Here is a 115343-nt window from a genome sequence, read left to right as displayed (position 1 = left end):
GTAAGAACGCCATTTGATGGTAAGATAGAAAGGCAAGACAGAGTATACATATTTGAAGCAGGCAAACGAAAAGGAGAATCATATGAGTATTTTGTTTTTGTTTTGGGCCTTTTTGGGTCAAGCTATATTAGGGATCATTGTTACAGGATTGAACAAATTAGGATTAGCAGCGATCTGGTTAGATTATGTGCCGACTGTAATTGTAAGCGTTCTGTATTTTGTAGGATTTATGAAATTGGAAAAAGTAAATCCGCAATTTGCTAAAGGTAAACCGGCAGCTATCGGAGCGGCTGTACTTGCGATTATTCAAATCTTTTTACCAGGTCAAGCCAATGTATTACCTTTGCCTTGGTGGTTGACAATTGTATCGCTATTAGTGATTATTGCAGATTTGTTTATCATCTATACCGTATGTAAAGGTATAGGAGAGATAGCAGAAGCACAGAACTTGCCAGATTTCAAAAAAATATCTTATCAACGTTGGATTATTTATGTATGCAATCAGATTTTGGCGTTAGCAGTGTTAGCAATCAGTGCGTTTGTATCGTCTACAAGTGAAGGCAGCTTGGTCATGTTAGCAGGATTATTAGGAGTGATATACGTTGTTTTTGGTTTACTTGTGTATATCTTAATGGCTACGTTTATCTGGAAAGCTCACAAACTATTAGATATCAAATAGGAGGAATTGTTGATGACGAACGTATTGGTATTAGGAGGCACACGCTTTTTCGGCAAAAACCTAGTGGAACTTTTACTGAAAGAACAGATTGAAGTTACGTTGCTGACTCGTGGTCAGACAGAAGATGAATTTGGAGATCAGGTCAAACGATTAGTTGTAGATCGTGAAGATGCTGTCGCTTTGGAAAAAGCCATAGGAAATCAGCAGTATGATGTTGTGTACGATAATATTTGTTTTACACCACAGCAGGCGCGTGAAGCGGTAGCTATTTTCAAACATAAAGCAAAGCGTTATATTTTGACGTCTAGCTTGTCTGTTTATGATTTTGGCAAAGGCGTATTGCATGAACAGGATGTAGATACACATCACTATACAATCGATAAAGATCCAGAAGCGAAGCTTAGTTATGGAGAAGGCAAGCGTCAAGCAGAAGCTGTTTTTTTTCAACAAGCTGATTTTCCAGTAGCAGCGGTACGATTTCCTATTGTGTTAGGCCCTAATGATTATACAAAACGGCTACATTTCCATATCGAACGTGTGTTAAGTGGCAAAGTGATAGGCATTTCCAATATTGAAGCACAGATGAACTTTATTCATGAGCAAGAAGCGGCTGAATTTTTATTCTGGTTAGGGATTTCTTCTGATCTAACAGGCCCTGTTAATGCACGTTCTGATGGAGAAGTGAGCTTGCGTGAATTAATCCAGTGGATAGAGCAAGGTACAGGTCAACAAGCTATTATACAAAGCGAGACAGATGAAGATGCACAATCTCCTTTTGGAGTGCCAGATTCATGGATTATGGATACATCCAAAGCGAAGCAAGCTGGATTTACCTTTTATGTATTGTCGGAGTGGATGCCTGAGCTGATCAAGCATATTACTTTAGCAACGAAACAACAGAATCTATAAAGTAAGTAGCGAAAGAATGGAGTATAGCGATGGTAAATGATATTTTTATAGGTGATATTCCTTTAATGGATGGAGTCATACAGCAAGTAATTCTTTTACCCGAGCAGGTTAAAGTATACTTTCAGACAGAACAAGGAATCTCTATCGTATTTTCATTGGAACAAGTGGTGGCTGTGTGGGATCGCCGCTCCGCCGGACAAGAAATAGGCGGTATGCGGACGGTTCCCTGGTCACGTACAGAAGCACCTATACGGGATTATCTGTTAGCTCAAGTAGAGCAAGGGGAAGTAAGCGAAGAATGGCTAAGTAGTCTATCGATGTACTCATTTATAAGTAGCTTGGGTGAACATTCTATTCTAGATATTGTAGCTAGTGAAATACGTACTCAGCGCTAATTAGATCAATGTTTATAAGAAAGATTCATACGCCGATAAGCAGCAATCAGAAAAGGTAAACCAAGTGCACATGTCAAAGCAAGCGGTACAAATATGTGCATACTATGCTGTGCGCCTTTAACATCCAGTAGAAAACCTCCAAGTATCGGGGCGCACACATTACCTAAATTGTTAAATCCAATCGTTCCAAAATAAGTTCCTTTCCATTCAGGCTTCGCTATCCGATCAATTAGCATATCCATCATCGTAAATAACAAAACTTCACCGATTGTAAAAATAACAGTAATGATCATAAATGCTAGACCTGTACTGGCAAGCCCATATAATAGTAAGCTTGTAGCTACAAAAATATTGCCAATAATCAATGACACTACAGGAGCAAAACGTGAAGCCCATTTGACCAGCGGATATTGTACTACCAGAACTGTAATTGCATTCAGTGTTAACATGTACGCAAACCATGTCGCTCCATTGTGTAGATCAGGAACTAACGCTAAATATTGCGGTAACGTTGAATTAAGATGACCGTAACCTAGTACACAGAATGTCGTTCCAATCAATATGTATAAAAAAATTCGATCTTGAGAAATAACCCGTAACGCTTTTTTTAAAGTAATCCGTTGTTCTGTAGTAGAATTTGATTCAATATGTATAGGATGTTTGCCAAATTGAAACATAAGTACGACCGTATATAGTACATAGATACATCCAGCCATTATAAAAGCACTGCTTGATCCATTGGTGCTAAACCACAATCCTAATAAAGGGCCAAAAACAACACCGACATTAATAGCGGTATAACGCATATTAAAAATCAATAATTTTTGCTCTTGAGGGGTGACTTCAGATAATAATGCTCGCGAAGTCGGTTCAAATAAAGAGCGGCATAGTCCATTTAATGTGTTGACTATAAAAAACATCCAGATTTGATTAGAAGCTGCAAACGCAAAAAATACAATACTCCAACCAGCTATTGATAAAATCATTACTTTTTTGCGACCAATACGGTCTGAAATATACCCTCCGTAAAAGCTAGCAAATACGCCTACTAATGAACTAACAGCTACAGTAATTCCTGTCTGCGTAGGTGAAGCTCCTAAAGATTGAGTAAGATAAATAGATAAAAAAGGAATACTCATTGAAGTTGCCATTCGTCCAAACAATGTGCCTACAATGATCGTCCATGCCAGAGGATGGATACCACGTAATTGCAAAAAAGATGTTTTCATATCTTATATCACTCCTTTACTGTACATCGTGTACTCCAAATCATACAAAAAATTATTTTCTCACCGTTACAAAAAGCTGTCAAGATCATTTACTATTTGTACTTATCATATAGGATAGATTGTCATATAATGGATAGAATCAATAAAGGAGGTAATAAGATGTCTGAACAAGTAGCAAAGTTTTACCAATCATATAATGAAGATTCACGATTTGAGCGCCCATCTCGTGCTGTCGAGTATATGACAACTATACATATGATAGATACATGGTTATCCCAGTTACCTCCAGTATCTTCAATTTTAGATAGTGGAGCAGGAAGCGGGGCATACGCTATTCATTATGCCAAGCAAGGGCATTCAGTTAAAGCGATAGATATTACTCCTAAGCATATTGAACAGATTCAAGCCAAATCACTACAACTACATCTGAACGATTCGTTACAAGCTGAAATTGGAAATGCTACTACATTGTCTGGAATCGCTAATGAATCATTTGATATGGTAATTTGCCTGGGACCTTATTATCATCTTACTTCTGCTGCTGATCGGGCATCTTGTCTTGCGGAAAGTATGCGTGTCTTGCGTCCAGGTGGAATACTGATTGTCGCGTATATCAATAAATATTCGATCGTTCCTATGTTAGCTGTCAAAGAACAAAGTTATTTACGTTCCTCTGTAGTGGAAAAAGTATTGCAAGAAGGTGTATTTTACGATGGAGCAGAAGATAGCTTTTGGACAGACTTGTATGTAACATCACCTGAACAAATAGAACAAGATGTATTAGCGGCTAATGCTCAAATTGTGGATCATGCGGGTGCAGATGGAATCACACATACGATAGATGGTTCGATAGACCATCTTGAAGAGAACATGTACCAGATATGGTTAGATTATCATCTTCAAACTTGTCGAGAACGGAGCATACTCGGTCTGAGTACACATGGAATTATCGTCGGACGCAAATCAGAATAGCATTATGTATGAATTTAAAAATCAAATAATCGATCTAAAAAGCTAGCTATCTTAAATGATACTAGTTTTTTTTATATACCAATAATGATATATAAATGTAGTGTGCATGTTTGCTTATCTATATACGAGGGTAAAGAATACGAGAAGCAATTGTAACAATAGTAATATACTAACTAATTGTTACGATTTCACTTTTATAATTTAATTAGAAATATGTAGTAAAGAAAATCAATTTTCTTATGAGATGAATAGAATAATAAATACAACAAAAAGTGTATGTTTATGGTTTAACAATCTTATATAACACACATCAAGGAGGATACAACAATGACATTAGTACAATCGAAATACGCACATTGGAATAAACAATTTATCGCTGGAGAATGGGTAGAAGGTTCTTCTGACAAAATGATGCAAAATAAAAATCCATATACAGGTGAAACATTAGTAGAGTGGCGTTCATCTGATGAGAACGACTTGGATAAATCGTACAAAACTGCACAAACAGAAGGTAAAAAGTGGTCTAAAATGCCACTGGCTGCTCGTGCCAAAGTGATGCGCGAAGCAATGGTACAAATGAATGAACGTAAAGAAGAAATTGTAGATTTACTGATTGCTGAATCAGGTAGTACTCATGTCAAAGCAGAACGTGAATGGATGACAACAGTACGTATTTTGGAAGAATCTTCTTCGTTCCCTTACCGTATGAAAGGTGAACTGATCGGTTCTGATATTCCTGGAAAAGAAAATCGTGTTGTTCGTGAAGCCAAAGGCGTAATTGGTGTAATAGGGCCGTGGAATTTTCCATTACATTTATGTATGCGTTCTGTAGCACCTGCATTAGCTGTAGGTAACGGTGTTGTGATCAAACCGGCTTCAGATACACCGATTACAGCAGGATTACTAATTGCTGATATTTTTGAAAAAGCAGGATTGCCTAAAGGAGTACTTAGTGTCGTAAGTGGTAGTGGTAGCGAAATCGGAGATGCTTTTGTGAAGCATCCAATTCCTAAATTGATTTCTTTTACAGGTTCTACTGAAGTAGGACGCGGCATAGGTAAATTAGCAGGCGAACATTTAAAAGATGTAGCTTTAGAACTTGGTGGAGATAATGCGATGATCGTGTTAGATGATGCTGATATCGATAAAGCTGTAGAAGCGGCAGTCTACGGGAAGTTTTTCCATCAAGGACAAATCTGTATGGCACTAAACCGCATCGTTATTGATCATTCTATCTATGATACGTTTGTAGAGAAATTTACGAATACTGTAAAAGGTCTCAAATTCGGTGATCCTGCTGATGCCAAAACATTAGTCGGCCCATTGATTCATGAAAAAGAAGTAGATCGTTTACTTGAAGTGATAGAAAATGCGCAAAAAGAAGGCGCTAAACTGCTATACGGTGGTAAAAGTAAAGGTAGTGTGCTTGAACCAACTGTACTGAGTGAAGTATCTCCAGAAAATTCAGCAGCACAACATGAATTATTTGGGCCGGTAGCCTTGTTAATTCGTGCGAAAGACGAAGCAGATGCGATTCGCATTGTGAATAGTAGTGAATATGGATTAAGTGGTTCTGTATTTACATCCAATCTAGAACGTGGCTATCGTGTTGCTCAAGAAGTAGAAAGTGGTATGATCCATGTAAACGATCAACCTGTCAACGATGAAGCACATGTGATGTTCGGTGGCGAAAAATCTTCAGGTCTAGGACGCTTTGGCGGAGAATGGGCGATTGAGAAATTTACGCGTACACGTTGGATTAGTATTCAACATCAGTACCGCGAATTTCCTAATATTTAATACAAAGTGATATATAGAAGATAGTTCTGTAAGATAAAATTAAAAAAAACTTATACTATTAGCAAAACTGCTTTGCGATTCTTAAAGAATCGTAAAGCAGTTTTTTCACTTATGATATGACAAAGAATAGATATATTTCGTTTAAAAAAATGATAAACGTAGTTTGAAAAATATAAAATGCGGTTATTAATTCTTACCGGAAGATTTACCATAATCTTATTATAGCCTCTGTAATTGGTAACGATGCTTCTGGCGAATTGAGAAGGAGTTGAGCAGGCATGTCAATAGATCGTTTTATACTCCGTAAATTAAATCGTGAAGCCGATGAGCATACTCGTACCAATTTATTACGCTTATTTGTTATTCGTATTCGGAGTGCAGAAAAGCAAGAAGCAGGCAGAAAAAAACAGTATATCAGCTAATATGACTGTATATGATGTATAGTGCTAATCTTTGATTGTAAAGAGAACGTTTATCTTCAGTAGATAATCATTGAGATTTGATGATGTATATAGTATAAGATGATATTACACAAAAAAACATCCGTTCTCCTCAAGGGAGGCGGATGTTTTTTATCGTTATCATGGTTGTTTATTTAGCAGTTTGAGCATACTCGGCTTCTAAAACCATTGCTTCTGGTTCTACCCATGATTGAGACCAATCCTGAATACCGCGTATAACAGATTCTAATGCCAATCCTTTTTGAGTTAATTCATATTCAATCCGTACTGGCGTCTCAGGGTATACATGGCGAACAACCATTCCTTCATGCTCTAGATCCTTCAGGCGTTCAGACAAAAGACGACCGCTTACCGGGAGTGACGATTGAATAGAGCAAAAGCGTTGAGGACCACCCATCAGTTGATAAATAATTAAGCCATTCCAACGTTTACTTAAAATCTGCATCCCCTTTTCGAATCGAGGACAAAGCATTGATGTATCCATCTATATCACCTCTTTTAATAAACCTATTATATCACATAATATACATTTGATACAGACTATCACTTCAGTAATTTAATAACTTTAAAGATATTTCTTTTTAAATTACACTAGATTACTTAAAGTTAATTGGGGAACAATTTATTATTAGACATTTTTGTTGAAAACTATAGAATTGTATACAAAAAATCGATAACATCTACAGAACATGATCTGTTCATAAATATTATCGATTCTAAGATAGACAAGTACGTCATTTATGTAAGTAGAAAAGATTCAGACAGAAAGGGCCATACGGAGTCGTTCCGTTGTTAGGCCCATCGTAATGTCTATAGGATGTAGAAAAAGCACTTTCATTTTAGTATAACGATAAAGCTAAAGTATCACTTTCACGATAAGTATGCAAAATCGCTTCAGAACCTACAACCTCAATACTAATCACAGTATCTAGACATGTTTTGATCATTTTTTTACCATTTACAATTTTGTGTTCAATCGTTCTGCGTAATAGTCTTAACAGCTTGGACATTGGTTGTGTATTCTCGGCGTTAAAGTAAACCGGAACCATCTTGTTCTCTAAAAGAATTGTCGTTTTCACTATTAATCACCTCGTTTATTGTTATAAGTAATTTGAATTCAAAAGTTGTTTGTGTTAGCCTTTCGACTAACTTGACTTTATTGTAATCACCTTTCCTTAAAGAAAACTTAAAATTACATGATTTTCACCTAAAACCTGAACATTAATTTAGTAAGGAGACACATAATGTTCATGAAGGTACAACAAAAGCTACATAGTATATTTCTTATAATAATCATATATGGGTAAAAATGGAATATTTTTGCGAAACAATTGACAAAATTAAGCCTATAGTGCTACATTTGAATAGGTACTAAGAACCTTTATTGTATAATTTTCATACATCCTTGCCCTTTATATAGTTATAAAAGCTCACATGTCAGTATTGAAGGGAGAAGATAGACCCACATGTTAACTTTGAACTCTTCCAAAGAACCTATGATAACGTTGACAGACAAAGAACTGTTCTTTTTAGGCAGTGTCCTTGGATTTGATCAGATTATGGGAATGGATAATCCGTTACAAGATAGTACAGTCGAAGAACTGGCTGATATATGGAAGCAAGCAAGTACATCTCTTGTACAAAAAGGATGTCTAATCATAGATAGTAATGATGAAATATCACTTCATCCACCAGATGCTTATTTGCAAGGGAAATTTGTAGGTAATTACAAGCGCGGATGCTGTATCCGCTACTTTTATGCTACAGATACGACGAATAAAGTGCGTGAAGGAAACAGCTACTTTACTCATGAGACAGTAGTCGATATCAAGCAAGCTTCAACGTTACCGGGAAGTTATACATTAACAGAACTCGGAAGTCTGAATAAAGCTTGTACGTTATTGTTACGACGAATGAAGTTAAGTAATAATGCTATCGGAGAAATGCCTGCTTTAACTTTTTCCAAACAGTGGTTTGATCAGTATTTCCATCATAAAGAACCGATTCATTTAGAAAAAATTACGACGGAATTGACTCAAATGACAGGGGATTCAGAAGGCTCACGTATTTTTGCGAAAGTCTTGCATAATTGCAGTTTGCGTGCTGAAATTCAGTTTTCTCAATGGGAAGAAGACAATTGGCAACGTCAAGGAGCTGTGTTATTAGCAGATCACAATACCAATTGGATCGTTCGCATGAGCAATCAAGATTATGAAGATTGGGTTATTGCTGTTCCTGTGGACAAAAAGCAATTGCGACGCATGTTACTTGATTGGGTACAACAACCTGATCCTTCTTAAAAATAAAAATCGACAATATAAAACCGAACAGAACGATGCTGTTCGGTTTTATATTGTCGATTTTGGTAAATAAATAAAAAAAGGTGATTCCATTGCTGTCTATATTGGGTAAATTGTTGAAGCACGAGGTTAGAATACGCGTGTATACATAATTATTCAAAAGGGGTGGGGTAAATGATGGAATCTACAATCAATATACATCGCTTTGCAGGAAAAACAGCGTTGGTTACCGGAGCAGGTTCTGGCATTGGTAAAGCGACTGCTCTTAAATTCGTAGCTGAAGGAGCGAATGTGATCTTATGTGATCTATCGCTTGAACGTATACGTGAAACAGAAGCAGAAGCAAATGCGATTCGTCCTGATGCAGCATTGGCTTTTGAGATGGATATTGCAAATGAAGAACAAGTAAAACACGCTATTCAGACAGGAGCAGAGCATTTCAGTGGTCTTGATATCGTGTTCGCTAATGCAGGTATTAATGGAGTGCTAGCTCCGATCGACCAGATTGGATTTGAAGATTGGCAGCGTACGATCAATACCAATTTAGGTGGTACGTTCTTAACGATCAAGTATGCGCTTCCTTTTTTGAAAGATCATAATGGTGGAAGTATTGTAATTACCAGTTCTATTAATGGTAACACGACATTTGCAAGCTTTGGGATGTCAGCCTATAGCACTTCCAAAGCAGGTCAAGTTGCTTTTGCTAAAATGGCAGCTCTTGAACTGGCTCAATTCAAAGTACGTGTGAATGTAATATGTCCAGGGGCAATTTCTACAAATATCGACCAAAGTACAGAACTAAATGATTTGGTACGAAATATAGCTATTCCTATCGAATTCCCGAATGGTCGCCAACCGTTAGCTGGGCAATCTGGTTCAGCAGACAATGTAGCAGATCTAGTTACATTCTTATCTTCTCCAGAAGCGGCTCATATTACTGGAGCACAGATTACGATTGATGGAGCAGAATCGCTATTGTGTTAATAAATAGATAACTATTTCAAGATCACCAGATGATATTATAAATAATAAAGAAGCTCTGTTAAAGGAGCTTCTTTTGTTATATTATGATGTCATTCTAGAAATCGCTATAATATAAATCGATAGACATAATGAAATCATATGATATGTGCAGAAATTACTAATGATGTATCAAAAGATAATCATAAAGAGGTGACTATATCCAATGTTATCTTGGTTAGCAGAACAGAAGATTAATGAAGCGATACAGCAAGGAGAATTCGATGATCTGGCAGGTAAAGGAGAGCCGTTAGAATTGGAAGATTTATCTCATGTGCCTGAAGAATTAAGAGCAGCTTACAAAGTGATGAAAAATGCAGGTATTATTCCAGAAGAATTACGATTGCGACAAGAGATGTTGACGTTAACTGATCTGATTGCAGCTTGTGAACATGCGGGTGAACGACAAGCGCTACATCGTAAGTTAGATGAGAAAACATTACGATTACAATTGATTACCAGCCAGCGAGGACTGCAAGACAATGCCTCTTATCAACGATATGAAAGTCAAATTCGTAAGCGATTAACTTAATACAGCCTTTTGAATATAATGAATATAAAATGCAACGATCAACAATAGTTCTGTCGTCTTGATACTAGATCTGATGGGAATAAATATCTGATTAGATAGAAGAAGTGCAGTATTTGGATAGTAACACTTATATGGATCAAAGTAGAAAAATAGTGCTTATTATAGTGCACTTATAGAAAGGAATAATGTTTTGACTGAATTATTACATTTACCTGTAGATGCGTTGATTCCTGACTTGAAATTCTACTTAGAACAACAAGGAGTAGCAGTGTTAACAGCGGAACCAGGAGCAGGGAAAACAACACGTATTCCAATCGCTTTACTTCAGGAACCCTGGCTAAAAGGAAAGCGAATTATAATGTTAGAACCCCGGCGGGTAGCAGCGATTTCGGCGGCACGTTTTATGGCGTCGGCTTTAGGAGAGCAAGTAGGTGAAACGGTAGGCTATCGCGTTGCACTGGATAGCAAAGTAAGCCAAAATACAGTCATCGAAGTGGTTACCGAAGGTATTTTGACAGCGATGTTACAGCACGATCCTTCATTAGAACAGATTGGTTTGATTATTTTCGATGAATTTCATGAACGGAATCTGCACGCTGATCTAGGGCTTGCTCTAACGATAGAGAGCAGGTCTATTTTGCGTGAAGATTTAAGAGTATTAGTAATGTCGGCTACCATGAATCCTAAGCCTGTAGCACATTTGTTGGGCGATGCTCCTATATTATCGAGTGCAGGCCGAACATATCCTGTGCATACGTATTATGTGCAGGGTGAATCGATTTTTAATATGTATCAACGTCCTTATTCAGATTGGGCGAAAAAAGTAGCGATTACTATTCAAAAAGCATTACAAGAGCATGAAGGCGATATATTAGTCTTTTTGCCAGGTATACGCGAGATTCGATCTGTACAGCGAGAATGTAGATCATATATTGACTCGATCTACAACCATATCGAATTGATGATTCTGCATGGTGGTATGAGTGCATCAGAGCAAGATCAAGTTATTGTCTCTTCCGCAAAAAAGATACGCAAAATAGTGTTAGCTACTTCGTTGGCTGAATCGAGTATTACAATAACAGGTATTCGTATTGTTATTGATAGTGGTCTGACACGTACTCCTGTCTTTTCAGCTCGTACAGGGATGCAACATCTAGCTACAGAACGTGTATCGCAAGATAGTGCAGATCAGCGTAGAGGTAGAGCAGGACGAACACAAGCGGGTATATGTTATCGTATGTGGAGTGAAGAAGAACAATCTTATTTAGCTACTACCCGTTCACCAGAGATTGTCCAAAGTGATCTGACATCGCTGGCTTTGCATATTGCTGTATGGGGAACGAATATGAACGAATTAAGCTGGTTGGATCAGCCGCCACAAGCTGCTCATGACCAAGCTTGTCAATTGCTTATTCAGTTGGAAGCATTAGATGAACAGAAATGTATAACAGCACATGGACGTGAATTGTCCAAGCTACGTGTGCATCCTCGTCTCGCTCATATGATTGTTCAAGCTATTCCTTTAGGCATCGTTCAACAAGCTTGCGATCTTGCAGCATTGTTACAGGAGCGTGATCTTTTGTCTTTTCATGAAGCAGGTGCAGATTTGGAACATCGTGTACAGGCTCTTCATGGTCATTCTTCTTATAAAGTAGATCATACAGCTAGTAAACGTATCAAAGAATGGAGTCAACGTTTTGAACAACAAGCGCGTCTGATAAAAGGATATCATGATCATCGTTCAACTGAGTATGATCTTTCCTCATCTTATACAGGGGTGTTGTTATCGTTAGCTTATCCTGATCGTATCGCTAAAAATCGTGGTAATGGTACATTTCTAATGCGTATGGGACGTGGTGCTTCATTTGCATCGTCTTCACATCGTTCGGACTATCTAACAAAAGCTTCTTATATTGTAGCCGCACAATTAGATGATGCAGGAGCAGATAGTCTGATTCGACTTGCAGCCGAAGTTAGTGAATCACAGCTTCGTCGGTTACATGCACATCATATTCAATCGATACATCAAGTAGATTATGATGAAGAACGTGAATCGGTATCTGCTCGAATCGATACTTATCTAGGAGCAATTTTATTACAATCAGTACCTGATCCTAAGCCTTCCGTAGAACAGATTCAATTAGCGATAGTGAAGGCGATTCAGCGCAAAGGTCTGGATAGCTTGAACTGGACCAAAACTGCAATACAATGGAGAGAGCGGATATCTTTTATGCACCAGCTTGATCCTGACTATCCTGCAATGGATGATAGCACTTTATTAGCAGAAATGGATGAATGGTTATTACCTTATATAGAAGGAATCCGTCGTTTTCATGAATTAAAAAAGCTGAATACAGTAGAATTATTGCTTCATCGCTTATCCTGGGAACAACGACAAGCAATAGATACAGCAGCGCCTACACATATCGAAGTTCCCAGTGGATCACGTATTCCTATTGACTATACTGATCCAAAGCGTCCATTTATCGCTGTTAGATTACAGGAGTTATTTGGATGTGTCACTACACCTATGTTAGGTCATCATATTCCATTAACAATATATTTATTATCACCGGCAGGACGACCGGTACAAGTTACCAATGATTTGGTTAGCTTTTGGCAAGATGCTTATTTCGATATAAAAAAAGACTTAAAAGGTAGATATCCCAAGCATTATTGGCCAGATGATCCGTTAACAGCGGAACCTACACATCGTGCAAAACCTCGTAAATTATAAATGCTAAGTGTCTAACTACAAAAAAAGAGATTTGTCAATACATTTTTTTGCGATTCCGATTGAAGATATCTAAGCGCGGGTAATAACTTCACAAGCAACCTTATAATAGCAGGTTAAAGAAGGTTATACTCGGGAGGTAATTACACATGGATAAGAAAATCGTAGGTGTATTTAATACAGAACAAGAAGCTTCAAATTCTATTGAACAATTAAAAAGTCAGGGCTTTTCTACAGATGAAATCTCTGTGATTACTAAAGATCGTGAAGAGTTACGCAATATTACAGAAGAAACAGATACCAAAGCACCTGAAGGTGTAGCCACTGGTGCAACAACAGGTGGAGTGCTTGGAGGAACAGCAGGATTGTTAGCAGGTCTTGGAGCATTGGCAATTCCTGGTATTGGGCCGATTCTAGCGGCAGGACCTATCGCAGCAACAATTACAGGCGCTGCTGTTGGAGCAGGAGCAGGCGGGCTAGTAGGCGGTTTGATCGGTATGGGTATTCCTGAAGATGAAGCTAGTGAATACGAAGGTTATGTGAATAACGGCAAAATTCTTGTGTTAGTCGAAGATGATGATCGTTATGATAATGTATACGGTGTATTCCGCAATAACCGTACATTGAATGAAACACGTTACCGCACACAAGCAGATACTCAAGATACATTGAATCAATCAACAACAAAACAAGATCAACCTGTAGGACGTACAGAGGAAGATCCAAATGCGTCTAAAGTGCATAAAGAAATAGATAAAGACAGTCTTAACGATGATAGTCAAGGATCAGATAACAAATTGACTTCTTATTCTAATGGCGGTTACGGCGTATAATTGATAAAAACCTATCGAAATAGATTGATATTATAAAGCTTATCTTTGGTCAGCATATTGGCCAGAGATAAGCTTTTCGTCATTATTCTACTTCATTCGCTAATGAATTTCCCAAAAAAATGTGCATTAGGTTATAAATGCCCTGTTAGATTATCGTTAGAAGCGTTATACTGACATTGAAAGGGTATGTATTATGTTCCCTTTACTATACGAATGAGGAGGTTATAATCATGGACGTACAGGATAAACTGACTCAGCCTACATCTGGTTCTGCAAAGGACAAAAAGAGAAATCGTCGTAAATGGATCAACAAATTACGCAACGAACTTCGTCTTCCAGGTGCACCGTCACCATCACCCAAAAATGAATCACAGCGTATGCCAACACCAACAATGTCTAATACAGCAAGCTGGGGTTGTGGATCACGTCTGACTTCATAAGACTAACTTATGAAAAAGTATTGAATATTCCTTCAGGAGTACATTATGACAAAAAAACCTAGATTAAGAGAAATCGAGATTCTGCGTGGTATGGCTTTTGCCGCTGTCGTGCTTCAGCATTCGATTGCTCATTTTTCGGTAGTCCCAGAATTGAAAATGGAGGATGGGGCTCGGCTTACTCTTTTGCTATTAGCGGCCAAATTTGCAGTACCGGCCTTTATTTTCATCACAGGGCTGGTGCTTTTTTATAACTATGAAGGCAAAATCAATTATGTCTCGTTTGTTCGTAAACGGTTTAAAGATATTATTGTGCCTTATCTGTTATGGTCGGTTATCTATTCGTTTATGGTAGGTATTTATAATCATCCGTTATGGGAATCGATAACTACTATGATTCGGTTCTGGCTTACAGGCAAATCAAGTTATCATTTATGGTATATAGTGATGATTATTCCGATGTATTTGTTGTTTCCGCCTTTGCGTATAGCAGTTAGAAAAATAGTAACCTGGGTCAATGGCCAACGAAAACGTGCATGGTTATTGATGATTGGATTAATTGCTGGATATGAGCTTATTTTATTCGCAAGACCTTTGATTACGGATACAGCAACATCGTTACATATTCCGGTAATCAGTGCGTATTTTACAACGTATGCTGATCGGAATGTGATCTATTATTTATTTTATTTTCTATTAGGTGCCTTGGCTGGATTACATATAAATGTGTTCCTGGATATTCTAAAACGGGTTAAATTTCCTGTGATAGTAATATGCGGGTTGTTTGCGGTGTACTATACAGGGCTCGTTTTAGGGCATTTTCCTCCAGAAGCTCCATTCGGTAGACGTTTTATAGCATTAACCTTATTGCAACCGGCTATGGGATTATTTTTGATTGCTTTTCTAGCGTTGATCTATATGGTAGCTTTGAGTATTCAGTCTACAGGTGGTACGGTTCATCGACAACTATGGATCACATTGAGTCGGTACTCATACGGTGGTTATTTAGCACATGCATTGATGTTAAGGGTAAGTTATATAATTGAAGAATCATTATTAGCAGGAATGAATATAACTATTAGAATGTTATTAGTATGGATCTTTACACTCGTATTATCGGTACTGGTAACATACGTGATCTCGTATATTCCTTATGGGCACTGGTTAACAGGCATGTCTTTACGTAAAAAGCGTGAAGTCAAAACATCATAAAATAAGCAGACATCTGACAACAATCGATGTCTGCTTTTTTGGTATAACATAATATATGTGAATAGCCAAAAGTGCAAGCAATTCAAGGTCTCACAGCGCCAAAGTTGAAACAGAGTGATAATGAAGTTTATAGTATAGTTACGGAATGAATATTCATTCCGCATTAGAAGCAGTAAAATGAAACAGCTATTTTTATAACAATAGGATGTAAAAAGATGATGGAGAAAGCCAACGATAGAAGGGAGTGAATAAGATGGAAGCGATGTTGAGCAAACAAGAATTGATCTTATCCGCTGCTCTTCAATTATTTGCTGATCGTGGATTTGATGGCACAACAGTACCTGTTATTGCTGAAGCCGCCAATGTAGGAGCAGGAACGATTTATCGTTATTTTGAAAATAAAGAAGCGCTGGTAAATGTTTTATTCCAGCAGGGAACAGCAGCACTGACAGAAGCAACAATTGGACAGTTATATCAAGATGGTGAAGATATTCGAACACAGTTCAGACGCTTATTTTATGGCATGGTGCATTTTGCCAAACAGGATATTAACAGTCTGCATTTTATTGTGACTCATGCGCAAGGATGGTATTTGACGTCAGATAATAAGCAATCCTTTGAACAATTACAACAGGGTTTGTTTGCTTTTTGCGATTATGGTATTGAACAAAAGAAGATTCGTGCCTTGCCATCGCCTGTGTTAATAGCGATTGTATTCGGTGCTTTTAAAGAATTGTATAATGCGGTACGTCTTGGCGGCGTGGTCTTATCCGCAGAATTAATAGAGCAAGTGGAGGAATGTTGCTGGAACGCGATAGAGCAGAAAAAATAAGGAGGAATCATAATGACCACCTATACCGATATTCCACAACCGAAAAAAGTAGGCTTACTCGGTAATTTACCCCTGATCGATGCAGAGGCACCGTTACAATCGGTGATCAAATTATCTTATGAATACGGACCGATTTTTCGCATGGAAATGCCAGGCAGAGAACATATTTATCTCTCCGGTCATAAATTAGTACAGGAAGCGTGTGACGAATCTCGATTTGATAAAAATGTATGGGCACCTCTTCAAAATGTTCGTCCATTTACAGGAGATGGATTATTTACAAGTTGGACACACGAACCAAATTGGAAAAAAGCCCATCACATTTTACTGCCAAGCTTTAGTCAGCGAGCCATGCAAGGGTATCAGAATATGATGGTGGATATTGCGACTCAATTGGTTCAGAAATGGGCACGATTGAATCCAGATGAAAGTGTCAATGTGCCTGAAGATATGACACGTCTGACGCTAGATACGATAGGGCTGTGTGGGTTCAATTATCGGTTTAATAGTTTTTATCGTGATCAACCTCATCCATTTATTATCAGTATGACACGCGCGCTAGATGAAGCGATGAGTCAATTGCAACGGTTAGATATTCAAGATAAATTGATGGTTACGAAAAAGCGCCAGTACAAGCATGATATTGAGCATATGTTTTCTACAGTAGACAAAATTATTGCAGAACGCCGCGAAGGATTAACCGAAGGCAAAGACGATCTATTATCTCATATGCTTAACGGCAAAGACCCGGAGACTGGCGAGACATTAGACGATGAAAATATCCGCTATCAGATGATTACATTTCTAATCGCTGGTCATGAGACAACCAGTGGATTATTATCTTTTGCTATTTATTATTTGCTCAAAAATAAAGATAAATTACAAAAAGCCTATGAAGAAGTAGACCGAGTACTGGTAGATCCATTGCCATCTTACAAACAAGTCAGACAGTTGAATTATGTGCGGATGATTTTGAATGAAGCTTTGCGTCTATGGCCAACTGCGCCTGCTTTTTCATTATATGCCAAAGAAGATACTGTTTTAGATGGACAATATCATTTGAATAAAGGCGATGCTGTCAGTGTATTGATTCCCAAATTACATCGGGATACTGAAGCATGGGGCGATGATGTTGAAGAATTCCGCCCTGAGCGATTTGAAGATGATAGCAAAGTTCCTCATCACGCGTATAAACCATTTGGAAATGGACAACGTGCTTGTATCGGTCAGCAATTTGCTTTGCATGAAGCAACGCTGGTTCTTGGTATGGTACTCAAACATTTTGATATGATCGATCATACTGATTATCAGCTCAAAATCAAAGAATCCCTTACTCTTAAACCGGACAATTTTACGATGAAAGTAAAAGTACGTAAAAGTCCGGCTGCTGTTGCTGTGATGCAAGAAAACAATCAAGAACAAGAAAAATCTCAAAAAATCGAAGCAGATCCTAAGTTAGCAGGTCACAATACACCGCTGTTAGTCTTATATGGTTCTAATCTAGGTACTGCTGAAGGCATAGCGCGTGAATTAGCAGAAACCGGTCATTATCTAGGCTTCCGTAGTGAAGTGGCTACACTGGATAGTTACGCAGCCAAACTTCCAACTGAAGGTGCTGTGCTGGTAGTATCTGCTTCTTACAATGGTAATCCGCCGGATAATGCGAAGTATTTTGTAGATTGGTTGCAGAGTGCAGAATCAGGCGATCTACAAGGTGTGAAATATGCTGTATTTGGCTGTGGAGATCATAACTGGGCAAGTACGTATCAGAAAATTCCGCAGTTGATCGATCAGCGATTGGCTGAATTAGGAGCAGCGCGTATCTATCAAGCAGGTGAAGGCGACGCAAGTGATGATTTTGAAAAGCAATTAGATGATTGGAAAGAAATGTTATGGCCTCAATTGATGGGTGCTTTTGACCTCAATTATAGTGGAGGTGAAAAGAAAGAGCATAGCAATTTATCGGTTAGCTTTGTAAGTGGGATGGTAGGTACTCCTCTTGCAGAGACATATGATGCTTTTCATGCGGAAATTCTAGAAAATCGCGAATTACAGTATCATGATAGTGGTCGCAGTACACGTCATATCGAAGTGTCTTTGCCTGCTGAAGCCTCATATCGTGAAGGGGATCATCTAGGCATATTACCGCAAAATCCAGCCAGTCTGATCAAACGAGTAACCGAGCGTTTTCATTTGAAAACATCCGATCATTTATTGCTAAAAGGCAGTGGACGCAGTGCGGCTCATTTACCGTTAGAACGTCCTGTAAGCTTACCGGATTTGCTAGGACATAGCGTAGAATTGCAAGATACAGCAACGCGTGCACAGATCCGCGAAGTAGCGGCATATACTGTATGTCCACCACATCGCAAAGAATTAGAAGCTTTATTAGATGAAGAAAAGTACAAAACAGAAGTGCTTGCGAAACGAATTACGATGTTAGATTTGATCGAAAAATATGAAGCATGTGAAATTCCATTTGACCGTTTCCTGGAATTATTGCCACCGCTCAAACCGCGTTACTATTCGATCTCTAGTTCACCGAAAGCTTATCCTGATCGAATCAGTATTACAGTTAGTGTTGTGCGTGGAGCAGCACGTAGTGGTAAGGGTGAATATCGCGGTATTGCTTCTAATTATCTTGCCGAGCAAGCGATCGGATCATCGATTGTAATGTTTATTCGTAGACCACAATCAGGATTCCAATTACCAGACGATCCAGCTACTCCTATTATTATGGTAGGACCTGGAACAGGTATCGCTCCTTTCCGTGGCTTTTTGCAAGCGAGAGAAGTGTTACAACAAGAAGGTAATACTTTGGGTCAAGCTCATTTATACTTTGGTTGCCGTCATCCAGAACATGACTTTTTGTATCGAGAAGAGTTAGAAAAATATGCAAGTGAAGGTCTAGTTACATTGCATACTGCATTTTCTCGTGAAAAAGAAGAAGTCAAAGTATATGTTCAACATCAAATGAAACAAGATGCTCATCTATTGATCGAATTGATAGATCAAGGTGCTCATTTCTATATCTGCGGCGATGGAACCAAAATGGCTCCTGATGTAGAACAAACACTGCGGGAAGCTTATCAAGAAGTACATGAAGTGAACGAAGAACAATCAGTACAATGGCTAGATGACTTACTAAGCAAAGGTCAATATGCCAAAGATGTATGGACAGGAATCTAAAAAAGAATGTTATAATACTTTTTTCTTACACCTTCAATATTCAGTTCAGCCGGTTTTTATAAAGGTTGGATTGAATAATTGGAGGTATTTTTTTTAGGTGGAGTAGTAAATAACGATATGTAGCAATCAAAAATGTACGTTTTACAAGAAGATTTATTTATAAGAATGATTCTATCAAATGATGATTATTTAATCATATGTAAAATACATAATAGGCAATAAAAAATATCTATCTACATCTATAGAAAAATAGATAACCATTTTATAAATAAAATAACAAATAAGCAGAACAACAATACAAGCTCAAAAGAACAAACGCGAATAAAAAACAGACTAGAATAAATGCAAAAAAGAATAAAGAATCAAAATGCAAATCATCACTCAATAACTATTTTTATAATTATTTCAATATATGAAAAATTCATAATAGAAAAATAAACTACCGCGTATCAACAGCGATATCTCAATCCTCAAAAGCGTGATACATGTCAAACTTCAAATATATGATGATGTATTTCTTCTATAATTGTTCTTATTTATTTGCTTCACTTATGTCATTACAGACTGCTTAACTTTTCAAACCAGTGAAAATTTCATATAATAGAACATGGACAGATGTTCTGATGGGTTAACCCTTTGGATAACGGGTCACATACCAGTATGCAGAAGGGGGAAGAGGAAATGGCATTTATGATTGCACAACGAGCCTTTATCAAATTATATCTAATTTCTATGGTTGAAGAACATCATGGGTATGGATATGAGATGCTAGAAGAGATGAAAGCACGATTTGAGTCGTTTGGTTATTCTCCTCCACAGAGCGAAATTTATCGGGCTTTGCACGAATTGGTGCATGATGGTGTGCTTTACCGAACCAAGCAATTAAAAGGGAACGATCCTAAAGTTGATTTTCAAGAGATTGTGATCTATCACTTTACCGATGATGGACATGAGAAAGCGAATCTCTACAAAAAACAAGTTAAAGTGGATCTGGATCGCTGTATTGGCATGCTCACCAAAGCCGCCACAGACAATTATAAATAAAGTCCTAACAGGATTGATCTGCAAGAAACGAAGCAACCTCCTTGCCGGAAAGTTAAAATCATTTAATTTAAAACGAAGGGAAGGAATACAATCATGACTGAACGTAAATTAAAGTGGGGCATTATGAGCACCGCCGGGATTGCTGTAAGCGCCGTCATCCCTTCTATTCATGAGTCACTACGCAATGAGACACTGGCCATCGCCAGCCGTTCGTTAGAACTGGCACAAGTGGTTGCAGAACAATGTAATATTCCAAGAGCTTATGGTAGTTATGAAGAGTTACTAGCAGATCCTGATATTGATGCTGTCTATATTCCGTTGCCGAACCATTTGCACAAAGAATGGACGATCAAGTCTGCGGAAGCAGGCAAGCATGTATTATGTGAAAAACCTGCGGCACTTGATGCACAGGAAGCGGCTGAAATGGTAGATGTCTGTCGCAAGTCAGGCGTACTGTTTGCAGAAGGATTTATGTATCGTTATCATCCTAAGCATGCTCGTGTTCGAGATATTATTGAATCCGGCGAAATAGGAACAATTCGTTCGATGCATGGGCGATTTACATCCAACAATGCTGAAGATATTGATAATGTCCGATATCGTCGTGAAATGGGTGGAGGTTCATTATACGATCTGGGTGTCTATCCAGTATCTGCTGCACGTATGTACTTTGGGTCAGAACCTGTTGCAGTGACGGTTCAAGGATTCTTTTCAGCCAAACATGATCATGTAGATATGATGGCATCCGGTCTGATTGAATTTCCAGGATCAGCAGCGTTAACATTTGAATGTGGAATGTGGGCGTATCCTAGCTGTGCTCTGGAAATTGTAGGTACCAAAGGACGTATCAAATTACCGTATGCTTTTGGACGCAATGATAGCGAAGGCGAGCCTCAAGTGATGATTTATACAGATGAAGGAAAGCGCGAAGAAAATGTACAGGTAGCGAATCATTTCGCTCTTCAAGTCGATGCATTTGCAGCGGCTGTTATCGATGGAACACCACTACCTTATAGCCCGGAAGATGCTATTCGCAATACAAAAGTTATTGCGGCATGTCTAGAATCCGCAAAACGCGGAGAAAAAATCCGTTTAGTCTAGCGTTTGGAATTATAAACGCGACATCTCTTAGTGAAATCAAAAGTGATTTTTGCGAAGCAAAATATCTTACATCTAGCGTTTGGAATTATAAACGCGACATCTCTTATGAAATCAAAAAGTGATTTTTGCGAAGCAAAATATCTTACAATGTATTCTATCCTACTATTCGAAAAGGGGAATTTGTTCATGTCTAATCTTACCAGCGCTTCTGAACAATCGTATCAAGGAGAACCTGCTATTGTATTGACATACGCGAAGCAAGAAGCAATTGTATTGCCAGCGATAGGAGCCAATTTAATTGCTTATCGTGATCATGAAAAAGGATACCGCTTTTTGCGTGAACCGAAAGAAAACGAGATGGATGCTTTTCGCGCTAATCCAGGTGTAAATGGGATTCCTGTGTTATTCCCACCGAATCGTTATGAAGATGGAACATTTACATGGAATGGCAAAACGTATACCTTCCCGATCAATGAAGTAGAAACGCATAATCATTTACATGGATTTTTGCATACGATTCCCTGGAATGTGGATGTATATGAAGCAAATGAACAATCAAGCTCTGTTTTGCTTAGTGTAAGTGTAGATGAGCACCATGACGTATATAAATACTTTCCACACCAATTTACAGTGAAATTGAAATACACATTGTCGGTTGATGGATTGTTGCAACAAATACAAATTCGCAATGATGGCGCAGAAGATATGCCAGTGATGCTTGCTTTCCATACAGCGCTCAATGCTCCTTTTGCTACAGATAGTACATCAGAAGATATGTCATTTAAAGCGACCATTGGTAAGCGTTATCAGATGACAGAGCGTATGTTGCCAACCGGAGAATTTCAGCCATTGTCTGCATGGGAAAAACAGTTCCAAACAGATGGAGCGAATCCTTCAGGCGAAGAAGCAGACAATCATTATACGGCTGTACCACAGCGTGGACGTAATTTTACCGAAATTACAGATACACGTCTGGGTGTAACATTAGTCTATGATGTAGGAACAGCATATAAGCACTGGATGATCTGGAACAATATTGCGTGTGGTGAATTTATCTGCCCTGAACCACAGACCAATCTAGTCAATGCACCGAATGTGGATTTACCGGACGATGAAAAAGGATTGTTCCGTCTGGAGCAAGGTGAAATCTGGGAAGAAAGTTCTCGTTTGTATACGATTCAGAAATAAAGAAATACCTCTAAAACGCTATCTTTTATAAGATAGCGTTTTTTTGCTGTAGATACGAATTTACATACAGTTGATATTTCGAGGGTTTAGAATTCACATATGATCGGTATAGTGAATATGGTTGTTGGTACATATATTTCTAAATCACAAAAAAAGGGGATTTACAAACAAATGAAACAAACGATGAAAAAAATGATTACGATTGCGGCGATCGCTGGAATCACATGGACAGGTGGAGTATCGCAGACTGCACTTGCTCAAGACGATGGCATGACTGCATTAAATCAACCAGCCAAAGTAAAAAATGTTATTTTTTTAATTGGTGATGGTATGGGGCCTTCTTATATGACAGCGTACCGTTATTTTAAAGATAACCCTGCAACAAAAACAGTCGAGAAAACAGCTTTTGATGCTTATCTTGTTGGTGCACAGACTACATACCCTGAAGATGATGCAGAAAATATTACAGATTCAGCTTCGGCTGCAACAGCAATGTCAGGTGGAGTCAAAACATATAATGCTGCGATTGCAGTAGATAACGACAAATCAAATGTCAAAACAGTGTTGGAACAAGCTAAAGAGAACGGTAAGTCTACCGGGCTTGTAGCAACTTCGGAGATCACGCATGCGACTCCAGCGGCTTTTGGTGCTCATGATCCGAGTCGTAAAAATATGGCTGGAATTGCTGATGATTATTTTGATGAAATGATCAATGGTAAACATAAAGTTGATGTGTTGCTTGGTGGAGGAAAAGATTATTTTGTACGTAAAGATCGCAATCTAACAGAAGAATTTAAAAAAGCAGGTTATTCTTATGTAACAGATCGCAATGGATTGCTAAATAATAAAAGTAATCAATTGCTAGGTTTGTTCGCACCGGGTGGACTAGACAAAGCTATCGACCGCACCAATAAAACACCTTCCTTAGAAGAAATGACCAATGCAGCGATTAAGCGTCTGGATCAAAATGATCAAGGATTCTTCTTAATGGTAGAAGGTAGTCAGATCGACTGGGCAGGTCACGATAATGATGTAGTCGGTGCAATGAGCGAAATGGGCGATTTCGAAAAAGCGTATCAAGCCGCTATCGATTTTGCCAAAAAAGATGGTGAAACATTAGTAGTAGCAACAGCAGACCATTCTACAGGCGGAATGACATTAGGTGCTGGTGGCGAATATAATTTCAAAGTGGAATCGTTAAAAGCAGCTAAACGTACACCTGACTTTATGGCAAATGAAATCGCTAAAGGCGCTAATGTAAAAAGCACACTAAGAAAATATATCTCTATCCCGTTAACAGCAACAGAGATTCAATCCGTACAAAAAGCAGCAGTGAAAAAAGATGTAACTACTATTGATAATGCGATCGAGAAGATTTTTGATACTCGTTCCTTTACAGGGTGGACAACAGGCGGTCATACAGGTGAAGATGTTCCTGTATATGCTTTTGGCCCACAAAAAGAAAGATTTGCTGGCTTAATTGATAATACCGATAATGCTAAAATCATCTTTTCGCTATTAAAACAATAATGATTATAGATTAGCCAATAAATAAACAAGCTCTATTCCTACCTGATGCCAAGATGCATTTGTTAAAGGTAGCGATAGAGCTTGTTTTTTTGTTTTTCATATAGAAGATATTTGCGCATATTACCGATATAAATCAAGCAAAAGAAACGAAAAAATCTAAATCGTAATTATTTTGTTTAAATAGGTTGACAAGAGGAATAGCATAGGAGTAAAGTTATTCAGGTGGTATTCGTAAAAATTACGATAAGAACGGAAACAATGAAAGGAGCGCTATATCTTGTTATTAGCTTCGATGCAAGACGTTATCTTTGGATATGATCGTGAGCCGGTAGTTAATCGATTATCGATGGAAATATATAGTAATGAATTTTTGGCTTTAAGTGGTCCGAATGGCGCTGCCAAAACAACTTCACTTAAATTGTTGTTAGGCATATTAAAACCGTGGAGTGGACAAGTACAAATTAAACGAAATGAAAAAGGATCAAAACCTGTGATCGGTTATGTACCTCAACAGGTTTCCTCATTTAATAGTGGGTTTCCGAGTACAGTCTATGAATTGGTTCGTTCCGGTTGTCATATGAATCTTGGATTGTTTCGAAGATTCGGTGCTCAGCAAGCTCAATTGGTTCAATCTTCGCTAGAAGCGGTAGGCATGTGGGAACTTCGTGATCGTAAAATAGGAGAACTATCTGGCGGACAGAAGCAACGTGTCTGTATTGCTCGTGCACTTGCTCAAGAACCCGATGTTTTGATTCTGGATGAACCGACAACAGGGATGGATTTAGAAAGCCGTAAAGGATTTTATGAATTGATGCGTCACCATGTGCAAAAGCATGGACGTACTGTTGTGATGGTAACACATGGACTGGAAGAAGCAGAGCCGTATTTAGATCGTATTATTCGTTTGGAGAGAGAGGAGGGTGGAGGATGGGCATGTTTGACTACGAGTTCATGCAGCGCGCGTTTTGGGCCGGAGGAATGATTGCTGTTATCGCTCCACTGCTCGGTGTTTACCTTGTTTTGCGCAGACAGGTATTAATGGCTGATACGCTTTCTCATGTATCTTTAGCAGGAGTAGCGATAGGTGCAGTACTTGGTTTCAACCCATCGATCGGTGGATTTATTATCGCTTTATTAGGCTCGTTAGTTATCGAGCGATTAAGACGTAATTTTCGCGGCTATGGAGAAGTGTCTGTCGCTGTGATTATGACAGGTGGTCTGGCACTTGCACTGGTCTTAATGAGTATGAGTTCATCTTTAACCCGTAGCTTTAGCTCGTATCTATTTGGTTCGATTGTAGCGGTCAGTACCACGCAATTATGGATTATAGGAACTGTTTTTGCACTTGTTATTATCTACTGGGTCAGTATGAGACGTCCATTATACAATCTGACATTTGATGAAGAAACCGCGCAGATCGGTGGTACTCATGTACGCTGGTTATCGCAGACATTCGCTGTATTAACAGGAATGACAGTAGCAGCGGCAATGCCGATTGTAGGCGTATTGTTGGTATCTGCTTTGATGGCTTTACCGGCGGCGTTGGCACTTCGATTTGCAAAAGGCTTTACGTCTGCACTTATTATTGCGGTAGCTATTGGTCTAATCGGCATGTTCGGAGGATTAACGACTTCATATTATGTGAATACACCTCCAGGTGCTACAGTAGCGCTATTACTGCTGACTTTCTTATTAGTAGGTATGGGGATTCAACGTATCTATTATCGCTTAAATCGTAACAACAATGATGGATATGCACCTGATATCGATAGCCGCCGATTCTGGCAACGGCAAAGTCGAAGCGCACAAAACAGCAAAGTAAAAACACAAGTATTGAACAAACGATAAATGCTATCAACATAGATTATTCATATAAACATAAAGAGAAACCAAGAGAGGTGAGTGATTACACATGAATATGAAAAAGAAGAGTTGGATCAAACTACCTTTAATCGCTTTGTTAAGTATGAGTACGTTGCTTGCGGCTTGTGGCAATAATTCAGATTCAGCCTCATCAACAACTACAGGTACAAGCGGTTCTACAGCAAGTGGAGAAAAGTTGCATATCGTAACTAGCTTTTATCCGATGCAAGAATTTACATCCAAAGTTGCAGGTGATCTAGCTGATGTACAGGTATTAGTTCCTGCGGGTACAGAACCGCATGATTGGGAGCCTACTGCTCAAGATATCGCTAAAATGACCGACGCTGATATGCTCGTGTATAACGGTGGCGGAGTAGAATCATGGATCGATCAAGTGAAAGATACCTTAGGAGATAGTGGGCCCAAATTAGTCGATGCAAGTAACGGGATTCAACTTATGGCAAGTACAGAAGAAGAGCATGAAGGCGAAGAAGCAGGTCATGAAGAAGAACATGCTACCGAAGAAGGTCATGATCATGGAGAGTTCGATCCGCATGTCTGGTTGTCTCCTATCCAAGCACAGACAGAAGTGCGTAATATCGAAACAGCTTTGACGGCACTTGATCCGAATCATGCAGCCGATTTTAAAAAGAATGCAGACGCTTATATTGCAGAACTTCAAAAGTTAGATGCTGAATACAAAGCAAGTCTGTCTAATGTAAAACGCAAAGACTTTATTACTCAGCATGCTGCTTTTGCTTATCTAGCTCATGATTATGGTCTGACTCAAGTACCAATTGCAGGTCTATCCCCTGAACAAGAACCATCCGCAGAAGCAATGGCAAAAATCGTAGATTTTGCAAAACAAAACAATGTCAAAACGATTTTCTTTGAAACACTGGTTTCTTCTAATGTAGCCAAAACGATTGCCGATGAAGTTGGCGCCAAAACGGCTGTGCTAAATCCATTAGAAGGCTTAACAAGTGCAGAAACGTCTGCTGGCGAAAATTATATTTCAGTAATGCGTACCAACCTGGCAGCACTTGAAAAAGCATTAAATGAATAATGATATATGGCTAATTGAATAATAATCGTTTTAATTATAAAGACAGTTTCTATAGATGATATAGAGACTGTCTTTTTTTGTTGCATATAGAGATGTGTAACAGGGTATAAGAAATATAGATAATAAGATAAAGAAAATTTTATGACCAATTTTACATATTTTATTGCGTACAAAGATTGACTTCAATCGTAACGGGGTATAAAATAGTAAGTATAAGAACTACAGAGTTTCGTGAGTACTAGAAAGTTTTTGAAAGTTTCAATAGAGAGAAAATGTGTGAAAGTATAGTGCAGAAGAGGTTATGAATTATGGTAGAAGAACGTAAACGTTCGATTCTTATAGCAGGAGGTCAGTTGTTTGCTGAAAAAGGTTATTTTTCAACAACTGTGCAGGATATTGCAGAACAATGTAATATGTCCAAAGCTTCGATCTATAAGTTATTTGAATCGAAAGAAGACATTTTGTTGCAGATCGTGAAGCAGATGCATGAAGAGATTTTATTAGCTGCAAATCGATTACATTTTGAAGATCATGTATCACCCAAAGAACAATTTACCCAGAAGTTAGTCGTACAATTTCAGGAATTTGTATTGAAGCATGAGTTTTTCTTGGTGTTGAATCAGACTATGCCACTAGAATTAAGCACACAAATTCGCACAGCGATGTTGCAGTTCAAGCGCACCATGTTGAACTGGCAAAAAGAAGCGATTCTACAGGCTTTTGGCAGTAAAGTAGAGCCGATTGTGTGGGACTTATCCTTGTGTATGCAAGGAATTGTAAAAGAGTTTATGTTTTTATTACGTTGGAACAATAACACCATATTTGAGTTGTCTGCTTTATCTGAATTTGTTGTTGAAAGTTTGGAAGCAATGATCCAAAAACATATGCATAGTGTGCCTTTAGTTACCGAGCAAATGGCGCAACAATTCGATTTGTCTGTTCCTGACGTTAGACAGAAGTATTTTGGCGAAAGTGAATGGCGTAAAGCGATACGAGAACTGAATCTATCGATTCATCAGCGTTCTCCTGAACCTCTTCGTCCAGATCTGATCGCCGCAACCGAAAGATTAAACACAGAACGCAAAAAGGTAATACCACAAACATTTATGATGGAAGCATTAATCGCATATTTACAGAAGAGAGAAGAGCTTCAGCAGGAAGTCGCTCAACTACAACATGTATATCGTGCAACTTGGGAGGAAAAGAAATATGGAGAACATCTCAACACAGAATAAGCCTAAATTAAATATTACGCTTATTGTAGCTATTATGCTGGCAGGTGCTTTTGTAGCTATACTGAATCAGACGCTACTTGTCACTGCATTACCACATATTATGGCTGATCTAAATATTGATGCAACAGCAGCCCAATGGTTAACAACGATTTTTATGCTAGTCAACGGAATTATGATTCCTGTGACAGCCTACTTAATAGATAAATTTTCTACACGGGCGCTATTTATTACGTCTGTTGGTTTATTTGCATTAGGAACATTAATTGCCGCGATTTCACCTAACTTTGGAACATTGTTAGTAGGTCGTGTTGTACAGGCAGCAGGAGCAGGTATTATTATGCCGCTGATGCAAACTGTATTTTTAGTTATTTTTCCAAAAGAAAAACGTGGAGCAGCAATGGGTATGATCGGTCTGGTTATTTCATTCGCACCAGCGATTGGACCTACATTGTCCGGTTGGATCGTAGATTCTTACTCATGGCGTACACTGTTCTACATTATTTTACCTATCGCAGTAATCGATCTTGTGATTGCGGTATTCGCTCTTAAAAATGTAAGTGAACTTCGTAATCCGAAATTGGATATGACTTCAGTAACCTTGTCTACATTAGGGTTTGGTGGTCTATTGTATGGTTTCAGTAGTGCCTCTAAAGGCTGGAGCGATCCAACTGTTATTATTAGTATTTTAATAGGTGCAATCAGTTTGTATCTATTTGTGACTCGTCAATTCAAGTTAAAAGAACCATTGTTAGAATTCCGCGTATTTAAAGATCGCGTGTTTACAGTTTCGATGATTATTACAGTGATTGTATTTACAGCTATGATCGGTGCATCAACATTAATGCCTTTATATATTCAAAATGCGCGTCATATGTCAGCTTTGCATTCAGGGTTGATTGTTTTACCGGGTGCCATTTTGATGGGGATTATGTCGCCGATCACAGGACGTATTTTTGATAAATATGGTGCTAAAGTAATCAGTACGATCGGTCTAGTGTTGATGGCAGGCGGAACGATTCCATTTGCTTTCTTAACATCTACAACGTCGATTACGTATATTACGATTATGTTTACAATACGGATGTTCGGGATGTCGATGGTATTGATGCCTGTTACCACCGCAGGTCTGAACCAATTACCTACGCATCTGTTGTCGCACGCATCAGCAATGAATAATACATTACGTCAAGTTGGTGGCTCGATCGGAACAGCAGTATTGATTACAATCTTGACGAATGCGAGTGCTTCATCGACTTTATTAGGCAATACCACTGAGAATGCTCTAATTCATGGTACAAATATGGCATTTTTAGTCGCTTCTGGCTTATCAGTGTTAGCATTAATTTTAATTTTCTTCTTAAAAGAACCACCACATAAAAATACAGCTACTCAAGAAGAAAAAGCCTCATCTTCTCCAGTGAGCAACAAACGCAAAACAGTTTCTCAATCATAAAACATTTTGAAATTCTTATACAAATACTTATTGCTCAGTTGTAGCAATAGGTATTTTAATATACTTAATTATTTTTAGTATATTACTTGCATAAAATTGAATTGGTTACTATAATATATATAGTCACATTAAATAATATGAACGATAAAGAGAATAGGAGAGATAACTTTTGAATACAAAATACAAATCTTTATTTGAACCTTTCCAACTGAATGACGGTATCGAATTAAAAAATCGTATTGTCCTTGCTCCTATGACACATTTTTCTTCTAATACAGATGCTACTGTATCTGATGCAGAGCTTGAATATTATGCACGCCGTACAGCAGGTGTAGGTCTAGCTGTAACAGCGGTTGCTTATGTTACTAAAGGCGGTATCGGTTTCCAAAATCAATTTGGTGCTACAGGCGCTGAATTTACAGAAGGTCTACGCAAACTAGCAACAACGTTGAAATCTAACGGTGCCAAAGCTGTTTTGCAAATTTTCCATGCAGGTCGCCTAAGTCCTCCTGAATTAGTTAATGGTGATGTAGCTGCTCCAAGTGCTATTGCAACAGATCGCACGAATGATGGTAGCGAAGCTCCAGCTCCTCGTGAATTGACAGCACAAGAAATCGACGATATTATTGTTGATTTTGGTAAAGCGACAGCAAATGCAATCGAAGCTGGATTCGATGGCGTAGAGATTCATGGTGCTAACGGATACTTGGTTCAACAATTCTTCTCCCCTCATGCTAACCGTCGTGAAGACAAATGGGGTGGAAGCTTAGAAAAACGTCTAACTTTCCCATTAGCTGTTGTAGACGAAGTACAACGTGCAGTAAAAGAACATGCTAAAGGGCCTTTTATTGTAGGATACCGTTTCTCTCCAGAAGAACCAGAAACACCTGGTATCACAATGGCGGATACATTGACATTGATCGATGCATTAGCTGAGAAAAACTTGAGCTACTTGCATGTATCTCTCATGGAATATGCTTCTACTCCACGTCGTGGTGTAGATGACAAACGCTCCCGTCTTGAAATTATTCAAGAACGTGTAGGCGCTAAAGTTCCAGTAATCGGTGTAGGTGCTGTCAATACTCCTGACGATGCAGTAAATGTATTGAATACAGGTGTACCATTAGTAGCACTAGGTCGCGAATTGATCGTAGATCCAGACTGGGTAGAAAAAGTAGAATCTGGTCGTGAATCCGAAATCGATTATTCATTGACTAAACATGATCAAGATCGTCTGGTGGTTCCAGATCCGTTGTGGAACTCTATCATGACAATGACAGGCTGGTTCCCGGTGAAAGATGCAGAAGAATCTAGCACATTAACGAAATAAGCATTCAATATACAGACTGTTCTTTTTCTGCTACGGTAGAAGAAGAGCAGTCTTTTTTATCATTGGAAAATGAAATGTATTATTGATAGATAAGTGTCATTGAGTTAGATAGAAGTAGTATAGAACAGTAAAGAAAGAAGGAAGATAGTAATGATCTATGATTATCATGTCCATACCAATCATTCATTTGATTCACATGCGGTAATGGATGAAGTATGTGCAGAAGCGGTAGAGCGTGGACTACAAGAGATTTGTTTTACCGAACACTATGCAGTTAATCCTGTATTGCCTACGTATGGTCATCTGGACTTTAGTCAGTATTTTGCAGAGATCGAAAAGTGTAAGCAACAATATGAAGGAAAGTTAATTATCAAAGCAGGAATTGAGTTGTGTGAACCTCATTATATGCAGGCGCAATACCAACAGGCATTAGCGGATCAACCACTCGATTTTATTCTCGGATCTGTACATAATATGAACGAACGCAAGTTAAGACTTTTTCTTGCTCAAGAAGGTATCGATCATTATGAATTGTATTTTAGAGAAGTCTTACAGATGGTACAGCATGCAGACATAGATATAATTGCACATCTAGATTTGTTAAAAAGATACGCAGTAGGTAATATCGGAAATTATAAGTTAAGCGATTATCAAGAAGTGATCGAACAAATCTTACAGACCGCAATCACACGCAATATCGGTATCGAAATTAATACATCCGGCTGGCGTGGTGGAGTAGGAGAACCTTTTCCTTCCAAAGAAGTATTGCAGTTATATCGTCAACTGGGTGGAGAATTGCTAACGATCGGTTCTGATTCACATTTTGTAGAACATACAGGAGCAGAGATAATAGATGCTCTACAATTGGCAAAAGATTGTGGATTCAAGGCTATCTATACTTATAACCAAAGACAACCTCAAGCTGTTGCACTGGATGAATATTATTTTAATAAAAAATAGATGCAAAAGCAACAGGTGGATAAAATCATCCTAGCAGGTGTCTATCAAGCAATTCACTGATAAACCAATACATGTCAGTAGATATATAAAATAAGAAAAAAGTTCAAGATAGAAAAAAAGCTCAAGATAGAGCTTAACTTTTTCTCTATCTTGAGCTTATACGTATTCTCTGTAATCCATCTAATTTCTAGATATAGTCAAATGAATGATCAAGTACGCAATTTGTTGTCAGATATAATGTTAATTGCTATACGTATTGCCTTGCTCATCGACATAGACAGATTTTACTAGTGTACGACGGTAAGGATAACCTGCTTCTGTATAGCCATCAATATCAGTTGTCACTACATAAATAGACGGTGTATTCGTAACCGGTGTAGGTACCGATTCTGAAGTAGCCATAGACCGATTGCTACGCTCTGTAGGAGGAGCAAGCTTGCTACCGTCTGGATGGTAATAATTCACTGTATAGTTCAGGTGGGTGCGTTGTTGATCCAGACCTTCTGTATTCACATTCATACGTAGTTGATTATTAGAAAGGTTTGTTTTCAATTCTGCTTGTTCTGCTCCCGGTGTATAGACAGCCGTCATAAGATAAGCACCTTTACTAGCACTGGTGGCTTGTACTTTCCATTGCCCTGCTTCCGGTTGTGGTAAAGTTACCAATTGGTGATAAGCACCGTGAAAAAATTCATCGTCTGGAGTAGATTGTAATTTGATTTTTTGCACTTTACCACTTGGAGAGGTTAGTTCCAAATGTGCTAATGGCTGATCGCTGATCCAATCAAGCGAGATTTGATTAACATTATTTTCAACTGTTAATGTTTCATTCGCTGTCCCTGAATGTTGTCCTCCGCGAATATAATATTGTCCATGACCATCTTCTGAAGTGGCGCTGTTAGAAGGAGCTGAAGGGGAAGATTGGGAAATGTAGTTAACAGGAGCAGGTTCAGATGCAGATGTGTCCTGTATAGCTGATTCTGTAGTATACGTATCTTTGGTTACCGAAGAAGATGCTTTTAGACTTGCAACAGCAGCCGGTACAGTACCCAGATAAGATTTAAATAGATCAAAAGTAAAAGAGCCTGTACGAACGGTCTTATGATTCCATGCACCAGACTGAATCAATGTAGCACCTGGTAACAGAGCGCTCTCTGTAGTGACAACACCATCATTACTACCGAACAATGCTAAATATGACCCGCCAAATGTATAAGAAGCTTTACCAGAGCCAGACCATTTGTTACCGCTCATCGTGTAAAAAGGAACTTTGTTGATATCAGGGTCTTTTGCCATTTCAGAGCGGAAATAATCCATATACGATGTCTGAAGTGAGCTAGTACCCGGACTTTGCGAGCCTACAAGATCGGCTAACCATCCTGCCCAACTGCTATAAGCCAGATCAGCTAATTGTGAGCCATGATGAGGTGTACTAAGAGTAATAACGCGAGAAACATAAGGGTAAGCATTATAACGCACCAATGCAGATTGAGTATCAACTCCACCTTTACTATGAGCAACGATCACTATTTTTTTGCCAAAATATTTGCTGATCTCTTGAATTTTGGCGGCAAGCAATTCTCCATCTTTCCACATATCTTCCGGTGTGCCTGTAATATCATACATATTGATAAACGCAGTCTCATATCCATTTTTGTATGCGTACTCATACATATCATTATCTTCGTACCAGACATTCGCTTTACTGGTCAAACCATGTACAAATAAAATAGCAGGCTTGGTCGGAGAAACATTGGCAGGAGTCTGTCCTGTTGCCCATGCACCCGGAGAAGGTGCTACCACAGGATTGATAGGAGCCATCCATGCTTGTTGTGGCAAAGCCGTTAATCCAAGAATCATTGTAAAAGATACCCCTAAAAGCGTACGCTTAATGTTCATTATATTCCTCCTGTAATGTGGTGTGGATAAATAGTGTTATCCTCAGGAAGATTTTAATTTTGAAATATTAGCATTGATACTTATTTATGTATAAAATAGTTTTACAAATCTCTCTTATTTATTGGAAAATTAATACATAATTGATCATCAGATCATATAGATATGCTTACTATCACTAAAAATTTAAAATTTTTAATAATGAAATGAAAAGATGAGAGGTATATTTTTAGAAATCTGGTTATAATAGAATTCGTGAACATTCCAAATTTACTTGGGACGATAGCAAAGAGGTCATCTGTTGTGAGCGATCTGTACGAGAACAGTCTCACAAGAAGCAGAACGGTTGCTATAGATATTCACATTGTTCATTTTAGATGAGCAGATATTAAGTTTGGCAAAGTATGTAACAAAAAGTACAAGCGCAGAGAAAGAAGGGGCAAAGTGCATGAATAAGTTAGAAATGTTGCAAAATCCGAAGCAACGCAAGTTGCTGGTCAGTGCTGGATTTAGCTGGATGTTTGATGCGATGGAAGTGGGTATGATTTCATTTATCGCAGCAGCACTGGCAAAAGATTGGAATCTAGCACCGCAACAAATCGGGTATTTAACCAGTATTAACTCGGTCGGTATGGCTGTAGGTGCCGCAACAGCAGGATATCTGGCAGATCGTTATGGACGTAAATCGATTTTGCTATGGACATTACTTATTTTCTCTATCGCTAGTGGATTGTCTGCTCTAGCTACAGGATTTGGAATCTTGCTAGTGTTGCGGTTTATCGCAGGTTTTGGTCTGGGTGGAGAACTTCCAGTTGCTTCTACACTGGTGTCTGAATCAGTATCAGTGCAAGATCGCGGACGTGCAGTGGTATTATTAGAAAGCTTCTGGGCGCTCGGGTGGATTATTTCAGCAGTTGTTGCTTACTTTGTGATTGCACAATATGGATGGCAATGGGGCTTTATTATAGGAGCTGTGCCTGCACTATATGCATTATATTTGCGCCGGGCGATCGAAGATTCGCCGAAGTTTGTGAAAAATGGAGCAGGCAGACGTGCTTCTTTTGTAAAAGGGTTAGCTGATATTTGGAGTAGTGAACATCGCCGTACAACGATTATGGCGTGGATACTATGGTTTACAGTTGTTTTTTCTTATTATGGTATGTTTTTATGGTTACCGTCAGTGATGGGTTTGAAAGGTTTTACTTTGATCAAAAGTTTTGAATATGTGTTGATTATGACGTTGGCACAGTTGCCAGGTTATTTTACAGCGGCTTATTTTATTGAAAAATTCGGACGTAAATTTGTATTGATTGTTTACTTGATTCTGACTGCTGTAAGTGCGATCTGGTTCGGATTCGCGACAACAACCGCTTCGCTTTTGATGGCTGGTATTTGTTTATCCTTCTTTAACCTCGGTGCATGGGGCGGATTATATGCGTATACGCCTGAATTGTATCCGACTAAAGTACGCTCAACCGGCGTAGGAATGGCTGCTGCATTTGGACGTGTAGGTGGAGTCATCGCTCCATTTCTAGTCGGAATGTTAGTCGGTAAAGGGGTAGCGATTAGTACAATCTTTACGATCTTCTTTGTTACGATTCTAATCGGTGTAGCTGCGGTTGCTTTTCTAGGGAAAGAAACCAAAGGATTAGAATTAGATTAACCTTTTGGAGGAAAGCCAATGAAATATTCGTTTATGACTGATATTGAAGTTTTGCTTGCTTATGAAGGTATTCGTTCCACCAAATCTAGGTACTGCCGTCTGATTGATATGAAAAAGTGGGATGAATTAGGCAGTGTATTTGCTCCTGACGCGGTAGCTGATTTCAGTACAGAAGGCAATCCGATTCCTTTATTAGAAGGTCGGGATACGATTGTAAAAGTGTTTAAAGACCTTGTGCATCCTGCGGAAACGGTACATCAGGTACATAGTGCCGAAATTGAACTCATTTCTGCTACCGAAGCAAAAGTCATTTCGCCGATGGAGGATTATGTGACTTTTCCTGAAGGAAGCGAACATATTTCTTTTCATGGATATGGTTATTATTACGAAACATTTGTAGCGATTGAGGGTCAATGGTACATCCAACATACAAGGTTGGAACGGTTAAAATTTGATGTGATCTAGTGTGGCAAGAACAAGTGTTACAGTCATCATATTGTTGTTATAGTTGTGAAAATAAAAAGCTTCTATAAGCTGGAACGATAGAGGCTTTTTATTTTGCAGTTTTTATGAAGTGAGTTGTTAATCTGGTGGGAATAGTCTGTCTATGTATATCAATTATTGTTAATGTGTACGATAGATAAGATATAGCTGTTTGTATGATATAAAATGTATTAAGTATAACATTGACTTAATCATCGTCATGAAAAAGTTCAGCCAGGATTCGTTTGGGATTTTCCAGAAATCGTCTGGTGATCTGGTAATGGTCGGTATCTTGGTAGTCTATCGGTTGTAACTGATCTTGATCAAAGCTAATAATCTCAGCATCAGGGTAGCCGAGTAGGATCGGGGAATGGGTAGCAATAATAAACTGCGAACGTGGTGAAAGGTCTTTGATAATCCTCATTAAAGAGAGCTGTCTAGCAGGAGATAGAGCGGCTTCTGGCTCATCTAGCAGATAGATAGATTGTCCTCGCGCAGAAGCAAACTTTTGTGTGAATAAGGTTAAAAATGATTCTCCATGAGAACGGTGATGAAGAGATTTGCCACTGTAATTGCTATATTCAGTTGAACGTATTTTTTCCGTTTCATCAATATGAGTAGCAAAGTTATAAAAAGATTCGGCTCTCAGAAAAAAGCCATTTGTTAATTTGGGAAGCCATGATAAACGTAAATAGTTGCCTAAAGCAGATTCAGATTGATCCAATTTATAACTATTTTGCCGCGAACCACCTGCGGTATGAAATCCACATTGATAAGCAATTCCTTCCAAAAGTGTAGATTTACCCGATCCATTTTCACCTACAAAAAATGTAACTGGATATTCCAGATCAAGCTGATCCATATGCTGAATGAAAGGAAGCGAAAAGGGATAGCTATTGAAATCTTCGATTTTTTCTTTCAATAACGTAATTTTTTTCAGAGACATTATCCACTACTCCTTTTTGTGAAATTTATCTGTATGGTACATATCGAATCGTTGAAATAAACAAAAGTGCAGTAACCCATGAGCACAACGAAGTCGTCATTGAGTACTGCACTTCTAAAACGTATAAAAGCTATTCGGAAACAAAAAGTAGCTATCTCATAATAGTAATCTTTATAAAAAATCAGCTAAAATCTGATCTTGATCTAGCGGTGTAATCATCTTGGCATGTGGTAATAGCGAAATAGGATCTATCGAACGCATCAACGACTCCTGATCGAGCTGAGCTGTAACAATTAGATCTGCTTCTTCTATATCTGTAGTCAGCGTTCCATGAGCTTCAGCATGAAGATGGAACAATTGATACAGATTTGGTCGGATCAATTCAGTCATTGCTCGTCCGACCAGTGCAGAACTGAAGCGGTTCGTTTCTATATTATTGATATCATCAGGATATTGTTCCAAAGCGATATCTGACCATAACACTTCGCGTTGCACTATATCAACAATAACTGGAATACAGATGCGAGAATTGGCTGCAATATCTATTCGATTTTGCACTGTTGAAGCTTCAAAGATTTCACCGGATTGCGGAACCTGACGCATCATCCAACCTGCATAACATTCAGGTAAGTCTTTGAATACTTGGGATGTAAAAGCGTTCACAGACATTTGAATATAGCGAACTCCTGATGCTTGTACAGAAGGAAGATGCAAGTCGATATACTCTGCCGCACCTTCAGGAGCCGTAACTATATCTCCACTATGAGCAGCTAAAAATTGATCAGAACGCAGATTGAAATACGAAATTTGCTCTATTCGTTGCCATTGATCATTATACAAAATAGCAGATAGATCAATATCTACACGATCGGTAGGTACACCGTTTACTAATCCTTCTTTCCACCATACAAAAAAGCGCAATGTATCACCAGCATCTAAAGGTATCCATGAGCCGCGCGTTAATGTACGTAATGATTTGCTAGCCGAGCGTATACCTAAAGGGACAACATGTTTTTCTAACTGAGGATCAATATAGATTTTTCCGAGATCCGGTTGTTCAGCGAATCTAGCGATCAATGCTTGCTCTGTGACTGTAATCATCGAAGAAGTTACCTGTTGAGGCAGAGGAGCAAGAGGCTGATTCAGAACAAATAAGTTAGCTGTATTGCCTTTTGGGAAAAATTGTCGTCTAGGTGACAAAGAAGAACGTTTTTCAAAATGAGCTAGAACACTTAGCAAAATAGGAGTAGATACTTCTTTAGCTATAGACGCATAGCGATCTAATAAAGCATCTATATTCACGCCACTACGAATCATTCGATCCAGACGACGTACAAATTCACCGGGACGTTTGCTCAGTGTATCCAATATTTGTTCATCAGCAAAAGATTCAAAAGCTTGTTCAACTTGAGCATAGAACGTTTTGGGACGCTCTCCATTGCGCAAACGATCAAAATTCATCGCTGTGTGTGGAAACCGCTGACGATATTCGCCGGGATGTAGCCTTTCACCTAACCGAATCCATCTACCTTCATAACGGAACATATCTTCCAGTGGGTTACTGATCTTTTCCAATAAAGCTAGTATTAATTTCCGCTGAGAACGAGAAAACGAAATAAATATAGTATTGGTTGCAAGACTTACATCCCCATTAGACAACGCTGTCGCTATACGCAAAATATCTGTAGCCGTCTGCACATGAGTATATAACCAGTCAGTATCTATTTTTTTGGCAGAAATTAATGCCGCGATAAATACAGCCGCATTCTCTTTGTTAGGAATTACTTCAGGTGTATGTTGTTGCCACTGGGGTTGATGATTCGCAAACCATACTAAATGTTCACGACTTGCTAAAGGAAGAGCAGCGGCAGCAAGAAGCAACTTCTCACATATTTGTGTAAATTCATCTTCTGTTCCAAGACGAATCACACGTAAAGATACTTGATCCAGTAGCATAATTTTTGGTTGTTGGTCGTCTGTTGTACTATCATTCTCAGGCAACATACCTGTCCAATAATGAATAAGAGCATTCATATACAACTGAGCATCTGACATTTGCATCACTTGATCAGGGAAGCGAGGGTACATCATCTGATAGTTTCGATCAAAACCTGTTATTTCGCAGAGTTCTTTCACCAGCTTTTTATACCAGCGAATAAAAGTGTCTAATGACCATGTATGTAGAATATCTAATACTTCCGGTGAGAATGTAAATCCGATCGGTTCTAAGTTTTTTAACGCTGTAGCTAATACTGTAGAAGATAGTGGGGTTTCTTGTTGCTGAGTATGTATAATTACTTTTAGTTCACGCTGTAAATAAATAGAGAATTGATCCATAGATCATGCTCACTCCTTCAACGCTTGGTACGATAAGCGCTACCTTTTCTTATTTAAAATCATATTGCAAAGTAACTGCTTTTAATTGAACACATAAAAAAATCAGGAAACAGGTGTCCCTAATAAAACATCCATTTGCGAAGGTAGAAGGAAGGGGCACCATAGCCTGATTGTTTCTATTATAAGGAAGTACAAAATGAAAAGCAAACATAGCAACTTCATCATATCTTCATTCACATTTCAGACATAAATTTAAAAATAGTACACTATTTGTACAAAAAATGTTTTATAATGTGCTCAGGCAGGTAAAAAAAGGTAATACTTTGTATTCTCTTTATCAATAGTTGTTGCATCATGGACATTCTGTTGAAAGAGATGAGAGTAGAAGCAGTTATACAATTTGCACCTGTGTATTATTGTTCATTTGGAATACAGCAAGTTCATACTTTCTTGAAAGGCGGACTATCCATGGCAGACGATAATCAGAAGCACCCGCAAGCAAGTGAACACGAAGAAGAATTGACGTTAACGAATCGTCAGGGACATCCGGTCACTGACAATCAGAATGTAAGAACAGTAGGTAATAGAGGCCCGATTACGCTAGAAAACTACAACTTTTTAGAAAAAATCTCTCACTTTGATCGGGAGCGTATTCCAGAGCGTGTCGTGCATGCTCGTGGTGCTGGAGCACACGGTGTGTTTGAAGCCTATGGAACCGCTGGCGATGAGCCTATTTCCAAGTATACGCGTGCTAAGCTTTTTCAAGAAAAAGGAAAGCAAACGCCTGTTTTCGTACGTTTTTCTACAGTAGTCCATGGTAATCATTCACCGGAAACTTTACGTGATCCGCGTGGATTTGCGACTAAATTCTATACCGAAGATGGAAACTGGGATTTGGTCGGTAACAACTTAAAAATATTTTTTATTCGCGATCCTTTGAAATTCCCTGATATGGTTCATGCCTTTAAGCCTGATCCGATTACTAATGTGCAAGATATGGAACGCTTTTTCGATTTTCTGGCAAATAGTCCAGAGTCTACACATATGGCAACCTTCCTTTTTTCACCGTGGGGGATTCCTGCCAACTACCGGCAAATGCAAGGTTCCGGTGTGAATACGTATAAATGGGTAAACAAAGACGGAGAAGCCGTGTTAATTAAGTATCACTGGGAACCGTTGGAGCAAGGTATTCAGAATTTGAAGCAAGAACAAGCGAATCAAGTACAAGGATTAGACTTTAATCATGCGACAGTCGATCTGTATGATGCGATAGATCGTGGCGAATATCCAGAGTGGGAATTATGTGTACAGATTATGAGTGATGATTATCATCCTGAATTGGATTTTGATCCACTTGATCCGACTAAATTATGGCCGGAAGATCAGTTCCCATTTCTTCCAGTAGGTAAAATGACGCTTAACCGTAATCCGGTGGACTACTTTACAGAAGTAGAACAAGTGGCTTTCGGTACAGGTGTACTGGTCGATGGATTGGACTTCTCAGATGATAAATTGTTGCAAGGTCGTACATTCTCTTATTCGGATACTCAGCGTCATCGGGTAGGAGCGAACTATCAACAATTGCCAATTAATGCACCGAAGTCTAATGTAGCAACCAACCAATCGGGTGGACAAATGCGTTATGCACCGGATGCGGCACCGAAGCAGAATCCTCATGTGAATTATGAGCCTTCTTCTCTAGGTGGTCTGAAAGAAGCTCCCAAAGCAGGCGCTGACCATGAACCTCATTATTATGATGTGAATCTAATGCGTCAGAAGCTAGATCGTCCTAACGATTTTGCTCAAGCTGGTCAGACGTATCGTGACTTTGAAGATTGGGAACGCGATGAACTGGTAGCGAATATTGCGAGTAATCTGTTTGAATGTTCTGATGTAATTAGTGAGAAGTTTATCGCTAATCTACAACAAGCAGATACCGAATATGCACAACGTGTTACAGACGAATTAGCCAAACTCAAAGCTGATCCTTCTAAAAAACCAAGACATCGTGCTCATAAGTCAGCTCCGCAAGAATAAGGTATAACCCCAAACCTTAAGTATAGAAATTATACTTAAGGTTTTTTTATTGTTGTATAGCAACGATTATTGTTCATAAATAAACCAGAAAAGGTAGAATCATGTGATACAGCATTTTTAGATTATCGTTTGATTATGAACGGAATATGTTTAAATAGAAGTAAGTGTTATATAGGTGGCGAGCTAACAATTTACTATATATGAATCTATTACAGCAAAGGCGGAGAATAACATGAAAATTATTATCACACGTGAAGAAGCAGTACATAAAGGAATCTGGGAAAAAGTAATGCAGATGTTTGGTGTGGATCAAGATGATGATACGTATGCGAATGAACAGTTTATTTTGACCGAAGAACAAGCAAAAGAGTTACAATTGATCTAATATTAGATTGTATTATGTATCGTGAATAAATATCTATCTCAGATCGAAGGAATAAAACAATCATTTTGATATACCGATTCGATATGCAGATCACTCTTTTACCAAGAGTGGTCTTTTTTATTGGATAATATCTCTGTATCTTTATATTTCCAAAAAAGGATACAAAAGGTATTATAAAGCCGTAACTAAGATATTTAAAAACTAATCTATTACCAATCTATTTTAGTCATTTATGTAAGCGTTATCTTTTTAGGGAATTTATTTTAGACTAAGGAGTGTTTTGATGAAAACATGGACAGTGCTAGGAACAACAGCAATTGTTACTGCTTTATCATTATCTATGGTAGCAACTACTTCTGCGGATACGAAACATATTTCTTCTACACCTGCTAATCCTCTCACATCATCGAGTACAACAGAATTGGCTTCAGCTACAGCGGCTATACCGTCAGGCGCAATAGTGGTCGATCAGAAAGGCTCGGGTCAATACAAAACGGTACAAGCAGCGATCGATTCGATTCCAGCTAACAATAATCAACAGAAAATAATTTATATCAAAAATGGAACATATACTGAAAAATTAACGATCATTCAGCCACATGTGACATTACAAGGCGAAAGTGCTACAGGCACTATTCTTAGCTACAATGCCACAAATGCGAGTAGTGGAAGTACAACCAATAGCGCAAGTACGACTGTCAAAGGCGACTACTTTCAAGCCAAAACCATTACTTTCCGCAACAATGCAGGGGTTAATGCAGGGCAAGCGGTCGCTTTTTATAATAATGCAGATAAAGCGATCTATACCGATGTACGTTTTCTAGGGTATCAAGATACTCTTTATACACCGGGTACAGGCAGACAGTATTTTAAAAATTGCTATATTGAAGGAACAGTTGATTTTATTTTTGGATCAGCAACGGCGGTATTTGATCAATGCCAGATTCATAGTCTAGGTACAGGTTATATAACAGCCGCTTCCACAGGAGCAGATACGAAATATGGTTATGTATTTTTAAATAGTCGTCTGACCAGTAGTGGCACAGCGAATCAATCGGTATATCTGGGCAGACCGTGGCGACCTTATTCCGCAGTGACATATATCAATACAGATATGGGAGCCCATATTCAACCTACAGGCTGGGATAACTGGCGTGATCCGGCGAATGAAGCGACCGCTCGTTATTATGAATATGCAAGTAAAGGTGCAGGAGCAAATAACAATGCACGCGTGAAATGGGCAAAATTTTTGACAAATGATCAAGCGAAAGCGATCACGATTCAAAGTGTACTTGCTGGAAATGATCAGTGGAATCCTACCCAAATTAATTAATTGATCATTTTGATTTCATTATTGATATGTCTATATATATGTATGATCATCGAAAAGCAGGTCTACCTTTTGTTACTGGCAAAAGCAGTAGATGTGCTTTTTTGATCTGTTACTAAAACGTCATATAAAATACAGTTGATGGATAGCTCTGTTTGGGTAAAAAAAGTATATAATACCGTAGTTAGTCGTTATTACAACATCTACCTATTAATATTGGCTTAACAGCAGTAACAGGATATTACAATAAATAGGAGTGATAGAATAGAATATTATCGTCAAGAAGAGGATCTTGTTCTACAAGATGTCGATAGTTCTACACAAGGATTGTCTGATCAAGAAGCACCAACAAGTAACTTCAACTTAAAAAGTAGAGATTCTACTTTAAAAATAAATCGTATTTGAAGTAGAATGTTCTATCAACATGGTATAGTAAAGATATTAATATAAAATCCATTTTTGAGATAATAAGTATTAATATAAAAGGCGCACCATAAGTATTGGAGGTGAGCACTATTTATGTTAAAAGGTAGAAACATAACAGGTATCATCGTATCCATTACGTATTGTTTGGTTTTGTACGAAATTTTACTTCGAGCACCAAAAGGTGAATCTCCCAATCATCCATTGTGGCACTACATGATGATTCCGATTGGTGCTATTGTTATCTGTTTTATTTTTGATCATATTATCAAGTTTGATTTCTTTAAAAATGCAAAAGATTCTAATGAAAAATAATAGTGTATATTTAGTGATCAGCAAGCAAAGTATCATTTATTTGGTATAGACTAGACTATAAATAGCTATTCAATAGAAAAAAAGCCTGTCATCAAAGCAGATAAATGCTTGATCACAGGCTGTATGTTGTAATAGTAGAGTGAACCTATATTTATTAATGATAGTGCATACAATAAAAATAGGATTTGCTCTACAATATTGGTATTAGATTAAAAAGAGTACTGACAAAGATTACTCTTTCTCAGTTTTATCGTCATCTCCGGCTGCTTTTGGAGAAGGTTTAGCTGTCCATTCATCGGCTTGCGGTTCGATATTGGAGCCATCCTCTTTTCTCTTTTTCTCCATCAGTGTATCTTCTGAATGAGTTTCGGGTTGTTTGTTTTCTTCTGTCATGGTTAACTCCTCCTCGAAATAAAATCTGTATAGTGTTCCTTGTTATATATACCCGTTCTCGCTTCTGACAAACATTGTTTTGGATTTCATTGTGATCGACTATTGATTCTGCCATAATAAAATCAGGTAAAAGATTGATATTCTTATTTATGAAAGCGTTATATTTCTAAGGAGGAGATCAGATGAAAGATATACATATTGGTATGATTGGGTATAAATTTATGGGGAAAGCGCATAGTAATGCTTATCGCAGTCTACCGATGTTTTTTCCAAAAGCAACCAAACCTAACATGTCTGTAATCTGTGGTCGTGATTCCAAGCAAGTTGAGCAAGCAGCAGAGCAACTTGGTTGGAACGAGTACGTAACAGACTGGCAAGATGTAATCGCTCGTCCTGAGATTGATCTGATTGATATTAACGCACCTAGTAATATGCATAAAGAAATTGCGTTAGCAGCCGTACAAGCGGGTAAACATATCTTTTGTGAGAAACCGTTAGCACTGTCTCTTGCCGATTCACGCGAAATGTTAGTAGCGGCAAAGCAAGCTGGTATTGTGCATATGATCGGGTTTAATTATCGCTTTTCACCTGCGGTACGCTTAGCAAAAAAATTAATAGATAGTGGACGATTGGGTAAGATTCGTCATTTTCGTGCCTGGTTCTTGCAAGACTGGTTGCTTGATCCCAATTTCCCTTTAGTCTGGCGTCTGCAAAAAGAAATTGCGGGCTCTGGATCGCATGGTGATCTGGGCGCTCATTTAATAGACCTTGCTCATTATTTGGTAGGAGATATGCAAGAAGTTATCGGTATGAGTGAGACTTTTATTAAGCAACGTCCGTTAGCCACCGAAATGACAGGCTTGAGTGCAAAAGGAAATCAAGATGGCCCGCAAGGTGATGTGACTGTGGATGATGCTACATTATTTATGAGTCGATTTGTAAATGGAGCTTTGGGAAGTTTTGAAGCGACTCGTTTTGCAGCAGGGCATCGTTCAACCAATTCTTTTGAGATCAATGGAAGTCTGGGAAGTGTCAAATTTGATTTTGAACGGATGAATGAATTAGAAGTCTATTTCACATCAGATGAAGCAGATACACAGGGATTCCGCCGGGTATTAGCCACTGATGATGTACATGATTATATGGATGCGTGGTGGCCACCCGGACATACGATCGGATTTGAACATACATTTATTCATGAAATGTTAGAAATGATGAATGCTATTACAGAACAACGACAAGCTTCACCGAATTTTGAAGATGGGGTGAAATGTCAGGCAGTACTTGAAGCTGTTGAGCGTTCGATTGAAGAACGTCGCTGGATTCATATCGCCGAAATGTAAAGCAAAATCAATACAGTAAGAAAAAGATAGTGAGATAAAGGAGGGACATTCGATGACTACACACTGGGATGAATCACAAGTGCCAGATATGCAAGGCAAAACGATCGTCATAACAGGCGCAAATAGCGGGATAGGTTATGAAGCGGCTACAATACTGGCTGGTCGAGGCGCAGAGATTGTGATGGCGGTACGTAATTATGAGAAAGGGCAAAAAGCAATTCAATCGATTCAGAATGTTCATCCGAACGCCAAATTACAATTAATGCGTCTGGATCTGAGTGAGTTAGCGAGTATTCGTCATTTTGCAGAAGAGTTCAGACAACAACATCATCACTTATCAATTTTGATTAATAATGCAGGTGTAATGATGCCTCCATATAGTCGAACACAGGATGGATTTGAATTGCAATTTGGTAGCAATCATTTAGGGCATTTTGCTTTGACAGGCTTATTATTACCTCATTTGTTAGCTACGCCACATGCTCGTATTGTGACGTTAAGTAGTATAGCGGCATATGCAGGGAAGATTGATTTTGATAATTTAGATGGCAGCCAGGGTTATCGTTCTTTTAAATTTTACAGTCAAAGTAAGCTTGCCAATATGTTATTTGCTCGTGAATTACAGTTACGTCTAGCACAACATCAAGCAGATACAATTAGTGTAGCTTGCCATCCGGGATTTACACATACCAATTTGGCTTCACGCGGTTCAGGCAAGCCGGTGAGCGGTATATTTGGATTGTTATCTCGTTCATTCGGACAACCTGCGTTGATGGGTGCTTTGCCTACATTGTATGCGGCGACATCTCCAGCGATTCATGGAGGAGAGTATGTAGGCCCGGATGGTAAAGGTGGACGTAAAGGATACCCCAAATTAGACGATCATATTGATAAGTTATATCAAGCAGATGTTTCACAGCGATTATGGGCATTATCTGAATCGTTAACAGGGGTTCAGTATGAATGGAAGCAACCTGAATTGGCAACACTGTCTTAATTTTGGCACGATCCATTAGAATACTAAGGAGTGTTAAAGATGAGAAAAGCATTAATCGTATGGGGTGGATGGGATGGGCATGAGCCGGAACAAGTCTCCCGAATATTTGCAGATGTGCTACAGGAAGCTTCATTTGAAGTAGAGCTTGCTAATGATCTAGAAGCATTTAGAGATGCAGACAAATTACTGGGACTTGATCTGATTGTACCGGTATGGACAATGGATGATATTGAACAAGAATTGGTCGATCATGTCTCTGCTGCTGTACAACAAGGTACAGGTCTTGCTGGATGTCATGGAGGAATGTGTGATGCTTTTCGCAAAAATGTCGATTGGCAGTTCATGACAGGTGGTCAATGGGTTGCTCATCCGGGCAATGATGGGGTAGAGTATACCGTTAATCTGAAGCAAAGTTCCAGTCCACTTGTAGAAGGAATCGCAGATTTTCAAGTGAAATCGGAGCAATATTACCTGCATATCGATCCCGCAGTAGAAGTGTTAGCCACGACTACATTTCCGATTGTAGATGGGCCACATCGCCTTAATGGTCAAGTGCAGATGCCTGTTGTATGGACAAAACGGTGGGGTGTAGGTAGAGTGTATTACAATTCGCTTGGTCACCATGCAGATATCGTAGAGATGCCGCCTGTCAAAGAAATGATGCGTCGTGGATTATTATGGGCAGCAGATGGCAAAACAAAAGCAAATGCAGATAACAATGCTACAGGTCAACTGTATTCAGGTATGGCAGATAGTCAGTAAATGTTATTATGTTGCTAACATATTATTAATTTCTAAAAACAAACTTCCAAAATGCATATGATTATAGTAAGCCATTGTAGAAGATACGCTATCAGGATATCGCTCTGTTTATTTAAAGAGCAATACACTGAAGCAGATACAGTGGCTTTTTTATGCAAATTAGTCATAGAGCAATATTTGTTAACCTGTATTATTTTTCTGTATAATTTTGAGTAAGCGTTAACAATATTGAAATTTAATCCGTTTATTTTTGTTTTATAACTTTTCAAATATATTCAAAAATGATATACTCCTATCAAAGCAAAACAAACATATTCAAATCACTATCCAAACTTATAATTAAATGGAGGAATATCATGATACCGAATCAGTGGAATACAGGGCAGGTTGCAGACATACAAGAAGGTGTAGATCAACTGGTGTATCGCTCTAATCTGATTGGCTCAGATCGTCGTGTATGTAACTGGGGTGGTGGCAATACATCCAGCAAAGAAATCACAACTGACTTTCGAGGTCGTGAGATTGAAGTGATGTATGTGAAAGGTAGCGGTTCTGATCTAGCCTCGATGGAAGCGAAGCATTTTACTGGATTACGACTTGATGATATTCGCCCATTGTTTGAAAAAGAAGAAATGCCTGATGATGAAATGGTGGCTTATCTTGCTAATTGTATGATAGATGCCAAAGCTCCTCGTCCATCGATTGAGACATTACTACATGCCTTTTTACCGTTTAAGCATGTAGATCATACGCATCCTGATTCAATTATTAGTCTTTGTTGTGCAGACAATGGTCAAGAAATCGCTAAAGATATTTTTGGAGATACTTTTGTGTGGGTTCCTTATATTCGTCCAGGATTCACATTGTCTAAAATGATCGCTCAAGGTGTACTGGATCATCCAAATGCTGAACTGGTGTTGATGGAGAAGCATGGTCTGGTCACATGGGGAGCAACACAGGAAGAATGCTATGCCAAAACGATTGAAATGATCAACAAAGCAGCCATCTATATCGAGCAAAAAGCATCAGAGCAACCTCTATTTGGAGGCGAAAAAGTACAGTCGCTTGAAAGCAAAAAACGTCGTGAAATGGTGGCTCACCTTATGCCAGCCGTACGCGGAGCAGTCAGCGATAGTAAACGCATGATTTTGACGTTTGATGATGCTGACGATGTACTTTCTTTTGTAAACGCCAACAATTCTCACGCATTATCTCAAGTAGGAGCGGCTTGTCCCGATCATCTTGTACATACCAAAATGACACCACTATTTATCGATTGGATACCAAGCGCTGAGGACAGTGAAGGACTCAAGCAAGCTGTGATTCAAGGGATTGACGATTACAAAAAGCAATATCAAGCCTATTTCAACCAGAATGCTCACGAAGGCGATGTGATGTTTGAAGCCGCACCGCGTGTCATCTTGATTCCGGGAATAGGTATGATTAATACCGGCAAAAGTCATGCCATGTCTCTGGTAAGTGGAGCGCTATATCATCGTGCGATTGCAGTGATGCGTGGAGCAACTTCACTTGGACAATTTGTGTCCCTGAGTGCATCAGAATCATACAATGTAGAGTACTGGCCTTTGGAATTATACAAACTGTCGCTTGCTCCTGCGGAAACCGAATTTTCACGTCAGATTGCTTTGATTACAGGTGGAGCAGGTGGAATTGGAAGTGAAACGGCTCGTCGCCTTGTAAGCGAAGGCGCACATGTTGTATTAGCAGACTTGAACTTGGAAGGCGCGCAAAAAGTAGCCGATGAAATCAATCAACAGTATGGAGCTCATCGCGCTTTGGCAGTACAAATGGACGTAACCAGTGAAGAGCAAGTAGCTCAAGCATATGCAGAGACAGCGATTCATTACGGTGGAATCGATATTATTGTCAATAATGCAGGGCTTGCTACTTCTAGTAAATTTGAAGATACAACGCTCAAAGAATGGAATCTGAATATGAATGTATTAGGCACAGGCTATTTCTTAGTCGCCCGCGAAGCATTCAAAATTATGAAAGAACAAGCACTAGGCGGTAGTATGGTATTTATCGGTTCCAAAAATTCAATCTATGCCGGCAAAAGTGTAACTGCTTATAGCTCTGCCAAAGCACTAGAAGCCCATCTTGCCCGTTGTATCGCAGCAGAAGGCGGAGAACATGGTATTCGTGTCAATACGATATTACCAGATGCGATTTTGCAAGGATCAGCGATTTGGAATTCCAACTGGCGCAATGAACGTGCTGCTGCATACGGTATCGAACCCGATCAATTAGAAGAACATTACCGCCAACGTACTACATTGCTCGTCAATATTTATCCAAAAGATATTGCGGAAGGCATCGCTTTCTTCGCTTCATCCAAAGCCGAAAAAACAACCGGCTGTATGCTAACTATAGACGGAGGAGTGCCTGCCGCATTCACTCGATAATCTTTGGTAGAAAGAAATAAAAGATACTAAAAAAGCAATACAAATTACATGACAAATCAGAACTATCAATAAACTCATTTCTATTATCCAACAATAGGTATAATATGGAAATTACGAATTATCTATCACAACAATTTTTTACTCACACTTATTATCATCATTGCATTCCGATCATAATGATTAAAAAATCGCCAAAACAAAATCAAAAAAATAAAAACATAAAAATAATCATTCCAATGATCAAATGAACATTCTATGCCAACAAAGTACTCGAAGTACTCTAAATGATCTCCCAATAAAGTAACATTAGCTACCTGAAAACCTAACCTTTAAAATCTTTACTTCATAGGTATCTCACTTCTCGGAGCGGCCCCCCACCATAGATACCTATTCCATAAAATTGCCAAAGGAGCCTATAAAATGAAAGCATACGCCTTATTTGAAGAACAGCAACAGTCCCGCGGAATTGACCTAAACACTGTTCGTTCAAGATTGAAAGCGCTACAAATCGAAACCCCTTCATGGGGATATGGAGATTCAGGAACTCGTTTCAAAGTATTTCAAAAAGTCGGTGTGCCTCGTACTCCGTTTGAAAAATTAGAAGATGCGGCTCAAGTGCACAAAGTAACAGGTGCTTGCCAATCGGTCGCTATTCATATTCCATGGGATAAAGTAGATGATTACAGCCAGTTGCGAAGTCATGCAGAAAATCTAGGGCTTACGATCGGCGCGATCAACCCTAACCTTTTCCAAGACGAAGATTATATGTTGGGGAGTGTAACGCATGCAGATGTGGCTATTCGTAACAAAGCGATTGCTCATCTCAAAGAGTGTGTAGATATCGCCAAAGAAACTAAATCTACAGATTTCAGTCTCTGGTTCGCAGATGGAACCAACTATCCCGGACAGGGTAGTATTCGTCAGCGTAAACACTGGATGCTTGAAGGATTACAAGAAATGTACAAAATCCTTGATCCTAATATGCGAATGTTGATCGAATACAAATGTTTTGAACCGGCTTTTTACCATACGGATATAGCCGATTGGGGCATGGCGTACAATTTATCGCTCAAATTAGGAGAACAAGCACAGGTATTGGTTGATACCGGTCATCATTTGCCCGGAGCCAATGTCGAACATATTGTATCGTATCTGATAGACGAAGGTCGCTTGGGAGGATTCCATTTTAATAGTTATAAATATGCAGACGATGATCTGGTTGTCGGTACTATGAATCCATATGAGCTGTTTTTGATCTTTTATCAGATTTTGGACGCGCTGGACAGTCAGGAACAGAAATTGGTCGATACGGTTAACAACATGCTCTATATGATCGACCAATCTCATAATATTGAATCCAAAATTCCTGCGATGATTCGCTCGGTGATGAATGTGCAGACGCAATACGCCAAAGCATTACTAATTGATCATCAAGAAGTTGCTGAAGCTCAGCGTAAAGGCGATGTACTTGGAGCAGAGGATGCGGTACGTAAAGCATTTGAATTTGATGTCACGCCATTGCTACATTCGATTCGGGAGGAGATCGGTGTTCCTGTTGATCCGATGAAAGCATATCTAAATGATCAATATGGTCAATCGATTCTAGCGAGAGGCAAAGGTGGTGCAAGCTGGTGAGTATTCTTGCTTATGATCTAGGAGCAGGCAGTGGACGAGCGATTATAGGTAGACTGACCGATAACCGGATCGTGACCCAAGAGATTCATCGTTTTGCTAATGAACCGGTCAAAATAGGGGATCGTCTACACTGGGATATTTTGCGTCTATATCATGAAATTCAGCAAGGACTAATCATTGCCAAGCAAGAGCATATGTTGCCTGAGAGTATCGGGATCGATTCATGGGCTGTTGATTATGGATTGATTGGGCGACATGGCGAACTGTTAGGCAATCCATATCATTATCGGGATTGGCATACGCATGGAGTGATGGAGAAAGTACAGGAGCATTTATCTCCAAGTGCTATTTTCCAAACAACAGGGATTCAATTTCTTCCCTTTAATACTATTTATCAATTAGCATCATTGCGTCAGAGTGATTCGCCTTTATTAAGTGAAGCCGAGCGCTTTTTGATGATTCCTGATTTATTGCGTTATTTTTTAACTGGCGAAATGATCAACGAATTTACAAATGCGACCACAACCCAACTTTTTAACGCCAAGCAGGGGGATTGGGATCGCAAATTGTTGTCCAGTATTGGTATTCCGGCTTCATGGTTCAGCACACCTGTTCAACCAGGAGCAGCGGCAGGGCGTGTGCGATCTTCTTTAATGGTTGATCTGGGCATCTCATCGATACCTGTGACGGCTGTAGCAGAACATGATACTGCTTCTGCTGTGGTCGCTGTCCCTGCTGTATCCAAGCATTTTGCTTATTTAAGCTGTGGTACATGGTCATTGATGGGTACCGAAGTGAATGAACCGGTTATTACAGAACAAGCGATGCAATGGAATTTTACGAATGAAGGCGGAGCTTACGGTACGTATCGTCTTCTCAAAAATATTATGGGGTTATGGATTTTCCAAGAAGTGAAGCGTGAAGCCGAGCGAGAAGGACATCATTATTCATTTGAACAATGGATTGATGATGCACAGCAAGCTCCAGCGTTTGCATCTCTTATCGATCCCGATGATGTATTGTTTCTTCATGCAGGCGATATGCGTTCGCGGATTCGTCAGTATTGTCGCCAGACTGGTCAGCAACCACCTGATACGTATGGAGCTATTACCCGTTGTATTTTTGAAAGTCTAGCTTTGAAATATCGCTATGTGCTGGAACTTACCGAACAATTATCAGGCAACACGTTTGAAGGATTGCATATGGTAGGTGGCGGTATCCAAAATAAACTGTTATGCCAGTGGTCATCGAATGCCATCGGTCGTCCGGTATGGGCAGGGCCTGCTGAAGGAAGCGCAATTGGCAATTTAGCGGTACAATGGATAGCACAGGGGACATTCAAAGACATGCAGGAAGCAAGAACAGTAATCCGTAATTCTTTTCCTATCGACATCTATGAACCGGAGCAGGTACAGGCCTGGGAAGAAGCGTACGGGCAATTTCTGCGATTGATTACAGTGTCTACCCAATAACGATACGGAGTGTGGCTGATATGTTGGTGGCAGAACGATACGATATGATTGTAAGACTGGTCAATGAAAAAGGAAGTATGCGCGTAACCGAACTCAGTGAGCAGTGTGAGGTGACTGAAGAAACGATTCGTCGTGATCTGGATCGTCTGGAACGTCAAGGATTACTACGTCGCTCTCATGGTGGCGCAGTCAGTGTTAAAGATGAACAACCGGAGACGCCTTTTTCAGAGCGTGAGATTACGTATGCAGAAGAGAAACGGCGTATTGCGCAAGAAGCGATTAAGCTGATTCAGCCGCAAGATCGAATTATACTGGATGCCAGTACAACCGCATGGTATATGGCGGAAAGTCTACCTGATATTCCACTCACCGTACTGACCAATTCCATTCGTGTGGCGACTCAACTTAGCAATAAAGAAAAGATTGATGTGATCTCAACAGGTGGTCTGTTGTTATCACGTTCATTATCTTTTGTCGGGCCGTTAGCTGAGCGTTCACTAGATACGTACTATGTAGATAAAGTATTTCTGTCGTGCAAAGGAATTCATGCTGAACGTGGGATTAGCGAGTCTAATGAAATGCAAGGACGAGTCAAGCAGAAAATGGTCGGTATGGCGGATAAAGTGATCTTGCTCGCGGATGCAAGTAAGTTCGGTGTACAAGCATTTACTCATGTGATGGATCTTAGTGAAGTACACGAATTGATCACAGATCGTCGACTATCTCCAGCGGTCGTCGACCAATTTAAAGAACAATCGATCAATGTTACGGTGGTTTGAGGAAGCTGATAGTAGACAAACAGACCTAACCTGTAATGAGGCAGTAGAGATGTATTACGCTCTCATAAGATAACGTTATGGATATCGAAATATAGCATTGATGTGAACCAAAACATGCATAAAAACAGGATACAAGTATGGGTAGCACTAGCGCATAGATATGTAAATAACAGATGGCAGTCGTAGAGGATATGGCTGTCATCTTATTTTATAGAGGAAAGTGGTGTGCAGATTGAAAGTATCATTATTTATTACTTGTCTGAGTGATGCGATCTATCCCAAAGTCGGTGAAGCGATGGTACGTCTATTAGCTGCACATGGTATACAGCTTGATTTTCCTTCCGTGCAGACTTGTTGTGGTCAGCCTTCTTACAATAGTGGGTACTGGGATGAGACAAGAACAGCAGCGCGCACGATTTTGAAAGCGTTTGAATCTAGTGACTTTGTCGTATCTCCATCCGGTTCTTGTACGTATATGATCCATCATTATCCTGAATTATTCAAAGACGAGCCAGAATATCTGGCATTAGCTCATGAGCTAGAAAGCAAAACATATGAATTTACTCAATTTCTAGTCAAAGTATTAGGGATTACCGATATAGGAGCAGCATTTCCTCACAAAGTCACATATCATCCGTCCTGTCATGGTAGCCGGCTACTTGGTATCAAAGACGAACCGATTGCACTGTTAGATCAGGTACAAGGATTAGAGTTAGTACCGTTACCTTTTGCAGAAGATTGCTGTGGGTTTGGAGGTACATTTGCTGTGAAGATGGCAGATATCTCGGGTGCAATGGTTACCGAAAAAGTCGATCATATCAAAGAAACAGAAGCTGAAGTATTGGTCGGTCTCGATATGGCATGTCTGATGAATATAGCGGGTAATCTTAGACATCGTGGTGAACATGTACGAGTGATGCACCTCGCAGAACTTCTATATGAAGGAGTGAATATACGATGAATCCAGCATCTTCTACACGTGGCACAGTGAAAGAACGGGCAGATATCGCTCTAAATGATGATTTTCTGCGCAATGCAGTTCGTTTTACAACCGATCGTCTACGTAGTGGCAAAAAAGTAGCATCTACCGAACATGGGAATTGGGAAGAATGGCGTGAACGTGGTCGGCAGATTCGCTTGCATACGATTGCTCATCTCGATTATTATCTAAATCTGTTTGTTGAAAATGCTCGTAGCAATGGAGTCCATGTCCATTTTGCAGATAATGCAGTCGAAGCGACAGACATTGTCATGACCATTGCAAAGCATAAAGAAGCGCAGTCTGTGATCAAATCCAAATCGATGGTTTCGGAAGAAGTGCATATTAACCGCGCACTCGAATTATCCGGGATCGAAGCGATTGAAAGTGATCTAGGCGAGTACATTATCCAATTAGCAGGTGAAGGCCCTTCTCATATTGTAATTCCCGCTATTCACAAAAATCGTTATCAGATTGCAGAATTATTATCTGAAGATGCTGGAGAAACGTTAGAACCGGATACTACGATTCTAGCAGGTTATGTACGGCGCAAATTACGGCAAAAATTTTTAGAAGCTGATATCGGAATGACCGGATGTAACTTTGCGATTGCAGAGACCGGTTCAATGGTGTTGTTTGAAAATGAAGGCAATGCTCGGATGGTGACGACGGTTCCTAAGACGCAAATTACATTGATGGGAATGGAGCGGATTGTCCCTTCATGGGCGGATCTTGAAGTGATGGCTACACTTCTTCCTCGTTCGGCTACAGGACAACGTTTAACAATGTATATGTCTGGTATTAATGGACCCAAGCGGACAGCAGATGCGGATGGCCCGGAAGAAATGCATATTATTATTGTAGACAATGGTCGCTCTCAGCAACTAGGTGATCCAGAATTTCAAGAATTGCTGAATTGTATCCGTTGTGGTGCTTGTCTGAATGTGTGTCCGGTCTATCGTCAGATCGGTGGTCATTCTTACGGAGGAACCTATAGCGGGCCGATAGGCGCAGTCTTAACGCCTGCGCTTAACAAAAATGTTGCCGAGTGGGATGATATTGCCAGTGCATCTAGTCTATGTGGAGCTTGTTATGAAGCTTGTCCGGTCAAAATTCCACTTCATGATATGCTAGTCTCGTTACGACGACGCAAAGTGGAACGTGGTCATGGCGACAAGCTTGAAGCGCTAGGTATGAAAGGATTTGCAACACTTATGGCAAATTCTAAGCGATTCGCACTTGCTATGAGACTTGGTAAAATTGCCCAAAAACCGTTAGTGCATAACAAAGGCATTACACTCAAATTAGGCCCTTTAAAAGGATGGAATACGTACAGAGTAGCACCAACATTAGCAGATCATTCTTTCCGCGATCAATGGAAAGAACTGTCTGCTGAGACTACTGCTCAACCGACAGCGATAGACCCTGCTGTTCAGAAGCGGATGGAACAGGTACTTGTAGATCGGCAAAATGGCAAGCATACAAGCCGAACAGGAGGAGTATCACATGAATAATAAAGATACATCTCATACTCAGTCTTTTTCTGCCAAGCCACCCGCAGTACCGAATCCTGAAAGTTCTCATCTTACGCCAGATCATGAACCAGCACCTTCATCACAAGCAGACTGGCTTTATGAATTACAGCAAAAGTCCAAAGCCCAACAGCAGACGTCTATGAATCATATTGCAGATCGTCTACAGCGTCCACGTATGCAAAAAGCACCTCAACATCCTTTTCGTGGCGCACCGGATACCTGGCACGATTTCAATTGGGATGAAGCTGAAAAAATCGAAAAATTCACCAAGCATTTTACTGAAGTAGGTGGCAATGTACTACGGATGCAGACGTTAGAAGAAGCAGGCGCTTTCATTGCAGATCAAAGCCGTTTGCTCAAAGCACGTTATATTGTTCGCCAGCAATTACCGCTAACAGAAGCATTAACACTGGAACAACGATTACCGGATGTACAGATATCAGCGTGGAATAGCAATACAGAAGAAGCCTGGAAAGCAAGAGCCGCCGAAGCCGATATGGGGATCGTCGTAGCAGACGGAGCCGCCGCTTATACAGGTACAGTTATGGTTACATCTTCTGAATTACAAGGTAGATCAGTAAGTCTATTACCCACTGTATGTATAATCTTACTTCCAATCAAGCATCTGCATACACGCTTAGGCGAATTACTACTACCCTGGGATACGAAGGGTAGAGAGAATCTACCCGCCGGTATCCATTTTATTTCAGGGCCTAGCCGTTCTTCGGATATTGAAAATGAATTAACGATCGGTGTACATGGGCCGGGTATTGTGTATACATTGCTGATTGATTCTATCGATTAGTCAACAGTTAATGAATATAGTTCTATACAAAAAGTACTGACTATAGCATTTGTAGTCAGTACTTTTTTATGTGGCAAAAGAAAACTGATAAACTTTCATCCGTCATAAATAGATCAATTTGGCTCCAAAATAAACGCATATTAAATGATAAAAGATAAGTATTTGGCGATATCATTTCATCTTAAAATAGCTTATTTTCAAATGGTTTTACCCAAGATAAGCTATCGTTTGTGTAAAAATGGGTATATGAATAGAAGTCCTATTTTTATAAATAGATGGAGGGGTATAACCATGAAAATGTCAGGAAATACGATACTTATTACAGGCGGAGCTTCAGGAATTGGCTTGGCTTTTGCAAAACGATTTATGGCACTCGGTAATACTGTTATTATCTGCGGTAGACGCCAAGAATGGTTGGAAGATGTACAAAAACAATATCCAGCATTACATACGATCGTCACCGATATTGCTGAAGAAGCTCATCGTGTTGGCTTAGCAGATCGTGTATTAACCGAGTTCCCGAAAGTAAATATGATTATGAATAATGCAGGTATACAGCGTAATTTCTCGATGCAAGATACGCAAATTAGTTGGTCGGCTCATCGTCAAGAGCTAGCAATCAATCTGGATGCGCCGATCCATTTGACGACGTTATTTTTACCTCATCTTCGTCAACAAAGTCATGCGGCTATTATCAATGTTACTTCAGGGCTTTCGTTCTCGCCCAAAGCATCTGCACCGATCTACTGCGCTACCAAAGCAGGATTACATTCGTTTACTTTATCATTGCGTCAACAATTATTAGGTTCACCGATCGATGTGGTTGAGATTATACCACCAGGGGTAAATACCGATCTCGGTGGTGTAGGCTTACATGATTGGGGTGTGCCTGTAGACGAATTTGCAGATAGTATTATGCAACGAATGGAAGCAGGTGAAGTAGAAGTGGGCTATGGTAGTTCTGAGAAATCTCGTCTGGCTTCACGAGCAGAATTAGATGAAATATTTCAAAATATGAATAACCAAAAAACATCTCCACAGATATTATAATCAACACTCTGATTTCTACTGCATACCCAACACGATTTATAAATAAATGAAGCAAAAATAATCACTGCTATCCGGTTCATCACAGGTCAAAACAAGGACTTGTGGTTAGCCGGATTTTTTAGTGTTAACCACCAGAATAATAAAGCGATCACACTGACTCCACCACCAAGATAACATACACCGCTCCAACCCCCATAACTATACATTATCGTTGAAGCCATCGAACCAATAGCACTACCGATAGAATAAAAAATCATATAACTGGCGGTTAAGCGACCACGTGCTTCAGGCAAAATAGTGAATAGCATACTTTGATTGGTCACATGAACAGCTTGTACTGCTAGATCCAATAATATAATCCCTAAGATTAACCAATATAAGGAGTATCCTATCCAAGACAAAGGTATCCATGATAACAGTAACAATACAAGCGCTATGCCTGTTGTCCATTGTGCTTTTCCTTGATCTGCTAATTTACCTGCTCGAACTGCTCCAAGTGTACCAGCAATACCTGCTAATCCAAATGCACCAATCGCTGTATGTGTAAGTGAAAATGGAGGGTCACGTAAAGGCAATACGATCGCAGTCCATAATATACTAAATGCGATAAAGATTAACATCGCTAAGACGCCACGTATTTGTAACAGGCGTTGTTGCTTATACAATTTCAGCATAGAAAAAAGTAATTGTGTATAAGATAACGAAGATTTCACTTGAGAGTCAATCGGCAATATTTTGAACAAGATCATAGTCATACCGCTCATAAGAAAAGCAGACACCAGATAGACAGACCTCCAACCTGCTAGATCAGTCAACCATCCTGCAAGGGAACGCGCAAATAAAATGCCAATCACAATCCCGCTGGTAACAATACCTACAATCTGTCCACGCTCTATAGGTTTAGCAAGAGAAGAAGCATAAGCAACCAGTGTCTGAGTGACTACAGCCAACCCTCCAACAATAGCTAATCCTCCGAACAAGATGTATACCGTTGGAGACAATCCTACAATCACAAGTGCAATCACCGACAATGCCATTTGCCCGATAATTAACGATCTTCGTGGTATCAGATCACCCAGAGGAACAAGCAAAAACAATCCTAGTGCATAACAAATTTGAGTTACAGTGATCACGATCCCAATCATTGAATGAGTAATACCAAATGTTAGAGCTAACGAGTCTAACAGTGGTTGCGCATAATAAATATTAGCGACAGCCAATCCACAAGACACTGCAAATAAAAAAGCGATAGAACGAGAAAATGGGCTATGTATACTTTGTTGCTTCATAGATAGATCATCCTTTATTCTGTATTTATTATACCGATTGGTACAAAATGATTCGCAAGCAATATAACCTTTCTGCAAATGGATTGTCAATAGAAATAAATTCACTTTGACAATAGAAAAGATCATCTATAAAATAATAATATACTGAATGGTACAAAAAGAAGGGATGGTTGGTGATGGTGCGCAAGCGTGAATTTAATGAAGAACAAGCTTTGGATGCGGCTATGCAATTATTTTGGGCAAATGGATTTGAAGCGACCTCTTTGACTGATTTGACGACAGAAATGGGAATACAGCGTCCTAGTCTGTATGCTGCTTTCGGTGATAAACGAGAGCTGTTTGAAGCTTCTTTGCGCAAATACAATCAATGGCATGCAGGATCGGTTCGTCAGCAATTGCAAAGTGATGTATCGGTACAAAAGGCATTTCGTGCTTTTTTTGAACAGATCGCTGAGGACGGGTATCGAGAGAATCCTAGCAGAGGATGTTTTTGTATTAATACGATGGTAGAACTAGCAACCCATGATGAAAAGATTGAAATTGTAACACGCGAACATCAGATGTATTTGACTGTTATTTTTCAAGAGCGCTTAGAGCAGGGAGTACAAGCAGGACAACTACCAAAAAGCGTCCATACCAAGTCACTGGCACAGACGCTAATTGTATCGTTAATAGGACTTACAGTGATGTTGAAGTCACGACCGGAACGTTCTTTTATCCAACATTCGATTACAGGCATTTTGTCTTTGTTAGAGGATTAAATTTTAGATCTATAAGAGATACGAAACACAAATCAAAAAGCGTCTATACCAATGTACTGGCACAGACGCTAATCGTTATGTCTACTTCTGATCAGTTGTATCTGAATCAGAATCATCGTTGCTTTCAGATAATTGTTCCTGCACATATTCGTGCAATTTCTGTGTATCTATGCCTATTACTGAAGCACCTTTGACTTTGATTTCTTGCAGTAGATGATTCGGTGGAATCTGTAATTTTTCCGTTTTATCCAGATTGATATCTAAGCCGAGTGAAGATAATTTGATCATATCAGTCAGTGATAGATTGGTATGCAGATAAGGTGCAATCGAACTCAAAATACTAGGTAATTTGACAATCGAAGTCGAGCTTTGCAATTCTGCTGCTAAAGCAGTTAAAAACTTACGTTGACGCTCGGTACGGGTAAAGTCTGATGTAGCATCATGGCGAAAACGTACATATTGTAGCGCATGAGTACCATCTAAATGCTGTAACCCTTTGGTCAAATGAATATCGTATCGGTGCTGATCGCCACCATCGGTATAATCCATATCTTTCTCTACATCGATCTCCACGCCACCGATTGTATCTACCAATGTCTTAAATCCTTCAAAGTCGATTGTTACATAATAATCGATTGGAATCCCCAGTAGATTACTTACGGTTTCTTTGGCAAGTTCGACACCACCATATGAATATGCCGCATTCAACCGACTGCTTCCATGACCCGGAATATCCACATACGTATCTCGCAAAATAGACATTAAATATGCTTTTTTGGTCACAGGATCAATCGTGGCTACCATCATCGAATCCGAACGTCCATTGCTATCTGCATCCCGGGTATCTGTTCCCATCAATAAAATATGCACCGGTTCTTTACCATCCCATTTGGGAATGGCTACAGGAGCAGCTTGATCGTTATCAGTAGTCGGGGAATGATACGTATCATCTGCAATCGAAATTGTATGAGCAAACTGGTAAATCGAATATGTATAATATCCAACAGTACATACACCTAGAATCAAACAAATGCTTACAATCCATTTCCATTTCTGTAGTATTTTTTTTAGCAAATGATCAACCTCACTTATTGTTATTCTTATCGTTCATACATCTTTATAAATCATATGGATGTATGAACAATTTGTCAATATTATAGAGTATTTACCTTATAAATAGATAACATATACCTATAAAACTATCGAAAAGATATCTTTATATACATAATGATTGCAATATGAAAAAATAAAAAACCTTTTCGGAAGTAGAGGGAATATCTACTGTCAAAAAGGCTTTCATAAGATAGGGCTACAAAGTCATAAGAATAGTAAATTTCAAATTTGTAAAAAAGTATCTATTCAAAGTATATCTTCAACGTATCTGCTCAAAAATGGTGAAAAGTACTTGCTGAACCTAAGCACAGAAATGGATTAGATTATGCCAAAAATACATCCAGCAAAGAAGCAGTATATTCATGTCGTTCTTTATGATACAGATCATTTGCAGCAAATTGATCAACAATCTGTCCATGACGCATAACAACAATACGATCGCTCATCTGGTACACTGCTGCTAGATCATGTGAAATAAATAAGTACGATAAATGTAGAGATTGTTGCAGTTCTTGCAATAATTTTAATACAGCCGCTTGGCTAGTGACATCCAGACTGGCTGTTGGCTCATCCAATACAATCAGATCAGGTTCAGTACTGATCGCCCGGGCTATCGTTACACGCTGTTTTTGTCCACCACTTAATTCATGCGGATACGCAGATAACAATGTTGCTGGCAAATGAACCTGTTCTAACAATTGCGTAGCGATCTGTTGCCGGTTGTAGTTATTGGACGAGAGAAAAGAAGGGCGTACTGTTGGCTGTAGATCGAGCGGTTCCATTAAAGAGTCAATAATAGTGAGCTTGGGATTGAGTGCGGCTGTTGGATGTTGAAATACAGCTCCAATACGTTGACGTGCTTGACGAAAAGCAGATCCTTTCAGCGAATGATACGGTTGTTCTCGAAATTCAATCGTACCTTGATCGAACGATTCCAGACGTAACAGACAGCGTGCCAGTGTGCTTTTACCACTACCGCTTTCACCGACAATACCGACACATTCTCCTTGACGGATCGTTAATGATACATCGGACAGTGCAGGAGTGTGATGATCATTATACGTTTTGGTGAGATGTTCTGCTTTTAAAATCGTAGGCAATACAGTAGTCATTAGTTCTTCACCTGCTTATTCTGTAACTCTAGCCGATAGCGAGAAGGTAATTTGGGAATCGATGCTAACAATTGAACTGTATAAGGATGTGTAGGATGGAAAAAGATATTGTGACTTTTTCCAGATTCTACGACCTGACCGGACTTCATAATCAGTAACGTATCGGCTGTGCGCTGTACCTGACGTAGATCATGCGTAATCCACAAAATAGCAATACCTGTTTCTTGCTGAATACGCTGAATCAACGTAATAATCGAGCGAGAAGTGAGACTATCTAACGCTGTAGTCGGTTCATCTGCAATCAATACTTTGGGCGATAGAAGTAGTGCTGTAGCAATCGCAGCACGTTGTAATTGTCCGCCACTCAATTCAAACGGGTAGCTATGATAGACTTGCTTGGCAGGTAATTCAACTTGTCCTAATCGTTCCAGACAAGCAAATTGACGCTGTTGACGGGAAAGGGAAGTGTGAGCGCGCATCATTTCATCCATTTGCTTGCCAACTGTAATAAATGGAGTAAAAGCCCCCTGATAATCTTGAAACACATAGGCAATATCTCGTCCACGAATAAATCGCAGTTCGGATTCAGGTAAATGCAACAGTTGCCGACCTTCTAACTCAATACTGCCATGCGCATGAAGATCCGCCGAAAGTAACCCTCCTATAGCTAGACTGGTTAACGTTTTACCGCTTCCACTTTCACCGGCAAGAGCTAACCACTCTCCGCGTTCTAACTGAAGATGTAGCGGATGAACAAGTGTATGTGATTGATGATGAACCGTCAATCCTTGTATCGATAACATAGGTTACACTCCTTTGCGGGATAAAATAGAAGAGGTCGAACGTTTGGACGTTGGTTGGACATGAACATCGTACCGATCACGTAACATATCGCCCCAGCTATTAGTCAGTAACACAGTGATCACTATACATAATCCCGGGAAAATCATAAGATGTGGAGCCGTCTGAAAATATGTTCTTCCTTCACTCAACATAGCTCCCCATTCAGGGCTAGGCGGTTGTGGACCAAGACCAATATAGGAGAGCGAAGCGATCATCAAAATAATTTTACCGATATCAAGTGTAGCCAGTACCAGCAGGTTACCGATTGTATGTGGCAAAATATGCTTTACAACTAATTTCCAGGGCTTCATACCACTGAGCTCCGCAAGACGGACATAATCTTTTTGTCTTTGTTCGAGTACAATACTTCGTACTAACCTTGCATAACTAACCCATTTGACAGCTGTAATCGCAAAGATAAGATTCATTAACCCCGGCCCGAGCAATCCACTTAAAATCAAAGCAAAAATATAATCGGGCAATGTCATAAAAGCATCGATGATTTTTTTGAATACTTTATCTAACCAGCCACCGATATAACCGGATAGCAATCCAAAAGGCACACCGATCAGTAGCGATACGAACATAATCGTCAGACTAATTCCTACTGTTGTACGAGCACCTTCCATCATACGAGATAACAGATCTCTTCCCAGATGATCTGTTCCTAACCAGTGCAGAGCACTAGATGTCTGAAGCCGATCGCTCATTTGAATATGATAAGGATTATAGGGCGTCCAGAACAGAGCGAGAATCAAGAATAAAAGGAATAGACTCAAGATGGTATAACGTAATCCTGTTTTTAAGCTCATCATGAAGTCGCTCCTTTTTTCCGCTGACCGATCGCAATCGCTGGATTAATATAACGATATGACCATTCTACAAGCATATTCAATACCACGATAAAGATACTCATAAATAGCATATATCCTTGAATAATTGGATAATCCCGCGCAGTAATAGCATCTACAATCCATTTGCCCAGACCAGTATAAGCAAATAGGACTTCAATTACTACTGTTCCTCCAAGCAGACTACCAATACTTTCACTAAAAACAGTTAATAACGGAATAAGACTATGACGCATAAGATGAAATGTGAAAATACGATTTTTGCCTATTCCTCTTGCCCGAGCAGAACGAATAAATTCCTGATGACTACTTTCCAAAATACTCGCTCGCACCAATCGCACATAGACCGCAGACATCGCGATTCCAAGTGTAATCGAAGGTAGAATCAGATGTTGCCATGAACCTTCACCCATAGAAGGCAGTATTCTAAGCTTGACTGCAAATAGATCGATTACTAATAAACCTAACCAAAAGCTTGGAATCGAAGAACCGATCAGTGCAAATATGCGACTGATATGATCAGTTAATCGCCCCCGGTATAAAGCAGACAATATACCGAGTGGCAGTGAAATGATAATCATAACAAGTAGCGAAGTACCTGTCAGCATCAGGGTATACGGAATTTTCTCAATAAATTCAATAAAAACGGGTCGTCCGGTCATATACGAGTTACCGAGGTCTAACGAAAATAGATTTTGGAGCCAGTAACCGTATTGAATAAAGACTGATTGATCTAATCCTAATTGTGCTCGCATCTGCTGAATCTGATCATTGGTTACAGCTACATCGTCTACCCGCAACATACTACGTACCGGATCACCGGGTACAAGCTTGAGCAGACAAAAGCTGACAAACGATAAAATGAACAGAAACAGCAATAAGCCTGTTATTTTTTGTACCAAAATACGCATATTAATTCACATCCAGATCTTTCGTTAACATGTAATATTCGCTTTTGCTTGTTACCCAACCAGTAACACGTTGCTGATGAGCTACAAAGTTATTCGGATGAATAATATACGAATGTAGCAATTGACGATCAATCATTTCCACAGCTTGTTGAGCAATACGGTTACGTTGATCAGCATCTACCGTTTGATTTAATTGTTGGATTAATGTATTTAATTTGGCATCTTTGACTTGTCCATAATTTAGCCCACCTGTAGGTGTATAGACCGAGTTCAACAAGTAACTGGCATCACCGCGTGGTGCTGTAATAAAGCTGTAGATCGTCATATCCCAATCTTTATTTTCTGCTAAATACTCATCTGCATTGTCTACTTGTTGAATATCTAGCTTAATTCCTAATTGAGCAGCATTGGCTTGCAATAACTGAGCAATTAGCGGTAATTCAGCACGTGATTGATAAGTGACCAGTTTGAAAGTTAAAGGTGCTCCATTGTCAGTGACTTGTCCATTAGTCACTGTATATCCAGCTTGAGCAAATAAAGTACGTGCACGCTCGATATCAAATGGCTTGTCTGTATACGAAGGAGAAAATGGTGAATCTGTTAAAAAAGGCCCTTTGGCTACAGAAGCTTGACCTGACATCACTGCGTCTACAATCTCTTGACGATTCAAAAGGGAATCGATCGCTTGACGTACAGGTAATTTGACCAGATGTGTATTATCCATATTGTAAATTAATTGATGAGCACGTAAGCCGGGAACCGATTCGATCACTAGATTCGGATCATTTTGTAATTGAGATAGACTTTCTACAGGGAAGCGATAGACAACATCGGCGTTACCAGACTGTAGAGCAAGTAGACGAGCGTTAGCATCTTCATTAAAAGAGAATGTAGCTTCATCTAATTTCACCTGTCCATCCCAGTACGTAGGATTACGCTTCACATTCACTTCTATCCCTGGCTTGAATTGGGATAAGATAAAAGGCCCTGTACCACTTGGTGTATTAGCATCGACAGCCGTATCTATAATCCCTGTATTCGGATGTACCAGTTCTGATGGAAATTGAGGAAGAGGCGTATCAGTAACAATCTGCAACGTTTGCCCTTTAGCTGTCATTTTCTCAATATGTAGAGCATTACGAATAGCAGGATTTTGTTGAATGACACGTTGTAGCGAAGCTTTAACGGCTTGTGCATCGACAGGTGTGCCACTATGGAAAGTAATATCAGGACGAATCTGGAATGTCCAGTGTTGTCCATCTTTACTTTCCCATGAAGTCGCTAGCCAGGGTTGTAATTGTTGCTGATCATCGACTTTAACCAGTGTCTCGCTAATCCCGGTACGAGAAGCTGTATAGTTCACATCGGTATGTGGATCAATCGTATTGCTTTGCACATTAAAGAGTAGAGTTAGCTTTTTGGTAGTTGCTTCACTACCTGTAGAAGACAACGGTTGCGAAGTACAACCGCTTAATAGTAGAACAAGTATTACTAATGAGATCGTGTAACGTAGATGGCGAGAAAAAAATGTAAACAAGAAAAATCCCCCTTATATATAGTCAATCTGTACATACAATGTGTAGTCATGTTGATGTTCTATAACGTAAATAGATCGATCATCAACAAAGCGACTTCTAAATAATAATCGTTACGATTACTATTGTAAACTAAAAATTTGTATAAATAATTGTGGTATGAACGTATTTTCATATCATTTATACGTTAAAAATGATTTGACAAACTAGAAATAACAGGAGTACAGTGTATTCATGGATTTAATAGTAATTATTACGATTAAAGAAATGCGAGGTGTTAATCTTGACTATGATTGAACAAGCTTCTAAGATTCCGGTAACCGTATTGAGTGGTTATCTAGGGGCAGGCAAAACCACATTATTGAATCATGTGTTAAATAATCGCGAAGGCTTGAAAGTAGCAGTGATCGTGAATGATTTGAGTGATGTGAATATTGATGCAGACCTTATTCGTGATGGCGGAGGATTATCGCGAACCGATGAGAAATTAGTGGAAATGTCTAACGGATGCATCTGCTGTACTTTACGTGAAGATTTATTAGTGGAAGTAGAACGGCTTGCTCGAGATGGACGTTACGATTATTTATTGATCGAATCAACAGGTATCGGCGAACCGGTTCCTGTAGCTCAGACGTTCAGCTATATAGATGAAGAACAGGGCATCGATCTGACACAGTTTACTCGTCTGGATACGATGGTTACTGTTGTTGATGCGCAAGGATTCTGGAACGATTATTATTCACGCGAATCTCTTGCAGATCGTGGACAAGCCGCAGGTGAAGACGATACACGCCGGATTGTCCATTTATTGATTGAACAGGTTGAATTTTGTGATGTATTGATTTTGAATAAATGTGATCTGATTGAACCTGATGAATTAGAACGATTAGAAACAGCACTACGTGGACTGCAACCGAATGCCAAAATTATCCGTTCCACATATGGCAAAGTAGATCCACACGAGATATTGAATACAGGTCGATTTGATTTCGAGCAAGCGAGTCAATCGGCAGGCTGGATACAGGAGATGATGAAAGAAGAACATACACCGGAGACGGAAGAGTATGGAATCAGTTCTTTTGTATATAAACGCAAAGTCCCTTTTCATCCAGAGCGATTGTTGCAATGGATCACCCAATGGCCACAAGAAGTCGTACGGGCGAAAGGGATTCTCTGGTTAGCTACGCGTAATCGGACAGCGATCTCGTTCAGCCAAGCAGGGAGTTCTAAGCAATTATCGCCGGCTGGCTTATGGATCGGCGCTCTTACAGAGGAAGAAAGGCAGTATCATTTAGGAGACAATTATCCATTACCTCCAGATTGGGATGAAGTGTGGGGCGATCGGGTAACCAAGCTTGTAATGATAGGAATCCATCTGGATCGTGAGAAGATAGAACAGTCTTTAGATCAGGCTTTACTGACAGATGAAGAAATGAACTCCAACTGGAAAAAGTTCAAAGATCCTTTTCCCCAATTAGGTCAATAAATAAGTCAATGTAGTAGCAACATTATTATTTTTTACTGGAATAGATTGATTTTAGAATCATCCACTGAATATAGTGCACCATATGAACAAGAAAATACGAATGTGCTACAAAAATGAATGTGTTGTCTTGTAAATAAAGAATAACTATTACGAATAACAAAGGAGTTAGTATACTATGGCTAAAAAATCAAAAGTCGTTCGTCAACAACAACGTGAAAAAATGGTAGCTAAATATGCAGATTTACGTCGCGAATTGAAAGCAAAAGGAGACTATGAAGGATTGCAAAAATTACCACATAATTCTTCTCCAACCCGACTCAAAAGCCGTTGCCAGATCACTGGTCGCCCAAGAGGATATCTACAAAAGTACAAAGTATCCCGTATCGTATTTCGCGAGTTAGCACACAAAGGTCAGATTCCTGGTGTACAGAAAGCAAGCTGGTAAAAGTAGGGTAGAACACTGTAAAACAGAACTTTCACACTAGAATATCTACCTATGCTGAATAATTAGTATAGAATATAATCTATGAAAATAAATGTATCTGTTAGGTTCAATATAATTTTGCGGACATCATAACAAAAAGGTGCAATCTTCCACGTTATTACATGTGGGAGACTGCACCTTTTTATGATTAGTACATATAGTTAGCATACTATTCAGATCCATCTCAAATCAAAATTTGATGTAACATACAGAAGAGTAACCATATAATTCAAGAAGATATTCGCTATCAATCAACAATAGATTAAATTTTTATAATTTCTATCATGAATAAACGGTTAATTCAACGTAAAAGTTAATTGTTGCTCATCTTCAGAGTCTTTACCGTAAGTGAAATAGAGTATATTACCATCCCGCTTCACATAAGTTAAACGATCATCGACACCGAAAGGTTGGGTTGTAGGATCGACTAATTTTTGTTGTGCAGTAGTAAGTAATTCTTTATACAAAACGGTAGACCGACCTGTTTTGCGGTTAATCAGTGTAAGATGAGAGTCACTAATTGCTCGCAATAATACAATATCAGACTGAAGAGATTCGACTACATAACTGTCTTTTTTACCAGTCAGCTTCACCAAATCCATATTTTCGATCACTTTACCTGTTCCATCTTCAATCACTCGTAACATCTGACCATCACTAAGTATAATATTGTCATTATACATCGTACTGTTAGTATGTCTATTCAAATGATAATCCATAGAGGACTGACGGATTAATGCCCCCTTTTTGAAGATCATAGTGAAATCTTCATGATAAATATGAGGTTCTCCTGAAGCATTTTGGATACGGACGATCTGTAATCCTTTCGGAGTGGAACTTACATTTATACTGGAAAATTCAAAAAAATCCAGTGCAGTATGGATCGAAGCCACTTTCACAGGTGGGTTATTGCGATGAGAGCGGTATAGATCGCCATTAATCTTTCTCATCGTATATGTATCACCTTGATATACATCTGTAATCACGTTAAATGCTTGTAATTGATCAGCAATAATCAGATGCTTTTGCGGATCGATGTGTAGAGAATGCCCTCCTAGAAATTGTACAACAGAGCGAATAGGGACATAGATGTCCTTTTGTTTGGTTGTAGGATTTTGCATTGTAAATGGTACAGCATTCATTGGTATGTGCTTATTATCGACTATGGCTATAGGATTATCTATGCGAACTACTATCTTTTTCATAAATCCGTTAAAAGTCGCTTGTTGTCTACTCTGATCCCACTGTAATTTCAAACCTAATCTACCTACGAATAATTCATTAACTTCAATAAAAGTAATACCATTACGAGTGATAGTTGCCCCACTAGAAGAGCCAAAGTAATTATTCTGATCTTGAGCATGATTAAATTCATAGGTAGTAACAGGTACAGCAGGTTTGGCATAGATAGGTATGAATGTAGAAGCTAGTAAGATAGACGTAAGCATAGTCGTCAAAGCCATTTTTTTGTACATTACATTAAATTCCTTTCTGTATTAGAATAGACAACTTACATACTATAATTTACAATTAAACAATAAAAAAGATAAATTATATATAAATAGTAACTCATATCATATAGAAAGGAGTTTGTTTAACGATACATAGAATGTATGACGAAAGATTAATTTAGCTATTTAAGCTATAGAGAGCAGGGTAATAATAATGGAAAAAAGTAAATCTACATCAAGCTCGGACGTTAGGAAAAAATGGGATAAGCATAAGAAAGTACGTGTTATTACAATTGCCGCACTAGCATTAATTGTAGTGCTCGTAGTAGTACCAATTGTTACCTATTACAATATAGAATCACATAGTACTCAAGCGATTAGCAATTCAGATAACAATGTTGTAAATAATACGATATTAGCGCCTGTTGATCCATTACCTTTCGTATTAATTTCTAAAGTAGGAAGAGTAGAAAGGGTAGGAAGTTCTTTCTTTAAAAGAGAGTCCGGCATTCCTGCTATGTTAAAAAAAGATGATCCTAAAAACCCACCGCAATCTACTCAAACTGTATTGGTTGAACGCTTATCGGGAACACAGATGTCCAAGCCTTTTACAGTAGATAAAGGGTATCATTATGCGAAAATCTGGGTTCAAAATAAAGGCAAACAAAGAATAGCTGTATCTATCTCCAAAGATTCACCAACAGGTGCGCTTGTGACTGAACGTGTAGTTACTATCGCAGGTGGAACCAACTGGTCAATATATACAACCAAGCCTTGGGAATCTGCTACATATTATGTCAATTTCGTTTCTAACGGATCACCGATCAAAGGTGTTGCTGTAGCTAGAGTAGGCGCAAGATTAGCAGAATTGAATTCTTAATTTTTACCAGTATATCTAATGAACTATAGGAATCCAATACACCTCATATAGATAGGAATAACGCTCAACGTTTTCTTATATTTATCTGAGGTGTATTTTTATTTGAAAATATAACGATGGTAGATGATGTATAGCTTCCAACATCGATGAAGTAGAATGGTCTACGATTTTAAAACATAGGTAAAAAGTTTTCCTTGATTAGAACCAGCACGAAAAGTGAAATAGAACGTATCATTGACTCTTTTATCAAATTGCATATAATCCCCTGATCCAAAAGAATCGATATCTACATCTTCGCCAATCTGTTTTTGCCACGAAGTATCCAGTAGTTCTTTGTATAATGTGATAGTTTGGTTAGTATTACGATCAATGAGAAGCAATCGTCCTTTGGATGCTGTACGCATAAGGATGGCATCATCATAGAGAGCTTCTACCGCATATTTTTCGTTACTGCCACCACCAAGCTTGACCAGATCAAGCTGATCGACAACATTTCCTGTTCCATCTTCAATCATTCGTAATATTTTCCCATCGCTTAGCACAATCTTACCTTGATACGTAGTAATGTCGGAGTCGTTGATTGTGGTAAAGTCTGCATATGCTTTTCGGATCAACTTCCCTTTTTGGAAAATAAGCTTTACCTGCTGATTATGAATATGTGGTTCTCCATACGCATCATTAATCGTAAGAATCAACAATCCACCTGAAGTTGACTCAAACTCCATATCTACTGAATCGAAATTAATCCCGAGTGAGACTAACTTCACAGGAGCTTTCTTACCGTGAGCTACATACAAGTCTCCGCCGTCTTTTTTTAGCGTATACGTAGAACCTTGGTAGACATCAGTGATGACATTATAAGACTTAATATTGCGGGCTTGGACATGAACTTGTTGTCGATCTACCTGTATATGATCACCGCCAAGCAGTTGTACAGCAAAGCGAATAGGGACATAGACAGCTTCAACGTTATTTCTTTTTTCTTTAGATTTAAAAGGGGCTGCACTTAATGTGACGGTTTTCCCATCTAACATTGCTGTACGACTTCCTAAACGAATAGCTACTTTTTTCATAAATCCGTTGAGTGAAGCACGTTGACCTGTCGAATCCCAAGCAAAAGTTAATCCAGCATCTTGGGCTAACTTACGGATATCTACAAAGATAGTACCATTCTGAATCATCGTAGGATTCACAATAAAATCTTTCGGATTGTTAGCCAAATAAAAAGTGTATGTAGTTGGGAATGAAGAACTAGATGCTAATACAGGATTACATAAAGATGATTGCAACAGCAAAGTGGACGACAGTAAAGCAGAAAAGATCATTTTTTTATTCATGGTAAGGATTTCCTTTCTTGGTTGTGTTAAGGTGATTATCTATATGGACGTAAATCAAAGAGAGAAGTTGCATGACAAAAGGTATAGAAATAAATACATAAGTAAAGGAGAGAGGAATATGATTAAAGTAATGATAGGGTGCAGTTTATTTCTCGCTTCTATAGGTATTCTATGTGCAGGTTTTATCATTTCTGCTATAGGTTCATCTGATCGAACAGTGAATACGAATTTCACGTATAGTAATATAGGCATATTTTTATCTTAGTCAGACTACTGACATCTCATGTTATCTACATGTTTAAAATGTAATTTTTTGCTATCGTCTACATCGTATGGTGCATTTTTAGATTATGTTTTATCTAATATATCTAAAGTTAATAAATTATAAATAATTGTATGAAATATATTATTTGTTTGATGATATTTTTGTAATATACGTAAATATATATACTCAAAATATAGATTAAATTTGTAGAATCACAACTTTACTAGTACAGGTTTTCTTACATAGATTATATTTAACAAAAATATTATTTCAATTAAATAAGTTATAAAGAAAAAAATGGGTCTATTGTATTAGTAATACTGTTATTATATAGTAATAAAAGACTGAGATTTGGAGGGAAGTTAAGTGTCTTATACTAAAACTATATATAGAAAACAAATTTTAGAGCCAGTTGCACAAATTGTTGAAAAATCTTTATCAGAAAATGATTTTACATCCATATTAGACAAAATCAATATCACTATAGAACTAGTTGAAAAGATTTCTATAAAAGATTCAGAAATTGGACTTATTTGGAATGAGATAGCTTCTGATATTATATCATCAATATATTCTGCAACTGCAGGCCTTTACAGACAATCAATTCTATCATTGAGAAGTGCTTTAGAATTAGCATGTAGTTCTTTATTTTATATAGATCATAAAATTGAATATCACATGTTTGTAAAAAATAATTCTAAAGCTGATAAATATGTAAGTACATTGGTTAATGATTACTCGTTTTTTACTACTAAATATATTGCTACTTTTAATGAAGAGATTGAGATCAAACAAATTTCAAATGATTCGGTGAGTATTTTTTTAAAATCTTTATACGGAGAATTAAGTGATATTGTTCATGGAAGATATAATACTCTTACAAAAACAAAAGGATTAAATATTAATTATAATAAGCAACATTTTAAGATTTACGAAAAGTTTTTAAATAAGGTTTTAAGTATAGTTTGCATGATGTATATACTGAGATTTAAAGACACTTCGAACGAAAGTTTATACGAATTAGCTAAATTTTCTAGGACGGTGAATATATAAACATGTTGAATAAATCTTTAGGAGATTATATTGCTGATAGAACTGAAAGTTTAGATGAAGATTTTATTAGAGAGTATTTTGTAGAATACAGTAAAGAAAAAATATTAAGATTATTAGATTCTGAACAATACATTTTTGAAGGTAGCCGAGGAATTGGAAAAACGATGCTTATGAAATATGCAGCTTTACAGGCTAAGGAGAACTTTGGTAAAGAAAGTATACTTGGGGTTTGGATTAGTTTTGAAGAATCGATACGATTAGAGAGAATTAGAATAGTAGATGATAGCGTAGATCCATTTTTACAATGGACAATGGGAAAAATTTTATACGAGATATTAACTCAAATTATTGAATTGAAACCTAAGAATATTGATAAACTAAATCAACGTTTATCTAGCATTTTTGGCGGGAAAGATGACAATAATTATAATCAATATTCAATGTTATTATTTAAATATATTGAATTGCTTGAGACAGGAGATTTAGAAGATAATAGCATTATCAGTGAAGAAGCGCCTTCAATTGAATTAAGTAAAATTTTAGATAATCCTAGTAGTTTTAAAAAATTCCTTAAAAATTTAATAAAAGATTTTGATTTATCAAGAATAATTTTACTTTTTGATGAAGCAGCTCATGTATTCTCTCATAGTCAACAAGAAAAGTTTTTTACATTTTTTAAAAGTTTAAGGGATCCTCAAATTGCCTGTAAAGTAGCAGTATATCCTGGTATAACTAATTACGGAAAATATTTTGAAAAAGGGCAAGATGCAAAAGAACTTACAATAAAATGGTCTCCTACTAACAAAGATAATGTTTTATATATTAAAGAAATTTTAAAAAGACGTATACAAGCTTATGATCAAGATTATTGGAATAAGCTGACTGTTAACTCTGATATTATTGATACTATTTGTATATGCAGCAATGGAAATCCAAGGTTTGCATTTCATATAATAGATGATCTAGAAAGTAGTGGAGTTTTTAAAGCAAAAACTATACCTATTCAACGTGTAATAAACAGCATAAGAAAAGTCTTAGACAGTAAATGGAAAGAATTTGGTACACTTAAAAATCGACTAGTAAAATATAAATCTCATATTGAAGAAGCAGAAAAGCTCGCAAAAGAATTTATAATTCCGAATTTAAGAGAATGGAACAATAAACAAAGAAAAGCAGGTAAACCTCTTTCTGCAGGTTTTTACCTTTCTACTTTTGTATATGATTCAATTCCAGAATTGTTTGAAGTTTTAGCATATTCTAATATTATTTTAATTGATTATACGAAAAAGAGCGTAGGACATGGCAATTATGGATATTATGTAAATCTTAATCCCAGTATACTTTTTTCTGATTTAATAATAAAAGATATAAGTGAAGTTAAAAAAATATCTATAGCTATTGAAAGAAATCAATCTTATTCTAATTCTACATCAATTTTTTCTGAATTGATTAAAAATTTGAGAAAAGAAACTGAACACTTTTGTTCTAATACAAAATGTGACTTTAAAACCAATAATGAAAGTTTTGCTTATTGTCCTAAATGTGGTAATAAAATTGAAATTGATGATCCTGAATCATTATATAAAATCTTACGCGGACACAGTATAGATAATCTTAGATTATCTGAAAAAATTGTTGAAAGATTAAAATCAAAATTCTCAAGTATTGGAGAAATTTATGATTCAAGTATTGACCAAATTAAAATGAAATATATTCAAGATGTAAGAGCAGAAAAAATTAAAAATGCTGCATTAGAATATATGGCAGGCTAACTTTCATTAGAAGGTTAAAAATTGCTGAAAATGAAAATAACTAGTTTTATTTTGATGATTTAGCAAATTTATTTTATGATATGAAAAACATGCTAATCTTAATCTAAAGTACAACAAAGGTAACGATTGTCGTTGCCTTTTTGTTTTATGCAAATCTCTAGTTATTTATCAATAGTATAAAAACCTTCCTTTCAAAAAAATGTAACCAAAGGAGCACTCAACCATGTGGATTAGAAGCCAAGACCGTACAACATTTATTGATGCAACTGTCCTTACGTTAGAACTCGAAACCGCCGATCATAAATTCGTGATTTCTGCTTATGCTGGCAATGGGTCAGTTGAATCTGCTTTTACTGTAGGCGAATACGATCAAGAGCATCAAGCCCAAGATGTACTACAACGATTTGCAATTCATTTGCAGACAGGAATGACAGGTGCTTTTCAGGTATAATATAGATTGGTTCATGTATTATGATCAATGATTAGAAGGAGAATAGGATGAAACTATTTGAGAAGCTACAGAAAAAAGTAACTGTGAATGACTATACATTCCATTGTGTAATCGATCAGACACCTTCAATTCCTATGGTTAGCGTCAAAATCTATGCTTCCAAAACCTCTCATGTTGAATTTCTATTTAGTTGGAGGAAAATGTATGATGTTAATCCAAATCGTCCTCTAGTCTGTGCACGTCTTATTCAATATGCAATAGATCAAGGATGGGCTTATCAAGAAGAAAAGCAAGTTACAATCATTGAACAAGGTGATGATGTAAGTGATCTGTTAAAGTTAGAGGAACTGGATTATACATAACATTTCAATCCGCAACAGAGCAATCTCTTATCATCTTTTTACAGGAGGGCATATGGATACGGAAGATAAGATCATCAAAGAGTATTATTCTTTAAATGAAAAAGGGCAATTCGATTTTTTAAAAGGATTTAACCAACTGTTGAATCAAGCATTAGCTCAGTTTTTTCTTTCGATTGCTACAGATATCAATGCTGACGACGATATCCGAATCGAAGCGGTGAATATTTTAGGTTTGTACAAAGGCGATTATGATGATACAGATATCAAAGCAAAGCTTATGACCATTATCAATGCTGATGATACAGAAGATGACAGTCTGATCGTGAATTGCATCAACACATTATCTCTATTAACCGTAGATGATCAAGAGATCGGTTGGGCGTTCAATATGATTCAAGGTGATAACTATGTGTTATTTAAAAGTGCAGCTTTTGACCTGCTTGCTCGTCATAAAAATCATCCCAAAGCTGTAGAAGCGCTCAAAAGGTTAGTGAACTATAAAAATTATGGAATATCTGCACAAAGAGAATTAGCAGCAATAGAAACATAAAACTGCCTGAATACTGCAAAAGCTTAAATGAACTATGGACGTTGGAGGAATAGAATCATGTATGACGCAAGAACAATCATCGAACACAATTTTAAAGGGAGCGAAGGAAGCTTTATTTATGATCTCCATGAGAAGAATATCTTCAATATCGCAGCGTTCAAAGAATATGTAGATGCGATTACTCAACTTACCGAGCAGGAGAAAGATGAACAGATGATAGAACGTTCTCTTATGGATCAGGTCTTTTTTACATACAGTTATATACTGAAAAGTGTGATCTGGCATCTGGATATGAATGATCATTCGTCGATAGAGAATATGGGTGATGAACAACTTACTGAAATGATCGAACGATTGGAAACGGTTGTTAGAACGTTTATTCAAGGAAATACCAAATAAGAGCCAATCACAGTTGGCTCTTATTTTCTATTACACAGGCTAAATAGCTTAGTGAACGCCAATCCTCTATAATGAAAGAGTATCGTCTTGATATGACTCAGTACGGTTAGAATGTGTTAAATAGTATACAAGCCTTTGATAATAACGATTCATCCAACTGGAGGAATATCTATGAACACTATTCAAACGATAGGCTCATCTAAAAGCAAAACGACGCAGTGGAAGACTGTATTAGAAGATCATTATGATAAATTTTTGAGCTACGGTCAGAAAGCAGTGAAAGATTTTGATGATGAAGATGTGCATCAAGCGCGGGTCAATTGCCGTAAGTTGATGACCTTATTGCGTATTTTGGATGCTTCGGATCAAGCGGGACTGATCCCATTGTTAAAAAAATCGCAAAAAGCACTTGGTAAAGTAAGAGATGCTGATGTGATGATTGATGCTTTCAAAGAACGCAAAGAAGATGCCAAAACAGATGAGCATAAAGAGGAAGCCAAGCTACTCAAAGCCGTCATCAAAGCACACAAACAAGAACGTAAAGAGTACCGCACCAAGCTTGCCAAAAAATTACCTAAGCTACAAGGCAAAATACTTAAAAAGAAATGGAATACCTTTATGGAAGATCATCTGGAATCGTTAGCCGCACAAGCAGATGTGAATCGGATCATGCGCGAATTGGAGATTGCTTATGAACAACAAAAGCGTACGTATCGCCAGACCGCCAAAACAGAAGGTATCGATTCTGTAGAAGCATTGCATGAATTACATCAATTGCGGATCGCCGCTAAAGAGATTCGGTACACCGCTTCTGCCGCTGAATTTGCGCTGAGTTCCAAGTTCCGCGATTCCGAAGAAGTGTACAAAAAGATTCAGACCCAATTAGGGCATATCAACGATAAGCGTGTATGGGTAGAAACGTTAGAAGATTTTAACCCCAAAAAGCTCAAAATTGACGAAGAAACATGGAACACTTTTATGAAGCAGTTACAGCAAGAATTGACTGAAGCTATCCATGAACAACAAACGTTATAAAATAGAGATCAGAATGAAGTCATTCCTTTCATTTTGGACAACATTGCTTTTTGCTGAATATTTTCGGTTATATAGATAAAGAAACGTTTTTTATCAAAGGAGCGATAGACATGTCTAAGCAATCATCGAACTGGGTACTTGCTACAGGAGATAAGATTGATTTGAAAAAGATTGATCCTAAAAACACAGGTGAGTACACATCCAAAGAAGATACCGAAAAAGAAACTAAAAAGCTAATGAAACGATTTGAGAAGCTTCAAGATAAGCTATTCTCAAGTAAAAAGAAATCGCTTCTATTTATTTTTCAAGGTATGGATTGCAGTGGAAAAGACGGCGTGATCAATAAAGTCTTTTCGATCTCTCATCCACAAGGTGTGCAGACACATAGCTTTAAGACACCGACGCGTGAAGAAATGGATCATGATTTTCTCTGGCGTGCTCACAAATTAGTCTCGGGCGTTGGCTATATTACAGCGTTCAACCGTTCTTATTATGAAGATGTATTGATTACGCGTGTGCATAAGTTGATTTCAGATAAAAAAGCACAGCAGCGCTTCAAACAAATACGCCACTTTGAAGAAATGTTAGAAGATAATGGTGTTAAAGTGGTCAAAATATTTTTGCATATCTCTAAAGAGTTTCAATTGGAGAAATTGATTGCACGTATCGAAAATCCGAAAAAGAACTGGAAATTCGATGAAAGTGATCTGTTAGAACGCAAATCTTGGGATGATTACCAAGCATATTATGAAGATGTATTTGCGAATGCGTCAACCAAAGACCATCCATGGCATATCGTTTCCTCTGATAATCGCTGGTATCGCGATCTAGCAGTTTTACAAATTGTAGTACGTACATTGGAAGATTTGGATCTATCCTATCCAGACCCGAATCCAAAGCTACAAGATCACTTGCCAGATATGTATGCTGAGCGCGAGAAATTATTGAAAGATAAAAAATAAGTATTATTTATAATGCTGTGTTATATACTGTTGGATTTCACTGACAGCAATATAACCAGCATTTTTTGGTTATAACCTAACTATACAGGAGCGATCTATCTCATTCAGAAAAGAGGGGAATACTATAGAACATTCAGATCAAGAGCGACAGATTATCGTAACTGGTGGAGCCATTATTCGAGATGAACAACAGCGTATATTATGGCAAAAGCGTGCCGATTCCAACGATTGGGGTTTACCCGGTGGTGGGATGCATGCAGGCGAGACAGTAGAAGAAACTATGCTACGCGAAGTGAAAGAAGAGACTGGCTTAGAAGTGATTTCTTCTACATTATATGCTGTCTATAGTGGAGAACGATTGAAGTATACTTATCCTGATGGAAATGATGTTGCATTTGTGATGTTTATTTTCGATGTAGTGGTTGATCTGGAAGGTAAGTTGGATTCAGATGGAAAAACATTGTTATTTGAAGATGATGATCATGAATCGGTTACACTTGTATTTTATTCGATAGAAGAAATGAATATAGAGCATATTAATCCTGCTCAACGTCCATTGATTGAAGATTTAATAAATACCGATCCACACAAACCAATATTAAGACAATAATATGCTATTAGCGCTATAGTCTAATCGGATTGTACAACGCAAAATGCTCTGTAGTGCACTATCACCAACCTGTATTCTAGGGAAGTGAGCGTGTCTACAGAGCATTTTTTTAATGATAAAAAGATAGAGAGATTAGATTACCATTTCAAAGTCACAACCGATTTACCAGGAACAGTATAGTTGGTAGACTGACCATTCCATTGCACTTTAACCGTTTTGGTTGCTGTTTGAGAATTGTACAATACAATTACTTTAGTTCCATCTGGATTTTTAAAAGCTACATTTTGGATATCATTGGATGAATTGGTATCAATACGTGTAGCCCCTGTCACTACAAATTTACTAAAATGTCCTAGCAAGTAATATTGCTTATTGTAAGTGACTTTATCTTCTGGATTACTGTTGCTGTTATCCGAGTTCTGGATCGTAACCATACCTTTGTTGGTATTGTTATCTCCGATCACACTAGGGCCATCTTTTTGATCTAGAGCAGCATTCCACAAAATAATTGATTTGGACCAGTTACGAGTAATTCCAATAAATTCGTTGATCATATTATCGAATCCTTGAGTCGTTCCATCGACTTTATCGTTCCAGTCGCCGAATCCACCTTCAGTAAACCAGATATCTTTATCTGGATGCGCATTATGCATCGAAGTCATAGCCGTATAATCGCCACCATAATGATGGAAAGCACTACCGGCTACAGCGCTAGATTTACCACTGTTTTTAAGGCCTGTTATCACTGTATTCGGATAAGACCAGTTATCATAGTTATGATCATAAGCGATCACTTTAGTATTAAGACCTGCATTTTTAAGAGCAGGACTGAGGTAGTCACCGATCATACCAATCTGATCTTGCTCATTCATATTCATACCTGGATAACGTCCTGGTTCAAATAGTGGTTCATTTTGCGGAGTCACCGCATAGATAGGAATCCCTTGCGCCTGATAACTTTGAATAAATTTCACAAAATAATTAGCATAGGTTGGATAGTATTGCGCTTGTAATTTGCCTGTACCGTTTTTGTCATTCGTTGTATATTTCATCCATGCTGGAGCACTCCAGGGAGAAGCAATAATTTTAAGATTAGGATTTTTGGCAAGTGCTTGTTTGGTCATCGGTATGATATAAGGTAGATCACGTGCAATCGAGAACTGGCTGAGCGACGTATCCCCAGCCGTATCATCGTAAGTATACGTACTCCATGCAAAGTCGCTAGCACCCATCGTCTGACGTAACATGCTCATCCCTATCCCTGTATTTCCAAATAGTCGCTCCATCACTTCAGCACGCTTGCCACTGCTTAACTTGTAATTCATTAACCATGTAGAAGAATCTGTTAAAGAAACGCCAAAACCATCCATTTTTTGATACGTTTTGCCTTCATTTACATTGATCGTGTAATCGGCATTACCTGTACTGCTGCTAAAGTTAATATTAGCTTTTTTGGTGAGACGAGCGCTTGGACTAAGTCCAACAGCAGGTTCCGAGTTAGGATCAGCAGTCGATAACCAGACTTCTACAGATTCATTAGCTGCATACGTCTGCGGAGGTAATGAGATCAATGGTGTAATCATCAACGAGCTTAACAAAACAAGATTAAGGCTTTTTTTGAACATGGACATGAACATATACACCCTCTTCATATTTATTTGTAAGCGTTTACTAATATTCGAGTTGATATTAACAAAATAAACCTTTTTTTACAAATGTTTTAGGTTGGTTATACTACAAATCGTAGAAACACACAGAGGATGAATAGAATTGCCTATACAATTCAGATCAATATAGACGACAAAAAACCTCTTTTGCAAGCAAACGAATAAGAAATTCCTTATCTCGATTGATGCAAAAGAGGTTTTTTAATAGATGTATTTAGTAGGTTTATAAGATGCATTGAAATTTATCAAAATCTATGGATGGATAACAGTCTATCTCAATGCAGATGCAGATACTTATTTAGCAGTTAGTGCGTATTGTGCACGTTCTGTATTTAATTTAACATGAGTATCGTCTATATGATCGATCCGTAGATCGTGTAATGCAATTTCATACGTATTTTGTGGCAAAGGAACATTGTCGCCATCTGCATTCGATGTTGAACCTTCTCCATGTAAGATCAAAGAGCTTTCTACATAGTCATCAATAGCATTGTCCTCGCTACGAATATCAACTTCAGTCACTGTAAAATGAACTTCATCTGTATCGTCAAGTTCATGCTTTTCAATAATGATGGTGCGTGTAAGATGATTGTTCAACCAATCTGATAGTGTTTGTACATCTTTTTCGTGTTCCATTATTCATCATCCTTTTGTATTAGAAATAGTATTGTGAAACAAATGAAGTGTTGTATTGCTTTATTTACCCTTTCTAAAGGCTTGGGAATCTAGTGATATTTATTTCTGCATATGCACGAATAGGCAATCAAGTGGGTCTTTTACCATATTTACACATAGAGCAGAATAAGGGATACTTTTTTTAGTCAGTATTTTGTACAAAGCTAATAAGTATACAAAGTAGTAATACCGTCTTTAAATATGATTCAACAACCTGATAACAGAGTAAATTAGAGAAAGAGATTACGCTCTGGATAGATAGCTATCCGGGTAGGAGGTTAATCATGAACAATAAGTCTAATCAGGTATTTGATGAAGATATATATACAATGGTTGAGAAACATATCATGTATTGGAACCCTATGAATTTGATTGAATGGTGCTTACCGGATGAATACTCGATTGAAGTCGATCATATCGTCAAAATCCTTCCATATATGAAGTCTACCGAGGAATTAGGCAATCAAGTCTATTGTATTATGCAAAAGTATTTTGGAAGTCATTTCAAACGTTCTTCTGAAGAATGTTATCAGATTGCAGATCGAATCTATAAAAATCTAGAACATATCAATAGCTTAAACACGTCTTTTGTATCATTCCATTTATATTTTAACTCTTTTCGAGAAATGCGTAGAGATTGAGTATAGATAGAAGTAGAAGAGAAGTGGTAAGTGGAGAATATAGACACGTATACTGTAGCTTGTTATGATAAACCCAACTGAGAAGTATAGGAGGGCGAATATGAAGCAGACTACAGATACAACAGCAACAAACATAGAACAATCTGAACAATACATTACATCTATTGAAGAATTGAGAGTATTTACCGGTGTTCCTCATGAACATATTGTCAAAAAGACCGTTGCGTCTATTGATCCACATATCGCTTACTATTTATCTTTATCATCGCTATTTTTCTTATCTACTTCAGATCAACAAGGCAAATGTGATGTGTCGCCACGTGGAGATGAACAAGGATTTGTCAAAGTATTAGATGAGCAACGTCTTATTTTTCCAGAACGTCATGGTAATCGACGTGCAGATTCATTGTTAAATATCTTGGACAATCCTAAGATCGGTATGATCTTTCTGATTCCGGGTATGAATGAAGTATTGCGAGTAAATGGTCATGCTCGTATCACCAAAAATAGTGAATTACTGGAACAGATGAATTGGACAGGCAAAACGATGGGACTTGGTATCGTGGTAGAGGTAGAAGAGTGTTTTATCCATTGTCCGCGCGCGCTCAAAGCGGGTAATGCATGGCAACCAGAAGCTTGGGTAGATCAAGCACAACATCCTTCAACCAAAGATATGTTTATTGCTCATTTGAAAATGAACGGGATTGTGTTGTAGCCACTATTGACTAATATATGCTAATTATAAGAAGAATGTAACTATAACTATTTGTTCTTTTTTGCTAAAAAGAGTATAAATAGGTTTACAGCTTACTTATTCTATGGTATTCTTGCGGAAATGAGAACTGTGTCTTAATACCTATATTCTCGCGAAGCACGCGGATTATTCCTTTTTGAGGGAGTAGTCCGCTTTTTTGTGTGTTTATCTCCTTTTTTTAAATCATTGCTAACTAAATAAGTACTTGGAAGAATCCTATTTATCCCATATAATGATGCAAGTGGTACAATAATTAGGTGTAAATACCTAGATTGATAATATTGTGGAAAAGCCTTAATTAGTAACAGTTACGGAGTACGTATAAAAACACTATCTTACATAATAAAGGAGTATTTAAAAATGAAAAAAGTAATCAGTTCATTATTCGCAGTAGCTACACTTTCCGTCATGTTAAGCCCGTTGATGCAGACTACCAATGCAACAACATTCAAAGATGTAACATCATCTCACTGGGCCAAAGCAGCTATTGATGAAGCAGTATCTAAAGGATATTTCAAAGGATATGCAGACGGAACTTTCAAACCGGGTGCTCAAGTAACACGCGCCGAATTTGCTGTGTTGTTAGATCGTGTATCTTCAAATGAAAAATCCGCAGGAAAAGGAACTTTTACAGACCTTGCAGGCAATTGGAGTGAAAAAGAAGTCAATGAAGCGATAGCAAAAGGATTTTTGTCCCCTGCCGATTATCCAAATGGATTCAAGCCCGCTACACCCCTAACACGTAAAGAAATGGCAAAATGGATGTCATCCGGTCTCGCAACATCTAGCGCAGATTACAAGCAAGCACTAAGCGATACCGCAAATACTGTCGTACCGGTAGCAGAATATTTTAAAAAGACGATGAGCACAAGTGAGTATCCATATGTCTCTCTAATGATGGGCACAGGTCTAATGTCCGGTTACGCCGATGGAACTTTTGGCGGTAACAAAACCACTACACGTGCAGAAGCCGCAGTGATTTTAGTACGATTGGCAAATGTACAGAAGCAATCGGCAGATTCATTTGTAGGATTGAAAGAGCTAAGAGCAGTAGGGACGACAGGTACGAATATGGAAGTGATTACTCCATTTAGTAGCGGAGTGACTTCTTTTAAAAATGTTCAAGGGAAAAAAATGAAATTCCGTAATCGAGTAGGTTACTCAAGTTTGAATTATTTGATATTTGTAGATAGCCGGGATTGGAACAACAAAAAAGGTATCTATGCACCTGTATTTTTAGGTAAAGAAGATAAGCTGAAAAAAGAAGGTACATTTTATAGATTATATGCAAATCAAACTTTGTATCCTACATTAAATGGATTTAGTATAGAACATTATAAAAATTCTTCTTTAAGTAGAATTGCAGTAGGATCTAGTATAGGAAGCAAGTTGCCAGAAAAATATGCATACCAAACGTTACCGATTTTTGAACCACAAACTATATTTAAAAAGTATATCAATGATCAAAATGGAATGAATTTATGGATGCAAAATACTGTTAGTATAGATTCTCCAAATAATACTTATATTACAGATGATGGATCAAGATTTTTAATTAAATAGGCTAAGGTGAATAAATCATGAAATATAAGATTAATATAGTATGCTTACTTGCAATATTATGTAATATGATACTCGGTGCTCCTTTTGCTTATTCTAAAGAAAATTCAAATGAGGTAACATTAACACCAAAAGAACCTGCAAAAATTCAAACTTTAAAAACGCCATTAGTTGGAGATTCATCACCTACGCCTAAAGTTATTTGGATTCAAACTGATACAGAATTATGGAAAGCATCAAGAAATGATGGACAAGATAATTATGAAACAGGAACATCTGGAAAAGGAAATGATGCAAGACCAAAGGATTTTATAGTTAAAGATAAAATTACAGTAGAAAAATACCCTCCTATAAGCATGCAAGATTCTGAGGGCAATCCATACGATCAAAAATATATTTCAGATTTAGGATTTGAGAATATTGAATTCATTAATGCTATGAGTTACGAATCTGTAGGAAAGGTAGATTATGAGAAAGGAGATATCTTTGCTATTATCCATACCAAAACAGGACATTCTTATACTCCAGATTTAGTTAAAGAGTATTCCAAGCGACAAGATGGTGATCCAAAATTATGGGTAGAATATTACACACCACTTAAAATAAACTACACCGGACACGTCATCGAGAAAAAAGAAATTCAGGTCAAATCGGATGCGACTTTGCAGATTGATGACACTGAACAATTGACGGCTGAAGTTCGTACCAAAGCTTACAATGAACAAGAATTTACCGATAATTGGATTGATGTGACACATCGAGATCAGACGAAATGGGAATCGTCTGATCCTTCGATTGCTAGTGTGGATGCTGCTACAGGAGAAGTAACTGCTCATGCTACAGGAACAGCGCAGATTACTGCATACTGGACCAAAGATCCATGGACTCTTAAAGATAGTGCTACTATTACTGTTGGTGAAGCAGAAGCGCCACCGACAACAGGTAATGCAGCTATATGTACCGTTCCTCAAGCGGGTCAGCAATTAACTGGAAAATATATGGATCCGATGGTATCAGCGATAATCAAAGCTGATCGACGGGGAAGCGAAATGTTCGATGTTGCTCAAGGTATTCCTACTTCTGAAAGTTTATATGGTAACGTTTTTGCACTCAACTATCTATCTCAGCATACCTTTACAGAATATACAGGAGAATGTACATATCGAATATCGGTTAAGCGAACGTACAAATTAAAATGGGATCATGGAGAAAAGAGAGATACCAAAAATGTGAATTACTCGTTTAATATTCAGCGACCATATTCATTTTGGAAAATAGATCAATTGGCAGTATACGGAATCAAGCAAGCTACCCTTAACAACTATGCGTTTGCAGATAATAAGATTATGATTTCGCCTAACAACTATTTACCACCTTCTTATTCAGCTTTGATGACTGGTAATTACTATGCTCCTGAGAATCCAGGTAACCAAAATGGCGGTACCAAAAATATAACGAAAAGTGGAAGTGGACGTCCTACAATCCCAGATGAAAGTAGCGATATGAAGAAAAAAGCAGAAAATGCAGTATATGATGTAGAAGTCGAAAATGATTTTTTGAAATTTAATAATGAAGTAATTATGGATAATACACGAACGATCGAAAAAGGCCCAACACCTAAAGCAATGCCTGTGCCTACTATGATCAGTAAAGATGTATTGTATAGCGCGAACCATGTAATACCCAAAACCAAAACAAATCTGAAAAACGCTCCGAGTACTGGAACAATCGAATATAATGTGCTACCCGGCAATATTAAAGAAGGAACCAATCAGACATTTCCGATTAGTGGCATCAACACTGTTACAGTACACACACCTGTTGTCAATTACTCCTTAGTGTCTGATGATCAGAAGCACAATCAAAAAACAGTCCCAGATATCTATCGTTCAGCCCTTATTTTAGATCGTCCTTTTTCGGTGCGCATTCCTACTAGCGGACAACACACCAATTATCCAGGTTACGGTGATCGAGATTATGCGAAATATGTACGGACAAAGCAAGTTCAATTTCCTTTTGATGTCTATAACAAAGAGCAGACGACGTTTATTCCTAAACATACGTGGATAGATGTACCTGTTAATCAATTAGATACCACATTCTTTTTACCTGTCTGGGTAGATGAGGGGAAATACGATATTTTATTCCGAACGATTGCAGAAAATGCACCTGCTTCTTTTACAGTACAACACAATGCTAATGTCACTCTGGATCATCATGTGGCTGTTGAAAGTATAGCTATAGAAGTTATCGGTCGGGTCTATGATTTTCATATTACAGATATTGCGGATTATGATTGGCAGATCGTATTTCATCCATGGCAAAATCTAGCTGTACCTGAAGGAACTTCTTATTGGGTGGGAGATAAAGGGATAGATGGCGAACCGCGTGGAAATACAGCACCGTACGTATTGCCTGTCCGTCAAGGAAGTCATCCTTTTTATCAAAATTTAGCTGTTAAAACAGGATATCATTTCAAATTCGATCTCAAAACTAAAGGCAATATGTTCGGTGAGACAGATGGTATTCGAATTACACCGACATTTCGCTATGTGCCACGGCAAGGTGGAACTTCTTTTCCTGTAGATCTATATTACTCAACAGCTACAGACAATTTCATTCAAATTGGATCATCACAAGATACTGTGCAACGCTATACTATTTTGAATGATACGACACGTCATGTGGATAAAGAAGAATTGAAAAATACAGCATTATATATGTATGATCTTCTTTTACAACAACAAGCTATATCGCCTTCATCTGATAAAGACAATAAACATCCAGTGAGCGTAGTGTCTACTTCATTTTGGACAATACTTTGGGAACGTGCAGCTTCTTCGATCTGGCAAAATCTAACCGGATTATCTTGGGAGATTGTAGAAGAGAAGAGTGAAGTAGCGCCTTCTTCCACTAAAATAACGACTCCAACCAATCCAGAAGAAGCGATAGCGATGTTTGCAGAGACAAGTCGTAAGCGTAAAGTAAATATCGGTAATTTCACACAGCTATTATTGACTCAACCATTACGAACATTGATCGGCCCACAACAGCATTTACCTAAAGGAAACAACACGATGCGTTCTTTGGCATCGGTGCAGAAATGGTATGGAGAATATAGTTTGCCTTCGGATGTATATGTAGTTAAACAAGGAACTGCTTTGCAAGATGTGGCGGGTTCCACCAATACTAATCGTCAACAATCTGCTGAACAAAGTGAGGATACTAATAAGCAGACTCATCCAGCAAACAATAGCGCCAAAGGATTAGATGAACATTCGTCTGTCTTTTTAAAAGATGGCTATATTATTGTGAATTTTGATATTGAAACGATCCAAAAAGGAGATACAGATCATCCACATCTACAATATATTCATGCACCATTCATGAATCAATGGCAACTTGAAGGATTCCAACAACAATTTAATGATCTATGGGGATTTCTATTTCAATTACAAGATGGAGATGTACTTTTTTACCATGCTAACAAAGGCAGTCGAGATGATTTCCAATCTTCTGTGACACATTAGCATATTTTAATGATTGATAAAGTATCACCAACAGTAAATAAGCATATAGAACGAAAAATTATTAAAATTGTAAACGACAATGTTCGCTAATTAACGATGATTATACTTTTATATAGAGTTTAGATAGCTATAATTCATATTTATACGAACTATTATTAAAATAAGTGCTTGACCGTTCGCTTATTTTTCTGTAAGATACCACTGTAGCCTGTTAAGAGTGATATAGGATACAGTGGTATTTTTATGTATAGATGGTATAAAGTGCTTGTTGTTGTAAGTAATCATTTTACATGAAGAGTGTTATTGCAAAGTAAAATAACTTACGTTTTTGATGATTTATTATTATTTTAATTATTTTTTTATATCTTATATATTCGTATATCCCCGAAAATAAGGTTTGGGGGTTTCTACAAGGGACCATAAATTCCTGACTACGAATAGTGTGCTTTGGCATATCTATTCAGCAGTCAGGATTTTTTGTGTTTGGAACCCATATTATTCATCTCAGGAGGACATTATGAACCAGTATGATTGTATTGTTGTAGGCGCAGGGCCAGCAGGGATTTTTGCATGTTATGAGTTGACTCGTCAAGCACCAGATTGGAAAGTATTGCTGATCGACAAAGGGCATGATATTCATCGCCGTAGCTGTCCAATTATGGAAGAGAAAATTCAATTGTGTCCGCCACCGGCTGGTAAAAAAGACTATGCTGGCTGTTTACCTGCTTGCTCTGTAACCGCAGGGTTTGGTGGTGCTGGTGCTTATAGCGATGGCAAATTCAATATTACGACTGAATTTGGAGGATGGTTAACTGACTACCTTTCGCCTTCTAAAGTCATGGAATTGATTCGCTATGTCGATGATATCAATCTAGAACATGGAGCTACTCCTAATATTACTGACCCTACAACAGATACGATTCGTGATATTGAGCAACGTGGATATGCGTCTGGTTTGAAATTACTGCGTGCTGAAGTTCGCCATTTAGGTACAGAACAGAACTTGGAGATTTTGAAATCGATTTATAGCTATTTGACTTCACGTATCGATATGGTGTTCAAAGCAGAAGTTGAAGATATTATCACCACTAAGATCGAAGGCAAACACCGGATTACAGGAATCATGACCAAAAAAGGTGAAACGTATGAAGCACCTATGGTAATGATTGCACCAGGGCGTGATGGTTCAGCATGGTTAACCGAAATTTTGAAAAAGCGTCGTCTGAAAATGTACAATAATCAGGTGGATGTAGGTGTACGTGTAGAAACATCCGATGTGGTGATGCGCCAGATCAACGAACATTTATATGAAGGTAAATTTATTTTTAATACATCTGTAGGTACAAGAGTAAGAACGTTCTGTAGTAATCCATCCGGTCATGTGGTGGTTGAGAACCATAGTGGTGTGATGGCGGCAAATGGACATTCTTTTAAAGATCCGGTATTGGGGTCTAGCAATACCAACTTTGCTTTGCTAGTATCACACAAATTTACAGAGCCGTTTGATAAGCCTAATGAATATGCGCGTGAAATCTGTCGTCGTGCTAATGATCTATCCAGCGGTGGAGTCATTGTCCAGAAGTACGGTGATATTCTGCGTGGTCGTCGTTCGACAAGAGAACGGATCAATGAAGGATTCTTGGAACCTACACTTAAAGAAGCCGTTCCAGGCGATCTTGGATTAGTATTACCGTATAATACGATGAAAAGCTTGATTGAGATGGTAGAAGCTCTAGAAGGGGTAACACCAGGGATCGCTTCTGAACATACATTATTCTATGGTGTAGAAGCGAAGTTCTATTCTGCACGTCCGAAGTTAGATGAAAATCTAGAAACTGAAATCGATGGATTATATTGTGGTGGAGACGGAGCAGGTGTAACGCGCGGACTGGCACAAGCCGGTGCAGCAGGAGTATGGATTGCTCGTAATATGGTTAGCAAAGCAGGAGCAACTACAAAAGTACCAGCAACTGTTGTATAACATCAACAGTAAATAGATAAAGATCAAAAGCAATTAAATCATAATAAGTAAATGAGCAAAGATCAGATCACTTTTATATCAAGTGGATCTGGTCTTTTTGTATTCTATTGTTTCTGAAAAGATATCGTTTCTGCAATGTTATTGTCTATGATATGGTATCGTTTGAATATCGTATCGTTCCTATATCGATTATTGATCTATCTATAGTTGTTGTGTGAATGTATCGGTTATACAAGTTTTGGCCTTGTCCTTTACCATCTATTAATATGTAATTCTTTATTTGCTCTATCTACAAAGAACATGGTTCAATAGAATAAAGGATGCAACATATAGTGGATTCGGACAGACGAATGTATACATAGAAAGGAGTGTACTTGTTATGACGTGGGTAATGGAACCATTAGGAGATTCAGCAGTAGTTATCGAATTTGGAACAACAATTGATCAGCATATTTTAGAAAAAGTAACGTTAGCTGTTGTGCAAATAGAACAATATCCATTTGACGGTTATATTGAATGTATTCCTTCTTTTACTACTGTGACGGTGTTTTACGATTTGGATCGGATTTCTTTACATGATCTATACTTATGGACGGAACAGCAAAATATTGATAGCGAATTGTCTATTTTTGATTACGTATGTTTTCTTATTCGACAATCGTTGTTATCGACTACATTACTGTCTGAAAATGATGCACTATCAACTTCTATTATCGGTAAAAAATATCGTAATCACGTGACTAAACCTGTGCCAAAAGTAATCGATATTCCTGTATGTTATGGTAACGAATATGGGCCTGATCTAGAATATGTAGCTACTTATCATGATCTTGCGATCGAAGAAGTGATTGCTATTCATAGTAGCTGTGAATACTTGATTTATGCGATAGGATTTGCGCCTGGATTTCCATATATGGGTGGAATGTCAACAAAGATTGCTACCCCTCGCAAAGCAACACCTCGGTTGGTTATTCCGGCTGGTTCTGTCGGTATTGCGGGTACGCAGACAGGTATTTATCCATTAGCAACACCGGGCGGATGGCAATTGATTGGTAGAACACCGTTGACTCTTTTTCGACCGAATCAGCAGCCGCCTGTATTGTTAGAAAGTGGGATGTCTATTCGTTTTCGAGCGATTGATGAGGAAGAATATCACTATATACAGCAACTTCATCTTTTGGCAGAAGAGGGGATATAATGAGTATTTTGATTCACCAACCTGGAATGCTCTGTACGATTCAAGATATGGGACGGAAAAAGTATGGCAAGTATGGAATCAGTATTAGTGGAGCGATCGATACGTTTGCACATCAGATAGCGAATCGCTTAGTAGGTAATAAAGAAGATCAAGCCACGCTAGAGATTACTTTATCAGGATGGGTTGGCGAATTTCAAAGTGATCACTGGATAGCCATAACAGGTGGGAATCTTTGTCCACTTATTGATGGAAAAGAAGTTCCGATGTGGCGTCCTATCTGGGTGCGTCAAGGAAGTACACTTGTATTCAAGCGCGTTATTAGCGGTTGTCGAGCTTATCTAGCAGTAAGTGGTGGTCTGGATATAGACAGTGTTATGGAAAGTAGTAGTACGTATTTGCGTGCAGGTATTGGAGGACTAGAAGGCAGAGCCTTACAGAAAAAAGATATTATTCATATTCAAAAGAGTCGTCTGTTACTACCATCTTCTATGGACCCATCAACAGATTCTTTTTATTCTGTTCGCTGGTCTGTAGCTTACTCGCTCCTTCCTCATTACCATCAATCTCCTGTAATACGGTTTATTTCAGGTAGACAATGGGATGATTTTACCAAACAAAGTCAACAATTACTGTGTGAAAATGAATATCAGATTACACCACAATCGGATCGAATGGGGTATCGTTTGCAAGGAGCTCCATTACAATTAACTCAGCCTCATGAATATATATCTGAAGCAGTTGCGGATGGAACGATTCAAGTTCCAGTAGATGGACAGCCTATTGTATTGATGGCAGATCGACAGACATTAGGTGGTTACCCCAAAATCGGACATGTTATTTCAGTAGATCTACCGTTGCTAGCTCAATTAGCACCAGGTGATTCTTTGCGTTTCTATCGGATTACGTTGGCGCAAGCTCAATCGCTATATATACATAAGCGTGATCAACTACAACGACTATATCGGATGATTGATGTGGCGTTACGTCCTTTCACTATTGGATAAGGAGTAGCTGATAGAGTGCGCTTTAATAACAAGCAGGATTATTAAATACAACATCATTCCGATAAAAAGGAGAGACTTTATGAATACGATTGATATAAATTGTGATATCGGAGAAAGCTATGGTGCCTATACGATAGGGGCAGATGAACAACTATTTCCATATATTACGTCTGCAAATATTGCTTGTGGATTCCATGCAGGTGATCCGGGCGTGATGCGTCAGTCTGTACAATATGCTTTGAAATATGGAGTGAAAATAGGTGCCCATCCTGGCTTACCAGATTTACAAGGATTTGGACGGCGACAGATCGATATTTCAGCAACAGAAGCGTATGATCTTGTTACATATCAAATTGGAGCATTATCGGCTTTTGTACAGCAAGAAGGGGGAATATTGCATCATGTCAAACCTCATGGAGCTTTGTACAATATGGCTGCACAATCACAAAGTCTAGCAGATGCGATCGCGCAAGCGATTTATGATTTTGATCCCAGATTGATGTTATATGGATTGGCAGGAAGTGCATTGATTCAAGCAGGTAATCAGACCGGATTAAAAGTAGTGAATGAAGTATTTGCAGATCGTACTTATCGTGATGACGGTCTACTTACACCTAGAAGTGATCCGCTTGCTTTGATTACAGATACCGAGCAAGCCGTACGTCAGGTGATTCATATGATACAACAGCGCAGTGTGATATCGACCAATGGGAACTCTATTCCACTTATAGCCGATAGTGTCTGTATTCATGGAGATGGTCAACATGCTGTATCCTTTGTGAAAGAGTTGCAATCCAGATTAGAAGCCGAGCATATTCATATTCAACCTGTGATGCAGACAGAATCATAATCAGGTGAAAGAGGATAGGGAAATGCTTGGTATTGAAGTAGGGCTTTATAGAAAAGGGGTCAAAGCGTTGTACAATCAATCGAAATCTTTCCATTTACAAAAGGATGAATCTAGCATAGAGTCGCCCCTTCATTATATTTATACGTACGCGTGTCATGAAGATGAAGCGGAGTTATGTGATTTAGAATTGCGTTCATTATTAGGTGATTCACCACAGACTCGTTATCTAAAAAGTCATATAGCGATATCACCAGATCGAAGTCCTTTTATGCATTACCGTATTGCAATACAGTATGAAGCGTCTACACTAGAGCAGTTAGAACGCATCGTTCAATCGATTGAATTAGAAGATCAGACATTCAAATTAATGTGTATTGATGCTGAACAGCTTTTTACTTATGAAGAAAAGCGTTTGCTAGAACGTCGCATAGGGATGAATATTAAAGGAACAGCTCATATGAAACAGCCACAGATGTTATTAGGATTAACATTTGCCGATCAACGATGGATTGTTGGAGAATGTATCGCTTCTGAACCGATCTGGCTTCATCATAACGATAAGCCCAAACATTACTCAACAGCACTCAGTACAAGAGTAGCTAGAGCAGTAGCCAATATTGCTGTGCCCCAACCTCTGGGAGTGACTATGATTGATCCTTGTTGTGGTATAGGAACAGTTCTTATTGAAGCATTATCAATGGGGATAGAAGTGGAAGGGTACGATCTTAATCCTTTGGCGGTGCAAGGAGCAAGAGAAAATCTATTGTATTATGGAATGCCAGATATTGTGAAGATCGCTGATATGCGAACATTAGAAGGAAGATATCATGCATTGGTTCTGGATTTGCCTTACAATCTGTGTTCTGTTCTAAGTGAGCAAGCACGATTAGAGATGCTTGCTAGTGCACAACGACTGGCTAAGCGTGTTCTTGTTCTTGCAACAGAGCCTATTCAAGAATCGATAGAAGCAGTTGGTTTGCACGTATTGGAAGTGTGCCATATTCGTAAAGGTAAATTTGTACGCTATCTATTTATTTGTCAATCATACAAGCTTATCTGAGACTATAGATGCAATTTTTACTATTTATTCGACCATTGGATAAAAAAACTGTAAATTGTGTGTGAAATTTAGTAACATGTAAACAACCGGTGTGTTCCGGGAGCTTACATATAGAGAGGATGTCTATCAATGAAATTTAGTGAATTTCCTTATGAACGCCCGAATTTGGATGCTGTCAAAGTTGCTTTTGATGAGTTATTAAGTCAATTTGTGAATGCAACCACGTTTCAAGAACAAGATGTAGCTATGGCTGAAATTAACAAGTTGTTCAACACGTATTCTACTCAAGCTCAACTTGTCTATATTCGCCATTCGATTAATACCAATGATGAATTCTACAAAACAGAGCAAGATTATATGGATGAGATCGATCCTCTGTTTCAGGAATACATAGATACGTATTATAAAGCGCTGGTTACTTCTTCCTTCCGTACAGAATTAGAGCAAAAATGGGGCAGTCATTTATTTGCATTAGCTGAAATGAAACTCAAAACATTCCATCCTGACATTATTGCTGATCTGCAACAGGAAAATAAATTAACGACTGCTTATGCTCAGTTAATTGCATCCGCCAAAATTCCATTTGAAGGCGAAGAACGTACTCTTTCTCAGTTAGCGCCTTTTGGTCTTTCTAAAGATCGTGATATGAGACAACGTGCAGGAGAAGCTCGTTACGGATTCCTTGCTGAACAAGGCGAAGAGTTGGATCGTATCTATGATGAACTGGTGAAGATCCGTACGACTATCGCTCACAAATTAGGCTACAAAACATTTACCGCATTAGGATATGCTCGTATGGGACGGACAGATTATGGTCCTGAACAAGTGGCTAATTTCCGCAAACAGGTTCAAGAATATATCGTTCCAGCGGCGGCGCGTCTGAAAGAGCGTCAACGTCAGCGTTTGGGATTAGATCGTTTGACTTATTTCGATCAAGATTATTCATTCCCAACAGGCAATCCTACACCTAAAGGTGATCCTGAATTTATTATCCAAAATGGTGCGCAAATGTATAAAGAATTGTCACCTGAAATCAATGAGTTCTATGAGTTTATGATGGAACATGAATTGATGGATCTGTTGAGTAAAAAAGGTAAAATGGGTGGCGGATATTGCACATTTATTAACGATCATCAAAGTCCATTTATTTTCGCTAACTTCAATGGAACATCCGGTGATATTGATGTATTGACGCATGAAGTAGGGCATGCTTTCCAAGTCTATGAAAGTCGTCATTTTGAAGTGCCTGAGTACACATGGCCTACATCAGAAGCAGCCGAAATTCATTCGATGAGCATGGAGTTTTTTACATGGCCATGGATGGAATTGTTCTTCAAAGAAGACACCGAGAAGTATAAGTTCGATCATTTGTCCGGTGGATTGATCTTTATTCCTTATGGGGTTGCTGTAGATGAATTCCAACATATTATTTATGAAAATCCAGAATTTACTCCGGCTGAACGTAAAGCGGCTTGGAAATCGGTAGAAGAGAAGTATTTACCGTTCTGGGATCAAAGTGATAATCTGTATCTACAAAGTGGAGCCTACTGGCAAAAACAAGGTCATATCTATGAATCTCCGTTCTATTATATCGATTATACGCTTGCACAAATCTGTGCTTTCCAATTCTGGAAACGGATGAATGAAGATCAGAAGCCTGCATGGGAAGACTATCTTAAATTATGTCGTGCTGGCGGAAGTAAACCATTTACAGAGCTTGTGAAAGTAGGCGGCTTAAACTCGCCATTTGAAGATGGTTGTGTAGCTTCGGTGATCGGTAATATCGAAGACTGGTTAAACAGTGTAGACGATAAGAAACTGTAAACGAACGTTATAAGTAATACATGAAATACTCCAAAAAGGCTGATAGTGATCTTAGATCATTGTCAGCCTTTTTGAGCATTTAACAAACCGATAGTACAAAACGATATCGTTGCTAACACTTTGCTTGTAATATTAATAACGTACTTTACAAATGAAGGAGGCTAACGATGTCTATGGATGAGTCTATGCGTATGCCTATTCGTTGGATCGTTTCGGATCTAGATGGAACTTTACTGGATGCAAATCAACGCATTTCTCCTTATATTCAACAGCGTATTCGTGCTTTTACAGCGAACGGGGGACACTTTACACTGGCTACAGGCAGATCGTTGATCAGTGTGCAACCTTTTATAGAGTTATTACATCTAACAAATCCTATTATTCTGTACAATGGAGCCAAAATATACGATCCTTTACAAGCTTGCTTTTTAGAAGAAAAGTTTCTTTCGTTGTCTCATGTACAATGGATATTTAATCATTATTATAATATACGTCAACCTTTTGATCTGGATTTGCTGCTGTTTTATCAAGAACAGATTTATTGCACGCGAATTACTCCTAAAATACAGCGATGGATCGATAAAGAACAAGTTGAAGTACAAGTTGTAACGTTAGCTTCTTTGGAACAAGTAGCATCACAGATCACCAAAATGATGTTATTGGGCGAACCGGAATCATTAACTCTTTTTCAACTACAGATCGAAATGTTAAATACAGTGAAATCAGAACAGGATATTTTAGAAATATTGCCTTTTGGAACAAGTAAAGGAACCGCATTGCAACAATTGATCACGATGACAGGTAGTCAACATGATGAATTTCTAACGGTAGGCGATCATCTTAATGATATCGAAATGATTCAGTTAACACGTCATGGTGTAGCGATGCAAAATGCTCATCCAGAGCTTAAACACGTAGCAAATTGGATCACTGCCAAAACGAATAACGAAGATGCATTGATTGAAGTGATCGATTATGTAGAACAGAGTTGGATAACACAATATAATCCAGTGATTAGATAAAATAGTAAGCAAACCTACCTTTGGCCACATGCTAAAGTGACTAGGTTTGCTTCTTTTTTGTAGTTGTTTCTGTATTTTTGTTATGCTAAGCTAGTCTACATTCTATTACATAAAAGGAGAAGATATGATGGATCGACTATTTCAAAATCATCGTATTCGGGCGAGAGAATCATTAGAAGGAGTATGGGATTTTGGTAAATTGAGAACGTTATCATTAGATGGATTATCTGAAAATATAGATTATTCCTATAAAGTTGCTGTACCTGGCTGTTGGGAGATGAATCCTCAATTACTGACTTATCGTGGACAAGGCATCTATCGTCGTTCTATCTATATTCACCACACAGCACATGTTAGATTGCTATTTAAAGGAGTAAGTCATACCGCTAAAGTCTTTTGGGATGGTCAACTGGTAGCCGAGCATTACAATGCCTATACTGCATTTAATACTATGATTACAAATGTTCAGCAAGGATATCATGAATTGTGCGTAGAAGTAGATAATTCGTTTGGTCAACATTCTGCTTTGCATATTCCTAATGATTATTATACGTATGGTGGTATTATTCGGCCATTGATAATGGAAATTATTCCGCTACAGAGTTGTTCGATTCAATCGGTTCAATTTACCCCAGTTAAAGAAGACTGGACGAAAGATGAGCACGGACATTGGCAAGCAAAAGTGCGGATAGCTTTACAATCTCATGCTGATCATACTATTAAAGGGCATATCAAATTTGGATTATCACCTCTTCAGCAAGCAACGATCTGGGAGCAAGAATTGTCAGAGATTACGATAGAAGCTGGACAATACTTCGAAATTTTGCACACGTTTACATTTTCGGATATACAATCATGGTGTTCGGATCATCCTTATCTGTATGAATGGCAGACTTTCTGGTATCAGCATGAGTTATCTTCTGTACGACTTGTAGACGATTGGATTGAACGTGTAGGTTTTCGTACCATTCAAACTTACGAAGAAAAGTTGTTATTAAATAATCAACCGATCGTTTTGAAAGGGTTCAATCGACATGAAGATCATCCTATGGTCGGTGCTTCTTTTCCCATAGCATTAATGGTGCAAGATCTGGACTTGATGATCCAAACAGGTGCAAATGCTGTACGTACCAGTCATTATCCAAATGATGAACGTTTTCTGGATTTGTGTGATGAATATGGAATATTAGTATGGGAAGAAAATCATGCTCGTGGATTAAGTATAGAAGATATGCGTCATCCGCAATTTATAAAGCAGTGTGAACAGGTTAATCGCGAAATGGTTTATCAACATTATAATCATCCATCGATTATTATATGGGCTATTTTAAACGAATGCGCAAGCGATTTAGAAGAAGGTCGAATTCATTATCAACGTCAATTGGAGCAGATTCGCAGTTTGGATAATAGTCGACCTCTTAGCTTCGCTTCCCATCATCGAGAAAATGAAATCTGTTTCGATCTTGCAGATATTGTATCGTTTAATCTCTATCCAGGTTGGTATGGTGATGAAGATCCGGCGGAATTATGCGATCTAGCACGTGGATGGGCAGATCAAGCAGGCGGAAAAGGCAAACCGATGATAATGAGTGAATTTGGAGCAGATGGATTTTATGGATATCGGTCGTCTACACGTGTCAAAGGTACAGAAGAACGGCAAGCAGATATTATTGAAAGTAATTTAACAGCTTATACTCAGCGAGAATATATATCTGGAATGTTTATTTGGCAATTCTGTGATTGTCGTGTTACAGAAGAAGGAATCTGGCCGATGATACGGGCACGAACACAAAATAACAAAGGAATCGTAGATGCTTATCGTCGCCCCAAACTTGCATATGAAGTGGTAACACGATATTTTAAAGTAAGCGATGAAGCTTTGAATGGAGAGTGAACACAACAATGAATGATATAGCCAAGCAACGGTTGCAACAGTATTTAGAACCTTACAATCCAGCACAATCTATTCCAGCTTATATAGAATCTACTTTTCGCAAGCATCAACATCAAGATACATGGCAACATAGCTTAAAAGTAGCAGAACAAGCTGTTATATTGGCAGAACGGTATGGAGCTGATCCGCATATTGCTCAATATGCAGGTTATCTGCATGATCTAAGTACATTATTTACAGATCAGGAGAAGTATGAATTAGCTCAGCAATTAGGTATAGACATAATAAAAGAAGAACAACAAGTTCCTTATGTGTTGCATCAGAAATTATCTAGCTGGTTAGCATCAGAGTGGTTTGGCTTAGATGATCCAGATTTGCTCAGTGCGATTAAATGTCATACGACTCTTTATCCAGAGCTTGGACTGATGGATAAAATTCTTTTTGTCGCTGATAAATGTTCATGGGCATCCGAACATTCTGCTCCTTTTATTCATCAGATGAAAGCTGCATCTGAGCGTTCGTTAGATGAAGCTATTATTGTCTATTTGGATTATGTATGGCAACAACGTGAGCAAATGGTGATTCATCCTTGGCTTCAAGCGACCAAATCTATCTTTGATATGAATCAGACCCGACAGTTATTAAGTACATTACCAGCACTTTCACAAGATATTCACTGGGGGCCGGTTACAGCTAGATTTCAACCTATCATCTCCTTAGAGGAAATCGATACTTCATTGATTAGTAATATATCGATTGTACCGATGGTAGGTAATCAAGTGGTAATCATGCAATTGGAAGATGGACGTTGGGAATTGCCAGGAGGCACGTTGGAAGAAGGAGAGCATTATGTTACAGCGCTAGAACGTGAAGTGATGGAAGAAATGGGAGCTACATTGATCGATTATCAGGTTTTTGGTTATTTTCAATGTACATCAGAAGCAGACACTCCGTATCGGCCTTATATCCCTCATCCTTCTTTTATTCGGCTCACAGTCTACGGACAAGTGCAATTGAATCATCAACCGCTCAATCCTTCAGATGGAGAGCAAGTAGCAGTAGTAGATATCGTAAGTATTGAGGAAGCGATCAAGCGCTTAACGCAAACAGGTAGACAAGATCTTGCTGACTTTTATCGACTAGGATATGATATCAGTCTGCGTTCGTGAGCATCACTTAGATGTAGTATGAATTTATCTGGAAGGATGTGATTATATGGCGATTCGTACAGTATGTCTTTGTTTGCTACAGCATGATCAACGTTTTCTTTTTCAACGAATCGAGAATGTGCATGAAAGTAAAACGATGTATCGTCCTATCGGTGGAACGATGGAATACGGAGAAAGTAGTCTGGTCACTGTCAGGCGAGAAGTGAGAGAAGAAATTCATGTAGATATTGTCGATCCTGTACTACAGTATGTGATTGAAAATCATTTTGAATATACAGAGCAAGATCAAGCTACAGGAACAGTAGTGCAAGGATTAGGGCATGAGATTACATTTATTTATAGCGCGCATGTCGATGATCCTTTATTTTACCAGCAAGATATCGTAAACGGCATTGAAAGTAATGAAGTGTCTTATGAAGCAGAATGGAAAACATTACTTGAGCTAAAACAAGATCCTCATGCTTTGGTAGTGCCGGAAGGATTATTAGAATTATTGTTACAAACAGAAAAGAATTTATTCCGTTCTTCTTTGCATCATCAGATTGCTTCGGCTACATAGTGAACGTAAAGTGTGATTATCACGAAAGTGCAGGATGTAGGTTATGAAAAAAGTATCATTATTGTTATTAAGTATCTATACGTCGCTGTTATTGTATTGGATGTTTTTTGGATTTGGAAGAGAATATGATGCTCACGCAGCATATCGTTATAATATTGTTCCTTTTCATACGATTACTGATTTTGCTTTGATGCGAGTCGGGGGACGTATAGATCAGTGGATCAATTTGTTTGGCAATATCGCTGTATTTGTTCCGTTTGGATTAGGGATTCCTTTTATAAAATCGTATCGATTGCATACTTTTCTACTGCGCTTCGGATTATGTATTCTGATAGTTGAAATTGTACAAATGCTGAGTAAACATGGAACATTTGATATCGACGATCTGATTCTCAATAGTATCGGTGCAACTATAGGTTGGTGTGTATGGCGCTATATTTTTAAGAATAGAACAAGTTCATCATAAGAAAAGCATCCTGTTGTATCACAGGATGCTTTTTTGTATTTTGATACCTAGAGAAATGATACATATTATGAGGGAACTGCTTGCACACTATTATTGGTCGGCTTGCGGAACATAAAGTAATATAACAACGAAGAGATTGTATACAATACCCCTGTAATACTAAATGCAATCGCATAACCCCAATAGGTACCATAGCTAGTGACCAGATACGATTGTACAGGCCCCATACTTGCCCAACCTAACATAAATACAGTCTGCATTAATGAGTTAGCAATACTGCGTCTTTTGTCAGATACACGATCGACCATAATCGAAGATTGAAGAGGATTTGCCGCATTCATCAAAGCTTGTCGGAACAGAAAGCTTACCGAAGCGATAATCAATACATTGGTGAATCCTGTGAGTAATAAGAATGGCAACGATAATAACTGAAAAACGACAACGGCTCGCACAGCGCCGATTCGTGCCGCCAAAGAAGGCCCTAGCAACATCGATACAATCGTCATTAATTGTCCTAATGAGATCAATATACTCATAGATGTTAACGACACTGCAAAGCGATTGGTAAAGTATAGATTTAAGTAAGGCACCACTAACCCAGAACCTAGCCCTGTTAATAACTGTGCCAGTAGAAATCGGCTAATAAATACAGTATCAGAGTGAGCAGTAGACGAAGCTGATGAAGGTGTTGCTGAGATAACAGGTGCTGATTGTTCATTTTGCTTGTTTTTTATGATATGAACAGGAGGTGCTGAAGAAAGTGTTGAAGCAGTATGTTCCCGAATCATCGCCATCGGGATAAAAGAAGCTATAGTCGCTATACTACCAAGTAATAGTACCAACTGTAAGCTCAATACATATGTAAGTCCTGTAAATTGTAAAATATCTGCAAGTACACCACCGCCTGTATTCCCCAGTACTTGCGCAGCCAGTGTAAGACATGCAAGATAACTAAACATCCGTAGACGCTTTGATTTTTCTACATTTTCAGCTAAAAAAGGAATAGCCATTACTTGAAAAATAGAAGCAAAGATACCCGAACATATCGCCAATAGCAGTAAACTTTGTTCACCGATCGCAAATGATCTACCTACAAAAAACAAACCACTAGCTAAAGCGCCGAGCACCAGTAACTTTTTACGGCTGAATCGGTCGCCCATCAATCCGACAGGAATAAACAAAATAGCTGTAGCCAAAGATTGAATACTGATAATACGTCCATTCATAACATCGGGGTAACCAAGCCCTTGAATATACAAATTGTAGAGCACACTGAACATTCCTGTACCTATTTGGTAAAATAAATTCGCCCAGAAAAATAACCGCACATTGTGCGGCCAACTGCGTATTTCATTCCAGATCGATAGTAGTACACGCATGTGATATGCCTCCCCTGTTGTATGTATCCGCAACCAACCTTCGTAGTATAACAGTTTGTGACTTATTTATAAAGACAGCGCGAAGGAAGAGCAGATTCATACGATAAAGGAGTGTAGACATTAAGAATAATGAAGTAACGTTTTCTCTATTTCTTTGCCAATTTGATAAATCAGAAAAGGAGCACCAATAATAACGGTGATCGGCATAACCGAGATATCAAAAATCGGATCGATCGTGCGTGATAAAATATCTAGCCCTAGAATCAACACACTACCATAAATAGCAGAACCTAGAATCAACCAGCGAATCGGTGGATTTTTGAGAAAAAATCGCAATATACTCGGAATAATAATACCTACTAATCCAAGTGGGCCTGCTAACATCGTCGAGATACTGGTCATCAAGATCACCATAAACATACAAATAATAGTCGTCCAGCTTAAAGAAACAGAACGAACAGCATCTGGGCGATGTTGCACTCGTAATGAGAGTGACCAACAGATAACGATAGCTACTACAGTAACAGGTAAAAGCACCCAGATCGTAAAGCGTGGGTTCCCTAGCATAATCGGATTGACCAGATGATCGATATAATCAATCGTAGAATAAGCAGAATACATAATGATAGAAATACAGGTGATAATACAGACAGCAACAATACCACCGCTAATCTGCCGTAACGATTTTACTTTCCAGGGCAGTAATTTGGCTATACTATAAGCGAATAAACCACCTAAAGCCGCACCAGCGACAGCCCATACCATAATCATCCACTGATTCAATGAAGGTGAAAAAATAATAATAATACATAACGCTAGAGCCGTTCCTTGAGTCAGTCCCATCGTAGAAGGAGAAGTCATCGTATTACGTGAAATATGCTGCATTACCGTACCGGACACCGCTAGACACGCACCAACTAAAATACAACCCAATGTGCGAAAAATAGATGAATAGCGTGAATAAAAATGTTCATTATTAATAGTTACTGAGAAATAACATTCGATAATCGCTAATACAACACCAATAATTAGTACCATCACAATATAATGAGGTACACGTTGAGGAGTTGTAGCGGCATCTGGAATCGCTGTAGAGCGAGACATAAAACAATTCACTCCTTTATGATATTGAGTATTTGTCCAAATCTAAACATATGTAAGTGCTACATGACTATCTTATAAGAGGTCAGCCTATAGATATTGCTTTGTAGAGTACTTTATTATTATCGGAAAGTAGCTTGTTATTTTTCACTGTTCGAGAAAAAATTTACATAATTCATAAGAATCTAACAAAAATGCAAAGCTAACTGACTTTTATATGGTAAACTTTGTTAAAATAAAGAAGAGATTTGATCAATGAGCCAATGTGCAGACAGGTGGGGTAGACAGTGAATACAATCAAATCACAAGAGCAGATTATCAATATGATTACGACATGGGCAGTACAGACAAATAATATTCGTGCTGTAGTATTAGCAGGAGTACATGCAAATAACCCAAGCAATACCGATCCTTTAGAAACGTATCATTTTCAATTAATTGTAAACGAATTGAATACGATGATCTGGCAAGAAGATTGGTTGCATATATTTGGAGAACCTTTAACGACATTACAACATATTCGTCATCATTCTGTGACAGGAGCAGTCGCTTGTACGCAAAATGTATTGTATACCGATGGGGTAGAGGTTGAATTTCAAATATACCCGATCAGTGAGTGGGAAAATCAAATTGATAACGAATTGTCTGCTACAACTACACCGGTACATCAGGTATTGCTTGATAAAGATCATCGGATTCAAAATTCGGTTGTGGTGCTCGATCAACAATCGGTACATTTAAATAAACCTGCCCGGCATGAATATGAGCAGATTCAGCATGAATTTTGGTGGTACTGCATGCAAACAGCCAAAAGCCTGTTGCAACAACAATTGTTACTTGCCAAATATCAACTGGATCATATTCTTCGTATTCGTTATTTAGAAAAAATGCTCGATTGGTATGCAGGTAGTCAGCACCAGTGGGATATTCTGTACCATCATGATCGTGCTGAATATCGACAACAGGTAGAACCGGAATTAGCTCAAGCATTAATAAAGACTTATGCAGGGAGCAATGTAGAAGATAACTGGCATAGCTTACTGCATATGATTCATTTGTTCCGCCATCTATCTATACATGTAGCAGAATCGCTAGATTATGTGTACGATCACGAACAAGATCAGCGGATGATCCAGTATATACAACAACTCAGACCTGAATCTAGATAAAACAGTATATTTGTATCATTCATATTCAAATCATATTCAAAAAGACTGAATTCTAGGACAACCTAAGATTCAGTCTTTTTGTGATTTAACGTAATATTTGTTGAACCGTACCTGAGCCATTTGCAGTCTGAACGTGAGCTATAGCTCCATTGATTAATGTCAGTTGCGGAGGAATATGCCCGATATCTACATTATAGATCACCGGAATCTGTTGCTCTCCCAATACAGCTTGTAACGCATCTTGAATTTCAAAGTTTTTGACAGGGGTATATCCAGCAGGTCTACCGATCAGAACTCCGCGTGTATGCTGGAACCAACCGGCTTGATTCATTTGCCAGAGATGACGGTAGATAGCAGCGGCATTCATTTCACAGCTTTCCAGATACCATATAAATCCTTCATCTTGATCATAATGCTGCATAAAATCAGGTATAGGAGACCACGGGGTACCAATTAATGCAGCAATGACATCCATACAACCGCCGATCAAGCGACCTGTCAATTCAAGAGAAGCTTCTGGCTGATCTTCCTGTCCGAGAATCTTCCATTCTGTAGGTGTATCTAGATTAAAGTTAGGTTTAGAATAATCACTATGTGTCTGATGATAAGCTGAAGAATGTTGTTCTACTTGATCTCCAGTAACAGCAGATAATAGATCTTGCCAGCGAATAGTTAGATCATCATCCGCTCCTGAAATATCTATCATTCCCGGACCATGAGCAGAAGCATAACCTGTCATCAATGTATACGTAAATGTTAATGTGCTAATATCTGAAAATCCTAAAATCCATGTAGGCGTAGCTTGACGAATTTTCTCCCAATTCAATAATGGTAAAATATCCATCAGAAATTCTCCACCCCATGGAGGAATAATCGCTTTGATCTGATCATCTAACAGAAATTGTTCAAGTTCTGCCGCGCGCTGTTCTTTGGGTAGACTTACACATTTATCATTTGTCCATACACTACTACCTACGCGCGTCTGATATCCTAATTGGTGCAGATAAGCAGTAGAACGATGGATCAAATGATGAATCTCTGCTTCTAGTCCGCTAGATGGAGCGATAATACCGATAAGGTCACCTGCTTGTAAAGGAGCAGGATATATGATTTGTGAATGATAATTAGCTTGATGATTTGCCATAATGCTTAATCCTCCTACGAATCGGATACAATATTCATTTGAAATACTTGGGATATAGCTACTTTGATTATATGCGATAACTCGCAAAAGGGTCTCCATTTTTAGTAGAACGACTCATTTCATCTAATCGTGCATCCACTTCATCATTGATGATGTAATCCAAGCTGTTCAGATTATTTTCCAATTGCTCGCTACGGGTAGCACCGACAATAACGGTAGCAACAGCAGGACGTTTTAACAACCATGCGAGCGCAAGAGTAGCAGGTTCAGTAGAACGATTTTGGGCATACAGTTTTAACACTTCTCCTAGATTGATACGTTGTGTATTAAAAAAGCGTTGGAATGAAGGGTCGGTCTCTGCACGTGAACCAGAAGGAGAAGCTTGGTTCTCTGAATATTTGCCTGTCAGAATTCCACCTGCAAGCGGGAAATACGGAATAATACCAAGCCCTTGATCCAGACAAAGAGGAACCATTTCCTGCTCTGGTGTACGATCAGCTAAAGAATAAGACGTTTGAAGCGATACATAGCGATTCAGATTCAATTGATCACTGATACTTAATGCTTTCATTAATTCCCATGCAGCATAGTTAGAAGCTCCGATATATCGTACTTTGCCTGAACGTACCATGTCATCCAATGTACGCAATGTTTCTTCAAGAGGGGTATAAGGATCAAACGTATGAATTTGATACAAGTCTACATAATCAGTCTGCAACCGTTTTAGACTTTGATCCAGTTCACGTTCTAAATGATAACGAGAAGAACCGCGGTCATTAGGGCCTTCGCCTGTAGGAAGCCCTGCTTTGGTCGTTAATACTACTTGCTGGCGTTTGCCTCCTTGCAGTCCTTCTCCAATAATTTGTTCTGAAGCTGTTCCTGCATAGATATTAGCTGTATCGATAAAGTTAATTCCACGATCGATAGCCGTATGTAAAATACGAATAGATGTTGCGCGGTCTGCACGTTTGCCAAAAGAGTTAGTTCCGAGACCCAATTCAGATACTTTCAATCCACTTTTTCCAAGATGACGATAGTTCATAGTTATACCCCTTTTATGATATTTATTCTGTGTTGTATCTCTTTTACGAGTTATTTACAATGACATATAGAGCTTGGTACATGTTGCATAGCTGATTACACTAAGCGAATAGAGTAGCGTTGTCCGGGTTCTGATCGCACTTCTACAGCAGTATCAAAAAATGAGCTGAGTTGCTTGGATTCTACCATAGCATTGGTGTCGCCTGCGCCGAACACTGCACCATCACGAATCAATAATGTTTTGTTAAAGCAAGGCATAATCTCTTCGATATGATGAGTCACATAGAGTAGAGTAGGCGCGTGTTCTTGCGTAGCTATGGACTGTACACGATGCAGTAATTGATCACGTGAGAAAATATCAAGCCCTGTACAAGGTTCATCCAAAATAAGCAATTCAGGCGAAGCCATCAACGCTCTAGCAATTAGAATACGTTGCCGCTCGCCTTGAGATAAGGTATCATAGGTGCGTCCTACTAGCCTTTCAGCATCTAATTGCTTCATAATAGATAAAGCTTGTGCGTAGTCTTGTTCTTCAATCTGATTATAAATGCCAATCGAAGCAAATTTACCACTTAACACAATGTTTTCTGCTTTTTCATGACCATGCAATCGTTGTTGCATAGATGTACTGACCCAACCGATCTTTTTGCGATGTTCTCGAAGATCAACCGAACCAAATTGTTCATCCAGAACATGAATACTACCTGTTGTAGGCCAGATATAACCGTTGATCATATTTAACAATGTGGTTTTGCCAGAACCGTTGAGACCCAGTAAGCACCAATGTTCTCCTGATTGTACTTGCCAGGAAATATCGTTGATAATCATAGTCTGATCTCTGCGCCAGCTAGCATGTTGTACATCAATAATCATATAGGCTCACTCCTCGTAAGTTTGGACATTATTATAGCATTAAATGATTTACACATTGAAACGTAAAATGAATAAAGAAGGAGACTACATAATATGTCATTTATAAACCATTCTAGTAAAGATGGAATCATCGGATTGTTGGTGGGGGATGCTGTAGGTGTACCTTACGAATTTTTGAATCGGGAAACGATTGCTCGTCATCCGGCTGTAGATATGATCGGTTATGGTACACATCAACAGCCAGCAGGAACATGGTCTGATGACGGAGCATTAACTGTAGCATTACTGGTGAGTCTGATTCATTATCCACAACTGAACACTACTGATCTGGGAAACCGGTTTATTCAGTGGTATCGTCAAGGCATTTGGGCAGCTCGTGGCGAGGTATTTGATATAGGGATCGCTACTCGCAAAGCGATTGCTCTTATTGAACAAGATCCGACTCGTTCTGAACAAGCCGGAGGAGATGACGAGTATAGCAATGGAAATGGATCATTAATGCGAATATTGCCTTTAATTTATAAACTGGTGAATCAAGATGCAGCTACCCGTCTTGACTGGATTACGAGGGTCTCTTCATTAACACATCGTCATCCTGTATCTATACTTGGCGGTCTTATTTATGTTGAAATCGGTATACAGTTACTACAATCTGCTCCGTCTACAACATTTAAAGAATGCTATCAGCAAGCTTGCCAATATATCAATACTCAATATGCAGATTATCCTGAAATCGAGCGATATCAACGGTTATTGAGTGGTGAGATCGATCAATTTCCAATCGATGAAATCTCTTCTAGCGGGTATGTAGTGCATACCTTAGAAGCCAGTATCTGGGTATTGCTTCATACATCCAATTATCGGGAAGCCATTTTACAAGCGGTTAATCTAGGGGAAGATACCGATACGACTGCTGCTGTAGCAGGTGGACTTGCAGGTATCTATTATGGTTATGAGCAAATACCTGAGCAATGGCTTCAGCCATTAGCCCGGCTTGAAGAAATGATAGAATACTGTCAGCAATTTGATCAGCAAGGGGAATAATAATGAACAATCGATATGACATTTGGGGAACTAAAGTCTGGACAGGTAAAATTATAGTGTTAATTATTTTATTATTAGCTACAAGCTTTTGTGTAGCATTAGGTATCCATCTACGTAATGCTACAGGGCGAGATATTTATCGTTATCTCAACTGGGACATTTTTCTAGGCTGGGTTCCTATCGGACTGGCTTTATTGATTGATGGAGTGATGAAATTACGTCGATCATGGATCAGAAATGTATTAGTAATTGGAGCAGGTATTGTCTGGTTGTTATTTTATCCTAACTCTGTCTATCTGGTTACAGACACACTACATCCGTTTGTGCATTATGAAGCACCTGCCGGGCAACGATTTTTGTTTCAATTAGAGTTTTGGTATCATTTATTTTTGTTTTTTGTAGCAGCGATCTTAGGACTGGGATTAGGAACTTATTCGTTATCATCTATACAGCAATTAGTTCGTGAACATTATGGTGCAGTGCGTTCATGGATATTTGCTCATATCGTTCTGATTCTTAGCAGTATCGGTATTTATATTGGACGCTTTATTCGTTGGAACAGTTGGAATGCTATTACTCATCCGCAATTGATCTGGAAAGATGTGATCGATATTGTGACTGATCCAGTACAATTGCATTTTATGTTTGTTTTTACAGGAATGATCTGGTTTATCAGTCTTGTAGGTTATTTTATGATGCGTGGCGGAATGTTTATGACAAGACGAGGATGATAAACGACTATGTATCGATATAATTTATTTACCAAAATTGTACTGTTAATTGTCATTATGCTGATTCCTATTATGATGCTGTATATCTACTCTAATCGTACAACAACCGAAGTGTTGCGTCGTGAGTTGAATCAATCCAATATTAATCAATTGAATTTTTTTCAGACACAGGTGAATACCAATATCGAATTGTTATCTTCATGGCCCAATTTATTGATTCATGATCCTGATATTGTGAGTTTTAATGATATTTATTTGCAAAATGGGTATCTGAATCTAGATGCGATCACGCTGGTCAAACGTATCCAAAGTAAACTAGCGATTCAAGAAAGTTCATCCAACTGGCGCAGTCATTTGTCGATCTATTCACCAAGTCTGATGCGGTTAGTAACAGATAACGATATGAGCGATTATCGTATTAGTCAGGCACAGCGCTGGGCGAAGCCGGGGTGGCAAGTGACTTCTTTGCATGATAACAATCGAATGACATTTAATTTCTCATGGACAACGATTTCTCCTTATACTGCCAGTACACCAGATTTGCGTGATGCCAGTACAGTCATTAGGGTTGAATTTGATAGCAGTAATATTCAAGATATGCTGGATAAATTCAAAAGTGATGGGCGGCGTGATCCTTTTTATTACAATCCAGAATTGGGTGTCGTCTATAATCGTTCTGCTGATCATCCGTTAACAGACGAATTGATCAGCCATCTTCGCGAAAAGCCTTTACAAGAATTAGAAAGTCGCACCATTGACATATCTGATCAGCAATATATGGTGAATGCTGTTCGTTCTGAAGTCACCGGATGGTATATGGTCGATTATATTCCTCTAGATGATGTGTTACAGCCAATCCATAACTCGAACCGATTATTTTATTTATCAATGATTGCTTTGTTATTGATGAGTTGTCTTGCTTCTTATCTGCTATACGCGCAAGTACAGGTGCCTATACGTCAATTGATAGCTGGATTTGATCGGTTAAAACAAGAAGATTATTCAGTGCGGATACGTCCGAAAGGTAGAAGTGAATTTGCTTATCTATCGATTCGCTTTAATTCTATGGTGGCGCAGATACAATCATTATTTGAAAATGTATATATGGAGAAAATACATGTGCGAGAAGCCCGATTGAAACAACTTCAATCTCAGATTAACCCGCACTTTTTTTACAATTGCTTTTCATTTATTACCAGTATGGCGAAGCTCAACAACCAGCAAGCAGTAATCGCAATGTCCAAAAATTTGTCTCAATATTATCGTTATACAACACGTCAAGAACGTGATCTTGTGCCGATGATTGAAGAGATTGATTTTGTGCAGAATTATTTGGAGATTCAGCAGATGCGGATGTCCAGATTGAATTATAATATTCATTTACCGGAAACTATCAAATCGATCTTGATTCCACCACTTATTGTACAACCATTGGTTGAAAATGCAGTTATTCATGGGATTGAACGTTATTCTTCCGCAGGCTTAATCACGATTACAGGCTGGTATGAGAACGATCAGTGGTTTTTGAGTGTAGAAGATGATGGTAAAGGGATGGAACCAGAAGCATTAGTCAATCTGCAACAAAGTCTTTCAGAACCGTTAGGCGAAGAAATGGGTTGCGGATTATGGAATGTGCATCAACGTTTGACACTACGCTTTGGCGAACAATCCGGTGTACATCTAAGTGCATCTGAATTAGGTGGACTCAAAGTCACATTAAGTTGGACGTCAAATCAAGGAACTAACATTCAGGAGTGAACCGTTACTATGAATATTTTACTTGTCGATGATGAATCTTATGTTACAGAAAGTTTGGAACTGACGATTCCATGGACAGAATTAGGAATTGAAGAAGTCTACCGCGCGGATTCTGTAGATCAGGCGCTAGCGGCTTTGAATAAATATGATATTGATATTGTCGTAACCGATATTCGTATGCCTGATCGCGATGGATTAGAATTGCTTGCAGAAATAGGGAATACATGGCCGCATATTCGGACACTTGTATTGACCGGATATTCCGATTTTGAATATGCACAAAAAGCTATTCGTCTCAAAGCAGGTGATTATATTTTAAAGCCTGTCGATGATGATCCTTTTATAGAAAGTATTCGTCGTGTAGTTAATGAGATCGAAGCAGAATGGGGACAGACAGATAAATACAATCAGCTTGCTTATCAGCGTCAATCTGAACTTGAGTTGTTGCGAGATGGTCTATTAAATGATCTGTTATTGGGTCGCGAAGCCTCTGATCGCAGTATGTTATCTCGCTTGGATACCTACGGTATTCATATTAAGCCTGATCATACTGCACAGATGTTATTTGTTCCTCCGGGTTCTTATACACAAGATCAGACTGAAGAAGCGATTCGTTTGCTAGAATATGCTATTGGTAATATTACGAATGAGATTTTGGGTGAACATGGCGATGTCTGGTTAGGACGTGCACCTCAAGGGGGTCTGGTGATTATATGGCAGTACGATGCTCAAATGTACACAGGTCATAAGCTCCATATTCGTGAATTACGAGATAGTGTACATCGTTATTTAAAAACGAATTTGTCATTCTGGGTGAGTGATCCGTTTGTATTTCCGACTGAAATATCATCAACGTATCGTCATATGATGCGTTTTGCTCATTTGGCGTATGCCGCGGCTGAACAGGGAATTCATTTTATTCAAGAACAGAATCAGCCATTAGAACGCCCTTCTGCGATGAAATTTATGGAATCGCTCTACAAACCACCTGCATTAATTCATTTATTAGAGTCGGCTCAATGGAATTCAGCCAGACAGAAAGTAGATCATGTATTAGATACGATGGAATCGTTACCTCTTACCCATGAGCATTTATATGAAGTGTATCTGGCTGTTAGTAATGCGCTGGTCTATATGGCACATCATCATGGATACAAGCTGGCTGCTTCCGATTCGGGCGGTCTAGATCCTTTTTCTGCGCAACAGATTACCGGTTCTTTAAGCAAGCTTCGCTTGTGGTGTAATAGTGTACTGACTCGAATCGAACAGCAAGGAACTCCTTCTGCGTTAGAACCCAGCCGTAGTCGTATTGTCAAACAAGTACAAGAAATGGTCGCTGAAAGTCTCGGTCAAGATGTATCGGTCAAAACGATTGCAGATCGTGTATTTCTGCATCCTGTTTATCTATCTAAAATTTACAAAACCGAAACAGGTGAAGGGCTGGGCGATTATATTATTCGGATTCGGATGGAAAAAGCATTATATATGCTCAAACATACCAATAGTAAAATCTATGAGATTACCGCAGCGTTAGGTTATCAAAACCCCCAATACTTTAGCAAATTATTCAAAAAACATTACGGAATGACACCAAATGAGTTCCGCGAAACATAAATGATTGCAAAAGGTGCAGGAATGTTATATTCGTGACATAGGCGATTGATGTTCTTGCACCTATACTTAAGAAGTAAGCAAGAAGCAATATACAAGATGAACGAACGTGAGCAGTAACAAGCTTGAATGTAAAATAAGGGGGAGCAACATGGGAATCAAGAAAACAGCGACTATCGTCATGAGTACACTACTTGTAGCGGCAAGCCTAGCAGGATGTGCAGGCGGTAAAGAAAGTGCACCTGCGGCGGTCAATACTGAAAACGTATACAAAGAGAAATACGATCCACCGGTAACAATCAGCACCGTATGGGGAGTAGATCCAACTTTACAATTTAAAAATGGAGAATCTGCTGAAAATAACGTAGCTACCAAATGGGCAAAAGATAAATTTGGTATCGATATCAAATCTCTCTGGTCAGTTACAGATACGAATAGTGCATTTGCAACCAAAGTTAGATTGGCAATGTCTTCAGGACAAGAAATGCCAGATGTCGTTACAATCGGTGATACAGATTCACAATTAGCACAAGACTTGATCGATTCAGGTATGTATAGCGAAGTGGGGCCGTTATTCGACAAGTACGCTTCAGACACATGGAAAAAAGCAATGTCTGAAGATGCAAACGTCTGGAACCCTTATATCCGCGATGGTAAAAAAATGGGTATTCCTGTTCTCGATTATGCATATAACCATGATTATGTATTGTGGATTCGTCAAGATTGGTTAGACAAGCTGAATATGAAAGCGCCTACCAATATGGATGAATTAGAAAAAGTAATGGAAGCTTTCAAAAACAACAATCCAGATGGATTGTCACCGGATAAAGTGATTCCACTGAGTATTGGATTCAAATCTTCTATGAATACATGGATGGGCGATCCTTCTTGGATCTTTGGAGCCTATGGAACGATTCCTCAACAATGGAATCTGGCTTCTGATGGCACATTGCAATACGGTTCGATTCAACCAGGTATGAAAGAAGGTCTGGTGAAGATCAAAGAATGGTTCGACAAAGGATATATTCCAAAAGAAGCAGCATTATGGGATGAAAACAAAACATCTGAACCAGCAGTTGCAGGAACAGCAGGTATTTTACCAGGTCCTTACTGGATGAGTGGATGGCCTTTACAAGATACAGTGAAAAACGTACCAAGTGCAGTCTGGAAACCAATCACTATCCCTGTTGGGCCGAATGGCAAAGCAATGCGTCATGGTACAACAACAACGAACGGCGTAACATTGATTAACAAAAACATGAAACACCCTGAAGCATTCTTTACGTACCAAAACTATATGTTCGACCAATTAGCGAATCCTTCTGCAAATAGTGAATTTGATAAAGGTCTATTCAAAGGATATGACTATGATGTAGATTCTTCTGGTAAATTGCTAACAGGCGAAAATATTCCAGGCGGTTATGTAAACAGTGTACGTTATCTATTAGTTCGTGATGGCGCACGTATTCCTAATGCTCAAATGGATGCGTTGATTAAATTAGCAGATGGCGGTAAAGCAGAGACTCGTCTAGAGCGTGATATTCAAAATAACTATGGTCCTTTGACACCGGAAGCGGCTAAAGTATTGATGTCTCAGAAAGACAGTTCTTATCCAAATATGTTTACAGGTCCAACTACACAAAGTATGAAAACGAAAATGGACTACTTGAACAAAATCGAGAGTCAAACATTTAACGAAATTATTTATGGTAAATCACCGATCGATTCATTCGATACTTTTGTACAGACATGGAAAACATCGGGCGGCGATGAAGTAACCAAAGAAGTTAACGATTGGTATAAGAGCGTTCATAAATAATATAACGGATAT

At 38.4% G+C, this 115343-nt stretch carries 100 protein-coding genes and 1 riboswitch; of the genes, 77 read left to right on the top strand and 23 right to left on the bottom strand.

The annotated features are described in order from the left end of the window. The first annotated feature begins 82 nt into the window (after positions 1–82). From ACFSGI_RS12500 to ACFSGI_RS12490, 3 genes are read left to right on the top strand one after another with little or no spacing between them, the layout of a single operon-like run. Positions 83–679 carry a hypothetical protein gene (locus tag ACFSGI_RS12500; RefSeq protein ID WP_204824459.1) on the top strand — a complete coding sequence of 199 codons (597 nt, stop codon included), beginning with the start codon at positions 83–85 and terminating at the stop codon, positions 677–679. A gap of 12 nt (positions 680–691) precedes the next feature. After that, positions 692–1588: an NAD-dependent epimerase/dehydratase family protein gene (locus ACFSGI_RS12495; protein ID WP_204824458.1), complete on the top strand. Its 897-nt coding sequence runs from the start codon at positions 692–694 to the stop codon at positions 1586–1588. A 29-nt stretch (positions 1589–1617) separates the two neighbouring features. After that, positions 1618–1983, top strand: a complete 366-nt coding sequence (locus tag ACFSGI_RS12490) for a hypothetical protein (RefSeq protein WP_204824457.1) — start codon at positions 1618–1620, stop codon at positions 1981–1983. Positions 1984–1988: 5 nt separating this feature from the next. On the opposite strand, the gene ACFSGI_RS12485 is transcribed toward ACFSGI_RS12490, so the two are convergent. Continuing rightward, positions 1989–3212, bottom strand: a complete 1224-nt coding sequence (locus ACFSGI_RS12485) for an MDR family MFS transporter (protein ID WP_204824456.1) — start codon at positions 3210–3212, stop codon at positions 1989–1991. Positions 3213–3371: 159 nt separating this feature from the next. Between ACFSGI_RS12485 and ACFSGI_RS12480 the strand changes: the two genes are divergently transcribed. The 3 genes from ACFSGI_RS12480 to ACFSGI_RS12470 all read left to right on the top strand — a co-directional run bounded on the left by ACFSGI_RS12480 (position 3372) and on the right by ACFSGI_RS12470 (position 6406). Beyond that, positions 3372–4184: a class I SAM-dependent methyltransferase gene (locus ACFSGI_RS12480; protein WP_204824455.1), complete on the top strand. Its 813-nt coding sequence runs from the start codon at positions 3372–3374 to the stop codon at positions 4182–4184. 327 nt (positions 4185–4511) lie between these two features. Further along, positions 4512–5984, top strand: coding sequence for an aldehyde dehydrogenase family protein (locus ACFSGI_RS12475; protein WP_204824454.1), 1473 nt, complete (start codon positions 4512–4514; stop codon positions 5982–5984). Positions 5985–6262: 278 nt separating this feature from the next. Continuing rightward, entirely contained in the window at positions 6263–6406 is a 144-nt protein-coding gene (locus ACFSGI_RS12470; protein WP_204824453.1) for a hypothetical protein, read from the top strand. A 169-nt stretch (positions 6407–6575) separates the two neighbouring features. On the opposite strand, the gene ACFSGI_RS12465 is transcribed toward ACFSGI_RS12470, so the two are convergent. Then, on the bottom strand, positions 6576–6929 hold the full coding sequence (locus ACFSGI_RS12465) for a winged helix-turn-helix transcriptional regulator (RefSeq protein WP_204824452.1): 354 nt from the start codon (positions 6927–6929) through the stop codon (positions 6576–6578). 355 nt (positions 6930–7284) lie between these two features. Further along, complete coding sequence (locus tag ACFSGI_RS12460; RefSeq protein ID WP_204824451.1) at positions 7285–7524, bottom strand: hypothetical protein; 240 nt, start codon at positions 7522–7524, stop codon at positions 7285–7287. A 387-nt stretch (positions 7525–7911) separates the two neighbouring features. On the opposite strand from ACFSGI_RS12460, the gene ACFSGI_RS12455 reads away from it, so the two are divergent. From ACFSGI_RS12455 to ACFSGI_RS12360, 20 genes are all read left to right on the top strand, one after another. Next, entirely contained in the window at positions 7912–8745 is an 834-nt protein-coding gene (locus ACFSGI_RS12455) for a hypothetical protein (RefSeq protein WP_204824450.1), read from the top strand. A gap of 177 nt (positions 8746–8922) precedes the next feature. Continuing rightward, positions 8923–9729, top strand: coding sequence for an SDR family oxidoreductase (locus tag ACFSGI_RS12450; protein WP_204825009.1), 807 nt, complete (start codon positions 8923–8925; stop codon positions 9727–9729). Positions 9730–9931: 202 nt separating this feature from the next. Beyond that, complete coding sequence (locus ACFSGI_RS12445) at positions 9932–10297, top strand: DnaJ family domain-containing protein (protein WP_204824449.1); 366 nt, start codon at positions 9932–9934, stop codon at positions 10295–10297. A 190-nt stretch (positions 10298–10487) separates the two neighbouring features. Next, a complete protein-coding gene (gene hrpB / locus ACFSGI_RS12440; RefSeq protein WP_379283335.1) occupies positions 10488–13034 on the top strand; it encodes an ATP-dependent helicase HrpB in 2547 nt (848 codons plus the stop codon). A gap of 146 nt (positions 13035–13180) precedes the next feature. Continuing rightward, on the top strand, positions 13181–13864 hold the full coding sequence (locus ACFSGI_RS12435) for a general stress protein (protein WP_204824448.1): 684 nt from the start codon (positions 13181–13183) through the stop codon (positions 13862–13864). Positions 13865–14094: 230 nt separating this feature from the next. Then, complete coding sequence (locus tag ACFSGI_RS12430; protein WP_204824447.1) at positions 14095–14304, top strand: hypothetical protein; 210 nt, start codon at positions 14095–14097, stop codon at positions 14302–14304. Between the two features lie 45 nt (positions 14305–14349). Beyond that, entirely contained in the window at positions 14350–15513 is a 1164-nt protein-coding gene (locus ACFSGI_RS12425; RefSeq protein ID WP_204824446.1) for an acyltransferase, read from the top strand. A 253-nt stretch (positions 15514–15766) separates the two neighbouring features. Next, positions 15767–16345 carry a TetR/AcrR family transcriptional regulator gene (locus tag ACFSGI_RS12420; protein WP_204824445.1) on the top strand — a complete coding sequence of 193 codons (579 nt, stop codon included), beginning with the start codon at positions 15767–15769 and terminating at the stop codon, positions 16343–16345. 12 nt (positions 16346–16357) lie between these two features. Beyond that, positions 16358–19534 (top strand): bifunctional cytochrome P450/NADPH--P450 reductase, encoded by a 3177-nt coding sequence (locus ACFSGI_RS12415; protein ID WP_204824444.1) that lies wholly within the window; start codon positions 16358–16360, stop codon positions 19532–19534. A 681-nt stretch (positions 19535–20215) separates the two neighbouring features. Continuing rightward, a complete protein-coding gene (locus ACFSGI_RS12410) occupies positions 20216–20578 on the top strand; it encodes a helix-turn-helix transcriptional regulator (protein ID WP_069325894.1) in 363 nt (120 codons plus the stop codon). 93 nt (positions 20579–20671) lie between these two features. Then, positions 20672–21679 carry a Gfo/Idh/MocA family protein gene (locus tag ACFSGI_RS12405; protein ID WP_204824443.1) on the top strand — a complete coding sequence of 336 codons (1008 nt, stop codon included), beginning with the start codon at positions 20672–20674 and terminating at the stop codon, positions 21677–21679. Positions 21680–21865: 186 nt separating this feature from the next. Next, positions 21866–22867: an aldose 1-epimerase gene (locus tag ACFSGI_RS12400; protein WP_204824442.1), complete on the top strand. Its 1002-nt coding sequence runs from the start codon at positions 21866–21868 to the stop codon at positions 22865–22867. 171 nt (positions 22868–23038) lie between these two features. Next, the gene (locus ACFSGI_RS12395; RefSeq protein WP_204824441.1) at positions 23039–24397 is read left to right on the top strand and encodes an alkaline phosphatase; all 1359 of its coding nucleotides are present in this window, start codon (positions 23039–23041) and stop codon (positions 24395–24397) included. A gap of 277 nt (positions 24398–24674) precedes the next feature. Then, positions 24675–25379, top strand: coding sequence for a metal ABC transporter ATP-binding protein (locus ACFSGI_RS12390; protein WP_069325898.1), 705 nt, complete (start codon positions 24675–24677; stop codon positions 25377–25379). After that, entirely contained in the window at positions 25325–26245 is a 921-nt protein-coding gene (locus tag ACFSGI_RS12385; protein WP_204824440.1) for a metal ABC transporter permease, read from the top strand. Before ACFSGI_RS12390 ends, ACFSGI_RS12385 begins: the two co-directional genes overlap by 55 nt. A 64-nt stretch (positions 26246–26309) precedes the next feature. After that, positions 26310–27326 carry a metal ABC transporter substrate-binding protein gene (locus tag ACFSGI_RS12380; protein ID WP_204824439.1) on the top strand — a complete coding sequence of 339 codons (1017 nt, stop codon included), beginning with the start codon at positions 26310–26312 and terminating at the stop codon, positions 27324–27326. Between the two features lie 308 nt (positions 27327–27634). After that, a complete protein-coding gene (locus ACFSGI_RS12375) occupies positions 27635–28561 on the top strand; it encodes a TetR/AcrR family transcriptional regulator (protein WP_204824438.1) in 927 nt (308 codons plus the stop codon). After that, the gene (locus ACFSGI_RS12370) at positions 28536–30014 is read left to right on the top strand and encodes an MDR family MFS transporter (RefSeq protein ID WP_204824437.1); all 1479 of its coding nucleotides are present in this window, start codon (positions 28536–28538) and stop codon (positions 30012–30014) included. The genes ACFSGI_RS12375 and ACFSGI_RS12370 overlap by 26 nt, the downstream gene beginning before the upstream one ends. 169 nt (positions 30015–30183) lie before the next feature. Beyond that, positions 30184–31344 carry an NADH-dependent flavin oxidoreductase gene (locus ACFSGI_RS12365; protein WP_204824436.1) on the top strand — a complete coding sequence of 387 codons (1161 nt, stop codon included), beginning with the start codon at positions 30184–30186 and terminating at the stop codon, positions 31342–31344. A gap of 150 nt (positions 31345–31494) precedes the next feature. Next, positions 31495–32304: a histidinol-phosphatase HisJ family protein gene (locus ACFSGI_RS12360; RefSeq protein ID WP_204824435.1), complete on the top strand. Its 810-nt coding sequence runs from the start codon at positions 31495–31497 to the stop codon at positions 32302–32304. A 240-nt stretch (positions 32305–32544) separates the two neighbouring features. Here the strand turns inward: ACFSGI_RS12360 and ACFSGI_RS12355 are convergent, their stop codons facing one another. After that, positions 32545–34203 (bottom strand): esterase/lipase family protein, encoded by a 1659-nt coding sequence (locus ACFSGI_RS12355; protein WP_204824434.1) that lies wholly within the window; start codon positions 34201–34203, stop codon positions 32545–32547. A 445-nt stretch (positions 34204–34648) separates the two neighbouring features. On the opposite strand from ACFSGI_RS12355, the gene ACFSGI_RS12350 reads away from it, so the two are divergent. Together ACFSGI_RS12350 and ACFSGI_RS12345 are read left to right on the top strand one after the other, a co-directional pair. Next, positions 34649–35863, top strand: a complete 1215-nt coding sequence (locus ACFSGI_RS12350) for an MFS transporter (RefSeq protein ID WP_204824433.1) — start codon at positions 34649–34651, stop codon at positions 35861–35863. 18 nt (positions 35864–35881) lie between these two features. Continuing rightward, on the top strand, positions 35882–36328 hold the full coding sequence (locus ACFSGI_RS12345; RefSeq protein ID WP_204824432.1) for a nuclear transport factor 2 family protein: 447 nt from the start codon (positions 35882–35884) through the stop codon (positions 36326–36328). Positions 36329–36554: 226 nt separating this feature from the next. Here the strand turns inward: ACFSGI_RS12345 and ACFSGI_RS12340 are convergent, their stop codons facing one another. Both ACFSGI_RS12340 and ACFSGI_RS12335 read right to left on the bottom strand, forming a co-directional pair. Then, positions 36555–37292, bottom strand: a complete 738-nt coding sequence (locus ACFSGI_RS12340) for an AAA family ATPase (RefSeq protein ID WP_204824431.1) — start codon at positions 37290–37292, stop codon at positions 36555–36557. Between the two features lie 171 nt (positions 37293–37463). Then, positions 37464–39629: a TerD family protein gene (locus ACFSGI_RS12335; protein ID WP_204824430.1), complete on the bottom strand. Its 2166-nt coding sequence runs from the start codon at positions 39627–39629 to the stop codon at positions 37464–37466. Positions 39630–40097: 468 nt separating this feature from the next. Here ACFSGI_RS12335 and ACFSGI_RS12330 point away from each other — a divergent pair, with 468 nt between their 5' ends. The 4 genes from ACFSGI_RS12330 to ACFSGI_RS12315 all read left to right on the top strand — a co-directional run bounded on the left by ACFSGI_RS12330 (position 40098) and on the right by ACFSGI_RS12315 (position 44119). Continuing rightward, positions 40098–41666 (top strand): catalase, encoded by a 1569-nt coding sequence (locus tag ACFSGI_RS12330; protein ID WP_204824429.1) that lies wholly within the window; start codon positions 40098–40100, stop codon positions 41664–41666. A gap of 232 nt (positions 41667–41898) precedes the next feature. Then, positions 41899–42051 carry a hypothetical protein gene (locus tag ACFSGI_RS12325; protein ID WP_204824428.1) on the top strand — a complete coding sequence of 51 codons (153 nt, stop codon included), beginning with the start codon at positions 41899–41901 and terminating at the stop codon, positions 42049–42051. A 283-nt stretch (positions 42052–42334) separates the two neighbouring features. Continuing rightward, complete coding sequence (locus ACFSGI_RS12320; RefSeq protein ID WP_379283326.1) at positions 42335–43384, top strand: pectinesterase family protein; 1050 nt, start codon at positions 42335–42337, stop codon at positions 43382–43384. 516 nt (positions 43385–43900) lie between these two features. Then, entirely contained in the window at positions 43901–44119 is a 219-nt protein-coding gene (locus ACFSGI_RS12315; RefSeq protein ID WP_204824427.1) for a hypothetical protein, read from the top strand. 231 nt (positions 44120–44350) lie between these two features. On the opposite strand, the gene ACFSGI_RS12310 is transcribed toward ACFSGI_RS12315, so the two are convergent. Then, a complete protein-coding gene (locus ACFSGI_RS12310; protein WP_204824426.1) occupies positions 44351–44512 on the bottom strand; it encodes a hypothetical protein in 162 nt (53 codons plus the stop codon). Between the two features lie 182 nt (positions 44513–44694). On the opposite strand from ACFSGI_RS12310, the gene ACFSGI_RS12305 reads away from it, so the two are divergent. The 11 genes from ACFSGI_RS12305 to ACFSGI_RS12255 all read left to right on the top strand — a co-directional run bounded on the left by ACFSGI_RS12305 (position 44695) and on the right by ACFSGI_RS12255 (position 58295). After that, positions 44695–45855 carry a Gfo/Idh/MocA family protein gene (locus tag ACFSGI_RS12305; protein ID WP_204824425.1) on the top strand — a complete coding sequence of 387 codons (1161 nt, stop codon included), beginning with the start codon at positions 44695–44697 and terminating at the stop codon, positions 45853–45855. Positions 45856–45907: 52 nt separating this feature from the next. Beyond that, entirely contained in the window at positions 45908–46852 is a 945-nt protein-coding gene (locus ACFSGI_RS12300; RefSeq protein WP_204824424.1) for an oxidoreductase, read from the top strand. Positions 46853–46891: 39 nt separating this feature from the next. Next, positions 46892–47614, top strand: coding sequence for a ThuA domain-containing protein (locus tag ACFSGI_RS12295; protein WP_204824423.1), 723 nt, complete (start codon positions 46892–46894; stop codon positions 47612–47614). A 356-nt stretch (positions 47615–47970) separates the two neighbouring features. After that, the gene (locus ACFSGI_RS12290; protein ID WP_204824422.1) at positions 47971–50040 is read left to right on the top strand and encodes a bifunctional aldolase/short-chain dehydrogenase; all 2070 of its coding nucleotides are present in this window, start codon (positions 47971–47973) and stop codon (positions 50038–50040) included. A gap of 420 nt (positions 50041–50460) precedes the next feature. Continuing rightward, positions 50461–51675, top strand: coding sequence for an L-rhamnose isomerase (gene rhaI, locus ACFSGI_RS12285; RefSeq protein WP_204824421.1), 1215 nt, complete (start codon positions 50461–50463; stop codon positions 51673–51675). Further along, positions 51672–53147 (top strand): rhamnulokinase, encoded by a 1476-nt coding sequence (rhaB, locus tag ACFSGI_RS12280; protein ID WP_204824420.1) that lies wholly within the window; start codon positions 51672–51674, stop codon positions 53145–53147. The genes rhaI and rhaB overlap by 4 nt, the downstream gene beginning before the upstream one ends. Positions 53148–53167: 20 nt before the next feature. Next, entirely contained in the window at positions 53168–53926 is a 759-nt protein-coding gene (locus ACFSGI_RS12275) for a DeoR/GlpR family DNA-binding transcription regulator (RefSeq protein WP_204824419.1), read from the top strand. A gap of 232 nt (positions 53927–54158) precedes the next feature. Further along, positions 54159–54887, top strand: a complete 729-nt coding sequence (locus tag ACFSGI_RS12270; RefSeq protein ID WP_204824418.1) for a (Fe-S)-binding protein — start codon at positions 54159–54161, stop codon at positions 54885–54887. After that, positions 54884–56419, top strand: a complete 1536-nt coding sequence (locus ACFSGI_RS12265; protein WP_204824417.1) for a LutB/LldF family L-lactate oxidation iron-sulfur protein — start codon at positions 54884–54886, stop codon at positions 56417–56419. Before ACFSGI_RS12270 ends, ACFSGI_RS12265 begins: the two co-directional genes overlap by 4 nt. Then, positions 56412–57245 (top strand): LutC/YkgG family protein, encoded by an 834-nt coding sequence (locus tag ACFSGI_RS12260; RefSeq protein WP_204824416.1) that lies wholly within the window; start codon positions 56412–56414, stop codon positions 57243–57245. Before ACFSGI_RS12265 ends, ACFSGI_RS12260 begins: the two co-directional genes overlap by 8 nt. Positions 57246–57536: 291 nt before the next feature. Beyond that, positions 57537–58295 carry an SDR family oxidoreductase gene (locus ACFSGI_RS12255; protein WP_204824415.1) on the top strand — a complete coding sequence of 253 codons (759 nt, stop codon included), beginning with the start codon at positions 57537–57539 and terminating at the stop codon, positions 58293–58295. An 86-nt stretch (positions 58296–58381) separates the two neighbouring features. On the opposite strand, the gene ACFSGI_RS12250 is transcribed toward ACFSGI_RS12255, so the two are convergent. Further along, positions 58382–59584 carry an MFS transporter gene (locus ACFSGI_RS12250; RefSeq protein WP_204824414.1) on the bottom strand — a complete coding sequence of 401 codons (1203 nt, stop codon included), beginning with the start codon at positions 59582–59584 and terminating at the stop codon, positions 58382–58384. A 176-nt stretch (positions 59585–59760) separates the two neighbouring features. On the opposite strand from ACFSGI_RS12250, the gene ACFSGI_RS12245 reads away from it, so the two are divergent. Then, entirely contained in the window at positions 59761–60345 is a 585-nt protein-coding gene (locus ACFSGI_RS12245; RefSeq protein ID WP_204824413.1) for a TetR/AcrR family transcriptional regulator, read from the top strand. Positions 60346–60426: 81 nt separating this feature from the next. Here the strand turns inward: ACFSGI_RS12245 and ACFSGI_RS12240 are convergent, their stop codons facing one another. From ACFSGI_RS12240 to nikA, 6 genes are all read right to left on the bottom strand, one after another. Beyond that, positions 60427–61419: an LCP family protein gene (locus ACFSGI_RS12240; protein WP_204824412.1), complete on the bottom strand. Its 993-nt coding sequence runs from the start codon at positions 61417–61419 to the stop codon at positions 60427–60429. Positions 61420–61781: 362 nt separating this feature from the next. Beyond that, entirely contained in the window at positions 61782–62570 is a 789-nt protein-coding gene (locus tag ACFSGI_RS12235; RefSeq protein ID WP_204824411.1) for an ABC transporter ATP-binding protein, read from the bottom strand. Next, on the bottom strand, positions 62570–63373 hold the full coding sequence (locus ACFSGI_RS12230) for an ABC transporter ATP-binding protein (RefSeq protein WP_204824410.1): 804 nt from the start codon (positions 63371–63373) through the stop codon (positions 62570–62572). The genes ACFSGI_RS12235 and ACFSGI_RS12230 overlap by 1 nt, the downstream gene beginning before the upstream one ends. A 3-nt stretch (positions 63374–63376) precedes the next feature. Then, a complete protein-coding gene (nikC, locus tag ACFSGI_RS12225) occupies positions 63377–64225 on the bottom strand; it encodes a nickel transporter permease (RefSeq protein WP_379283317.1) in 849 nt (282 codons plus the stop codon). Next, entirely contained in the window at positions 64225–65175 is a 951-nt protein-coding gene (gene nikB, locus ACFSGI_RS12220; RefSeq protein ID WP_204824408.1) for a nickel ABC transporter permease, read from the bottom strand. Before nikB ends, nikC begins: the two co-directional genes overlap by 1 nt. Position 65176: 1 nt before the next feature. After that, positions 65177–66712, bottom strand: a complete 1536-nt coding sequence (gene nikA, locus ACFSGI_RS12215; protein ID WP_204824407.1) for a nickel ABC transporter substrate-binding protein — start codon at positions 66710–66712, stop codon at positions 65177–65179. A 278-nt stretch (positions 66713–66990) separates the two neighbouring features. On the opposite strand from nikA, the gene ACFSGI_RS12210 reads away from it, so the two are divergent. Both ACFSGI_RS12210 and rpsN read left to right on the top strand, forming a co-directional pair. Further along, a complete protein-coding gene (locus ACFSGI_RS12210) occupies positions 66991–68196 on the top strand; it encodes a GTP-binding protein (protein ID WP_379283954.1) in 1206 nt (401 codons plus the stop codon). Positions 68197–68371: 175 nt separating this feature from the next. Next, the gene (gene rpsN, locus ACFSGI_RS12205; RefSeq protein ID WP_204824406.1) at positions 68372–68641 is read left to right on the top strand and encodes a 30S ribosomal protein S14; all 270 of its coding nucleotides are present in this window, start codon (positions 68372–68374) and stop codon (positions 68639–68641) included. Between the two features lie 335 nt (positions 68642–68976). On the opposite strand, the gene ACFSGI_RS12200 is transcribed toward rpsN, so the two are convergent. Continuing rightward, complete coding sequence (locus ACFSGI_RS12200; RefSeq protein ID WP_379283314.1) at positions 68977–70143, bottom strand: stalk domain-containing protein; 1167 nt, start codon at positions 70141–70143, stop codon at positions 68977–68979. Between the two features lie 202 nt (positions 70144–70345). Here ACFSGI_RS12200 and ACFSGI_RS12195 point away from each other — a divergent pair, with 202 nt between their 5' ends. After that, positions 70346–71011, top strand: a complete 666-nt coding sequence (locus ACFSGI_RS12195; RefSeq protein WP_204824404.1) for a hypothetical protein — start codon at positions 70346–70348, stop codon at positions 71009–71011. A gap of 161 nt (positions 71012–71172) precedes the next feature. Here ACFSGI_RS12195 and ACFSGI_RS12190 read toward each other — a convergent pair whose 3' ends face one another. Then, a complete protein-coding gene (locus ACFSGI_RS12190) occupies positions 71173–72348 on the bottom strand; it encodes a stalk domain-containing protein (RefSeq protein WP_204824403.1) in 1176 nt (391 codons plus the stop codon). A 631-nt stretch (positions 72349–72979) separates the two neighbouring features. Here ACFSGI_RS12190 and ACFSGI_RS12185 point away from each other — a divergent pair. From ACFSGI_RS12185 to ACFSGI_RS12145, 9 genes are all read left to right on the top strand, one after another. Next, positions 72980–73666, top strand: coding sequence for a hypothetical protein (locus ACFSGI_RS12185; RefSeq protein ID WP_204824402.1), 687 nt, complete (start codon positions 72980–72982; stop codon positions 73664–73666). A 2-nt stretch (positions 73667–73668) separates the two neighbouring features. Further along, on the top strand, positions 73669–75438 hold the full coding sequence (locus ACFSGI_RS12180; protein ID WP_379283311.1) for an ORC-CDC6 family AAA ATPase: 1770 nt from the start codon (positions 73669–73671) through the stop codon (positions 75436–75438). Positions 75439–75661: 223 nt separating this feature from the next. Further along, the gene (locus ACFSGI_RS12175; protein ID WP_137222888.1) at positions 75662–75889 is read left to right on the top strand and encodes a hypothetical protein; all 228 of its coding nucleotides are present in this window, start codon (positions 75662–75664) and stop codon (positions 75887–75889) included. A gap of 47 nt (positions 75890–75936) precedes the next feature. Then, a complete protein-coding gene (locus ACFSGI_RS12170) occupies positions 75937–76251 on the top strand; it encodes a hypothetical protein (RefSeq protein ID WP_204824401.1) in 315 nt (104 codons plus the stop codon). A 52-nt stretch (positions 76252–76303) separates the two neighbouring features. Further along, on the top strand, positions 76304–76801 hold the full coding sequence (locus ACFSGI_RS12165) for a hypothetical protein (protein WP_204824400.1): 498 nt from the start codon (positions 76304–76306) through the stop codon (positions 76799–76801). Between the two features lie 57 nt (positions 76802–76858). After that, complete coding sequence (locus ACFSGI_RS12160) at positions 76859–77200, top strand: Imm41 family immunity protein (protein ID WP_204824399.1); 342 nt, start codon at positions 76859–76861, stop codon at positions 77198–77200. A gap of 171 nt (positions 77201–77371) precedes the next feature. After that, positions 77372–78235 (top strand): CHAD domain-containing protein, encoded by an 864-nt coding sequence (locus ACFSGI_RS12155; protein ID WP_204824398.1) that lies wholly within the window; start codon positions 77372–77374, stop codon positions 78233–78235. Positions 78236–78345: 110 nt separating this feature from the next. Beyond that, complete coding sequence (locus ACFSGI_RS12150; RefSeq protein ID WP_204824397.1) at positions 78346–79197, top strand: PPK2 family polyphosphate kinase; 852 nt, start codon at positions 78346–78348, stop codon at positions 79195–79197. 82 nt (positions 79198–79279) lie between these two features. After that, on the top strand, positions 79280–79807 hold the full coding sequence (locus ACFSGI_RS12145; RefSeq protein ID WP_379283952.1) for an NUDIX domain-containing protein: 528 nt from the start codon (positions 79280–79282) through the stop codon (positions 79805–79807). A 137-nt stretch (positions 79808–79944) separates the two neighbouring features. Here the strand turns inward: ACFSGI_RS12145 and ACFSGI_RS12140 are convergent, their stop codons facing one another. Together ACFSGI_RS12140 and ACFSGI_RS12135 are read right to left on the bottom strand one after the other, a co-directional pair. Further along, positions 79945–81438 (bottom strand): glycoside hydrolase family 30 protein, encoded by a 1494-nt coding sequence (locus tag ACFSGI_RS12140; protein ID WP_204824396.1) that lies wholly within the window; start codon positions 81436–81438, stop codon positions 79945–79947. 330 nt (positions 81439–81768) lie between these two features. Then, on the bottom strand, positions 81769–82110 hold the full coding sequence (locus ACFSGI_RS12135) for a hypothetical protein (RefSeq protein WP_204824395.1): 342 nt from the start codon (positions 82108–82110) through the stop codon (positions 81769–81771). Between the two features lie 323 nt (positions 82111–82433). Here ACFSGI_RS12135 and ACFSGI_RS12130 point away from each other — a divergent pair, with 323 nt between their 5' ends. From ACFSGI_RS12130 to ACFSGI_RS12060, 15 genes are all read left to right on the top strand, one after another. Continuing rightward, positions 82434–82790: a hypothetical protein gene (locus tag ACFSGI_RS12130; RefSeq protein WP_204824394.1), complete on the top strand. Its 357-nt coding sequence runs from the start codon at positions 82434–82436 to the stop codon at positions 82788–82790. Between the two features lie 100 nt (positions 82791–82890). Further along, complete coding sequence (locus ACFSGI_RS12125) at positions 82891–83505, top strand: MSMEG_1061 family FMN-dependent PPOX-type flavoprotein (RefSeq protein WP_204824393.1); 615 nt, start codon at positions 82891–82893, stop codon at positions 83503–83505. A gap of 399 nt (positions 83506–83904) precedes the next feature. Further along, positions 83905–85107 carry an S-layer homology domain-containing protein gene (locus tag ACFSGI_RS12120; protein WP_204824392.1) on the top strand — a complete coding sequence of 401 codons (1203 nt, stop codon included), beginning with the start codon at positions 83905–83907 and terminating at the stop codon, positions 85105–85107. Between the two features lie 17 nt (positions 85108–85124). Further along, positions 85125–88634, top strand: a complete 3510-nt coding sequence (locus ACFSGI_RS12115) for a DUF5704 domain-containing protein (RefSeq protein WP_204824391.1) — start codon at positions 85125–85127, stop codon at positions 88632–88634. Between the two features lie 354 nt (positions 88635–88988). Beyond that, positions 88989–89088: riboswitch (purine riboswitch) on the top strand. Positions 89089–89151: 63 nt separating this feature from the next. Then, positions 89152–90615 carry an NAD(P)/FAD-dependent oxidoreductase gene (locus tag ACFSGI_RS12110; RefSeq protein ID WP_204824390.1) on the top strand — a complete coding sequence of 488 codons (1464 nt, stop codon included), beginning with the start codon at positions 89152–89154 and terminating at the stop codon, positions 90613–90615. A 379-nt stretch (positions 90616–90994) separates the two neighbouring features. Next, positions 90995–91813 carry a 5-oxoprolinase subunit PxpB gene (gene pxpB, locus ACFSGI_RS12105; RefSeq protein WP_204824389.1) on the top strand — a complete coding sequence of 273 codons (819 nt, stop codon included), beginning with the start codon at positions 90995–90997 and terminating at the stop codon, positions 91811–91813. Further along, entirely contained in the window at positions 91813–92817 is a 1005-nt protein-coding gene (locus ACFSGI_RS12100; RefSeq protein ID WP_204824388.1) for a 5-oxoprolinase subunit C family protein, read from the top strand. The genes pxpB and ACFSGI_RS12100 overlap by 1 nt, the downstream gene beginning before the upstream one ends. Positions 92818–92896: 79 nt before the next feature. Continuing rightward, a complete protein-coding gene (locus ACFSGI_RS12095; RefSeq protein ID WP_204824387.1) occupies positions 92897–93667 on the top strand; it encodes a 5-oxoprolinase subunit PxpA in 771 nt (256 codons plus the stop codon). Positions 93668–93689: 22 nt separating this feature from the next. Beyond that, positions 93690–94727, top strand: coding sequence for a TRM11 family SAM-dependent methyltransferase (locus ACFSGI_RS12090; protein WP_204824386.1), 1038 nt, complete (start codon positions 93690–93692; stop codon positions 94725–94727). Positions 94728–94856: 129 nt separating this feature from the next. Beyond that, on the top strand, positions 94857–96551 hold the full coding sequence (locus ACFSGI_RS12085) for a M3 family oligoendopeptidase (RefSeq protein WP_204824385.1): 1695 nt from the start codon (positions 94857–94859) through the stop codon (positions 96549–96551). A 167-nt stretch (positions 96552–96718) separates the two neighbouring features. After that, entirely contained in the window at positions 96719–97573 is an 855-nt protein-coding gene (locus tag ACFSGI_RS12080) for a Cof-type HAD-IIB family hydrolase (protein WP_204824383.1), read from the top strand. Between the two features lie 127 nt (positions 97574–97700). Further along, positions 97701–99467: a glycoside hydrolase family 2 protein gene (locus tag ACFSGI_RS12075; protein ID WP_204824382.1), complete on the top strand. Its 1767-nt coding sequence runs from the start codon at positions 97701–97703 to the stop codon at positions 99465–99467. Continuing rightward, the gene (yqeK, locus tag ACFSGI_RS12070) at positions 99464–100636 is read left to right on the top strand and encodes a bis(5'-nucleosyl)-tetraphosphatase (symmetrical) YqeK (protein ID WP_379283301.1); all 1173 of its coding nucleotides are present in this window, start codon (positions 99464–99466) and stop codon (positions 100634–100636) included. The genes ACFSGI_RS12075 and yqeK overlap by 4 nt, the downstream gene beginning before the upstream one ends. A 46-nt stretch (positions 100637–100682) precedes the next feature. After that, on the top strand, positions 100683–101195 hold the full coding sequence (locus ACFSGI_RS12065) for an NUDIX domain-containing protein (protein WP_204824378.1): 513 nt from the start codon (positions 100683–100685) through the stop codon (positions 101193–101195). 43 nt (positions 101196–101238) lie between these two features. Further along, positions 101239–101661 (top strand): VanZ family protein, encoded by a 423-nt coding sequence (locus ACFSGI_RS12060; protein ID WP_204824377.1) that lies wholly within the window; start codon positions 101239–101241, stop codon positions 101659–101661. Between the two features lie 65 nt (positions 101662–101726). Here ACFSGI_RS12060 and ACFSGI_RS12055 read toward each other — a convergent pair whose 3' ends face one another. Both ACFSGI_RS12055 and ACFSGI_RS12050 read right to left on the bottom strand, forming a co-directional pair. Then, on the bottom strand, positions 101727–103040 hold the full coding sequence (locus ACFSGI_RS12055; RefSeq protein ID WP_204824375.1) for an MFS transporter: 1314 nt from the start codon (positions 103038–103040) through the stop codon (positions 101727–101729). 120 nt (positions 103041–103160) lie between these two features. Continuing rightward, positions 103161–104144 carry a FecCD family ABC transporter permease gene (locus tag ACFSGI_RS12050; RefSeq protein ID WP_204824374.1) on the bottom strand — a complete coding sequence of 328 codons (984 nt, stop codon included), beginning with the start codon at positions 104142–104144 and terminating at the stop codon, positions 103161–103163. 284 nt (positions 104145–104428) lie between these two features. On the opposite strand from ACFSGI_RS12050, the gene ACFSGI_RS12045 reads away from it, so the two are divergent. Then, positions 104429–105310 carry an aminoglycoside 6-adenylyltransferase gene (locus tag ACFSGI_RS12045; protein ID WP_204824373.1) on the top strand — a complete coding sequence of 294 codons (882 nt, stop codon included), beginning with the start codon at positions 104429–104431 and terminating at the stop codon, positions 105308–105310. A gap of 85 nt (positions 105311–105395) precedes the next feature. On the opposite strand, the gene ACFSGI_RS12040 is transcribed toward ACFSGI_RS12045, so the two are convergent. From ACFSGI_RS12040 to ACFSGI_RS12030, 3 genes are all read right to left on the bottom strand, one after another. Then, positions 105396–106454: a S66 family peptidase gene (locus ACFSGI_RS12040; RefSeq protein ID WP_204824371.1), complete on the bottom strand. Its 1059-nt coding sequence runs from the start codon at positions 106452–106454 to the stop codon at positions 105396–105398. 67 nt (positions 106455–106521) lie between these two features. Continuing rightward, positions 106522–107496 carry an aldo/keto reductase gene (locus tag ACFSGI_RS12035; protein ID WP_204824370.1) on the bottom strand — a complete coding sequence of 325 codons (975 nt, stop codon included), beginning with the start codon at positions 107494–107496 and terminating at the stop codon, positions 106522–106524. A 95-nt stretch (positions 107497–107591) separates the two neighbouring features. After that, positions 107592–108368 carry an ABC transporter ATP-binding protein gene (locus ACFSGI_RS12030; protein WP_204824369.1) on the bottom strand — a complete coding sequence of 259 codons (777 nt, stop codon included), beginning with the start codon at positions 108366–108368 and terminating at the stop codon, positions 107592–107594. A 93-nt stretch (positions 108369–108461) separates the two neighbouring features. Between ACFSGI_RS12030 and ACFSGI_RS12025 the strand changes: the two genes are divergently transcribed. The 5 genes from ACFSGI_RS12025 to ACFSGI_RS12005 all read left to right on the top strand — a co-directional run bounded on the left by ACFSGI_RS12025 (position 108462) and on the right by ACFSGI_RS12005 (position 115331). Next, complete coding sequence (locus ACFSGI_RS12025) at positions 108462–109412, top strand: ADP-ribosylglycohydrolase family protein (RefSeq protein WP_204824367.1); 951 nt, start codon at positions 108462–108464, stop codon at positions 109410–109412. A gap of 2 nt (positions 109413–109414) precedes the next feature. Continuing rightward, positions 109415–110143, top strand: coding sequence for a DUF1361 domain-containing protein (locus ACFSGI_RS12020; RefSeq protein WP_204824366.1), 729 nt, complete (start codon positions 109415–109417; stop codon positions 110141–110143). A 9-nt stretch (positions 110144–110152) separates the two neighbouring features. After that, positions 110153–111901: a sensor histidine kinase gene (locus ACFSGI_RS12015; RefSeq protein ID WP_204824365.1), complete on the top strand. Its 1749-nt coding sequence runs from the start codon at positions 110153–110155 to the stop codon at positions 111899–111901. A 9-nt stretch (positions 111902–111910) separates the two neighbouring features. Next, positions 111911–113515, top strand: a complete 1605-nt coding sequence (locus ACFSGI_RS12010; protein WP_204824363.1) for a response regulator — start codon at positions 111911–111913, stop codon at positions 113513–113515. A 148-nt stretch (positions 113516–113663) separates the two neighbouring features. Further along, complete coding sequence (locus ACFSGI_RS12005) at positions 113664–115331, top strand: type 2 periplasmic-binding domain-containing protein (RefSeq protein WP_204824360.1); 1668 nt, start codon at positions 113664–113666, stop codon at positions 115329–115331. Positions 115332–115343: the final 12 nt, after the last annotated feature.

The organism is Paenibacillus nicotianae (assembly GCF_042681745.1).
Lineage (GTDB): Bacteria > Bacillota > Bacilli > Paenibacillales > Paenibacillaceae > Saccharibacillus > Saccharibacillus nicotianae.
Note: the sequence above shows the minus strand (reverse complement) of the source record. Positions and strands in the feature narration are given on the sequence as shown.

Excerpts from the sequence above, each read along its gene's own strand:
- ACFSGI_RS12175 (WP_137222888.1), top strand. The coding sequence starts at position 75,662 with ATGTGGATTAGAAGCCAAGACCGTACAACATTTATTGATGCAACTGTC.
- ACFSGI_RS12110 (WP_204824390.1), top strand. The coding sequence starts at position 89,152 with ATGAACCAGTATGATTGTATTGTTGTAGGCGCAGGGCCAGCAGGGATT.
- ACFSGI_RS12410 (WP_069325894.1), top strand. The coding sequence starts at position 20,216 with ATGGCATTTATGATTGCACAACGAGCCTTTATCAAATTATATCTAATT.
- rhaI (WP_204824421.1), top strand. The coding sequence starts at position 50,461 with ATGAAAGCATACGCCTTATTTGAAGAACAGCAACAGTCCCGCGGAATT.
- ACFSGI_RS12005 (WP_204824360.1), top strand. The coding sequence starts at position 113,664 with ATGGGAATCAAGAAAACAGCGACTATCGTCATGAGTACACTACTTGTA.
- ACFSGI_RS12325 (WP_204824428.1), top strand. The coding sequence starts at position 41,899 with ATGAAAATTATTATCACACGTGAAGAAGCAGTACATAAAGGAATCTGG.
- ACFSGI_RS12455 (WP_204824450.1), top strand. The coding sequence starts at position 7,912 with ATGTTAACTTTGAACTCTTCCAAAGAACCTATGATAACGTTGACAGAC.
- ACFSGI_RS12315 (WP_204824427.1), top strand. The coding sequence starts at position 43,901 with ATGTTAAAAGGTAGAAACATAACAGGTATCATCGTATCCATTACGTAT.
- ACFSGI_RS12305 (WP_204824425.1), top strand. The coding sequence starts at position 44,695 with ATGAAAGATATACATATTGGTATGATTGGGTATAAATTTATGGGGAAA.
- ACFSGI_RS12080 (WP_204824383.1), top strand. The coding sequence starts at position 96,719 with ATGTCTATGGATGAGTCTATGCGTATGCCTATTCGTTGGATCGTTTCG.
- ACFSGI_RS12330 (WP_204824429.1), top strand. The coding sequence starts at position 40,098 with ATGGCAGACGATAATCAGAAGCACCCGCAAGCAAGTGAACACGAAGAA.
- ACFSGI_RS12255 (WP_204824415.1), top strand. The coding sequence starts at position 57,537 with ATGAAAATGTCAGGAAATACGATACTTATTACAGGCGGAGCTTCAGGA.
- ACFSGI_RS12250 (WP_204824414.1), bottom strand. The coding sequence starts at position 59,584 with ATGAAGCAACAAAGTATACATAGCCCATTTTCTCGTTCTATCGCTTTT.
- ACFSGI_RS12235 (WP_204824411.1), bottom strand. The coding sequence starts at position 62,570 with ATGACTACTGTATTGCCTACGATTTTAAAAGCAGAACATCTCACCAAA.
- ACFSGI_RS12260 (WP_204824416.1), top strand. The coding sequence starts at position 56,412 with ATGAATAATAAAGATACATCTCATACTCAGTCTTTTTCTGCCAAGCCA.
- ACFSGI_RS12060 (WP_204824377.1), top strand. The coding sequence starts at position 101,239 with ATGAAAAAAGTATCATTATTGTTATTAAGTATCTATACGTCGCTGTTA.
- ACFSGI_RS12445 (WP_204824449.1), top strand. The coding sequence starts at position 9,932 with ATGTTATCTTGGTTAGCAGAACAGAAGATTAATGAAGCGATACAGCAA.
- ACFSGI_RS12295 (WP_204824423.1), top strand. The coding sequence starts at position 46,892 with ATGAGAAAAGCATTAATCGTATGGGGTGGATGGGATGGGCATGAGCCG.
- ACFSGI_RS12190 (WP_204824403.1), bottom strand. The coding sequence starts at position 72,348 with ATGAATAAAAAAATGATCTTTTCTGCTTTACTGTCGTCCACTTTGCTG.
- ACFSGI_RS12335 (WP_204824430.1), bottom strand. The coding sequence starts at position 39,629 with ATGGATCAATTCTCTATTTATTTACAGCGTGAACTAAAAGTAATTATA.
- ACFSGI_RS12370 (WP_204824437.1), top strand. The coding sequence starts at position 28,536 with ATGGAGAACATCTCAACACAGAATAAGCCTAAATTAAATATTACGCTT.
- ACFSGI_RS12195 (WP_204824404.1), top strand. The coding sequence starts at position 70,346 with ATGGAAAAAAGTAAATCTACATCAAGCTCGGACGTTAGGAAAAAATGG.
- nikC (WP_379283317.1), bottom strand. The coding sequence starts at position 64,225 with ATGAGCTTAAAAACAGGATTACGTTATACCATCTTGAGTCTATTCCTT.
- ACFSGI_RS12245 (WP_204824413.1), top strand. The coding sequence starts at position 59,761 with ATGGTGCGCAAGCGTGAATTTAATGAAGAACAAGCTTTGGATGCGGCT.
- ACFSGI_RS12470 (WP_204824453.1), top strand. The coding sequence starts at position 6,263 with ATGTCAATAGATCGTTTTATACTCCGTAAATTAAATCGTGAAGCCGAT.
- ACFSGI_RS12385 (WP_204824440.1), top strand. The coding sequence starts at position 25,325 with ATGGGCATGTTTGACTACGAGTTCATGCAGCGCGCGTTTTGGGCCGGA.
- ACFSGI_RS12030 (WP_204824369.1), bottom strand. The coding sequence starts at position 108,368 with ATGATTATTGATGTACAACATGCTAGCTGGCGCAGAGATCAGACTATG.
- nikB (WP_204824408.1), bottom strand. The coding sequence starts at position 65,175 with ATGCGTATTTTGGTACAAAAAATAACAGGCTTATTGCTGTTTCTGTTC.
- ACFSGI_RS12075 (WP_204824382.1), top strand. The coding sequence starts at position 97,701 with ATGGATCGACTATTTCAAAATCATCGTATTCGGGCGAGAGAATCATTA.
- pxpB (WP_204824389.1), top strand. The coding sequence starts at position 90,995 with ATGACGTGGGTAATGGAACCATTAGGAGATTCAGCAGTAGTTATCGAA.
- ACFSGI_RS12405 (WP_204824443.1), top strand. The coding sequence starts at position 20,672 with ATGACTGAACGTAAATTAAAGTGGGGCATTATGAGCACCGCCGGGATT.
- ACFSGI_RS12135 (WP_204824395.1), bottom strand. The coding sequence starts at position 82,110 with ATGGAACACGAAAAAGATGTACAAACACTATCAGATTGGTTGAACAAT.
- ACFSGI_RS12095 (WP_204824387.1), top strand. The coding sequence starts at position 92,897 with ATGAATACGATTGATATAAATTGTGATATCGGAGAAAGCTATGGTGCC.
- ACFSGI_RS12090 (WP_204824386.1), top strand. The coding sequence starts at position 93,690 with ATGCTTGGTATTGAAGTAGGGCTTTATAGAAAAGGGGTCAAAGCGTTG.
- ACFSGI_RS12475 (WP_204824454.1), top strand. The coding sequence starts at position 4,512 with ATGACATTAGTACAATCGAAATACGCACATTGGAATAAACAATTTATC.
- ACFSGI_RS12435 (WP_204824448.1), top strand. The coding sequence starts at position 13,181 with ATGGATAAGAAAATCGTAGGTGTATTTAATACAGAACAAGAAGCTTCA.
- ACFSGI_RS12480 (WP_204824455.1), top strand. The coding sequence starts at position 3,372 with ATGTCTGAACAAGTAGCAAAGTTTTACCAATCATATAATGAAGATTCA.
- ACFSGI_RS12085 (WP_204824385.1), top strand. The coding sequence starts at position 94,857 with ATGAAATTTAGTGAATTTCCTTATGAACGCCCGAATTTGGATGCTGTC.
- ACFSGI_RS12415 (WP_204824444.1), top strand. The coding sequence starts at position 16,358 with ATGACCACCTATACCGATATTCCACAACCGAAAAAAGTAGGCTTACTC.
- ACFSGI_RS12020 (WP_204824366.1), top strand. The coding sequence starts at position 109,415 with ATGAACAATCGATATGACATTTGGGGAACTAAAGTCTGGACAGGTAAA.
- ACFSGI_RS12345 (WP_204824432.1), top strand. The coding sequence starts at position 35,882 with ATGAAATATTCGTTTATGACTGATATTGAAGTTTTGCTTGCTTATGAA.
- ACFSGI_RS12125 (WP_204824393.1), top strand. The coding sequence starts at position 82,891 with ATGAAGCAGACTACAGATACAACAGCAACAAACATAGAACAATCTGAA.
- ACFSGI_RS12340 (WP_204824431.1), bottom strand. The coding sequence starts at position 37,292 with ATGTCTCTGAAAAAAATTACGTTATTGAAAGAAAAAATCGAAGATTTC.
- ACFSGI_RS12115 (WP_204824391.1), top strand. The coding sequence starts at position 85,125 with ATGAAATATAAGATTAATATAGTATGCTTACTTGCAATATTATGTAAT.
- ACFSGI_RS12230 (WP_204824410.1), bottom strand. The coding sequence starts at position 63,373 with ATGTTATCGATACAAGGATTGACGGTTCATCATCAATCACATACACTT.
- ACFSGI_RS12165 (WP_204824400.1), top strand. The coding sequence starts at position 76,304 with ATGGATACGGAAGATAAGATCATCAAAGAGTATTATTCTTTAAATGAA.
- ACFSGI_RS12450 (WP_204825009.1), top strand. The coding sequence starts at position 8,923 with ATGGAATCTACAATCAATATACATCGCTTTGCAGGAAAAACAGCGTTG.
- ACFSGI_RS12065 (WP_204824378.1), top strand. The coding sequence starts at position 100,683 with ATGGCGATTCGTACAGTATGTCTTTGTTTGCTACAGCATGATCAACGT.
- ACFSGI_RS12380 (WP_204824439.1), top strand. The coding sequence starts at position 26,310 with ATGAATATGAAAAAGAAGAGTTGGATCAAACTACCTTTAATCGCTTTG.
- ACFSGI_RS12140 (WP_204824396.1), bottom strand. The coding sequence starts at position 81,438 with ATGTCCATGTTCAAAAAAAGCCTTAATCTTGTTTTGTTAAGCTCGTTG.
- ACFSGI_RS12300 (WP_204824424.1), top strand. The coding sequence starts at position 45,908 with ATGACTACACACTGGGATGAATCACAAGTGCCAGATATGCAAGGCAAA.
- ACFSGI_RS12290 (WP_204824422.1), top strand. The coding sequence starts at position 47,971 with ATGATACCGAATCAGTGGAATACAGGGCAGGTTGCAGACATACAAGAA.
- ACFSGI_RS12050 (WP_204824374.1), bottom strand. The coding sequence starts at position 104,144 with ATGTCTCGCTCTACAGCGATTCCAGATGCCGCTACAACTCCTCAACGT.
- ACFSGI_RS12360 (WP_204824435.1), top strand. The coding sequence starts at position 31,495 with ATGATCTATGATTATCATGTCCATACCAATCATTCATTTGATTCACAT.
- ACFSGI_RS12395 (WP_204824441.1), top strand. The coding sequence starts at position 23,039 with ATGAAACAAACGATGAAAAAAATGATTACGATTGCGGCGATCGCTGGA.
- ACFSGI_RS12350 (WP_204824433.1), top strand. The coding sequence starts at position 34,649 with ATGAATAAGTTAGAAATGTTGCAAAATCCGAAGCAACGCAAGTTGCTG.
- ACFSGI_RS12100 (WP_204824388.1), top strand. The coding sequence starts at position 91,813 with ATGAGTATTTTGATTCACCAACCTGGAATGCTCTGTACGATTCAAGAT.
- ACFSGI_RS12495 (WP_204824458.1), top strand. The coding sequence starts at position 692 with ATGACGAACGTATTGGTATTAGGAGGCACACGCTTTTTCGGCAAAAAC.
- ACFSGI_RS12310 (WP_204824426.1), bottom strand. The coding sequence starts at position 44,512 with ATGACAGAAGAAAACAAACAACCCGAAACTCATTCAGAAGATACACTG.
- ACFSGI_RS12500 (WP_204824459.1), top strand. The coding sequence starts at position 83 with ATGAGTATTTTGTTTTTGTTTTGGGCCTTTTTGGGTCAAGCTATATTA.
- ACFSGI_RS12265 (WP_204824417.1), top strand. The coding sequence starts at position 54,884 with ATGAATCCAGCATCTTCTACACGTGGCACAGTGAAAGAACGGGCAGAT.
- ACFSGI_RS12120 (WP_204824392.1), top strand. The coding sequence starts at position 83,905 with ATGAAAAAAGTAATCAGTTCATTATTCGCAGTAGCTACACTTTCCGTC.
- ACFSGI_RS12200 (WP_379283314.1), bottom strand. The coding sequence starts at position 70,143 with ATGGCTTTGACGACTATGCTTACGTCTATCTTACTAGCTTCTACATTC.
- ACFSGI_RS12430 (WP_204824447.1), top strand. The coding sequence starts at position 14,095 with ATGGACGTACAGGATAAACTGACTCAGCCTACATCTGGTTCTGCAAAG.
- ACFSGI_RS12010 (WP_204824363.1), top strand. The coding sequence starts at position 111,911 with ATGAATATTTTACTTGTCGATGATGAATCTTATGTTACAGAAAGTTTG.
- ACFSGI_RS12040 (WP_204824371.1), bottom strand. The coding sequence starts at position 106,454 with ATGGCAAATCATCAAGCTAATTATCATTCACAAATCATATATCCTGCT.
- ACFSGI_RS12130 (WP_204824394.1), top strand. The coding sequence starts at position 82,434 with ATGAACAATAAGTCTAATCAGGTATTTGATGAAGATATATATACAATG.
- ACFSGI_RS12155 (WP_204824398.1), top strand. The coding sequence starts at position 77,372 with ATGAACACTATTCAAACGATAGGCTCATCTAAAAGCAAAACGACGCAG.
- ACFSGI_RS12035 (WP_204824370.1), bottom strand. The coding sequence starts at position 107,496 with ATGAACTATCGTCATCTTGGAAAAAGTGGATTGAAAGTATCTGAATTG.
- ACFSGI_RS12170 (WP_204824401.1), top strand. The coding sequence starts at position 75,937 with ATGAAACTATTTGAGAAGCTACAGAAAAAAGTAACTGTGAATGACTAT.
- ACFSGI_RS12015 (WP_204824365.1), top strand. The coding sequence starts at position 110,153 with ATGTATCGATATAATTTATTTACCAAAATTGTACTGTTAATTGTCATT.
- ACFSGI_RS12425 (WP_204824446.1), top strand. The coding sequence starts at position 14,350 with ATGACAAAAAAACCTAGATTAAGAGAAATCGAGATTCTGCGTGGTATG.
- ACFSGI_RS12375 (WP_204824438.1), top strand. The coding sequence starts at position 27,635 with ATGGTAGAAGAACGTAAACGTTCGATTCTTATAGCAGGAGGTCAGTTG.
- ACFSGI_RS12320 (WP_379283326.1), top strand. The coding sequence starts at position 42,335 with ATGAAAACATGGACAGTGCTAGGAACAACAGCAATTGTTACTGCTTTA.
- ACFSGI_RS12055 (WP_204824375.1), bottom strand. The coding sequence starts at position 103,040 with ATGCGTGTACTACTATCGATCTGGAATGAAATACGCAGTTGGCCGCAC.
- ACFSGI_RS12400 (WP_204824442.1), top strand. The coding sequence starts at position 21,866 with ATGTCTAATCTTACCAGCGCTTCTGAACAATCGTATCAAGGAGAACCT.
- ACFSGI_RS12490 (WP_204824457.1), top strand. The coding sequence starts at position 1,618 with ATGGTAAATGATATTTTTATAGGTGATATTCCTTTAATGGATGGAGTC.
- ACFSGI_RS12025 (WP_204824367.1), top strand. The coding sequence starts at position 108,462 with ATGTCATTTATAAACCATTCTAGTAAAGATGGAATCATCGGATTGTTG.
- ACFSGI_RS12275 (WP_204824419.1), top strand. The coding sequence starts at position 53,168 with ATGTTGGTGGCAGAACGATACGATATGATTGTAAGACTGGTCAATGAA.
- ACFSGI_RS12150 (WP_204824397.1), top strand. The coding sequence starts at position 78,346 with ATGTCTAAGCAATCATCGAACTGGGTACTTGCTACAGGAGATAAGATT.
- ACFSGI_RS12160 (WP_204824399.1), top strand. The coding sequence starts at position 76,859 with ATGTATGACGCAAGAACAATCATCGAACACAATTTTAAAGGGAGCGAA.
- ACFSGI_RS12485 (WP_204824456.1), bottom strand. The coding sequence starts at position 3,212 with ATGAAAACATCTTTTTTGCAATTACGTGGTATCCATCCTCTGGCATGG.
- ACFSGI_RS12465 (WP_204824452.1), bottom strand. The coding sequence starts at position 6,929 with ATGGATACATCAATGCTTTGTCCTCGATTCGAAAAGGGGATGCAGATT.
- rpsN (WP_204824406.1), top strand. The coding sequence starts at position 68,372 with ATGGCTAAAAAATCAAAAGTCGTTCGTCAACAACAACGTGAAAAAATG.
- ACFSGI_RS12420 (WP_204824445.1), top strand. The coding sequence starts at position 15,767 with ATGGAAGCGATGTTGAGCAAACAAGAATTGATCTTATCCGCTGCTCTT.
- ACFSGI_RS12180 (WP_379283311.1), top strand. The coding sequence starts at position 73,669 with ATGTTGAATAAATCTTTAGGAGATTATATTGCTGATAGAACTGAAAGT.
- ACFSGI_RS12355 (WP_204824434.1), bottom strand. The coding sequence starts at position 34,203 with ATGAACATTAAGCGTACGCTTTTAGGGGTATCTTTTACAATGATTCTT.